General features: G+C 39.3%; 121 protein-coding genes, 3 tRNA genes and 6 pseudogenes (2 of these 130 only partly in view). 102 read left to right on the top strand and 28 right to left on the bottom strand.

Going from position 1 to position 115,343, the window contains the following annotated elements:
* The 14 genes from VYM24_RS21850 to VYM24_RS21785 all read left to right on the top strand — a co-directional run.
* On the top strand, positions 1-2,029 hold the 3' portion of the coding sequence (locus VYM24_RS21850) for a SusC/RagA family TonB-linked outer membrane protein (protein WP_291548978.1). It extends 1,109 nt beyond the left edge of the window; only the last 2,029 of its 3,138 coding nucleotides appear in the window; its start codon lies beyond the left edge, outside the window; its stop codon occupies positions 2,027-2,029.
* A gap of 12 nt (positions 2,030-2,041) precedes the next feature.
* Positions 2,042-3,904, top strand: a complete 1,863-nt coding sequence (locus tag VYM24_RS21845; RefSeq protein WP_291548980.1) for a RagB/SusD family nutrient uptake outer membrane protein — start codon at positions 2,042-2,044, stop codon at positions 3,902-3,904.
* Positions 3,905-3,934: 30 nt separating this feature from the next.
* A complete protein-coding gene (locus VYM24_RS21840) occupies positions 3,935-6,712 on the top strand; it encodes a SusC/RagA family TonB-linked outer membrane protein (protein WP_330940938.1) in 2,778 nt (925 codons plus the stop codon).
* Positions 6,713-6,724: 12 nt separating this feature from the next.
* The gene (locus VYM24_RS21835) at positions 6,725-8,398 is read left to right on the top strand and encodes a RagB/SusD family nutrient uptake outer membrane protein (RefSeq protein WP_330940937.1); all 1,674 of its coding nucleotides are present in this window, start codon (positions 6,725-6,727) and stop codon (positions 8,396-8,398) included.
* A 126-nt stretch (positions 8,399-8,524) separates the two neighbouring features.
* Positions 8,525-9,751 carry a glycoside hydrolase family 88 protein gene (locus VYM24_RS21830; RefSeq protein WP_291548985.1) on the top strand — a complete coding sequence of 409 codons (1,227 nt, stop codon included), beginning with the start codon at positions 8,525-8,527 and terminating at the stop codon, positions 9,749-9,751.
* A gap of 141 nt (positions 9,752-9,892) precedes the next feature.
* Positions 9,893-13,231 (top strand): glycoside hydrolase family 2 TIM barrel-domain containing protein, encoded by a 3,339-nt coding sequence (locus tag VYM24_RS21825; RefSeq protein ID WP_291549022.1) that lies wholly within the window; start codon positions 9,893-9,895, stop codon positions 13,229-13,231.
* 60 nt (positions 13,232-13,291) lie between these two features.
* Positions 13,292-14,851, top strand: coding sequence for a Gfo/Idh/MocA family protein (locus tag VYM24_RS21820; RefSeq protein WP_291548986.1), 1,560 nt, complete (start codon positions 13,292-13,294; stop codon positions 14,849-14,851).
* Positions 14,852-15,061: 210 nt separating this feature from the next.
* On the top strand, positions 15,062-15,880 hold the full coding sequence (gene cysQ, locus VYM24_RS21815) for a 3'(2'),5'-bisphosphate nucleotidase CysQ (RefSeq protein ID WP_330940936.1): 819 nt from the start codon (positions 15,062-15,064) through the stop codon (positions 15,878-15,880).
* 21 nt (positions 15,881-15,901) lie between these two features.
* Positions 15,902-17,455: an SLC13 family permease gene (locus VYM24_RS21810; RefSeq protein WP_291548988.1), complete on the top strand. Its 1,554-nt coding sequence runs from the start codon at positions 15,902-15,904 to the stop codon at positions 17,453-17,455.
* Positions 17,456-17,465: 10 nt separating this feature from the next.
* Positions 17,466-18,071 carry an adenylyl-sulfate kinase gene (gene cysC, locus VYM24_RS21805; RefSeq protein ID WP_007214384.1) on the top strand — a complete coding sequence of 202 codons (606 nt, stop codon included), beginning with the start codon at positions 17,466-17,468 and terminating at the stop codon, positions 18,069-18,071.
* Positions 18,072-18,082: 11 nt separating this feature from the next.
* A complete protein-coding gene (gene cysD / locus VYM24_RS21800) occupies positions 18,083-18,991 on the top strand; it encodes a sulfate adenylyltransferase subunit CysD (protein ID WP_007214383.1) in 909 nt (302 codons plus the stop codon).
* Positions 18,992-19,095: 104 nt separating this feature from the next.
* Positions 19,096-20,559 (top strand): sulfate adenylyltransferase subunit CysN, encoded by a 1,464-nt coding sequence (gene cysN / locus VYM24_RS21795; RefSeq protein ID WP_291548990.1) that lies wholly within the window; start codon positions 19,096-19,098, stop codon positions 20,557-20,559.
* A gap of 12 nt (positions 20,560-20,571) precedes the next feature.
* Positions 20,572-21,678, top strand: a complete 1,107-nt coding sequence (locus tag VYM24_RS21790; RefSeq protein WP_299096382.1) for a cholesterol-responsive sulfotransferase — start codon at positions 20,572-20,574, stop codon at positions 21,676-21,678.
* A gap of 18 nt (positions 21,679-21,696) precedes the next feature.
* Complete coding sequence (locus VYM24_RS21785) at positions 21,697-22,668, top strand: PCMD domain-containing protein (RefSeq protein ID WP_291548992.1); 972 nt, start codon at positions 21,697-21,699, stop codon at positions 22,666-22,668.
* A 78-nt stretch (positions 22,669-22,746) separates the two neighbouring features.
* Here VYM24_RS21785 and VYM24_RS21780 read toward each other — a convergent pair whose 3' ends face one another.
* The 8 genes from VYM24_RS21780 to VYM24_RS21745 all read right to left on the bottom strand — a co-directional run bounded on the left by VYM24_RS21780 (position 22,747) and on the right by VYM24_RS21745 (position 32,205).
* Positions 22,747-23,493 carry a YjbH domain-containing protein gene (locus VYM24_RS21780; RefSeq protein ID WP_291548994.1) on the bottom strand — a complete coding sequence of 249 codons (747 nt, stop codon included), beginning with the start codon at positions 23,491-23,493 and terminating at the stop codon, positions 22,747-22,749.
* 123 nt (positions 23,494-23,616) lie between these two features.
* Positions 23,617-24,780, bottom strand: coding sequence for an OmpA family protein (locus tag VYM24_RS21775; RefSeq protein ID WP_299096385.1), 1,164 nt, complete (start codon positions 24,778-24,780; stop codon positions 23,617-23,619).
* Between the two features lie 65 nt (positions 24,781-24,845).
* Positions 24,846-25,799 (bottom strand): DUF3869 domain-containing protein, encoded by a 954-nt coding sequence (locus tag VYM24_RS21770; RefSeq protein ID WP_330940935.1) that lies wholly within the window; start codon positions 25,797-25,799, stop codon positions 24,846-24,848.
* Positions 25,800-25,810: 11 nt separating this feature from the next.
* Positions 25,811-26,746, bottom strand: a complete 936-nt coding sequence (locus VYM24_RS21765; RefSeq protein WP_299096389.1) for a hypothetical protein — start codon at positions 26,744-26,746, stop codon at positions 25,811-25,813.
* 424 nt (positions 26,747-27,170) lie between these two features.
* The gene (locus VYM24_RS21760) at positions 27,171-28,292 is read right to left on the bottom strand and encodes an OmpA family protein (RefSeq protein WP_299096391.1); all 1,122 of its coding nucleotides are present in this window, start codon (positions 28,290-28,292) and stop codon (positions 27,171-27,173) included.
* Positions 28,293-28,343: 51 nt separating this feature from the next.
* Positions 28,344-29,093 carry a YjbH domain-containing protein gene (locus tag VYM24_RS21755; protein ID WP_299096393.1) on the bottom strand — a complete coding sequence of 250 codons (750 nt, stop codon included), beginning with the start codon at positions 29,091-29,093 and terminating at the stop codon, positions 28,344-28,346.
* A 48-nt stretch (positions 29,094-29,141) separates the two neighbouring features.
* Complete coding sequence (locus VYM24_RS21750; protein ID WP_330940934.1) at positions 29,142-31,187, bottom strand: hypothetical protein; 2,046 nt, start codon at positions 31,185-31,187, stop codon at positions 29,142-29,144.
* A 61-nt stretch (positions 31,188-31,248) separates the two neighbouring features.
* Complete coding sequence (locus VYM24_RS21745) at positions 31,249-32,205, bottom strand: hypothetical protein (RefSeq protein WP_394332319.1); 957 nt, start codon at positions 32,203-32,205, stop codon at positions 31,249-31,251.
* 362 nt (positions 32,206-32,567) lie between these two features.
* On the opposite strand from VYM24_RS21745, the gene VYM24_RS21740 reads away from it, so the two are divergent.
* The 12 genes from VYM24_RS21740 (at position 32,568) to rplT (ending at position 46,449) form a co-directional block, all read left to right on the top strand.
* A complete protein-coding gene (locus VYM24_RS21740) occupies positions 32,568-33,707 on the top strand; it encodes a site-specific integrase (RefSeq protein WP_044272403.1) in 1,140 nt (379 codons plus the stop codon).
* 1,131 nt (positions 33,708-34,838) lie between these two features.
* Positions 34,839-36,083 carry a hypothetical protein gene (locus tag VYM24_RS21735; RefSeq protein ID WP_299096401.1) on the top strand — a complete coding sequence of 415 codons (1,245 nt, stop codon included), beginning with the start codon at positions 34,839-34,841 and terminating at the stop codon, positions 36,081-36,083.
* Between the two features lie 10 nt (positions 36,084-36,093).
* The gene (locus tag VYM24_RS21730; protein ID WP_330940933.1) at positions 36,094-37,605 is read left to right on the top strand and encodes a carboxypeptidase-like regulatory domain-containing protein; all 1,512 of its coding nucleotides are present in this window, start codon (positions 36,094-36,096) and stop codon (positions 37,603-37,605) included.
* A gap of 54 nt (positions 37,606-37,659) precedes the next feature.
* Positions 37,660-38,409 (top strand): YjbH domain-containing protein, encoded by a 750-nt coding sequence (locus tag VYM24_RS21725; RefSeq protein WP_330940932.1) that lies wholly within the window; start codon positions 37,660-37,662, stop codon positions 38,407-38,409.
* A gap of 59 nt (positions 38,410-38,468) precedes the next feature.
* Positions 38,469-39,677: an OmpA family protein gene (locus VYM24_RS21720; RefSeq protein WP_299096407.1), complete on the top strand. Its 1,209-nt coding sequence runs from the start codon at positions 38,469-38,471 to the stop codon at positions 39,675-39,677.
* A gap of 128 nt (positions 39,678-39,805) precedes the next feature.
* Positions 39,806-40,228 carry a Holliday junction resolvase RuvX gene (ruvX, locus tag VYM24_RS21715; RefSeq protein WP_044272080.1) on the top strand — a complete coding sequence of 141 codons (423 nt, stop codon included), beginning with the start codon at positions 39,806-39,808 and terminating at the stop codon, positions 40,226-40,228.
* Positions 40,229-40,285: 57 nt separating this feature from the next.
* Entirely contained in the window at positions 40,286-40,840 is a 555-nt protein-coding gene (def, locus tag VYM24_RS21710; RefSeq protein WP_044272082.1) for a peptide deformylase, read from the top strand.
* A gap of 116 nt (positions 40,841-40,956) precedes the next feature.
* A complete protein-coding gene (locus VYM24_RS21705; protein ID WP_291552919.1) occupies positions 40,957-42,996 on the top strand; it encodes a tetratricopeptide repeat protein in 2,040 nt (679 codons plus the stop codon).
* A gap of 79 nt (positions 42,997-43,075) precedes the next feature.
* A complete protein-coding gene (gene thrS, locus VYM24_RS21700; protein ID WP_291552916.1) occupies positions 43,076-45,016 on the top strand; it encodes a threonine--tRNA ligase in 1,941 nt (646 codons plus the stop codon).
* Between the two features lie 122 nt (positions 45,017-45,138).
* The gene (gene infC / locus VYM24_RS21695; protein ID WP_044272088.1) at positions 45,139-45,735 is read left to right on the top strand and encodes a translation initiation factor IF-3; all 597 of its coding nucleotides are present in this window, start codon (positions 45,139-45,141) and stop codon (positions 45,733-45,735) included.
* A gap of 69 nt (positions 45,736-45,804) precedes the next feature.
* A complete protein-coding gene (gene rpmI, locus VYM24_RS21690; protein WP_007214084.1) occupies positions 45,805-46,002 on the top strand; it encodes a 50S ribosomal protein L35 in 198 nt (65 codons plus the stop codon).
* 96 nt (positions 46,003-46,098) lie between these two features.
* Positions 46,099-46,449: a 50S ribosomal protein L20 gene (rplT, locus tag VYM24_RS21685; RefSeq protein ID WP_007214085.1), complete on the top strand. Its 351-nt coding sequence runs from the start codon at positions 46,099-46,101 to the stop codon at positions 46,447-46,449.
* A gap of 500 nt (positions 46,450-46,949) precedes the next feature.
* Here the strand turns inward: rplT and VYM24_RS21680 are convergent, their stop codons facing one another.
* From VYM24_RS21680 to VYM24_RS21635, 10 genes and pseudogenes are all read right to left on the bottom strand, one after another.
* Complete coding sequence (locus VYM24_RS21680; protein ID WP_291552911.1) at positions 46,950-48,257, bottom strand: phenylacetate--CoA ligase family protein; 1,308 nt, start codon at positions 48,255-48,257, stop codon at positions 46,950-46,952.
* 22 nt (positions 48,258-48,279) lie between these two features.
* Positions 48,280-48,861, bottom strand: coding sequence for an indolepyruvate oxidoreductase subunit beta (locus VYM24_RS21675; RefSeq protein ID WP_330940931.1), 582 nt, complete (start codon positions 48,859-48,861; stop codon positions 48,280-48,282).
* A 4-nt stretch (positions 48,862-48,865) separates the two neighbouring features.
* A complete protein-coding gene (locus VYM24_RS21670) occupies positions 48,866-50,458 on the bottom strand; it encodes a thiamine pyrophosphate-dependent enzyme (protein ID WP_291552907.1) in 1,593 nt (530 codons plus the stop codon).
* Positions 50,459-50,556: 98 nt separating this feature from the next.
* The gene (gene mltG, locus VYM24_RS21665; protein WP_330940930.1) at positions 50,557-51,594 is read right to left on the bottom strand and encodes an endolytic transglycosylase MltG; all 1,038 of its coding nucleotides are present in this window, start codon (positions 51,592-51,594) and stop codon (positions 50,557-50,559) included.
* Between the two features lie 281 nt (positions 51,595-51,875).
* Complete coding sequence (locus tag VYM24_RS21660; protein ID WP_330940929.1) at positions 51,876-52,046, bottom strand: hypothetical protein; 171 nt, start codon at positions 52,044-52,046, stop codon at positions 51,876-51,878.
* 4 nt (positions 52,047-52,050) lie between these two features.
* Complete coding sequence (locus VYM24_RS21655) at positions 52,051-52,398, bottom strand: hypothetical protein (RefSeq protein ID WP_330940928.1); 348 nt, start codon at positions 52,396-52,398, stop codon at positions 52,051-52,053.
* Positions 52,399-52,905: 507 nt separating this feature from the next.
* Positions 52,906-53,142 (bottom strand): annotated as a pseudogene (locus VYM24_RS21650) (DNA translocase FtsK); the annotation flags it as partial.
* Positions 53,143-53,583: 441 nt separating this feature from the next.
* Positions 53,584-53,643 (bottom strand): annotated as a pseudogene (locus VYM24_RS25450) (DUF4236 domain-containing protein); the annotation flags it as partial.
* Positions 53,644-53,707: 64 nt separating this feature from the next.
* Entirely contained in the window at positions 53,708-54,451 is a 744-nt protein-coding gene (locus VYM24_RS21640) for a S24 family peptidase (RefSeq protein ID WP_330940927.1), read from the bottom strand.
* A 248-nt stretch (positions 54,452-54,699) separates the two neighbouring features.
* On the bottom strand, positions 54,700-55,266 hold the full coding sequence (locus tag VYM24_RS21635; protein ID WP_330940926.1) for a hypothetical protein: 567 nt from the start codon (positions 55,264-55,266) through the stop codon (positions 54,700-54,702).
* A 186-nt stretch (positions 55,267-55,452) separates the two neighbouring features.
* On the opposite strand from VYM24_RS21635, the gene VYM24_RS21630 reads away from it, so the two are divergent.
* The 16 genes and pseudogenes from VYM24_RS21630 to VYM24_RS21555 form a co-directional block, all read left to right on the top strand.
* Positions 55,453-55,785, top strand: a complete 333-nt coding sequence (locus VYM24_RS21630) for an SH3 beta-barrel fold-containing protein (protein WP_330940925.1) — start codon at positions 55,453-55,455, stop codon at positions 55,783-55,785.
* 1 nt (position 55,786) lies between these two features.
* Complete coding sequence (locus VYM24_RS21625) at positions 55,787-55,996, top strand: hypothetical protein (RefSeq protein ID WP_330940924.1); 210 nt, start codon at positions 55,787-55,789, stop codon at positions 55,994-55,996.
* 499 nt (positions 55,997-56,495) lie between these two features.
* On the top strand, positions 56,496-56,693 hold the full coding sequence (locus tag VYM24_RS21620; protein WP_330940923.1) for a hypothetical protein: 198 nt from the start codon (positions 56,496-56,498) through the stop codon (positions 56,691-56,693).
* A gap of 262 nt (positions 56,694-56,955) precedes the next feature.
* Positions 56,956-57,082: transfer RNA gene (locus VYM24_RS21615), tRNA-Val, on the top strand.
* Between the two features lie 27 nt (positions 57,083-57,109).
* The gene (locus VYM24_RS21610; RefSeq protein WP_291602034.1) at positions 57,110-57,334 is read left to right on the top strand and encodes a hypothetical protein; all 225 of its coding nucleotides are present in this window, start codon (positions 57,110-57,112) and stop codon (positions 57,332-57,334) included.
* An 18-nt stretch (positions 57,335-57,352) separates the two neighbouring features.
* A complete protein-coding gene (locus VYM24_RS21605) occupies positions 57,353-57,715 on the top strand; it encodes a helix-turn-helix domain-containing protein (protein WP_330940922.1) in 363 nt (120 codons plus the stop codon).
* Complete coding sequence (locus VYM24_RS21600) at positions 57,712-57,939, top strand: hypothetical protein (RefSeq protein ID WP_055167878.1); 228 nt, start codon at positions 57,712-57,714, stop codon at positions 57,937-57,939. Before VYM24_RS21605 ends, VYM24_RS21600 begins: the two co-directional genes overlap by 4 nt.
* 23 nt (positions 57,940-57,962) lie before the next feature.
* Positions 57,963-58,898 (top strand): ATP-binding protein, encoded by a 936-nt coding sequence (locus tag VYM24_RS21595; RefSeq protein ID WP_330940920.1) that lies wholly within the window; start codon positions 57,963-57,965, stop codon positions 58,896-58,898.
* Positions 58,885-59,712 (top strand): HNH endonuclease, encoded by an 828-nt coding sequence (locus VYM24_RS21590; protein WP_330940919.1) that lies wholly within the window; start codon positions 58,885-58,887, stop codon positions 59,710-59,712. Before VYM24_RS21595 ends, VYM24_RS21590 begins: the two co-directional genes overlap by 14 nt.
* A complete protein-coding gene (locus VYM24_RS21585) occupies positions 59,712-60,149 on the top strand; it encodes a DUF3127 domain-containing protein (RefSeq protein ID WP_330940918.1) in 438 nt (145 codons plus the stop codon). Before VYM24_RS21590 ends, VYM24_RS21585 begins: the two co-directional genes overlap by 1 nt.
* A gap of 143 nt (positions 60,150-60,292) precedes the next feature.
* Positions 60,293-60,730 (top strand): hypothetical protein, encoded by a 438-nt coding sequence (locus tag VYM24_RS21580; RefSeq protein ID WP_330940917.1) that lies wholly within the window; start codon positions 60,293-60,295, stop codon positions 60,728-60,730.
* An 11-nt stretch (positions 60,731-60,741) separates the two neighbouring features.
* Positions 60,742-60,927 (top strand): hypothetical protein, encoded by a 186-nt coding sequence (locus tag VYM24_RS21575; RefSeq protein ID WP_330940916.1) that lies wholly within the window; start codon positions 60,742-60,744, stop codon positions 60,925-60,927.
* Between the two features lie 65 nt (positions 60,928-60,992).
* Positions 60,993-61,118 (top strand): annotated as a pseudogene (locus tag VYM24_RS25445) (RNA polymerase subunit sigma); the annotation flags it as partial.
* A gap of 968 nt (positions 61,119-62,086) precedes the next feature.
* Entirely contained in the window at positions 62,087-62,332 is a 246-nt protein-coding gene (locus tag VYM24_RS21565; protein ID WP_330940914.1) for a hypothetical protein, read from the top strand.
* A 1-nt stretch (position 62,333) separates the two neighbouring features.
* On the top strand, positions 62,334-62,813 hold the full coding sequence (locus tag VYM24_RS21560) for a recombination protein NinG (protein ID WP_330940913.1): 480 nt from the start codon (positions 62,334-62,336) through the stop codon (positions 62,811-62,813).
* Positions 62,810-62,938: pseudogene (locus tag VYM24_RS21555) on the top strand (DEAD/DEAH box helicase family protein); the annotation flags it as partial. The gene VYM24_RS21560 and the pseudogene VYM24_RS21555, both read left to right, overlap by 4 nt.
* Here VYM24_RS21555 and VYM24_RS21550 read toward each other — a convergent pair.
* The gene (locus VYM24_RS21550) at positions 62,934-63,752 is read right to left on the bottom strand and encodes a hypothetical protein (protein WP_330940912.1); all 819 of its coding nucleotides are present in this window, start codon (positions 63,750-63,752) and stop codon (positions 62,934-62,936) included. The pseudogene VYM24_RS21555 and the gene VYM24_RS21550 overlap by 5 nt on opposite strands.
* Before the next feature lie 72 nt (positions 63,753-63,824).
* A complete protein-coding gene (locus tag VYM24_RS21545; RefSeq protein WP_330940911.1) occupies positions 63,825-64,082 on the bottom strand; it encodes a helix-turn-helix domain-containing protein in 258 nt (85 codons plus the stop codon).
* Between the two features lie 180 nt (positions 64,083-64,262).
* Between VYM24_RS21545 and VYM24_RS21540 the strand changes: the two genes are divergently transcribed.
* From VYM24_RS21540 to VYM24_RS21465, 16 genes are all read left to right on the top strand, one after another.
* Complete coding sequence (locus VYM24_RS21540; protein WP_330940910.1) at positions 64,263-64,592, top strand: SH3 beta-barrel fold-containing protein; 330 nt, start codon at positions 64,263-64,265, stop codon at positions 64,590-64,592.
* A 2-nt stretch (positions 64,593-64,594) separates the two neighbouring features.
* On the top strand, positions 64,595-65,050 hold the full coding sequence (locus tag VYM24_RS21535) for a hypothetical protein (RefSeq protein ID WP_005837045.1): 456 nt from the start codon (positions 64,595-64,597) through the stop codon (positions 65,048-65,050).
* A gap of 73 nt (positions 65,051-65,123) precedes the next feature.
* Entirely contained in the window at positions 65,124-65,729 is a 606-nt protein-coding gene (locus VYM24_RS21530; protein ID WP_122299522.1) for an NUMOD4 domain-containing protein, read from the top strand.
* A complete protein-coding gene (locus tag VYM24_RS21525) occupies positions 65,713-66,885 on the top strand; it encodes a DEAD/DEAH box helicase (protein ID WP_330940909.1) in 1,173 nt (390 codons plus the stop codon). The genes VYM24_RS21530 and VYM24_RS21525 overlap by 17 nt, the downstream gene beginning before the upstream one ends.
* A gap of 23 nt (positions 66,886-66,908) precedes the next feature.
* Positions 66,909-67,655 carry a hypothetical protein gene (locus VYM24_RS21520; RefSeq protein ID WP_330940908.1) on the top strand — a complete coding sequence of 249 codons (747 nt, stop codon included), beginning with the start codon at positions 66,909-66,911 and terminating at the stop codon, positions 67,653-67,655.
* Positions 67,645-69,003: a replicative DNA helicase gene (locus VYM24_RS21515; protein WP_330940907.1), complete on the top strand. Its 1,359-nt coding sequence runs from the start codon at positions 67,645-67,647 to the stop codon at positions 69,001-69,003. Before VYM24_RS21520 ends, VYM24_RS21515 begins: the two co-directional genes overlap by 11 nt.
* A 2-nt stretch (positions 69,004-69,005) precedes the next feature.
* The gene (locus VYM24_RS21510) at positions 69,006-69,233 is read left to right on the top strand and encodes a hypothetical protein (RefSeq protein WP_330940906.1); all 228 of its coding nucleotides are present in this window, start codon (positions 69,006-69,008) and stop codon (positions 69,231-69,233) included.
* Positions 69,226-69,624, top strand: coding sequence for a hypothetical protein (locus VYM24_RS21505; protein WP_330940905.1), 399 nt, complete (start codon positions 69,226-69,228; stop codon positions 69,622-69,624). The genes VYM24_RS21510 and VYM24_RS21505 overlap by 8 nt, the downstream gene beginning before the upstream one ends.
* Before the next feature lie 188 nt (positions 69,625-69,812).
* Positions 69,813-70,109: a hypothetical protein gene (locus VYM24_RS21500; protein ID WP_276806493.1), complete on the top strand. Its 297-nt coding sequence runs from the start codon at positions 69,813-69,815 to the stop codon at positions 70,107-70,109.
* Between the two features lie 19 nt (positions 70,110-70,128).
* Entirely contained in the window at positions 70,129-70,362 is a 234-nt protein-coding gene (locus VYM24_RS21495; protein ID WP_330940904.1) for a hypothetical protein, read from the top strand.
* Positions 70,359-70,712, top strand: coding sequence for a DUF551 domain-containing protein (locus VYM24_RS21490; RefSeq protein WP_330940903.1), 354 nt, complete (start codon positions 70,359-70,361; stop codon positions 70,710-70,712). The genes VYM24_RS21495 and VYM24_RS21490 overlap by 4 nt, the downstream gene beginning before the upstream one ends.
* A gap of 46 nt (positions 70,713-70,758) precedes the next feature.
* Positions 70,759-70,971 carry a hypothetical protein gene (locus VYM24_RS21485; RefSeq protein WP_330940902.1) on the top strand — a complete coding sequence of 71 codons (213 nt, stop codon included), beginning with the start codon at positions 70,759-70,761 and terminating at the stop codon, positions 70,969-70,971.
* 34 nt (positions 70,972-71,005) lie between these two features.
* On the top strand, positions 71,006-71,404 hold the full coding sequence (locus tag VYM24_RS21480; RefSeq protein ID WP_330940901.1) for a YopX family protein: 399 nt from the start codon (positions 71,006-71,008) through the stop codon (positions 71,402-71,404).
* Positions 71,405-71,414: 10 nt separating this feature from the next.
* Positions 71,415-71,819 carry a hypothetical protein gene (locus VYM24_RS21475; protein WP_330940900.1) on the top strand — a complete coding sequence of 135 codons (405 nt, stop codon included), beginning with the start codon at positions 71,415-71,417 and terminating at the stop codon, positions 71,817-71,819.
* Positions 71,820-71,836: 17 nt separating this feature from the next.
* Positions 71,837-72,202 (top strand): DUF551 domain-containing protein, encoded by a 366-nt coding sequence (locus VYM24_RS21470; RefSeq protein WP_330940899.1) that lies wholly within the window; start codon positions 71,837-71,839, stop codon positions 72,200-72,202.
* 708 nt (positions 72,203-72,910) lie between these two features.
* A complete protein-coding gene (locus VYM24_RS21465; RefSeq protein WP_330940898.1) occupies positions 72,911-73,348 on the top strand; it encodes a hypothetical protein in 438 nt (145 codons plus the stop codon).
* Between the two features lie 33 nt (positions 73,349-73,381).
* Here VYM24_RS21465 and VYM24_RS21460 read toward each other — a convergent pair whose 3' ends face one another.
* Both VYM24_RS21460 and VYM24_RS21455 read right to left on the bottom strand, forming a co-directional pair.
* On the bottom strand, positions 73,382-73,852 hold the full coding sequence (locus VYM24_RS21460) for a DUF2441 domain-containing protein (protein ID WP_330940897.1): 471 nt from the start codon (positions 73,850-73,852) through the stop codon (positions 73,382-73,384).
* A 2-nt stretch (positions 73,853-73,854) separates the two neighbouring features.
* Positions 73,855-74,109 carry a helix-turn-helix domain-containing protein gene (locus tag VYM24_RS21455; RefSeq protein WP_330940896.1) on the bottom strand — a complete coding sequence of 85 codons (255 nt, stop codon included), beginning with the start codon at positions 74,107-74,109 and terminating at the stop codon, positions 73,855-73,857.
* Positions 74,110-74,302: 193 nt separating this feature from the next.
* On the opposite strand from VYM24_RS21455, the gene VYM24_RS21450 reads away from it, so the two are divergent.
* The 13 genes from VYM24_RS21450 (at position 74,303) to VYM24_RS21390 (ending at position 82,289) form a co-directional block, all read left to right on the top strand.
* Positions 74,303-74,551: a hypothetical protein gene (locus VYM24_RS21450; protein WP_195651742.1), complete on the top strand. Its 249-nt coding sequence runs from the start codon at positions 74,303-74,305 to the stop codon at positions 74,549-74,551.
* A gap of 42 nt (positions 74,552-74,593) precedes the next feature.
* Positions 74,594-74,878, top strand: coding sequence for a hypothetical protein (locus VYM24_RS21445; RefSeq protein ID WP_330940895.1), 285 nt, complete (start codon positions 74,594-74,596; stop codon positions 74,876-74,878).
* Positions 74,879-74,918: 40 nt separating this feature from the next.
* Positions 74,919-75,116 (top strand): hypothetical protein, encoded by a 198-nt coding sequence (locus VYM24_RS21440; RefSeq protein ID WP_330940894.1) that lies wholly within the window; start codon positions 74,919-74,921, stop codon positions 75,114-75,116.
* 12 nt (positions 75,117-75,128) lie between these two features.
* Complete coding sequence (locus tag VYM24_RS21435; protein ID WP_178499143.1) at positions 75,129-75,479, top strand: hypothetical protein; 351 nt, start codon at positions 75,129-75,131, stop codon at positions 75,477-75,479.
* A gap of 289 nt (positions 75,480-75,768) precedes the next feature.
* Positions 75,769-75,975, top strand: coding sequence for a DUF3873 family protein (locus VYM24_RS21430; RefSeq protein WP_330940893.1), 207 nt, complete (start codon positions 75,769-75,771; stop codon positions 75,973-75,975).
* A gap of 71 nt (positions 75,976-76,046) precedes the next feature.
* Positions 76,047-76,119, top strand: a tRNA-Val gene (locus tag VYM24_RS21425).
* Positions 76,120-76,151: 32 nt separating this feature from the next.
* The gene (locus VYM24_RS21420; RefSeq protein ID WP_120028659.1) at positions 76,152-76,541 is read left to right on the top strand and encodes an ASCH domain-containing protein; all 390 of its coding nucleotides are present in this window, start codon (positions 76,152-76,154) and stop codon (positions 76,539-76,541) included.
* Positions 76,542-76,741: 200 nt separating this feature from the next.
* Positions 76,742-77,416, top strand: coding sequence for a phosphoadenosine phosphosulfate reductase domain-containing protein (locus VYM24_RS21415; RefSeq protein WP_330940892.1), 675 nt, complete (start codon positions 76,742-76,744; stop codon positions 77,414-77,416).
* Positions 77,417-77,676: 260 nt separating this feature from the next.
* A complete protein-coding gene (locus VYM24_RS21410) occupies positions 77,677-78,417 on the top strand; it encodes a ParB/RepB/Spo0J family partition protein (RefSeq protein ID WP_330940891.1) in 741 nt (246 codons plus the stop codon).
* Positions 78,418-78,460: 43 nt separating this feature from the next.
* Positions 78,461-78,793, top strand: coding sequence for a hypothetical protein (locus VYM24_RS21405; protein WP_330940890.1), 333 nt, complete (start codon positions 78,461-78,463; stop codon positions 78,791-78,793).
* Positions 78,794-78,997: 204 nt separating this feature from the next.
* Positions 78,998-79,513, top strand: coding sequence for a hypothetical protein (locus tag VYM24_RS21400; protein ID WP_330940889.1), 516 nt, complete (start codon positions 78,998-79,000; stop codon positions 79,511-79,513).
* Complete coding sequence (locus VYM24_RS21395; protein WP_330940888.1) at positions 79,510-80,778, top strand: PBSX family phage terminase large subunit; 1,269 nt, start codon at positions 79,510-79,512, stop codon at positions 80,776-80,778. The genes VYM24_RS21400 and VYM24_RS21395 overlap by 4 nt, the downstream gene beginning before the upstream one ends.
* 11 nt (positions 80,779-80,789) lie before the next feature.
* Positions 80,790-82,289 carry a phage portal protein gene (locus VYM24_RS21390; protein ID WP_330940887.1) on the top strand — a complete coding sequence of 500 codons (1,500 nt, stop codon included), beginning with the start codon at positions 80,790-80,792 and terminating at the stop codon, positions 82,287-82,289.
* 2 nt (positions 82,290-82,291) lie between these two features.
* Here VYM24_RS21390 and VYM24_RS21385 read toward each other — a convergent pair whose 3' ends face one another.
* From VYM24_RS21385 to VYM24_RS21375, 3 genes are all read right to left on the bottom strand, one after another.
* Complete coding sequence (locus tag VYM24_RS21385; RefSeq protein ID WP_330940886.1) at positions 82,292-82,834, bottom strand: NUMOD4 domain-containing protein; 543 nt, start codon at positions 82,832-82,834, stop codon at positions 82,292-82,294.
* A gap of 73 nt (positions 82,835-82,907) precedes the next feature.
* A complete protein-coding gene (locus tag VYM24_RS21380) occupies positions 82,908-83,402 on the bottom strand; it encodes a hypothetical protein (RefSeq protein WP_330940885.1) in 495 nt (164 codons plus the stop codon).
* The gene (locus VYM24_RS21375; RefSeq protein ID WP_330940884.1) at positions 83,366-83,695 is read right to left on the bottom strand and encodes an SH3 beta-barrel fold-containing protein; all 330 of its coding nucleotides are present in this window, start codon (positions 83,693-83,695) and stop codon (positions 83,366-83,368) included. The genes VYM24_RS21380 and VYM24_RS21375 overlap by 37 nt, the downstream gene beginning before the upstream one ends.
* 188 nt (positions 83,696-83,883) lie before the next feature.
* Between VYM24_RS21375 and VYM24_RS21370 the strand changes: the two genes are divergently transcribed.
* From VYM24_RS21370 to VYM24_RS21230, 29 genes and pseudogenes are all read left to right on the top strand, one after another.
* A complete protein-coding gene (locus VYM24_RS21370; RefSeq protein WP_330940883.1) occupies positions 83,884-84,162 on the top strand; it encodes a helix-turn-helix domain-containing protein in 279 nt (92 codons plus the stop codon).
* Between the two features lie 11 nt (positions 84,163-84,173).
* On the top strand, positions 84,174-84,848 hold the full coding sequence (locus tag VYM24_RS21365; protein ID WP_330940882.1) for a hypothetical protein: 675 nt from the start codon (positions 84,174-84,176) through the stop codon (positions 84,846-84,848).
* Positions 84,836-85,045 (top strand): annotated as a pseudogene (locus VYM24_RS21360) (phage portal protein); the annotation flags it as partial. The gene VYM24_RS21365 and the pseudogene VYM24_RS21360, both read left to right, overlap by 13 nt.
* Before the next feature lie 138 nt (positions 85,046-85,183).
* Positions 85,184-85,483, top strand: coding sequence for a type II toxin-antitoxin system HigB family toxin (locus VYM24_RS21355; RefSeq protein WP_330940881.1), 300 nt, complete (start codon positions 85,184-85,186; stop codon positions 85,481-85,483).
* 10 nt (positions 85,484-85,493) lie between these two features.
* The gene (locus VYM24_RS21350; RefSeq protein WP_330940880.1) at positions 85,494-85,856 is read left to right on the top strand and encodes a helix-turn-helix domain-containing protein; all 363 of its coding nucleotides are present in this window, start codon (positions 85,494-85,496) and stop codon (positions 85,854-85,856) included.
* Between the two features lie 78 nt (positions 85,857-85,934).
* Positions 85,935-86,660 carry a hypothetical protein gene (locus VYM24_RS21345; RefSeq protein WP_330940879.1) on the top strand — a complete coding sequence of 242 codons (726 nt, stop codon included), beginning with the start codon at positions 85,935-85,937 and terminating at the stop codon, positions 86,658-86,660.
* A gap of 271 nt (positions 86,661-86,931) precedes the next feature.
* The gene (locus VYM24_RS21340; RefSeq protein ID WP_330940878.1) at positions 86,932-87,579 is read left to right on the top strand and encodes a hypothetical protein; all 648 of its coding nucleotides are present in this window, start codon (positions 86,932-86,934) and stop codon (positions 87,577-87,579) included.
* Between the two features lie 2 nt (positions 87,580-87,581).
* Positions 87,582-88,178, top strand: coding sequence for a head fiber protein (locus VYM24_RS21335; protein ID WP_330940877.1), 597 nt, complete (start codon positions 87,582-87,584; stop codon positions 88,176-88,178).
* Between the two features lie 11 nt (positions 88,179-88,189).
* Positions 88,190-89,311, top strand: coding sequence for a TrbJ/VirB5 family protein (locus tag VYM24_RS21330; protein ID WP_118403552.1), 1,122 nt, complete (start codon positions 88,190-88,192; stop codon positions 89,309-89,311).
* Positions 89,312-89,321: 10 nt separating this feature from the next.
* Entirely contained in the window at positions 89,322-89,672 is a 351-nt protein-coding gene (locus VYM24_RS21325; protein ID WP_330940876.1) for a hypothetical protein, read from the top strand.
* 56 nt (positions 89,673-89,728) lie between these two features.
* Complete coding sequence (locus VYM24_RS21320; protein ID WP_149920081.1) at positions 89,729-90,088, top strand: hypothetical protein; 360 nt, start codon at positions 89,729-89,731, stop codon at positions 90,086-90,088.
* Position 90,089: 1 nt separating this feature from the next.
* Positions 90,090-90,404 (top strand): DUF6706 family protein, encoded by a 315-nt coding sequence (locus VYM24_RS21315; RefSeq protein WP_330940875.1) that lies wholly within the window; start codon positions 90,090-90,092, stop codon positions 90,402-90,404.
* Positions 90,401-90,724 carry a hypothetical protein gene (locus VYM24_RS21310; RefSeq protein ID WP_330940874.1) on the top strand — a complete coding sequence of 108 codons (324 nt, stop codon included), beginning with the start codon at positions 90,401-90,403 and terminating at the stop codon, positions 90,722-90,724. The genes VYM24_RS21315 and VYM24_RS21310 overlap by 4 nt, the downstream gene beginning before the upstream one ends.
* The gene (locus VYM24_RS21305; RefSeq protein WP_330940873.1) at positions 90,715-91,011 is read left to right on the top strand and encodes a hypothetical protein; all 297 of its coding nucleotides are present in this window, start codon (positions 90,715-90,717) and stop codon (positions 91,009-91,011) included. Before VYM24_RS21310 ends, VYM24_RS21305 begins: the two co-directional genes overlap by 10 nt.
* Positions 91,008-91,400 carry a hypothetical protein gene (locus tag VYM24_RS21300; protein ID WP_330940872.1) on the top strand — a complete coding sequence of 131 codons (393 nt, stop codon included), beginning with the start codon at positions 91,008-91,010 and terminating at the stop codon, positions 91,398-91,400. Before VYM24_RS21305 ends, VYM24_RS21300 begins: the two co-directional genes overlap by 4 nt.
* 5 nt (positions 91,401-91,405) lie before the next feature.
* Complete coding sequence (locus VYM24_RS21295; RefSeq protein WP_330940871.1) at positions 91,406-91,945, top strand: hypothetical protein; 540 nt, start codon at positions 91,406-91,408, stop codon at positions 91,943-91,945.
* Between the two features lie 62 nt (positions 91,946-92,007).
* Complete coding sequence (locus VYM24_RS21290) at positions 92,008-92,394, top strand: hypothetical protein (RefSeq protein WP_330940870.1); 387 nt, start codon at positions 92,008-92,010, stop codon at positions 92,392-92,394.
* A 206-nt stretch (positions 92,395-92,600) separates the two neighbouring features.
* Positions 92,601-97,229, top strand: coding sequence for a tape measure protein (locus VYM24_RS21285; RefSeq protein WP_330940869.1), 4,629 nt, complete (start codon positions 92,601-92,603; stop codon positions 97,227-97,229).
* A 3-nt stretch (positions 97,230-97,232) separates the two neighbouring features.
* Positions 97,233-97,649, top strand: a complete 417-nt coding sequence (locus VYM24_RS21280) for a hypothetical protein (protein WP_330940868.1) — start codon at positions 97,233-97,235, stop codon at positions 97,647-97,649.
* Between the two features lie 83 nt (positions 97,650-97,732).
* Positions 97,733-99,880, top strand: a complete 2,148-nt coding sequence (locus tag VYM24_RS21275; protein ID WP_330940867.1) for a hypothetical protein — start codon at positions 97,733-97,735, stop codon at positions 99,878-99,880.
* A gap of 18 nt (positions 99,881-99,898) precedes the next feature.
* Positions 99,899-102,823, top strand: a complete 2,925-nt coding sequence (locus VYM24_RS21270; protein WP_330940730.1) for an InlB B-repeat-containing protein — start codon at positions 99,899-99,901, stop codon at positions 102,821-102,823.
* A gap of 9 nt (positions 102,824-102,832) precedes the next feature.
* On the top strand, positions 102,833-104,803 hold the full coding sequence (locus VYM24_RS21265) for a hypothetical protein (protein WP_330940729.1): 1,971 nt from the start codon (positions 102,833-102,835) through the stop codon (positions 104,801-104,803).
* 115 nt (positions 104,804-104,918) lie between these two features.
* Complete coding sequence (locus VYM24_RS21260; RefSeq protein ID WP_330940866.1) at positions 104,919-105,392, top strand: hypothetical protein; 474 nt, start codon at positions 104,919-104,921, stop codon at positions 105,390-105,392.
* Complete coding sequence (locus tag VYM24_RS21255; RefSeq protein ID WP_330940865.1) at positions 105,389-105,970, top strand: N-acetylmuramoyl-L-alanine amidase; 582 nt, start codon at positions 105,389-105,391, stop codon at positions 105,968-105,970. Before VYM24_RS21260 ends, VYM24_RS21255 begins: the two co-directional genes overlap by 4 nt.
* Complete coding sequence (locus VYM24_RS21250) at positions 105,967-106,419, top strand: DUF6808 domain-containing protein (protein ID WP_330940864.1); 453 nt, start codon at positions 105,967-105,969, stop codon at positions 106,417-106,419. The genes VYM24_RS21255 and VYM24_RS21250 overlap by 4 nt, the downstream gene beginning before the upstream one ends.
* A 266-nt stretch (positions 106,420-106,685) precedes the next feature.
* On the top strand, positions 106,686-106,892 hold the full coding sequence (locus tag VYM24_RS21245; protein WP_330940863.1) for a hypothetical protein: 207 nt from the start codon (positions 106,686-106,688) through the stop codon (positions 106,890-106,892).
* A 7-nt stretch (positions 106,893-106,899) separates the two neighbouring features.
* A complete protein-coding gene (locus tag VYM24_RS21240; RefSeq protein WP_330940862.1) occupies positions 106,900-107,796 on the top strand; it encodes an SDH family Clp fold serine proteinase in 897 nt (298 codons plus the stop codon).
* A gap of 94 nt (positions 107,797-107,890) precedes the next feature.
* Positions 107,891-108,121, top strand: a complete 231-nt coding sequence (locus VYM24_RS21235) for a DUF6965 family protein (RefSeq protein WP_330940861.1) — start codon at positions 107,891-107,893, stop codon at positions 108,119-108,121.
* A gap of 92 nt (positions 108,122-108,213) precedes the next feature.
* Positions 108,214-109,077: a hypothetical protein gene (locus VYM24_RS21230; RefSeq protein WP_330940860.1), complete on the top strand. Its 864-nt coding sequence runs from the start codon at positions 108,214-108,216 to the stop codon at positions 109,075-109,077.
* Positions 109,078-109,152: 75 nt separating this feature from the next.
* Here VYM24_RS21230 and VYM24_RS21225 read toward each other — a convergent pair.
* The 3 genes and pseudogenes from VYM24_RS21225 to VYM24_RS21215 form a co-directional block, all read right to left on the bottom strand.
* Positions 109,153-109,284, bottom strand: a pseudogene (locus VYM24_RS21225) (peptidase S24); the annotation flags it as partial.
* A gap of 249 nt (positions 109,285-109,533) precedes the next feature.
* Positions 109,534-110,766 (bottom strand): tyrosine-type recombinase/integrase, encoded by a 1,233-nt coding sequence (locus VYM24_RS21220; RefSeq protein ID WP_330940859.1) that lies wholly within the window; start codon positions 110,764-110,766, stop codon positions 109,534-109,536.
* 139 nt (positions 110,767-110,905) lie between these two features.
* Positions 110,906-110,978, bottom strand: a tRNA-Thr gene (locus VYM24_RS21215).
* Positions 110,979-111,178: 200 nt separating this feature from the next.
* Here VYM24_RS21215 and VYM24_RS21210 point away from each other — a divergent pair.
* Both VYM24_RS21210 and VYM24_RS21205 read left to right on the top strand, forming a co-directional pair.
* A complete protein-coding gene (locus VYM24_RS21210) occupies positions 111,179-112,855 on the top strand; it encodes a polysaccharide biosynthesis protein (RefSeq protein ID WP_330940858.1) in 1,677 nt (558 codons plus the stop codon).
* A 133-nt stretch (positions 112,856-112,988) separates the two neighbouring features.
* Positions 112,989-115,343: the 5' portion of an SLBB domain-containing protein gene (locus VYM24_RS21205; RefSeq protein WP_291552901.1), read on the top strand. 96 nt of this gene lie beyond the right edge of the window; only the first 2,355 of its 2,451 coding nucleotides appear in the window; the start codon lies at positions 112,989-112,991; its stop codon lies beyond the right edge, outside the window.

Here is a 115,343-nt window from a genome sequence, read left to right as displayed (position 1 = left end):
CAACTACCGTATTAATATGGATATTGATGTGACGAAGACTACCTCTATGAAGATCAATCTGGGGGGACGTCTGACTGACAAAACAGAACCCAATTATAATAACGGTACTTATACAGATCTTTCTTATTTATATGATAATATTTATAGTGCTGTACCTTTTTCTGGTGCTGGTATTGTAGATGGCAGATGGATAGGTGTAAACCAGCGGGTTTTTGGTTCTTTCGGTGTTATGAATGATGGTTTGGGCACCTATTATGGAAAAGGTTACTCTACCACGGGAGGGAATGTGATTAACTTCGACTTTTCTCTGGAACAGAAACTTGATATTGTAACAAAAGGGTTGAAAGCTCATGTAAAAGGAGCTTATAATAGTGGCGTGACCGACAAACGTCGCCGTGAAGGAAGAGCTGACAGATATGAAGCTTTTGTTTCGGAAAGCGGTGAGACCTTGGTGCGGAAAACACAAGAAGCGCAGACTTTAGGTTGGACACAAACTACCGGACAAAGTCGTGACTGGTACCTGGAAGCTGCATTGAATTATCAAAGAAATTTGGGGTTGCATCATGTATCCGCATTAGCTATGTACAATCAGAATATGAAATATTACTATTCAAGTTCTGGTGTTTATGCAGGTATACCACGTAGTTATGTGGGGTTTGTAGGACGTGTTACTTATGACTACAATACACGTTATCTGATAGATTTGAGTATTGGCTATAACGGATCGGAAAATTTTGCGGAAGGAAAACGTTTTGGTATGTTCCCGGCAGGTTCGGTAGGTTGGATTATTTCGGAAGAGAAATTCATGCAGCCGTTGAAACCCTATGTTAGTTATCTGAAATTGCGTGCATCTTATGGTATTGTGGGTAATGATAAAGTTTCTGACGGCTCCCGTTTTCTGTATCTTCCGGACTCTTATACGATATCTACCGGTAACTACGGTTTCGGCGCAACCTCCAATAATACTCTTGTAGGTTCTAAGGAATCCAAAGTAGGTAATCCGGATGTGACTTGGGAAACTGCCGCAAAACAGAACTATGGTGTCGACCTCCATTTCTTCGATAGCCGCTTGAAAACTTCATTTGATTACTTTATTGAACATCGTAAGGACATTCTGATTTCCCGTCAAATCAATCCCGGATATCTGGCTATCTCTCTGCCTATTGTGAATTTGGGTAAGGTGGATAATAAAGGTTTTGAAGTGACAGCACGCTGGGAGGATAAGATAGAGGAATTTGGCTATTATATCGGAACCAGCTGGTCTTATGCCAAAAATAAGATAATCTATAAGGATGAAATTCCTCAACCGTATGAGTGGATGCGCGAAACCGGACGTCCGGTAGGACAGCAATTTGGGTATGTATATGATGGTTTCTTTTCAGAGGAAGAGGCTGCAAATTATGAATCACTGAAAGGGAAAGAAAATGGTATACCCGATCATGGTACAGGTTTTTCTCCCATAGCCGGAGATGTGAAATATAAAGATTTGAACGGTGATGGTAAGATTGATGCGAACGATATTTCGGCCATTGGTTATCCCACATATCCGCTTCTGAACGGCAATGTACAATTAGGATTTTCTTGGAAAGGCTTTGATGTTAGTATGACCTGGGCAGGGGCATTCAAGACTTCAAGACTTGTGAGTCGTATTTATCGTACTCCGTTTGGTGAGACTGGTACGAACTCTCTTTTACAATATATGATTGATGATGCCTGGACACCAGAAAAGGGTAATAGTGCGAAAGCACCTGCCATTTCATTGAGTGGTAGTAAAACTAATAATTATAAGGATTCGGATTTATGGTTGCGTGATGCTTCTTATGTCCGCCTGAAAAATATAGAAGTTGGTTATTCCTTCCCGAAGGCTTTGTTGCAGAAAATGCGAATCAGTTCGTTACGTCTTTCTGTTACCGGGTATAACCTATTGACATTTAGTGGACTGGATTTCTGTGATCCGGAATCTAATCCGGATGGACGTGCCTATCCGTTGATTAAAATCGTGAATTTCGGTTTAAGAGTAGGATTTTAATAAATAGTAATTATGAAAAATATAAGAAATCATTTTCACATTATATTATTGGCTTTGGGCTTGTTGATGACAGTGGCGTGCGAGGATTTGGCTTTCGGGGATAAGTTCCTGCAGAAACCACCCAGTACGGATGTCACGATTGATACCGTATTTTCTACTGCGGAATATGCTAAGCGTGTACTATGGTACAGCTATCAGTATTTACCTTATGGACTGGAAACCAGTGGTTATTGGACTACCATGTGGTTGGGCACTCTTGAAGGATTGACTGATTTGAATAATGATAATGTAGGATACTCGGGTGTTCAGCGGGTTTATTACAATGGTAATTATAACTCCAGTACAGAGAATGCCCCGCGTGCGACCTATATGGCTACAAAAATTCGTTTTAATGAGAGTGAAACTCACATGTGGTCAGCTATTCGTAACGCTTGGTTACTTGTTGCGAATATAGATAAGGTGCCTGACATGGATCAGGACGAGAAAGAACGTCTGAAGGCAGAAGCTAAAATGATTGTTGCGGTTTACTATGCGCATATGCTACGTCATTATGGTGGTCTTCCTATTGTAAATAAAGTGATTGCGGCAGATGATGAGATGCCGGCACGCGCTACTTTGGAGGAAACTGTGAATTATATTGTGGGACTTTTGGATGAGGCTATTGCCTGCCCCCAATTCCCTTGGAGGGTGACAGACGGAGATATTGCACAATGGGATGGTCGTATGACTAAAGCCGGTGCCTATGGATTGAAGGCAAGAGTCTTGTTGTTTGTTGCGAGTCCTTTGTTTAATAGTGATCAGCCTTATGCTGCCGGAGTGGCATCTGAGCAACATATGACCTGGTATGGTAATTACAGTCGCGATCGTTGGAAAAAAGCTGTAGATGCTTGTGAAGCCTTTTTTGCGGCATTGTCTCAGAATGGATATTATCGTTTGGTGCAGAAAGGAGATGTTTCTCCCAATGAATATCGTTATGCTTTCAGGAAAGCATATTTTGATCGTGGAACGACGGAAACATTGATTTCAGTACATCGGAATATATATAGTGCCAGTCTTAGTGCAGGAACATTAGTGTTATGGAATGCTATCAGATGGGGAGGTTATTGCCCTACTAAAGAATATTTCGATATGTTTCCGATGGCTGATGGTTCAGACTTTGATTGGAATAATCCTGAACATGCGGCAAACCCATTTATTAATCGTGATCCCCGTCTGAGCGAAACATTTATTTTGGATGGAGATATTTATCAGGGAAGAACGGCGGAACTTACTCAAGAAAAAACTGATGATAAAACGAATTATCCGGCAGGAAAAGATTGGGGACAGGGAGCAATGAATGCTTTAAGTCTGAAAAATGGATTGGCTTGCCGGAAATGGGGATTGGACCGTGGTACAGAACTCAGCGGACATGTCATTCAATGGCCTCATCTTCGTATTGCTGAACTTTATTTGAGCTATGCAGAAGCTTTGAATGAATATAATGGAGGTCCCAACAGTCTGGCATATCAATATGTGAATGATGTGCGGGCGCGTGTGGGGTTGGATGGGCTGAAAACCGGTATGACACAAGAACAATTTCGTGAAGCTATTCTTCGTGAGCGTGCTTGCGAATTTGGATACGAAGAAGTACGTTTCTTTGACCTGATCCGCTGGAAAATGGAAAATAAGTTTACTGCACCTTTACATGGATTGAGGGTATATAAAAATAAGAATGATGGATCTTACATTTGCGAACCTTATTCTTTGGCAGATACAGATAGAAATCGGGCTTGGTGGAATTCCGGTGGATTTTCTCCGATTTGGTACTTGAGTGCCTTCCCGCAGGATGAGGTAAATAAAGGATACGGATTGATACAGAATCCGGGTTGGGAGTAATGTTTCTGAAAATTAGAAATGAAAAAGATTATGAATAAAAGATTCAATATAGTTTTGGCTGGCATACTGTGTTCGCTTGGCATAATGGCTCAGGAAGACACATTGACAGTCCGTCAGAATAATGAGGTGATAGAACTGGGACGTACTATTACTTACGATGCGAAAGAGGTGACCGGTGCAGTGTCTGCTACTACGAATCTCTCACATAAGAACAGCATAAAACCATCTAATCAGTTATTTGGTACACTTCCCGGATTGATGGTCTTGCAGAATGCCGGTACGGTTTGGGAGAACGGGGCGACGATGTATGTACGTGGAATCGGTTCCTTGAATTCGAATAGCCCGCTTGTATTGGTAGATGGCTTTGAACGCTCGATTGATGAATTGAGTTCTGAAGAGATAGAATCGGTTAGTGTGCTGAAAGATGCAGTAGCTACCAGTTTATATGGTATTCGTGGTGCAAACGGGGTTGTTATAGTGAAGACTAAACGGGGGACGATAGGAGCGCCTAAAATTAATTTTTCTTACGAATTTAATATGGCTACGCCTAAACGTTTGCCTGATTTTGTAGATGGTTATATTTATGCGACAGCTTTAAATGAGGCTATGCGTAATGATGGTTTGAGCCCTCGCTATTCGGATTCAGAACTGAATGCATTTAAAGATCAGACCAATCCGAATTTCTATCCAAATATAGACTGGATAGATGAGTCATTGAGAGATGCGAGCTATGGGGATAATGTGAATTTTTCAGCTCAGGGAGGAAGTAAGTTTGTACGTTACTACACGATGCTGAACTTTTTGGATAATCGTGGAATATTAAAACCAACCTCAGATAACGATGGGTACTCTACACAACTGAAGTATACAAGGCTGAATATCCGTACAAATCTGGATGTCACAGTGTCTCCCACTACTACAGTACAGTTGAATTTGCTGGGTAACTTTACTGAACATAACCGTCCGGGTGAAAGTACGGATAACATCTTCTCTGCACTGTATCAAGTGCCTTCAGGTGCATTTCCTGTGAAGACAGACAGAGGAATATGGGGAGGTACTACTACTTATTCCAATAATCCCGTAGCACTTATTTCCGGAAGAGGATATGCTCGTTCCCAAACACGTGCCATGTACGCCGATATGAATTTGAAACAAGATTTGTCTGCTATACTTCCTGGTTGGTCGGCAGGTTTCAAGGCCGGTATAGATAATACAGCTTCTTATTGGGATAATAACACAAAAAATTTTGGTTATGAGTCGGCTGCCATTGATCTGGTAACCGGTGAAAAGAGTTATTCTACACTTCGTAATGAAGGAACATTGGCTTTTTCAAAAAGTGTAGGTTCAGTTTCCACTCATTTTAATCTGGAGCTCTATACTAATTACATTAAGCAATGGAATAAACATAGACTGAATGCAACTTTGCTTTACTCCATGGATAAGACTAAATTGAAAAGTCAGAATTCAGGGCGCGCATTTATGGATATAGTGGGTAGCGCACACTACTCTTATAATGATCGCTATTTGGTTGATTTTTCGTTATCCGGTTCTGCTTCCAGTATTCTTGATCCTGACGACCGTTGGGGAATTTTCCCAGCAATAGGTGCAGGTTGGATTCTGTCTAAAGAAGATTTTATGAAACGCGAATGGCTGAACTTGTTGAAAATCAGAGCTTCATATGGCGTGTCCGGTCGTGCAAATTACGGTGTAAATCTGTTCCAGGATATTTATGGTAGTGGAAATTCTTTTTATTTCCAGAATACTTCTAATGTGCCATCTTCTTCATCCGGTATGAAATTTACTCAGTTGGGAATAGACGGACTGACTTATGAGAAATCTCATAAATTGAATGTTGGTATTGACTTTAGAGCTTGGAACAGACTGACGTTGACATTGGATGCATTCTATGACCATCGTACGGATATTCTGGTGAGTAGCGGAGGTTCGGTATCTCAGATATTTGGTATGTCGGTACCTCAGATTAATAATGGTGTTGTGGATAACAGGGGCATTGAAGCATCTTTAGGTTGGGAAGACAAGATTGGTAATTTGAAATATCGTCTGGGCGGACAGTTTACTTTTGCCCGTAATAAAATTGTGAATCAAAATGAAGAGTATCGTCCGTATGACTATCTTAAACGTACGGGAGGCTCCATGAATCAGATTTTCGGTTATGAAGTAATAGGTATTTATAAATCTCAGGAGGAAATAGATAACCGTGGAGTTGAACAATTATTGGGTGATGTACGTCCGGGGGACTTGATGTTTAAAGACCAGAATGGCGATAATAAGATTGACTCTTATGATCAGGTAGCTCTAGGTTATAATTCAACTTGCCCTGAAATCTATTACTCGTTTGATCTTGGACTGGAATACAAGGGGATTGGAGTTTATGCATTGTTCCAGGGTGTGGGTAATTATAGCAAGCTGTTGAATACTGCAAGTATCTATCGCCCAATTGTGAACAATAATACGATTTCCACTTACTATTGGGAAAACCGCTGGAGTGAGTCGAATCCGAATGGAACTCTGCCACGCCTGACTTATTCAGGTTCAGACAATAACTACAATACCAACTCTTTGTGGGTAACTGATGCTTCTTATTTAAAATTAAGAACATTGGAGCTATATTATAATTTCTCGGCTAAGTTACTGAAGAGGACGGGCTTTCTGGCTGGCGTAAAGGTTTTTGCCCGTGCGCATGATTTGTTCTGTTTGGATGGAATTGATCTTCGTGATCCGGAATCCATCGGTACTGAGCATCCTACCATGACTCAATATGCCTTCGGATTTAATTTATCTTTCTAAAAAATGAATGGTATGAAACTAAAAAAAATATTTACAATACTTATTTCTGTCAGTTTGTTGACATCCTGTGATTTTATGGATTGCAATGAATCGGATTATTACTCTTTAGAGCAAATTCAGGGGAGCTATAGTCGTGTTAAGCAATTTGTGACGGATGTTTATGGCTATCTACCCTCAAACTTTTGCAATATTGATGGCGCTATGCTGGATGCCGCAACAGATGATGCGATTCATATTTATGAGTCATCAAATATAAAGCGTTTTGTGAATGGTACCTGGTCGCCTAATTATACAGTTGATGATCAATTTGCCAATTATTATAATGGTATCCATGATGCTAATTTTTATTTGGAGAATTTGACCGGATTGAAATTTGAAACATGGGAAAATACGAATGATTATGATAACTGGATGATCACTTATCCTAATTTTGAGTATGAGGTTCGTTTTTTGCGTGCTTACTTCTATTTTGAGCTGGTAAGACGTTACCAAAATATCCCTTTGATTACTACTGTGCTTACGCAAGAAGAAGCAAATGTAGCAGAACCGGCTTCGGCAGAAAAAATCTTTGATTTTATCATTTCGGAATGTACGGAACTGTCCACACTGCTTCCGGTGGATTATACTAAAATGCCCGGTAGTGAGTACGGGCGTGCCACAAAGGGAGCGGCTTTGGCTTTGAAAGCGCGTGCAGCATTGTATGTGGCCAGCCCTCTTTTTAACTCTAATAATGATAAAAATAAATGGGTGGCTGCGGCAGAAGCTGCTTATGAACTTATCGGGCAGAGTTCCACGTTGGGATATCAGTTGGATGGTAGCTTTTCGAATCTGTTTGGCGCAACCAATACGGCAAGTAGCGAAGTGATTTTGGTACGTCCTACAGGAACAAATACAAGCTTTGAATCAGCTAACTTTCCTATGGGAGTTACTGGTGGCAAGACTACTACTTGCCCAACAGAGAATCTGGCAAGTGCATTTGAAATGGCAACAGGCGAGGAGTTTGACTGGAATAATGAAGAAATGAGTAAAAATCCTTATGCAAACAGAGATCCTCGCTTTTATTTGACTCTCGTACATAACGGTATGTTGTGGCCAGCTTCCAATGCTGTGGAAATTAATGAAGGCGGTGCTAATGGATTACCTCTGACCAATGCTACTTCCACCGGTTATTATCTGCGTAAATATGTGGACAAGAGTATTAGTTTTGAAGCCGGCTCTTCTTCTGCCGCAACTCATCATAACTGGGTATTGTTCCGATATGCTGAGGTGTTGTTAAATTATGCCGAAGCTATGGTAAATGCTTATGGAGATATAAACAAAACTACCGATAAATGTGGTATGACTGCATTGGCCGCTGTGAATGCTGTTCGTGGCAGGACAGGCGTAAATATGCCTGCTATATCAGGCACTTTATTACCTGAGGAATTCTTGAAACGTGTGAAACATGAACGCAGAGTGGAATTAGCCTTTGAAGGGCATCGTTTTTGGGATCTTCGTCGTTGGAAAGAACTGGATGAATCCAAGGACATTTTTGGAGTGAAGATTACTAAGAGTAATGATGTTATAACCTATAAAAAGTTTACATTGGAGTCCCGGAAAATTAGTGATAAACTATATTTTTATCCTATAGCAAATACAGAGCTCTTTAAGAATAGCAATCTAAAACAGAATCCTGGCTGGGAATAAGTAGAATCTATACAAAGAAGGCCACACCGGTTGGATTGCGGGTGTGGCTTCTTTTGTAGGAGTCTTATTTGTTGAATATTAATAGATTAATTAATATGAAAAGTAAAAAGATATAAAATATTTAGAATGAAAGCATTTTACATTTTATGCATATCGGTATTAGTGTTGATTGCATGTAGCGGAGCAGAGAGTACAGAAATTGTAAAACATGGGTTTGAACGGGCGGAAGAACAACTGTCAAATCAGTTGCAGGCTGTGCCGCAGACTACCGATTATCCTCGTACGATAGGAAAAGACGGTAATCTTAGAGTGACTCATAAGAATGATTGGACAGAAGGATTTTATCCCGGATGTTTGTGGTATGTATATGAATATACAAATAAGGACAACTGGAAAGAGGCTGCAATAAGATGGACAGAGGCACTTGAACCTTTGAAGAAATTAACCAATCATCATGATATTGGTTTTCTGATGTATTGTAGCTTTGGAAATGCGTATCGTTTGACGGGAAATGAAGCCTATAAAGACGTGTTGGTTGAGGCTGCCCGTTCTTTGTGCACTCGTTTTAGTGAGAAAACCGGTAGTATCAAATCATGGAATTACCGGAAGTCCTGGAATGGCAGGGATGAATGGTTCTACCCGGTCATTATTGACAATATGATGAACTTGGAGTTATTGTATTTCGCAACTAAGGTTACGGGTGACTCCATTTATGCTCAAATAGCTAATCGTCATGCTGAAACTACAGCTAAAAACCAGTTCCGTGAGGATTATAGCAATTATCATGTTGTCAATTATGACGAAGAGACAGGTGAAGTACTGAATCAGGCTACTTGCCAAGGATTTTCGGATAATTCAGCATGGGCTCGCGGACAGGCTTGGGCCATTTATGGTTACACGATGGCTTATCGTGAGACTTACAGAAAAGACTTTTTGGAAATGGCGGTTCATACGGCGGATTTCTGGTTGAATCATCCTAACTTGCCGGAAGATGGAGTTCCTTATTGGGACTTTAATGCAGGGCAAGAAGGATATGTGCCTGACTGGAATTATGATTCCCAGAAATTTAAAGTGATGCCGCGTGACGCTTCGGCGGCGGCTATTGCCGCATCGGCTTTCCTGGAACTGGCAGACTATGTGGCAGATGGAGAGAAGTATAGTGCTGCAGCAGGTCATATATTGAAATCTCTTACCTCGCCTGCTTATCTGGCGGAACCGGGTACCAATTGCAACTTTATATTGATGCATAGCGTGGGAAGTATTCCGCATGGTGAAGAGATTGATGTTCCTCTGATATATGCAGATTACTATTATCTGGAAGCCTTGATGAGGTATAAAAACAGAATGAAATGAACGTTGTGATGGAGTTTTATAAATTGTTTTTGTAAAAAAGATGATAATCAGTCTTACATATTGGAAAAAAAAGTAATTTTGGAAAAGAAATGTATAACAAGATCTAATAGCATGTGGAAAAATATAGTAACTGTATTGGGAATGTGCATATTAAGTGCATATCCTGTGGTAAATGCCAATAATAAGGATACACATATACTTCCGTATTGGCAGGACATACAGACTGTTTCGGTGAACAGGGAAGAACCGCGCACAGCTTTTATGACGTATGATAGCCGTCAGTCTGCACTTAGCGGGGAATATGAGAATAGCAAATACTATAAATTGCTGAATGGAACATGGAAGTTCTACTACTCGGACTCGTATCGTAGTTTGCCGGGAGATGCTGTTCAGGCTGTAGCCGATATGAATGGTTGGAGTGATATCCAGGTTCCGGGAAATTGGGAAGCGCAAGGATACGGTACACCTATTTATACGAATCATGGATATGAATTCAAAGCGCTTAATCCGCAACCGCCACAATTGCCGGAAGATATACCTGTAGGTATTTATCGTCGGGAAATAACTGTGCCGGAAGACTGGATGTCACGAGATATCTATTTGCATATTGCGGGCGCTAAATCCGGGGTTTATGTGTATTTGAATGGAAATGAAGTTGGCTATAATGAAGATTCTAAAAATCCTGCGGAGTTTTTGATAAATAAATATCTCCGGAATGGTAAGAATACATTGGTCTTGAAGATTTTTCGCTGGAGTACGGGTTCCTATCTGGAGTGCCAGGATTTTTGGCGTCTGAGTGGAATTGAGCGTGATGTGTTTCTCTATTCTCAGCCCAAAGTAGCTGTAAAAGACTTTAGGGTGATCTCTACATTGGATGACAGCTATACTGATGGCATTTTCAAGTTGGCCGTTGATGTTCGTAATCATGCTCTTGCCGGTAAAAAGGTGCAGGTGCTTTATGAATTGATGGATAAAGTTTCCGGTAGGGTTGTAGTTAGTGGCGTAAGTGATTGTGAGGTAAAGAGCGCAGAAACTCAAACGGTTGCTTTTAATGCAAGTTTGCCCGGAGTAAAAACCTGGACTTCTGAAGCTCCTAATCTCTATAAATTGTTGATTACGTTGAAAGAAGGAAGTGAAGTGACGGAGATTATTCCTTTCAATGTCGGTTTCCGGCGTATTGAAATCAAGGCGATTGATCAAATAGCTAAAAATGGGAAACCGTATGTTGTATTACTTATTAATGGTCAGCCTTTGAAGTTGAAAGGTGTCAATATTCATGAGCATAATGAAGAAACGGGGCATTATGTAACGGAAGAACTGATGCGCAAGGATTTTGAATTGATGAAACGTAATAATTTGAACACGGTTCGTCTTTGTCATTATCCGCAAGACCGTCGGTTTTATGAATTGTGTGATGAGTACGGGTTCTATGTATACGATGAAGCCAATATTGAATCACATGGGATGTATTACGATTTGCGCAAAGGTGGATCATTGGGCAATAATCCGGAATGGTTGAAGCCACATATGTATCGTACTGCAAATATGTATGAACGGAACAAGAACTATCCTTCTGTTACATTCTGGTCTTTAGGCAATGAAGCTGGTAATGGCTACAATTTCTATCAGACATATTTATGGATAAAAGAGCGGGATAAGGAACTCATGGACAGACCTGTGAACTATGAACGTGCACAGTGGGAATGGAATACGGATATGTATGTACCCCAATATCCCAGCGCAGAATGGCTGAGGTATATTGGTGAAACCGGTTCCGACCGGCCGGTGGTTCCGTCGGAGTATTCTCATGCAATGGGAAATTCCAATGGTAATCTGTGGGATCAATGGAAAGAGATTTATAAATATCCTAATCTGCAAGGCGGATATATATGGGACTGGGTAGATCAGGGATTATTGAGAACAGATGAGGATGGACGTAAGTATTGGGCGTATGGGGGCGATTATGGTGTAAATATGCCGAGTGATGGTAATTTCTGTTGTAATGGACTTGTCGGTCCTGACCGTAAACCGCATCCTGCCATGGCGGAAGTGAAATATGTGCATCAAAATGTGATGTTTAGCGTTGTTGACGCAACTTCCGGTAAGTATCGGGTGTTCAACCGATTTTATTTTACTAATCTGAGAAAATATACCATTCAATATGAATTACGTGCTAATGGCATGGTTCTGAAAAAAGGGAAGTTATTATTGGATGTCGCTCCTCAGGCAGAAAAGGAATTTACTATTCCGGTGAAGAATGTGCAGGGAAAAGCTGGAGTAGAGTATTTTGTGCATTTCAGTGTAGTCACTACTCAGCCGGAACCTCTGATACCGGTTGGACACGAAATAGCATGTGAACAATTCAGACTGCCGGTGACAGTTGATAAAGCGGTATATAAAGCAGCGGGACCTACGTTGAGCTTTAAAGAAGAAGGAAATAAGCTGATTGTTTCTTCGTCTAAGGTTTATTTTGAGTTTAATCGTGCTTCCGGTCTGGTTACTTCATATAAGGTGGATGGAACAGAGTACTTTGATAAAGGATTTGGAATACAACCAAACTTCTGGCGGGCACCTAATGATAATGATTATGGGAATACAAATCCGAAACGTTTATTGATTTGGAAAACTTCAAGTCATAATTTTAACATCAGTAATGCTTCCATAAGCATGGAAGGAAAAAATGCGGTTTTGAGTGTAGTCTATAATTTACCGGCTGGCAACCAATATTTGATGGATTATAGCATATATCCGGATGGAATAGTAAATGTCAATATCAAATTTACTGCAACTGACAAGGAAGCTATACGAACTGAAGTTCAGGAAGATACTCATCTTGCCACTTATACTCCCGGTAAAAAGAAGGAGAATAAAGATCAGCTTGAAGTACCTCGTATTGGTGTGCGTTTCCGTATACCGCAAAGTATGAATGTAGTAGAATACTTTGGGCGTGGTCCTGAGGAAAATTACATTGATCGTAATGCAGGAAGTATGGTAGGACGTTACAAGACTACTGCTGATTTCATGTATGTAGATTATGTTCGTCCACAAGAAAACGGTCATCGTACGGATACACGCTGGGTGGCTTTGACTGATAAAAATGGTCGGGGCCTCTTGGTTCAGGCTAAGCAGACCATAGGCTTCAATGCTTTGAGAAATACCGTGGAGGATTTTGATTCGGAAGAATCATCGCATCCATATCAATGGAGGAATCGTTCTCCAGAGGAAATTAATCAGCATAATGTGGATGAAGCCAGAAATCTGATGCGGAAAATGACTCATATTAATGATATTGTTCCTCGGGGTTTTGTGGAGGTTTGTGTGGATATGAGGCAACAAGGAGTGGCTGGTTATGACAGTTGGGGAGCAAAAGTGCAGCCTGGCTATACGATACCGGCTAATCAAAATTATGAATGGGGATTTACATTTGTACCAGTGAGGGCAAAGGGTGATGTAGACAAGTCACTACGTTATAATTATTAATTTTGTAATGTTATGAATAACATATTCCTCTTATTAAGGGAATACAATAATAATTTATGTATGAAGAATTTTAAATTTTTATTGCTGAGCGCATGTATTGCGCTAGTTGCGTGCACAGCTAAAACATCGTCTGAACAACAAGTTTCAGACAAAGGGACAAAATGGAGTTGGGACAAGGGAACGATTGTTGTAGAAACTCCCGAGCGTCCGGCCGGACAAACAAGTGTAATAGGGCTGACGATACCTAAAATGGAAGTGGTTCGTGTGGGATTTGTAGGTTTAGGAATGCGTGGTCCCGGAGCTGTAGAACGTTTTACGTATATTCCGGGTATAGAAATCGTTGCTTTATGTGACTATGAAAAGGAACGGGCAGAGAAATGCCAGAAGTATTTACAGAGAGCTTCTATGCCTAAAGCTGCTGTATATTCTGGTGAAAAAGGATACGAAGAACTGTGTAAACGGGATGATATAGATCTGGTGTATATCGCCACAGATTGGCTGCATCATTTTCCTGTCGCTATGTGTGCGATGGAGAATAATAAAAATGTTGCCATCGAAGTTCCTTCTGCAATGGACTTGAAAGAGTGTTGGGCATTGGTAAATATGAGCGAGAAGACTCGCAAACATTGTATGATCCTTGAGAACTGCTGTTATGACTGGTTTGAGATGAATACTCTGAATATGGCGCAACAGGGTGTGTTTGGTGAGGTCGTTCGTGCCCAAGGAGCTTATATTCATAATCTGGAGCCTTTTTGGGATCATTACTGGAAGAATGGTGAAAATGACAAACTGGGTTGGCGTCTGGAGTATAATATGAAGCATAGGGGAGATGTATATGCCACTCATGGTCTTGGCCCTGTAGCACAAGCGTTGGATATACATCGTGGTGACCGTATGAAGACACTCGTTGCTATGGATACAAAATCGGTAGTAGGTAAGTCATTGGTAGAAGAAAGAACGGGGCAGCCTTGTGAGAACTTCCGTAATGGTGATCATACAACTACGCTGATTCGTACGGAAAATGGAAAGGTGATTGAGATTCAACATAATGTGATGACTCCGCAACCCTATAATCGTCTGTATCAGTTGACCGGTACCAAGGGATTTGCAAATAAATATCCGATAGCAGGTTATGCATTGGATGCAAAACAGCTGCATGCATCGGGAGTTGCACCTGAGGTAGATAACTTGAATTCCCATAGTTTTATGCCTAAAAAAGATATGGAAGCTTTAGTACAGAAATATCAGCATCCTATCTTGAAGAAATATGGTGAAATGGCAAAAGAAGTTGGCGGTCATGGCGGTATGGACTTCATCATGGATAGCCGTTTGGTGTATTGTCTGCAAAATGGACTTCCTCTAGATATGGATGTCTATGATTTGGCTGAATGGTGTTGTCTGGCCGAGTTAGGCGAATTGTCTATGGACAACAATTGTGCGGCCGTTGCTTTCCCGGACTTTACTCGTGGCGAATGGAATAAAGTGAAGGGGTATAAGCATGCTTATGCTTCTCCTGAAGATGAAAGTGTTGCCATGGAGAAAGCCAAAAACTTCACAGCAAAGCTTAAAGAGAAAGGTGCCTTAGAATGGGCGGGTGAAGCAGTTGAAGATAAAAAATAAACATAAGTAGCGATCAGGTAAAAGTAGCGCTAATTTTGAATCGAAAAAGGAACTTCAACGTTTGGAGTTCCTTTTTCGATTTATTGATTGTGAAAAGTGCTTATAAATGTATTAGGTAGTTTAAAAGAAGTTATAAAACGAAGCTCGGAAACTTTTGAGGATGAAAAAGTTTTTAATTTTGCGCACTATGTGTAAGTATAGATACCATATATGGAACAAAAATATATATTAAGCGCAATAGATGCTGCTCTGCAAGCCGGTGCAGACATTCTTTCCATCTATAATGACCCGGCATCGGACTTTGAAATAGAAAAAAAAGCGGATAACTCCCCTTTAACCATTGCGGATCGCAAGGCACATGAAACGATTACCGGTTTTCTGTGCGATACTCCTTTTCCCATTCTGAGTGAAGAAGGGAAACATTTACCCTATGCAGAACGCTGTGGATGGGATGCTTTGTGGATTGTAGATCCTCTGGACGGTACCAAGGAGTTTATTAAACGAAATGGGGAGTTTACTGTAAATATCGCATGGGTTAATCATTCAGTACCCGTAATGGGAGTTATTTATCTTCCTGTGAAACAGGAGCTTTATTTTGCAGAAGAAAGCATTGGGGCATACAAACTCTCCAATGTAACTTCTTGCGGAAATGCTTCACTGGATGAATTGATTGCATCCGCTACCCGTCTGCCTTCTGCTACCGAAAGAGGTGAATTTGTAATCGTGGCTTCCCGTTCGCATCTAACTCCGGAGACGGAGGCTTATATCGAAGAAATGAAGCGTCAACACTCGGAAGTAGAACTTATATCTAGTGGTAGTTCCATTAAAATCTGCCTTGTAGCCGAAGGAAAGGCGGATGTATATCCTCGTTTTGCACCTACCATGGAATGGGATACGGCAGCAGGACATGCTATTGCACGTGCTGCCGGATTGGAAGTTTATCAGGCTGGAAAAGAAGAGCCGCTTTGTTACAATAAAGAGAATTTACTGAATCCGTGGTTTGTGGTGGAACCTAAGCAAATGAAATAGTAACAAGATACAGTATAATGTATGACATTTGAGATAATATTTGTGCTATTGGCACTTTTGGGCATGGTGGTGGCATTGGCATTGGATAAAATGCGTCCCGGCATGGTGCTATTTTCCGTTGTAGTTTTGTTCTTATGTGCCGGCATCCTGACACCCAAAGAGATGCTGGAAGGTTTTAGTAATAAAGGAATGATTACCGTAGCTATGCTATTTTTGGTCAGTGAGGGTATTCGTCAGTCCGGGGCATTAGGACAGGTTATCAAAAAGTTGCTTCCTCAGGGCAAGACGACTGTGTTTAAAGCCCAATTTCGTATGCTTCCCACTATCTCCTTTATTTCTGCTTTTCTTAATAATACCCCTGTTGTTGTAATATTTGCTCCGATAATCAAGCGTTGGGCAGAGTCGGTAAAATTACCTGCTACCAAGTTTTTGATACCTCTTTCTTATGTGACTATTCTGGGGGGTATATGTACTCTTATCGGAACTTCTACTAACTTGGTAGTACACGGCATGATATTAGAAGCAGGTTATGAAGGATTTACTATGTTTGAATTAGGCAAAGTGGGTATTTTCATAGCTATAGCTGGAATTATTTATTTATTTCTATTTTCTTCTAAACTCTTGCCGGATGTTCGTACGGATGCTGTGAAGCAAGATGACGAACCGGAAGAAGATGTTGGTTTGCATCGGGTTGAGGCTGTACTTGGTCCTCGTTTTCCTGGTATTAACAAGAAGTTGGGAGAGTTTAATTTTCAGCGTCACTATGGAGCAGCTGTTAAGGAAATAAAGCGGAGCGGACAAAGTATTACTGAGAATCTGGATAATGAGGTTTTGCGTGAGGGTGATACATTAGTGGTGATGGCGGATGATTCTTTTGTTCAAACTTGGGGAGAGTCTTCCGTGTTCGTTTTGTTGGCCAATGGCAAAGATAACGAACCGGTTCCCGGAAAGGGGAAACGTTGGTTTGCCCTTTTATTACTGATATTGATGATTACCGGAGCTACGGTAGGCGAGCTGCCGGTTGTGAAGGAGGCATTCCCGAATATCAAGTTGGATATGTTTTTCTTTGTTTCTGTGACTACTATCATTATGGCATGGACTAAAATTTTTCCGGCCCGTAAGTACACTAAATACATTTCATGGGATATCCTGATAACAATTGCGTGTGCTTTTGCCATCAGTAAAGCAATGGTTAATTCCGGTGTGGCAGATGTAGTGGCAAGTTATATCATCGGTATGACTGAACATTACGGTCCTCAGGTGTTACTGGCAGCTGTATTTATCATTACGAACTTGTTTACCGAATTGATAACCAATAATGCCGCTGCTGCATTAGCTTTCCCATTGGCGCTCTCCATTTCTTCACAGATGGGTGTCAGCCCTATGCCTTTCTTTGTAGTGATCTGTATGGCTGCCTCTGCCAGTTTCTCTACACCTATCGGTTATCAGACAAATTTGATTGTGCAAGGTATTGGAAACTATAAGTTCACTGATTTTGTCCGTATCGGATTGCCGCTGAATATTATAGCTTTTTTGATATCCATATTCCTTATTCCATTAATTTGGCCCTTTTAATAATTAGATTATGACAGACAATAATATATATCCGATTTTTGATAGGATGTTGTCGAGAGAGGATAAAGAAGAACTTCTCGGTCAGCATAGTGTGATGATATGGTTTACCGGATTGAGCGGTTCCGGTAAAAGTACGATAGCTATTGCTTTGGAGCGCGAATTGCATAAGCGAGGTTTGCTCTGCCGCATTCTGGACGGAGATAATATCCGTAGCGGCATCAATAATAATTTGGGCTTTACTGAAGCTGATCGCGTAGAAAATATCCGCCGTATTGCAGAAGTCTCCAAACTTTTTATTGATTCAGGCATTATAACTATTGCCGCTTTTATCAGTCCTAACAATGATATCCGTGAAATGGCGGCTAATATTATCGGGCAGGAGGACTTCTATGAAGTGTATGTAAGTACCCCTTTGACTGAGTGTGAGCGTAGGGATGTAAAGGGGCTGTACGCAAAGGCACGCCGGGGAGAGATTAAAAATTTTACGGGGATTTCCGCTCCGTTTGAAGCACCCCTTCATCCGGCATTGACGTTAGATACCTCAAAGCTCAGTCTGGAAGAATCAGTCAACCAACTGCTCGACCTCATTTTACCAAAAATACAGATTAAAAAGTGATTATATAAAAAATGGAAGAATATAAATTAAGCCATCTGAAAGAACTCGAAGCAGAGTCTATTCATATCATCCGTGAAGTGGCAGCGGAATTTGAAAATCCGGTGATGCTTTATAGTATTGGAAAAGACTCTTCGGTAATGGTTCGCCTTGCCGAAAAAGCCTTTTATCCGGGTAAAGTACCCTTCCCGTTGATGCATATCGATTCGAAGTGGAAATTTAAGGAAATGATTCAATTCCGCGATGAGTATGCCAAAAAGCATGGCTGGAATCTGATCGTAGAAAGTAATATGGAAGCTTTTCATGCAGGTGTAGGACCGTTTACTCATGGAAGTAAAGTACACACAGACTTGATGAAAACTAAGGCTCTTCTGAGTGCTTTGGATAAATATAAATTTGACGCAGCTTTTGGGGGTGCCCGTCGTGACGAAGAGAAATCACGTGCGAAAGAACGTATTTTTTCTTTTCGTGATAAGTTCCACCAATGGGACCCGAAGAACCAACGTCCGGAATTGTGGGATATCTACAATGCCCGTGTGCATAAGGGAGAAAGCATTCGTGTGTTCCCGTTGAGTAACTGGACGGAGCTGGATATCTGGCAATACATTCGTTTGGAAAATATTCCTATTGTTCCGTTGTATTATGCCAAGGAGCGTCCGTGCGTAGAAATTGATGGTAATTTGATTATGGCAGATGATGACCGCCTGCCTGAAAAATATCGTGATCAGATAAAGATGAAAATGGTACGTTTCCGTACGTTGGGCTGTTGGCCGTTGACCGGTGCGGTAGAGAGCAATGCGGATACGATTGAGACAATTGTAGAGGAGATGATGACTACCACCAAGAGTGAGCGTACCACCCGTGTAATCGACTTTGATCAGGATGCCAGTATGGAGCAGAAAAAGCGTGAGGGATACTTTTAAGAATTAAGAATTAAAACCTGAGGATTGGAATTTTAAACCTGACCTTTAGAACTTTAATGCTTAGGTTTAAGAAGATAAAGGTGACAATTAAAAAGTAAAAAGTGATGGAGAATAACTCTAAACTAAATATCAAGGAGTTTCTGGATAAAGACGAGCAGAAAGACTTACTCCGCTTTCTGACTGCCGGTTCGGTGGATGATGGAAAATCTACGCTGATCGGGCGTTTGTTGTTTGATAGCAAGAAATTGTATGAAGACCAGTTAGATGCATTGGAACGTGATAGTAAGCGTATGGGAAATGCCGGTGATCACATTGATTACGCATTGCTGCTGGATGGTCTGAAAGCAGAACGTGAACAAGGTATCACGATTGATGTGGCATATCGATATTTCTCTACTAATAATCGTAAATTCATCATTGCTGATACTCCGGGACACGAGCAATATACGCGTAATATGATTACCGGCGGTTCAACGGCTAATCTGGCTATCATTCTTGTAGATGCCCGTACCGGTGTCATTACACAGACGCGTCGTCATTCTTTTCTGGTGTCTTTGTTGGGCATTAAGCATGTGGTGCTGGCTGTTAATAAAATGGACTTGGTAGGCTTCTCTGAGGAGCGCTTTAATGAAATCGTTAAAGAGTATAAACAGTTTATTGCACCATTGGGTATTCCTGATGTGACTTGTATTCCGCTCTCCGCTTTGGATGGCGATAATGTAGTGGAGAGGTCTGAACGCACTCCATGGTACTATGGCATTTCTTTGCTCGATTTCTTGGAGACTGTCCATATTGATAACGATCATAACCTGTCGGACTTCCGTTTTCCGGTACAGTACGTATTGCGCCCTAATCTTGATTTCCGTGGTTTTTGCGGTAAAGTTGCATCAGGGATCGTACGTAAAGGGGATGAAGTGATAGCGTTACCTTCAGGTAAAAAATCACGTGTTAAGAGCATTGTTACGTATGACGATGAACTGGATTACGCTTTTCCGCCTCAATCCGTGACTTTAACGCTGGAAGATGAGATTGACGTATCAAGAGGAGAAATGTTGGTACATCCTGATAATTTGCCGGTTGTAGATCGTAATTTTGAGGCCATGCTGGTGTGGATGGATGAAGAACCGATGGATCTCAATAAATCCTTCTTCATCAAGCAGACTACTAATTTGAGCCGTTCACGTATCAGTAATATTAAATATAAAGTTGATGTTAATACGATGGATCAGTTGTCCGTTGATAATGGACGATTGACGCCTGATGATCTGCCTATGCAGTTAAATCAGATAGCCCGTGTTGTTCTTACTACTGCCAAAGAATTATTCTTTGATCCTTATCAAGAAAATAAGGCAACAGGTGCATTCATTCTGATTGATCCGATTACCAATAATACCAGTGCTGTCGGTATGATTATCGATAGGGTAGAGGATAAGGATATACATTTTTCTGAAGATCTTCCGGTTTTGAACTTACCGAAGTTAGAAATAGCTCCCGAACACTATGAAGCTATAGAAAAAGCGGTGAAAGATCTGAAGCGCCAAGGTATTGAAGTGAAAATAATCAAATAATGTACCATAATTATGGGTTTACTGGAATTTAATAAACTCCCTATAAATACTTTGGTGGGAGCTGATTGGAAAACATTTAATGCTATTACGAAAGGACGGGAAATTGATGCGGCATACAAAGGCAAATACCGTTTGACTAAGGCGGTGTGTCGTCTGCTTTCTACACTGGCTCCTTTGCAGAACGCACGTTATGAGAAACGGTTGGCATCCCAGCCGTTAGAGCATGATCCGGTATTCATTCTTGGCCATTGGCGCAGCGGGACGACCTTTGTGCATAATGTCTTCTCATGTGACAAGCATTTTGGCTATAATACTACTTACCAAACTGTATTTCCGCATCTGATGATGTGGGGACAGCCTTTCTTCAAGAAGAACATGAGCTGGCTGATGCCTGATAAGCGTCCTACAGATAACATGGAACTTGCTGTAGATCTGCCACAGGAAGAAGAATTTGCACTTGCCAATATGATGCCTTATACCTATTATAACTTTTGGTTCCTCCCAAAGTATCAGCAGGAATATGCAGATAAATATTTGCTGTTCGATGATATAACGGAAAAGGAACTGAAGCTTTTTGAAGAAGTATTTATCAAGTTGATTAAGATATCATTGTGGAATACTAACGGAACACAGTTCTTGAGTAAGAATCCGCCCCATACGGGACGTGTGAAAGAGCTGGTCAAAATGTTCCCCAATGCTAAATTTATCTATCTGATGCGTAATCCTTATACGGTGTTCGAGAGTACCCGAAGTTTCTTCACGAATACAATCCAACCATTGAAGTTGCAGGACATCAGTAATGACGAAATTGAAAAGAATATTCTTTCTATTTATGCCAAACTGTATCATAAATACGAGGCTGATAAATCTTGTATTCCTGCCGGTAATCTGGTGGAAGTGAAGTTCGAAGATTTCGAAGCGGATGCTATGGGGATGACTGAGCAGATTTATCGTGACTTGTCTATTCCCGGATTTGCTGAAGCGCGCAATGATATAGAAAAGTATGTAGGTGGAAAGAAGGGATATAAGAAGAATAAATATAAATATGATGATCGCACCGTGCAATTGGTTCAGGATAATTGGAACTTTGCATTGGAGCAGTGGAAATATGAACTTTAATTAAAAAAAGCTAATGAGATGATGCAGAAGAAAATTTGTATGTACGGTTTGCTATCCGCTTTTTTATGTTGCGGAACGGCACTTGCACAGCAACAACATACTGTGGAGATGATTCCATTTGGCGATATGAACCAGTGGGTAGACCGACAGATTAAAGAGTCGAGCATTATCGGTGGCGCCATGAAGAATGTGTATGCTATCGGACCGACTGAAACTATTCGTGAGAATAAGGCCTATAAGAATATGGGCGGTTCGCCGTGGGCAACTTCCAATGTGATGGCACGTGTGGCCGGCATTACTAAAACCAACACTTCTGTGTTTCCGGAGAAGCGTGGAGATGGTTATTGTGCCCGTATGGATACCCGTATGGAGAGTGTGAAAGTTTTGGGAATTGTTGATATCACAGTGCTTGCTGCCGGATCAATGTTTTTGGGGGAAGTGCATGAGCCAATTAAAGGGACTAAGAATCCGCAGAAAATGCTGAATTCCGGTATTCCTTTTACCAAGAAACCCATTGCTGTACAGTTTGATTATAAGGTGAAGATGTCTGACAGAGAGAAGCGTATCCGCGCTACCGGCTTTAGCCGTATTACGGATGTGGACGGTAAAGACTTTCCGGAGGTAAATCTTTTCTTGCAGAAACGTTGGGAAGATAAGGATGGTAATATATTTGCCAAACGTGTGGGAACTATGGTGGTGCGCTATTACAATACTACTCCCGATTGGCGTGATAATGCCACTTATTCAATCATGTACGGTGACATAACTGGTGATCCAGCTTATAAGCCACACATGATGCGTCTTCAGGTAGAGGAACGTTATGCTATAAATAGTAAAGGTGAAAGTGTTCCTGTGAAGGAGGTAGCGTGGGGAACGGAAGAAGACGCACCTACTCATTTATTATTGCAATTTACTTCCAGTCATGGAGGAGCCTATATCGGTTCTCCGGGTAATTCGCTTTGGATTGATAATGTGAAATTGGTATATTGATTTATATTATTTAATTCAAAAAAATCCCCTTGTTACACAAACTTGTGTGACAGGGGGGAACTTTTTCCAACTAATGTTCTATTTCAGATAGACTTTGTAGGTTAATCCACCGCTGAAATATTTCATATTTTGCATTTCTATCTGCATGTGCACATGGTTGAATAGCAGGTAAGTGATGCCTAAGGCAAAATCTTTAGAATCATATTCCGCAATGGCTCTCAATTGTGGGTGGAAAGACGGGGAGTAAGTGATACCGGCCGCTATTCCGTTTAATTTATATTCCTTTCGCTTATTATATAAATAAGAAAGATGTATTCCGATTTCTTCTTTTCCTATTGGTAGATGCTTGGTTGCGGCAATATAGAATCGGCTATAGTATCCGTTTCCTTCTGTTGAACTTATTACACCACCACCGGAAGAAGTGAAAGGATCGGAGGTACCTAAAACCACAGCAGGCATGTATTTCCAAAATTGTCCTTCTTTCAAAGCCCGTAGCCGGACAGAAAAATATCTGTCTTGATTGGTAAATCCTGAATAACCATACGGCTTTAATCCCAGTGCTTCAGCTTTGAAAAGCGTACATGTATATGCTACTTCCAGCCAGGGAAAAAAGGTTATATTTAAATAATAATTATAGGTGTGATAGTACCAAGTGGGAGGTGTCAACTCTTTATTCATGAAGTTTCCGCCAATCATGAAAGTCTTGTCACGTTGCATTTCCGCAGAAGGGGCATGTAACAATCCGGTTGTGCCGTATGTCAATTGCGCAGAAAGCATGAAAGGAAAAAAAGCAAACCAAACGATAAGCAACAGTTTGAATTTCATAATTGAAAAACAGTTTCGGGTATTATGATTAACACATGTGTGTGGATTTGTATTTTAAAAAAGAAGGCGTCCGGAATTCTCAGACGCCTTCATCTTTAGAGATTTCTCAGTTTCCTGAGTGGATTATTCCAAAATTACTACACGGTTCAAATAGTTCTTACCGAACATGTTTGCAGTACCACCGAATCCAACGAGTTCAAGCTGATCTTTGCTTACACCTTCTTTGATCAATGCATCGTAAACAGCCTGAGCACGTTTTTCAGACAACTTCTGGTTCCAGGAAGCGCTACCCGTAGCCTTGTCAGCATAACCGGCGACTTTATACTTCTTATCCGGGTTAGCCTTCAGAATCTTAGCAGCCAACTGGATGTTAACCATACCGTAATCATCGATACGAGCGCTACCAATCTTGAAGAAGATGGCACGAGGACCGGCAACTTCAATTTCTTTCACTACTTCCTTAGTTACAGGCTTAGCGTTAGCCAAAGCGTTCTTAGCGTTAGCCAAGTCAGCCTGAGCCTGTGCCAGTTCGCTTCTGTATTTATTTACTTCTCGGTTGATAGCATCTTGATCAACAGCTGCATTAGAAACAAATTTCTTACCACCAAATGTGTAGATAGCACCGATATTTAAACGACCGGTGGATTCTGCTTTACGACAATCGCTTCCATTACCGAAGATGGAGGGAGTTACACCGAAACGACCTTCTAATGTGATTGCCAGCTTATTAGATACGTTATATCCCAATCCCAATCCGACAGTTGCGCCAAAGCGAGCTTTAACGCCATGTGAATTGAAATATGATTCGGGAGTTAACGTAATATCTGTTGTAGTTCCAGGAGTTAAATCAATATCTCCACCACCATTATAAACAACTACACCATCTACTGCCGTAGCGATGTTCATGGTAGGACCACCAAACAAGTATACATCCACTGCACGATTTACGTTCTTGTTACCAAAGAGGCTGTTCAGGTTCAGCATTGCATCCAGATTGATTTCTCCAAACTTTTTGCAATAGTTACTATAGCCGGTATTTTGTTTCTCCAGACTTTGCCATGCAGCACTTGCCACACCACGGATACCCCAAGTCGGAGTCAGATATTTACCAACCTGAACGTTGATGTTGAGAGTAGGTGAGTTAAGACCGTCATTGAAGACCGTCATTGCCCCCACACCGCCACCGATAAATATATTATCGCTTGCTTTCTGCTTCTCTTGTGCATCAACAGTGGCTGTATTTGCGCCCGCCAAGAGAAGAGATAATATTAAAAATCTATATTTCATTTTCTTTTTTTCAGGGTAAATAATACGTTTTTTTAAATAGGTTACTAAATGCCTATTCATTCTATTTATTTATTACCGATACCACCGCCAGCGTTTGCATCGTCACCATGACCGTGACCATGACCATGACCAATTTCTACACCTTCGGCAGTTGCTTTAATTTCGTTGTTAGCTACTACTAATTGTTCACCTTCCACTTCGTATGTTTCACCAGCAACTTTAGTGCTGAATTTCACACTATAAACATTAGATGTAGTTTGAATAGAGAAAGTAACGGATTTGGCAGCTTCCGTTAAAGTAAAAGTAACTGGTCTCAACTCTTTCTTTGCGCTAGTAGGAAGGGCATCAATTGTAGCACGAAGATTTTTCTTAGCTATCAACAGGTTTGCTTTTGCTTCTTCATCTTCACCTGCACGAGTTGTAGGACCTGTTAATGCTTCAACAGCTTTCAGAAGTTTTGTCTTTTGTTCAGCTGTATAAAATTCACCAAAAGGAACTTCTACATCAAGAGTATAAGGTGTATTAGCTTTAAACTCATCTGCGTAAGTTTTTGTTTCTTCGCCTTTGACAGGATCTTTTCCTTCCACGGGATTACCTTGTTCAGGTATTTGGACGGGATCTTCTACTGCTGACAAAACAAAACTAACGGGTATGATATTATAAGCACCCTTTACAGGAGCAGGTATATTTACAGTCTTTACTACTGTATTATATCCATCCTTTTTAGCCGTTACTGTAATATCTGCAGCAGTTTTATATTCGATAGTTTTGTTAAGGACATTTCCACTTGCATCTGTGAAAGTTACACCCTCCAAAGTATTTCCACTTGCTGATGTAGCACTCAAAGTTACAACAAATACTCCTTCTCCCAGATCTACTTCCGGTACAGTAATATTAATATCAGGAACATTTACGTTGAAATCTTCCTTTTCGCAACCAGCCAGTGTAAAACCAGCTACAATAGTTAAAGCCAATGCTCCTTTAGCATAAAGGCCATTCAAAAAACTTTTCTTTTTCATCTCAAATAAAATTAAAAATTTAGTAATTCCGATTTAATAAAATATGGGTTATATTGATTTCTTTTCAGTACATTGTCATCAGCCCTTGTATGAGGCATCAGATAATATTTTGATTCGTTTCCGGCATTATAACTTATCCCAGTCCCAAAACCTGTAGATACTCTTGGCATATATCCGTGTCGTTTATATCGATAAGGGGGAAGTGCAACGGATATTCTGAATCCTCCGTTTAATTTAGCCTTATCCGACTTTTCCGCATAAAAGCCCACCGCCGCATATCTGAAATATCTTATCATTTCTATTGTCACTCCTACATCTTTTAACAGATATTGCTCTGCTCGAAGTTTAAATTCCGTATTATACTTACTCCAATAAAAATTACTGCCTACAGACCAATACCATCTCGTTTCTCCGTTATATCGGAAAGAACTGAAATTATTGAAATATCCAATTCCTACCAATCCGAATTTCCCCTCCAAAGAGAAACGTTCATCTTTCAAAGGATGAAATATGCTTGCTTCCGCTCCATAACAATTGGTATCAAATACTCCAACTACTGTTTTAAACCATACATTGTGTGGCAATCGTACACTTTGGTCTAAAGTCAGATATCCCCACCGTATGTTTTTCATGGCACCGTTATATCCGTCGTTATATACCGGAAATATAACCTGTGCAGTCAATCTACTTCCTTTCCATAACGAAATCTCAATTGCCGGACTTACTTCCAGACACGCTTGATAGATTTGCGTTATGATAAGATTCTTAAAATAAAGCTGTGGATATACTAAAATGTCCACCTTAAACAAAGAACTATTCTTCCTCTCTATTTTCCTTGCTTTCTTCCACGCTCCACCTAAGTCATAACTAACATTCCAATCCTGACGGCTTGCTTCCGGAACACTATCACCGATTATCGGCTTATAATAGAGAGAAATCTGAGGCACATTATTGTCTAAAACAATTACTCGGCATGGCTTTTTATCCGGAACTGGGAGAGGTATCGTTTAATCTATTTCTATTTTATAATGCGCTGATAATCAAATGACAATTCATTATTTATAAAAAGTAAAATATTGAGATATTTGCCGCTTTTCATATTATACAAAGCTTTATTGTTACCTGTTTGTTTCTTAATTCGTTTGTTGTATTTAATAATTATTTAATTATATATTTATCAAAAAAAATCATTGAAGGACTTCTTAATGTAAATAATTGATATTTCCTAATTATATTCTAATATTGCCACATAAATAATTTCATTACCAACCAGTAATTACTTGATTTCTTTATAACAAAAAAGGTGTCTAGCAATAGCTAAACACCTTTTCTATTTTATAGAATTTCTATTATATTATAAGAAATCTTATCTTATTCCAGGATTACGACTCGATTTAAATAGTTCTTACCGAACATGTTAGCAGTACCACCGAATCCAACGAGTTCAAGTTGATCCTTATCAACGCCTTCCTTAATCAATGCGTCGTAAACAGCCTGAGCGCGTTTTTCAGACAGCTTCTGGTTCCATGAAGCGCTACCCGTAGCCTTGTCAGCATAACCGGCAACTTTGTACTTCTTATCCGGATTAGCCTTCAGAATCTTAGCGGCCAACTGGATATTGACCACACCGTAATCATCGATACGGGCGCTACCAATCTTGAAGAAGATGGCACGAGGACCGGCAATTTCGATTTCTTTCATGACCTCCTTAGTCACAGGTTTAGAATTAGCCATGGCATTTTTAGCACTTGCTAGGTCAGCCTGAGCCTGAGCCAGTTCGCTTCTATACTTATTGATTTCATTGTTGATAGCATTCTGATCAACTTTTGCACCACAAGATATAAAGTTCTTACCGCCAAAAGTATAAGTAACACCTGCGGTCAGAGATACTGCACCATCCGTGTAGGCGCTGCTCTTATTCCCAAACATAGAAGGAGATACTTCACCTCTTGCCTCAATATTGATATCCAAATACTTGCTCACATTGAACTGTCCCATCAAACCTACAGAACCGTTAATCAAAGCATTTAATTTATCTTGCTCACCATAAGCCTTTGCAAAAGTCAATCCGGGACCTGCGAACACAGATAAAGTAAATAAGCGCTCCGGATTATATCCGCAAACAGAGTTAGACAGGTTATACATAGCATCTGCACGCAGAGTGAAATACTTCTTGTTCTTAACCTCAGCATAAACGCCTTTTATTTGTCCGCGCTCTGTATACAGTGTCGACCATAATCCGGCAACTTGTCCGCGAACTCCCCAGATAGGATTGAACAGTTTACCCACTGACACATGAATCAGTGGTGTGATGGCATGTCCGAAGCCATAATCAAAGTTGTCAGGATTAGCACATGCCTGAGCTCCTACACCAGCGCTTATAAAGATATTATCTTTAAATTTTTCGCTGTAGTATTTCTCTTTGGTCTGTGCAGTAGCTGTAAGAGCTAATCCCGCCAACATGATAGATACTATACCAAATTTACATTTCATTGTTTTTTCTATTTTAAAATGATTAACTCTATGCTTTTTCTGCCAGATTCTTTATTTCAACCGGAACTGGAAACATAATCCACCCGTGAAATATTTCATCTTTTGCAGTTCCACCTGTATATGCAGATGTTTTAAAAGCAAGTAAGTGGCTCCCAATGCAAAATCTTTTGAATCATACTCCGCAATCATTCTTAATTCAGGCACAAAAGTTGGATTATAACTAATACCCACCGCTATTCCATTCAGTTTATACTCTTTCCTTTTATTATATAAATAAGAAAGGTGTACTCCTATTTCTTCTTCTCCTATTGAAATATGCTTGGTGGCCGCTGCATAGAAACGACTATAATATCCGTTTCCTTCTGTAGAACCAATCGAGCCTCCTCCGGATGAAGTAAATGGATCTGATGTTCCGAAAACAATAGCTGGCATATACCTCCAGAATTGTCCTTCTTTCAAAGCCCGTAACCGGATAGAAAAATATCTATCCTGATTCGTGAATCCTGAATAGCCATAAGGCTTTAATCCTAAAGCTTCTGCCTTAAACAGGGTGCAAGTATAAGCAACTTCCATCCACGGCAGGATGGTAACATTCAAAAAATAATTGTACGTATGGTAGTACCACGTAGGAGGAGTTATCTCCTTATTCATAAAGTTTCCTCCCAGCATCACTGTCTTGTCCTTTTGCATCTCTGCCGAAGGAGCATGCAGTAAACCGGTAGTTCCATAAGTCAATTGAGCCGAAAGCATGGATGATACACTGATAAGCAGTGCCGCAATGAACATCCGTTTTATTCTCATTATGTATAATCCCATGCTTTAGGTTCAATTGCATTATTAAAAACAGGCTTATTCGAAATCGATAATACCACCGCCTGCATTCAAATCCTCACCATTGCCATGTCCATGAGTATGACCAATAGCATAATTTGCAGTCAGAGTTGTAGAGATAATCTTCTTAACTACTACTGTTACGTCTGTAGTTTTTTTGTTCTTATCAATTACATGAACAGTATATGATCTTCTTACTTGTTTTCTGACCATACTGAAGTCGTTAATTTGCTTGTATGCAGGAACTGAGATATCTACAGATAAAGCTGTTTTTGAGTAACTATTTTTCGGTGCAATGTTAGCATTGTCTTTCAGAATCATGTTTTTCAGCAACATTGTTACGTAAGATTTCGTTTCTGTATTCATGCCGGTCAAGGCAGCTTCAACAGCCAAGGCAGGAGTATTTCCATCATAAGCAGTTCCACCCATGTAGTTGCCTTTTACAGTAACTACAGCTGCTGCAGAGCCTGTATAGCAAGGCTTATTGATGATTTCAGCATCCAGCTTAACACTGTCTACAGGAACGATAGCTGATTCAAAACCGAAACGGAATTTAGAGAAGTGATTGATTTTACCAACGAAAGTGCCTGAAGTCATATCGTATTCAGCATAATTATTAGCATCAGCTGACCATACACCGGTTTTTTCGTTTTGATAAAGAACACCTAATACATAGTCAGGTTCTACAGTAACAGTAACCGGAGCCTGGAACTTAACTTCCAACGGCTGAGAGAATACGGTACCGCTGGGTTGTCCTTCGTAAGTACGTACAGCAGCGGTTGCCTTTTCAGTTTGTATATCGCGAGTCAGCTTGATTGCTTGAGCCTGGCCACCTACATAATAAACTTGCGTGTTAGCAGGTAATGTGATCTGGTCAGCAACAGTTTTAGTCTCTTGAGTCGTTTCACCTGTTGTTTCATCAATAACAGCTTCTGTAGATACAAGTTCTACTACGAGAGCCTCTTCTACTTTTACCACTGGAATATCAATTTTAGTAATATCCTCAATTCCTAGTTCCTCAGCAACTTTCTCGATATCTGCTTTTACTTCCGGTTCTTTAACATCTTCAACTTTCGTCGGCTCAGCTTTATCTACAGGTACTTCGATAGTCTGTTCACCACCCTTACTCGGATCTTCATCAGGGATATCACCGCTTTCAGCTTTCAAAACAACTTCAATGGAAGTCACAGAAGTAGCACCAGTTTCAACCAATTTCACAACTGTGGCTTTTGCTTGTGCAACATAACCTGCTTTTGAAACTGTAACAATAGCCAATGTTGTAGGAGTGATATGTTCAGCTGCTACTTCTATATTGAAATAACCACGATTATCAGTAGTGAGATCAGCTTTGAATTCACCAACTTCAACTTTTACAGTAGCGTCGGGCACAGCAGCATCTTTTTCATTGGTAACGAAGCCGCATACATAGTATTTAGACACCTTTGCAGCTTCCTCCTTTTGCATCAATACGGCAACTGTAGAAGTTACAATCTGGTCGCCTTCGCCTTCTTCTGCAGTAACAGGAGCTACGGTGATAGTAGCGTAAGCGTTTTTGTAACCCTCAGCTGTAAGAACAGCATAATAAGTGCCCGGTTGTACCCCTTCTACTGTGAATGTGTTGTTAACAACTACAATTGTACATCCTGGTATAACTACTGACGACAATTTTACAGCAGTGCTACTTTCATCAGTTGCAGTACCTTTTATGGTATATTTTACAGTTTTGTATGTCGGAGTATCATACCCTGGATACATAGCTACGTTAACTGTGTAGACAGCGGTTTTGCCATTTTCAATCTTTTCCACATAAACTGAAGTCGTGACAGTCTTGTAATCATCTTTAGTAACAGTCAGAACATTCAGCCCTTCTGTTGCATCTAAAGTATAAGTACCAGCAGCAGCAGTAGTACCGTTCACTTTGGCGCCAGACAACGGTTCTCCGGTAGAAGCATTAGAAACGACACCTGTAATTTTATATACCGGTTTCACTGTACTCGGTGCCTCTGTCGTTAATTCTTCTTTTTCGTAGCAGCTGGCGAACATGCCGCAGATTGCTACTAACATTAACGCTAATTTCACGTTAATACCAAACAAACTTTTCTTTTTCATCTCAATAAAATTAAAATTAATAAACTAATAATTCTGATTTAATAAAATATGGATTAAAACTATTTGATTGCATTATATTGTCGCCGGGTGACGAACGATAGCTTTTATAATAATATTGTTCGTTCCCTGCATTATACGCCATTCCCATGTTCTTGGAAGAGATAAAACGAGGAATATATCCTTTCCTCTTATATTTATAAGGTGGCAAGGCAATCTGAAAACGAAAGCCGCCGTTGGACTTTGCGCCTTGCGCTTTCATTGCGTAAAAGCCTATTGAAGCATAGCGGAAATGCCGGATAATATCTACTCGCACTCCTTTTTCACCCAATAAATACTGTTCAAGTTTCATAGTCGTCTCTACATTATATTGTGGCCAATAGAAATAACCTCCAACTGACCATGTCATTTTTTTCTGTGTTCCAAAGTGGCAGATAAATCCGTCCCAGTATGCCGCTCCTGTATATCCGATACGTCCTTCAATTCCAAATCTGTTATCACAGATTAAACGATGACTGATCTTCACATCTACTCCATAACGTTCGCTACTGAAATGCCCTACTGTAAGTGTTCCCCAGATATTATGGGGCAATCTTACTGTTTGTGATATGCCAATAAAACCAGGATGTATCTTATTATACATATCCGGATATCCGTCATTATAAATAGGTGCTTCCAGTTGTGCTGTCAGTCTCATCCCTTTCCAGAAAGAAACTTCTATTGCCGGTGCCAGATTGAACAGAACCTGATATATTTGCGTAATTACTAGGTTCTTCAATGATAATTCCGGATATATTACCACGTCCACTTTAAACAAAGAACTATTCTTCTTTTTTACTTTACCTGCTTTTTTCCAATTAGTACCCAGATTATAGCTTACATCCCAATCCTGCCGAGCCACCTCTGGCACACTATCGCCTATGATTGGCTTATAAAGCAAAGAAATTTGAGGCACATTATTATCCAGAACTACAATCCGGCATGGCTTTTTATCCGGAAATCAGGATAAAGAAATATCAGATAAATAAAATAGACAATTAGCTAGTATTTAGTGAATTGCATAATACTAAACAATATCATTACTTTCCGTTATTGTTTCTTTTTTAGACATTAATATTATATATTTGTTGCTGGTTTGTTACTATTTCTACATCATTGGAATAAATAGGCTTTCTTTTTATTTTTCTAATATTCAATAAATTAAATACAAATAGAAGTAACAGAACTGAATAAAACTCAAAAGCAGAATCATTTGAAACCTGTTTTTGTTACCGTGATGTTACTATAAAAATAAAGATGTATGCTATTTTCAATAGATAGAAGATGCTAAACAGAGATATGAAGGAAGAACTAAAAATAAAAGAGCCAATAAAGCTGAGAGTCAAACATCTCGCCAATGGCAATAAATCGATATATCTTGATATGTATATGAATGGGAAACGAAAATACGAGTTCCTGAAATTATATATTATACCTGAATATAATAAATCAGACAGGGTACGTAATAGTGAAACACTAAAATTAGCAAATGCCATTAAAGCCCAGAGAATTATTGAATTGCAAAATCAGAGTCATGGTTTTAAAATTAATAAAATGTCTCATATTAAACTGATTGATTATATACAGGGCGTAGCTGAGAAGAAGTCTGAGAATGAGGTGCGCAAAACGGTATTACATGCTGTAGTCTATCATCTTAGGCGTTATGATCCTAATGATACCCAACTAAGCCGGATAGACAAAGATTATATTTTGGGATTCTTGGATTATCTAAAAGCAGCAAAGCAAACTCATACCAAGAAAGAGAAACTTTTGCATGTTAATACTCAAGTCTATTATTATAAAATGCTGAGGTATTGTCTGAATTATGCAGTATCGGAAGAACTGATATCGGCTAACCCCATGAATAAAATGAAGAATGAAGAAAAGCCGCATAAGCATCGTACAGAAAGAGAATATCTTACTATTGACGAATTGAGAAAGTTGGCGCAAACTCCTTTTTACAATACTTTATTAAAAAAAGCTTTTCTCTTCAGCTGTTTTTGTGGGCTGAGACATTCTGATATCATAGCACTCACATGGGGAGATATAGAGATGGACGGGGAGGGTAATTCCCGGCTGCATATCATACAAAAGAAAACCAAGGAGGCCATTTCTTTACCTTTAAGCCCAGAAGCTATAAAACAGTTACCCAAGCGGGAAGATGCCAAGGATAGTGATATAATATTCAAAAAGTTAATAACGTTGGGAAGAACAAATGAAATTTTACCCAAATGGGCTGAACAGGCTGGGATTAAAAAACATATCACATTCCATACAGCCAGACATACCCACGCAACTATGTTGCTAACTTTAGGCGTCGATCTGTATACTGTTTCCAAATTACTTGGGCATACCAACATACAGACTACACAGATTTATGCCAAACTTGTTGATGAAAGCAAGAAAAAGGCAATTGACCTCATACCTAATATAACATAATTTATTTCATAAAAACAAAAGGATTATGATACAAATTGAAATACGTTTGTAGCATAGAATTTTCTTCATTCTCACTTTAAACCCTGAAAATCATTTCAGAAAATGCAGTATGATAGACACAGGCAAGCAACAGCAAAATGAAAGCAATTTATCCATTCTACCATTCTAATTGATAGATTATACTTGTTTTATATAACATGTGACATTTGCAAAATTTACCTTCCAACATATTTTATGAATAAATAGAGATTATATATTCCGTAACTATGCATATTATTGCAGATTTGCGTGCTATTTATACCAAAAAGGGTTACTACTTATAGACAAAAGGGTTACTACATATAGGCTATATCATTACTACTTACTGGCAAAAGGGTTACTACTTACTAGTAATAAACCTATTCATCTCGATATTTCACGTTTATTAACAAGATCTTTGCTCTAAAAAGGATGTAACTATTTCGATATACATCTAATAATCTGTGTTTTGCTATTTTTCAATTCTTTCTTTTCATCACCACATCCATTAGATTGAAAACAATGGATTCTCAGCTAACTAAAAATACAAAATGTCAAAAGGATTATTTACCTGCTTTTTGAAACTTTATACATAACAAAGTTAAAACCTCCTGAACTTAAAAAATCATATCGCATGTTTATAAAAAAGACCCATTGGCGAAATTAATGTTTTCTTCCTCGCGTCTGCAAAGACTCAAGACCGGGTTCTGTTCACATCTGTCCCATATCCTGGTCCGTACCTGACTAAAGCCAGGCCAACGACTAATCCCGCCAACGGGTAAAAGAGGTTATAAATTATCATTGTAAGTACGTGGAATGAACTTCAGAACTTTTAAGCAAATAATAATTCGTTTTTTATGAAACACATATATAATCAGAATTACGTTTAAAGGTCTATTTTTCATATAAATGTCGCATTTATTAGTCATTTATTAACCTCTTAATCATGCATTATAAGCTTATAGGCAAAGAATGTTAGCGTAATGAGAACAATTATGCAGAAAAAGCTACATTATTTTATTTTTTCATGTAAAATTCTTTGGTATTATTAAAAATGTGTCTATTTTTGCACCATATTTTGTGTCGTAAAGATATGAAAATTGAATAAATAAAATGAGGTATAGAAACTCTAACATGGGAAAGTGTCTAGCTACTAAAACAATAGCACAATGTGCGGCGCTCTTTTTATTCTGTTTGCTTCCTTTAAAGGGAATTTGCCAAACAGGAGAAAGTACGGTGAATACTTTAGTAGAGATGGGATTTGAAAATGTGGGGTGGACGGAAGATGGCAAAGAGCGTGTATACGTCTTGCAAAATTCCGCGTATCGTCTGAATGGAGTCGGCATTGGTAAGGCGGTAGACATTATTCAAAAAATGGGTTTACCGGATAAAAAGCCATGCCGAGTAATTGTTTTAGACAATAATGTGCCTCAGATTTCTCTCTATTATAAGCCGATAATCGGTGATAGTGTTCCGGAAGCAAGCCGTCAGGATTGGAACGTTAGTTATGATTTGGGTGGAACGTGGAAGGAAGCACGGAAAATAGGGAGGAAGAATAGCTCTTTGTTTAAGGTAGATGTGGTGGTATATCCGGAAGTTTCATTGAAGAATCTGATTATAACGCAGATTTATCAAGTGCTGTTTAATTTGTCACCGGCGATTGAGGTTTCATTTTGGAAAGGGATGAAGTTGACGGCGCAGGTTGTTGTTCCTGTTTATAATGACGGGTATGGACGAAGAGCCGGTAGAGTACATCCGGGCTTTTTAACATTGCAACAAACCGTTCGCTTGCCTTATAATATATGGCTTACCGGAACTTTGGGGATGTTTAATGCTGAACGCTATGGAGGAGACCTTCGACTACTACATACATTTAAGGATGAAAGGTTTTCAGTAGAAGGCCGGATTGGACTGACGGCTACACAACGATGGGATGGATTTGAATGGACCTATGGCACAAAAACAAGAATGACCTGGGCTTTAGGGGCGAATTTTTATTATCCGCATTATAATGTGCAGGCAAGTCTGAAAGTAGAACAATATCTGTTAGGAGAAAAAGGGGTGAGGTTCGACTTGATTCGTCACTTTCGTTATGCTTCAATAGGTTTCTACGCAATGAAAGCGGAGGGGGCAAGTGCTAACGGAGGATTCAGGTTCCAAGTGGCATTGCCGCCTTATAAATATAAGAGAAAAGGATATATTCCACGAGTTACTCCATCTAAAAATATGGGAATTGCCTACAATGCCGGCAATGAACAGTATTATTATAGAGGATATAGAGCGAACCCGGGGGAGAATATAATGCAGAATAATAGTTTTAACCCATATTTTATTAAATCAGAATTACTAAATTTTTAATTTTATTGAGATGAAAAAGAAAAGTTTATTCAGTGGTTTTAATGCTAAATTGGCATTAACCGTAGTAGCCTTATCTGGGGCTCTTTTAACCGGATGTTATAAGGATGAAGGCTTGGATGTAAATGGTCCTGCCGGTGAAGTTACACTCCCGGCTCCAGTTTATACGATTGCCGGTACAGTAGTTGATGCTGAAACCTTGGCTCCCATTGCAAGCGCTAACGTAGCCGGAGGTGTTACCGCAACTGTTAGCAATGGCGGATTTACAGCAAAAGTTACGGATCCCAAAGCTTATGAACTCACTGTTAGCGCAGCTAACTATGAAGATACAAAAGTTACAGTGAATGTTGTAAAGATTGAAGCTGGTCAGACCGCTGTATATCCTGCTTTTGTTGCTATGCAACCTAAGTATAAAGGCACTTATAAGCTTGCTGTGAAAGATACTGAACTAGGTAATCTGACTTTCGGTACAGATTATACGATTCAGACTGTATCTGGAACTGAAGTTACAGATGTCAATGCTGTTCTTGGTGGTGAGACTTATATAATCAAAATCACAAAAGAAGGCTATGTAACCAAATATGTAACTGCTGAGTTGCTGAAGCTTAGATCTTCTGAAAGCGGAAAGGATAAAACTATTATCGTTACTTTGACGAAAGCTCCCGTTGGTGTAGTAAAAATCTCTGGTGTATTGACTGTTAATGGCGTTCTATATAATGCTAAAGCTATTACTTTATATAATGAGGAAAAGTCAAAGGTACTTGGAGTTGACGAAGGCTATACTTATAATTTTGAGGTTCCCGCTGACTTGTTCACTGTTCTAACAAGAGCTGACTCAGAAAAGAAATCTGCAACATTTGTCTTTGAGATTGTAGGGCCGAATAATGAAACAATTACATTCAAGAAGAGAATAGAGATTCAAGACGATGGCACAAGTGATAGTGAAGTTGATTCACCGATCAACTATGCGGTAAATCTGGTTGATCCTGCTCAGACTAAAAAACTTGAAAAATTCTTTAAAACAGTCACTGTAGATATCTGCAATGATGATGAACCGGCCGGTTTACCATTTAACATTACTTATACGGATTATATCGGTACTGTAAAAGTAGAGGGTAATTATGAGACTAAGTTGAAAGAGGTAGGACTGACAGTTGGTAATCCAATTTATGAGCAAATTACAAGCTTGATGACTGCTAATGTAATCGCGGAATTCGGTAAAGAAGAAAAAACATTAAACTCAAAAACTGATTTCGATTACGTAATTCCTTATGATAATTGGCTGAAAACACTGGATGTTACTCGTGTATATAATCAGATAACTCGTGAAGTGGCAAGTATCACAGTTAATGATGTTCCGGTTGAAGGTACATTAACGAAATTGAATGGTGCTAACAATGTAGTAAAAGAAGCTAATGGTATTGAACTTAGCAACTATATTGTAGATACTGTATCTCATGCTCACAGTCACGGTCATGGTCATGGAAGTGGTAATGCCGGTGGTGGTATTGTAGTTCCTGAATAATCGTGAGATAGCAATCTATACAATTAAGTCGGAAGTATAAACGAATTGAAAAGAATGCAGATAAAACGATTTATAACAACGTGCATATTTTTATGCTGTGCGTTTGTACTTTCGGCTCAATTAACTTATGGTACTACAGGTTTGATGCATGCCCCTTCTGCAGAAATGCAGAAAGATAAGACAATAATGCTGGGTGCCAACTTTATGAACAAGGAGATAACTCCTCCTACGTGGTACTATCATACGTATAACTATTACCTGAACGTGACCTTTTTCCCCTGGCTGGAAGTGGCGTACACATGTACACTTTTCAAAGCGGAAGCACTGGGCTTGAAGCCTTACGGTTACTCAGGTTTTACGAATCAGGACAGATATTTCTCTGTCCGGCTGCGAGCTTTGAAAGAAGGGCAATTCTGGAAGTATATGCCGGCTGTGGTTCTGGGTACATCAGACCCGTTTACTTCTTCCGGAGGTGGTTCGATTGGTTCTACGGAAGGAAACGGATATTTCAGCCGTTTCTATATAGCCGCAACCAAGCATCTGCCGATAGGAATAGAAGAAATCGGAGTACACCTCTCTTATTTATATAATCAGAGAAAGGAGTACAAACTGAACGGAGTAGCGGCGGGTATCACTTACAATCCCAGTTTCGCACCGGATTTGAGGGTGATAGCGGAATATGATTCGAAGGATTTTGCGTTGGGTGCCACCTATTTGTTGTTCAACCATTTGCATTTACAGGTGGAATTACAACGAATGCAATATTTCACTGGTGGATTGATGTTCAGGTTCAACCTGAAATAAGAGAATGGTGAAGAATGAATAAGTAATAAAGAGTTAAATCTATTAAAAACTAAAAAACAATGAAAAGTAAATTAGTAATATTATCTTTACTGTTGTCGGGAGCAGCTGTTGTTGCCACTGCACAAACTAAGGAGAAGTACTACAGTGAGAGCTGGAAGGACAATATCTTTATTAGTGTGGGGGTGGGTGCACAGGCCGGTACAAATCCTGACAGCAAATTTGGTAAGACAGTGACTCCTCTGATCAATCTATCAGTGGGTAAGTACATTTCTCCTATATGGGGAGTTCGTGGACAAATCTACGGTTGGCAATCAAAGCAGGAAACTGCTTATCCATTTCTGGATTTGGATAATCGCAAGGAACGCAAAGAAAATTATGTAGGGTTGAACGCTGATGCTATGTTGAACCTTACCAACTTGATTTGTGGTTATAATCCAGATCGTTTATTTGAGTTGAGTGTATTCGCAGGTCCTTCGGTTAACATAGTGAAAAACTATGCAGATTGGCAATTGGGATATAAAACTGATGCAGGAGTAACGACTCCGAATGGAGATACGAAATATACTACAACGATTGATCCTGCAACTACTACACCTGTTAATCATGATTTACGTTGGTTGGTTGGTGCCAGTGTAGGTGTAGGAGCTAAATTTAATGTGAATAGATCTTTGGCTATCGATGTAGAAGCTCGCGGTCAGGTTACTCCGTCAATCTTGGGTGCTTATAGTAGCGCTAATACCGATGGTTATATTCATCTGACTGCAGGTGTTACTTATACTTTCGGTGGCAAGAAGTTCGTAGCTTGTGGCTCGAAAGTTGATCAGAATGCTATCAACAACGAAATCAATAAGTACAGAAGTGAGCTGGCACAAGCTCAGGCTGACCTGGCTAACGCTAAGAACGCTTTGGCTAACGCTAAGCCTGTAACTAAGGAAGTAGTGAAAGAAATTGAAGTTGCCGGTCCTCGTGCCATCTTCTTCAAGATTGGTAGCGCTCGTATCGATGATTACGGTATGGTTAACATCCAGTTGGCCGCTAAGATTCTGAAGGCTAACCCGGATAAGAAGTACAAAGTTGCCGGTTATGCTGACAAGGCTACGGGTAGCGCTTCCTGGAACCAGAAGTTGTCTGAAAAACGTGCTCAGGCTGTTTACGACGCATTGATTAAGGAAGGCGTTAATAAGGATCAGCTCGAACTCGTTGGATTCGGTGGTACTGCTAACATGTTCGGTAAGAACTATTTGAACCGAGTAGTAATTCTGGAATAAGATATAGGGCAAAGAGTTGTAAACTCTAAACAAGAGAGGGGGCTTAACATGAGTTAGGCCTCCTTTTTTGTTATTATGACAGCAGATGAGGCAAATATCAAATTTTAATCGTAATTTTGTAGCCCATTATGAGTAGAATATTAGCGATTGATTACGGTAAAAAGCGTACGGGGATAGCCGTCAGCGATACGTTGCAAATGATTGCTAACGGGTTGACAACTGTGCCTACACATGAACTGTTGACGTTCATCCTTGATTATGTAGGAAAAGAACCGGTGGAACGCATTCTTGTAGGGCTTCCTAAACAAATGAACAATGAAGCTTCGGAAAATATGAAGCGAATAGAGCCTTTTGTTCGTTCGTTGAAGAAAAAATTGCCGGCAATGCCTATTGAGTATGTTGACGAGCGTTTTACTTCTGTTTTGGCACATCGTACTATGCTGGAGGCTGGGCTGAAGAAAAAAGATCGACAGAATAAAGCTTTGGTAGATGAAATCAGTGCGACTATTATCCTACAAAGTTATTTGGAGAATAAACGTTTTGCCTTATAATAAGGTATATATACTTAATATATAATAGTGATTTAATAATTTGTAATTAGATAAACAATGATTTTACCCATTTACGTGTACGGGCAGCCCGTATTGAGAAAAGTGGCGGAAGATATTACTCCCGACTATCCTGGTTTGAAAGAGTTAATAGCGAATATGTTCGAAACGATGGACCATGCAGAAGGTGTGGGACTTGCTGCTCCACAAATTGGACTTCCTATTCGTGTTGTAGTAGTAGATTTGGATGTACTGTCTGAAGATTATCCGGAGTATAAGAATTTTCGGAAAGCATATATCAATCCTCATATCCTTGAAGTATCTGGTGAAGAAATATCTATGGAAGAAGGATGTTTGAGTCTTCCTGGTATCCATGAGTCTGTGAAACGCGGTAATAAAATTCATGTTACATATATGGATGAAGATATGGTGGAGCATGATGAGGTTGTTGAAGGTTATCTGGCGCGTGTGATGCAACATGAGTTTGACCATCTGGAGGGAAAGATGTTTATTGATCACTTGTCTCCCCTGCGTAAACAAATGATTAAGGGAAAACTGAATGCGATGTTGAAGGGCAAGGCTCATTGCACGTATAAAGTGAAAACTGTGAAATAAGCCAATCTTATAATATGGTATAAAAGGCTCAAAAAATATAAAAAGTCTTCCGCTAATCCTGCCAGGTAAATGAAAAACATTAAATTTGTTTCGTTTACAAGCATTTATAAGACAAGATGATAAAAAAGATACTGACGGCTTTCCTGTTGCTTCCAACGTTGCTGTGTGCGCAGATCAATACGGAGCGGGTGATGACAATCGCGCGTAACGCATTGTATTTTGAAGACTATGTGCTTTCTATCCAGTATTTCAACCAGGTAATTAACGCTAAGCCTTATTTATATGAGCCTTACTTTTTTCGTGGTTTGGCAAAGATTAATTTGGATGATTTCCAAGGTGCGGAAGCGGACTGTAATGCTGCTATCCAGCGTAATCCTTTTGTGGTGGGCGCTTATCAGATACGTGGATTGGCTCGTATCCGGCAGAATAATTATGACGGAGCCATAGAGGATTATAAGACAGCCTTGAGATATGATCCGGAAAATCTTGTCTTGTGGCATAATCTTTCTCTTTGCCACATGCAGAAGGAGGACTATGGAGCAGCTAAAGAGGATCTGGGGAAATTGTTGAAAATAGCGCCCAGATATACTCGTGCTTATCTGATGCGTGGTGAAGTATCACTGAAGCAGAAAGATACGATACAGGCCTTGAATGATTTTGAAAAGGCGATTGAAATGGATCGCTATGATCCCGATGGGTGGGGAGCACGTGCTATTGTCCGTCTGCAACAAGGAAAGTATGCGGATGCTGAAGCTGACTTGGATCATTCTATTCATTTGAGTGCAAAGAATGCGGGTAATTATATTAATCGTGCATTGGCTCGTTTTCATCAGAATAATTTGAGAGGTGCCATGAGTGATTATGATCTGGCATTGGATATTGATCCGAATAACTTCCTCGGACACTATAACCGTGGTTTGCTTCGTGCTCAGGTGGGTGATGATAACCGTGCAATAGAAGACTTTGATTTCGTTCTGCAGATAGAGCCGGATAATATGATGGCAACCTTTAACCGTGGTTTGCTACGTGCGCAGACCGGAAATTATCGTGGTGCAATCAGCGATTATTCGAAAGTGATTGATGAATACCCCAACTTTATGGCAGGATATTATCATCGTGCTGAAGCTCGTAAGAAGATCGGTGATCGTAAGGGGGCTGAACAGGATGAATTCAAACTCATGAAGATGCAGATTGACAAACGTAACGGAGTTACGGCAGATAATAAGGATGTCGCAGATAATAATGCTCAGGATGGTGAGGATAAGAGCAAGACGCGTAAGAAGTCCGATAAGAATATGGACAATTACCGGAAGATTGTGATTGCTGACGACTCTGAGCAGGATGAGAAGTATAAGAGTGATTACCGCGGACGTGTACAGGACCGGAATGTATCTGTCAAGATGGAACCGATGTATGCGCTGACCTATTATGAGAAATTAAGCGAGGTAAAACGTATCGTTCATTTCCATAAGTATATCGAGGAGTTGAATCATTCTAAATTGTTCCCGAAGCCTTTGCGCATCACCAATATGGAAGCTCCGTTGACGGAAGAACAAGTGAGATTCCATTTTGCTTTGGTCGACTCGCATACCTCGGATATTGTAACAGATGATAAAGATGCCAAGAAACGTTTCTTACGTGGGCTTGACTTCTATTTGGTTCAAGACTTTGCCAGCTCCATTGATGACTTTACGCAGGCGATTTTGCTGGATGATAAGTTCTTCCCGGCTTATTTCATGCGAGCATTGGTGCGCTACAAACAGCTGGAATATAAAAAAGCGGAAGCTGAGTTAACTGAAGGTGTTCCCGGAGCTTCTCCCGATAGTAAGAAACAACCAGAAGTAACGTCAATAGATTATGATATTGTGAAAAATGATTTGGATCATGTCATCCAATTGGCTCCTGATTTTGTTTATGGCTATTATAACCGTGCCAATGTATTATCAATGTTGAAAGATTACCGTGGAGCATTAGAGGATTATAATAAGGCTATTGAATTGAACAAAGACTTTGCTGAAGCTTATTTCAACCGTGGTTTGACTCATATCTTCCTGGGTAACAACAAGCAGGGAATTACAGATCTGAGTAAGGCGGGTGAATTGGGTATCGTATCGGCTTATAATATTATAAAGAGGTTTACCGATACGCGTGAATAACATTTTTTTGCTAAAAAATAAAATATCAAAAAAGAATTAGCTATTTTTGCGTTCTGAAAATTGAAATATACACAACATTATGATAAAGATAACATTTCCAGACGGCTCCGTACGTGAGTATAACGAAGGAGTAACGGGACTGCAGATTGCAGAAAGTATCAGTTCACGCCTGGCACAGGAAGTGCTGGCATGTGGCGTGAACGGTGAGATTTATGATTTGGGACGTCCTATCAATGAGGATGCTGAGTTTGTTCTCTATAAATGGGAAGATGAGCAGGGCAAACACGCTTTTTGGCATACCAGTGCTCACTTGCTGGCCGAAGCTTTACAGGAATTGTATCCGGGTATTCAGTTCGGTATTGGTCCTGCTATCGAAAACGGTTTCTATTATGATGTGGATCCGGGGGAAGCTGTCATTAAAGAATCTGACCTTCCGGTTATTGAAGCCAAGATGGCAGAATTAGTGGCGAAGAAGGAAGCTGTTGTAAGAGAAAGTATTTCAAAAACGGATGCATTGAAGAAATTCGGTGACCGTGGTGAGAACTATAAGTGTGAGTTGATCTCCGAATTGGAAGATGGTCGCATAACAACTTATACACAAGGTGCTTTCACGGATTTATGCCGTGGTCCACACTTGATGACTACCGCGCCGATCAAGGCTATTAAGTTGATGTCGGTGGCCGGTGCATATTGGCGTGGACATGAGGATCGTAAGATGATGACGCGTATTTATGGTATCACATTCCCGAAAAAGAAAATGTTGGATGAATATCTGGCTATGCTGGAAGAAGCCAAGAAGCGTGATCATCGTAAGATCGGCAAGGAAATGGATTTATTTATGTTCTCCGACACAGTGGGTAAAGGACTGCCGATGTGGTTGCCGAAGGGGACTGCGCTGCGCTTGCGTCTGCAGGAATTCTTGCGTCGTATCCAGGCACGTTACGATTATCAGGAGGTTATCACTCCCCCGATCGGTAACAAGTTGTTGTATATCACTTCCGGTCACTATGCAAAATATGGTAAAGATTCGTTCCAACCTATTCATACGCCCGAAGAAGGAGAGGAGTACTTCTTGAAACCGATGAATTGTCCTCATCACTGTATGATTTATAAGAATTCTCCGCGATCATATAAAGATTTGCCTTTGCGCTTGGCTGAGTTTGGTACAGTTTGTCGTTATGAGCAAAGTGGTGAATTACATGGATTAACGCGTGTACGTAGTTTTACGCAGGATGATGCACATATCTTCTGCCGTCCCGATCAGGTGAAGGATGAATTCTTGCGTGTGATGGATATTATTTCAATCGTATTCCGTTCCATGGACTTTGCCAATGTAGAGGCTCAGATTTCCTTGCGTGACAAAGTGAATCGTGAAAAATATATTGGTAGCGATGAAAACTGGGAAAGAGCTGAACAATCTATCATTGAGGCTTGTGAAGAAAAGGGCTTGACTGCCAGAATTGAGTATGGTGAAGCTGCTTTCTATGGTCCGAAGTTGGATTTTATGGTGAAAGATGCTATCGGCCGCCGTTGGCAGTTGGGTACCATTCAGGTGGACTATAACTTGCCGGAGCGTTTTGAATTGGAATATACAGGCGCTGATAATCAGAAACATCGTCCGGTAATGATACACCGTGCGCCGTTTGGTTCTATGGAGCGTTTTGTTGCTGTGCTTATTGAGCATACGGCTGGTAAATTCCCATTGTGGCTGACTCCTGAACAGGTGGCTATTCTGCCCATTAGCGAAAAATTCAATGACTACGCACAAGAAGTGAAGAAATTCTTGAAACAATACGATATTCGTGCAATTGTGGATGAGCGTAACGAGAAGATAGGACGTAAGATTCGCGATAACGAATTGAAGCGTATTCCTTACATGTTGATTGTGGGTGAAAAAGAAGCTGAGAATAGAGAAGTTTCTGTCCGCAAGCAAGGGGAAGGCGATAAGGGTACCATGAAATTTGAAGAATTTGCTAAAATTTTGAACGAAGAAGTTCAGAATATGATAAATAAATGGTAACTTTGCGCCCACTTATAAAAGCATAGCATATAGTGATGTTTTAAAGATAGCTTTTATCTAATTTAAAAAATAATAATTTGGGAGTAATAAATAAGAAACAAACTGGAAATAGAGGTTATTTAATGAAAAATGACAGCTTAAAAGGGCAATACCGGATTAATGAGCAAATCCGTGCCAAAGAAGTCCGCATAGTGGGCGATGAAGTAGAACCAAACGTATATCCGATAGCTCAGGCATTAAAGCTTGCCGAAGAGCGTGAGGTGGATCTCGTGGAAATCTCTCCAAACGCGCAACCCCCTGTTTGTCGAATCGTTGATTACTCTAAATTTCTTTATCAGCTGAAGAAGCGTCAGAAGGAACAGAAGGCAAAGCAGGTTAAAGTAAATGTGAAGGAGATTCGTTTCGGTCCACAAACCGATGATCACGATTACAACTTCAAGTTGAAACATGCCAGAGGATTCTTGGAAGATGGTGATAAGGTGAAAGCCTATGTATTCTTTAAAGGTCGTTCAATCTTGTTTAAAGAACAGGGAGAGGTACTATTGCTGCGATTTGCCAATGATTTGGAAGACTATGCGAAAGTAGACCAAATGCCGGTATTGGAAGGGAAAAGAATGACCATTCAGCTTTCTCCAAAAAAGAAAGAGGCACCAAAGAAGCCTGCAGCACCGAAATCCGCAGAAGGATCGAAAGCGGCTCCGGCTGAAACAGAAGAATAAAAAAGAAATGAGTAACGCCACAGGTATAGTGCGTTGCCATATAATTTAAATAATTTAAAAATAAGTAAGATGCCAAAGATGAAGACTAACTCCGGTTCTAAAAAGAGATTTACTCTTACCGGAACAGGTAAAATCAAAAGAAAGCACGCTTTTCACAGTCATATCTTGACTAAGAAAACTAAGAAGCAAAAAAGAAACTTGTGCCATTCAACTACGGTTGACGTGACAAACGTAAGCCAAGTTAAGGAACTCTTAGCAATGAAGTAAAAAGCGTACAAAGTATTTTAAAGTATTAACCGAATGCATTAGCTTTAAGTCCGTTGCGTGAAGTAATGGCGCTAACATTCAAAAATTAGTAAAACTATGCCAAGATCAGTAAATCACGTTGCTTCAAGAGCAAGAAGAAAGAAAATTTTGAAATTAACCAGAGGCTACTTTGGTGCAAGAAAGAACGTATGGACCGTTGCCAAGAATACTTGGGAGAAAGGTTTGACTTATGCGTTCCGTGACCGTAAGAACAAGAAAAGAAACTTCCGCGCTTTGTGGATTCAGCGTATCAATGCTGCAGCTCGTTTGGAAGGTATGTCTTATTCTAAGCTGATGGGTGCTTTGCACAAAGCAGGAATCGAAATCAACCGTAAAGTTTTGGCTGATTTAGCGATGAACCATCCGGAAGCTTTCAAGGCTATCGTAGCTAAAGCAAAAGCAGCTTAAGTTTATTTAGCAAATAGTTGACAAAGTGCTGATTACGAATGAGTAATCGGCACTTTTTGCTTATAGTAGGGGAGATATTATATAAAATGTCTTGTCAGAAGGAAACAAAATCATGTTTTTCCTTGTTTCTTTGACGGAAACTTACTACATTTGTTGTAGAAAATATAGCCGCATTGATTGGATCGGGAAACTCATCAAACTATTATGAAATACCGAGACAAGCTTCGCTTCTCAATGGCGGGCCACGCCCTTCGGGGTAACCTTTGAGTCAGTGGATTACAAAGAGGACGAGCGCTCAAATCATGTCATTCGGAGTTTCATCACATCATCGGTGCGGCTTTTTTATAAAGGGGAACGGCAATCTTGGTTGATTACCGTTCCTTTTTTCTTTTAATGCCACTTCGTTATCTTGGGAGTTATTACATAAAAAAAACATCCCATGAATTTATTTCGCTTCATGGGATATTTTTTTATGTAGAGAGAGTGATCTCTTGAAAGAATTAGTGATTTTGACGTAGGTCTTTTACTCTGACTGCTTTTCCTTCGCTTTGTGGCAAGGAACCTTTTTTCACTAGTTTCAGTTTGGGAGTCACTAATATCTCGTCTTTCAATTGACGTGTGATCTCTTTGCGTATCTTTTCCAATTCAATGTAATTATCAGTAGAAAGATCGCTGAGTTCTACTTCCACAATCATTTCATCCTGATTGTTTACTGTTTCCAGTGTGATAAGATAATTGCTGCCTAATTGTGGGAATTGTACCAATATCTTTTCTACTTGCATTGGGAAGATGTTAACTCCCTTAATGATGAACATATCATCGCTACGTCCTTTAATACGGTCAATGCGTAGGTGGGTGCGTCCACATGGACATTCTCCGGGAAGAATACGGGTGAGATCTCGGGTGCGATACCGTAGAAGCGGCATCATCTCGCGGTCGAGAGTGGTCAGTACTAACTCACCAATTTCTCCATCTGGAACTGGTTCTCCTGTTTCAGGATCAATAATTTCAACCAGATAGCAATCCTCCCAAAAGTGCATGCCGTTTTGTTCCTGACATTCAAAAGCAACTCCAGGGCCGTTCATTTCTGTCATACCAAAGCTGTTATAAGCTTTAACACTTAACATACGTTCGATCTTTTTCCGTTGTTCATCTGTATGAGGCTCAGCACCAATGACAAGTGTTTTTAAGCTGGTGCTTGTCGGATCTATGCCTTCTTCTTGAATGACTTCTGCCAGGCGAATAGCATAGCTGGGAATAGCATGAAGCGCAGTTGTTTTGAAATCAGTGATGAATTTAATCTGTCGCTTACTGTTTCCGGCAGCAGCAGGAACTGTCAGTGCTCCCAAACGTTCTGCTCCATATTGGAAACCTAATCCTCCGGTGAACATACCATATCCGGAACTATTCTGGAAAACATCCGTTTTGCGTATGCCTACCATATAGAGACAGCGTGCTACCAGGTTTGCCCAAGAGTCCAGATCGTGCTGAGAATGAACAATCAGAGTCGGAGTACCGGTTGTTCCGCTTGAAGAATGAATACGTACGCCATCTTCCTGCATATTGCCTGAAACTAGACCAAAAGGGTAGGTGGCACGCATATCAGCTTTAGTGGTAAATGGGATTTTTCGAATATCTTCGAGGCTTTGAATGCTATCAGCTGTGATATTATGTTCCTGGAACACTTTTTTGTAATACGGTGAATTAGCTGCAATATTTATTGTCTTTTTAAGCCGCCGAAGTTGCAATTCCTGCAACTTCTCACGGCTCATGGTCTCTATGTCTTCTTCCCAGTATTTGTTATTCATGGTAGTTTGTTTTGGAGGGTCTTTACATTAATTTTTCAGCAATTTCTTTTCCGGCAGCCAGTGCTTTGAAGTTCATCTCTACAATAGCCTCGCCTTTGCGTTCGAAGATTTCGCGGATGCTGGTTTGTATTTTCTCATAATCAATTCCCAGAAAGGGAATGGTAGCCCCAAGCAAAACAATATTTGCTACGCGAATAGAACCAATTTCTTTAGCCACCTTATCCACATTCAGAACGATTTTATGGGGTAATTTATCCAACTCTGCCCGCACATCAGCTTCTGCTGGATAGTTGGGGATATTAACGAACGGAGTTTCGTTAGTTACCAGCCAGCCTTCAGGACTTAAATAGGGGAGATAGCGTAGTCCTTCCATGGGCTCAAGTGAGATGATCAAATCGCATTTGCCTGAAGGAATAAGATCAGAGGCAATAGGTTGATCACTGATACGTAAATTGGATTGTACGTCACCGCCACGTTGGCTCATGCCATGTACTTCCGCTTGTTTCATATATAATCCGTCTTTAAGGGCGGCTTTACCGATTACTGTGGCGATAGAGAGGATGCCTTGTCCACCAACGCCGGAAAGTATGATATCTTTTTTCATGGTTTTACTTGTTTCGTTTTTTACGGGCTAAAGTTTGAATGCATTCTCTGCGTGGAATAATAACAGATACACCACGATATTCGATTTCTTCACGGATAATCTGTTTCATTTCTTCATAATTCTTTTTAAGGGGAACTACTACGCGAATGTGTTCAGGAGCTACACCGATACCAGCGCAGATTGCTTCGATACGTCCTGTGCCGGCGGAATCCTGGCCGCCTGTCATAGCGGTAGTTTCATTGTCTGAGATGACAATGGTAACATTAGCATTTTCATTGACACAGTCTAGAAGTCCTGTCATGCCGGAATGGGTAAAAGTTGAGTCTCCGATAACTGCCACTGCAGGGTGAAGACCACCATCAGAGGCGCCTTTTGCCATTGTAATGGATGCCCCCATGTCTACACATGAATTGATGGCATTGAATGGCGCATTGGCTCCTAAAGTATAACAACCGATATCACTGAATACCTTATGAGTTGGATATTCTTCTTTCAGTACTTGCGTCAGTACAGTATACATATCACGATGTCCACAACCTTCGCAAAGTGCAGGTGGACGCATTTCTACAAGAGAAGGTACTCCAAACTCTGATTTGTTTTCTTTTCCTACGGTGCGCGCTACCTTGTCCGGATTTAATTCACCGTCCTGTGGCAATGTGCCATCCAGACGTCCTTTTACTTTAACGCCAATGCCGAGATAACCTTTCAACTGTTTCTCAACGAAAGGTTGTCCATCTTCCAATACCAGAATCTCATCGCAGGCTTCTACCAGCTGTAGAAGTTGTTTCTTGGGTAATGGGTATTGCCCAATCTTTAATACAGGATATTCACAACCGTCAGGATAGTTTTCCATCAGATAGTTGTAGCCGATACCGCAAGCTATGATACCCATTTTTTTGTTAGGACCATCTATATACTTATTATATGGAGAATTTTCAGAGGCTTCAATGAATTCAGCCTGACGTTCCAACAAAACTTTGTAACGTTTGCGTGCATTACCTGGTAATAGGATAAATTGGCGTGGGTCTTCACTGAAAGATATTTCATTCTGGACTTGTTGAGCCTTTTGCTCTACACCTGAACGAGAGTGGGCGAGGCGGGTGACCATACGCAATAATATCGGTTCACCGATTTTTTCGGAGAATGCAAAGCCGTTATAAACCATGTCGTACGCTTCTTGCTGATTACTTGGTTCATACATGGGAATAAGTGAGAAATCACCGTAAAAGCGGCTGTCTTGTTCATTTTGTGAAGAGTGCATGCTGGGATCATCCGCTGCTATTACAATTAATCCACCTTTTACACCGGTAACGGCTGAATTGATAAAACAGTCGGCAGCTACATTCATACCTACATGTTTCATGCAGACTAATGCTCGTTTACCAACAAATGACATCCCCAAAGCGGCTTCCATTGCGGTCTTTTCGTTAGAAGACCAACGACTGTGAATATTTTGTTCAGTCGTAATGGGTGCCATTTGGATGTATTCTGTTATTTCCGTGGAAGGAGTGCCGGGGTAGGCGTAAACACCTGAGAGTCCGGCATCTAATGCAGCTTGTGCAATGGCTTCATCGCCAAGTAAGAGTTGCTTGCTCATATCTGATTGTTTTAATGTTAGTCATGGATTATTAATAAGAAAATAATCTGCGTTTTTCACTCGCAAATATAGCCTTTTGCTTTTATTTTATTACGATTTTACTTGAAAATCTTTCTTTCGTTTAAAGCATCCCAATATTTTCTAGCATTTTTCATATGATCAGTGTAATTGGAAGCAAAGTTATGGGTACCTGAAAGGTCCTCTTTGGCACACATATAAATATAATTGTGCTTTGCATAATTCAGCACAGCATCAATGCCGATGGTTGAAGGAATACGTATCGGTCCTGGTGGTAATCCGGTATTTAGATAAGTATTGTAGGGTGACTTTACATTCAGGTGCTCATTCGTAATTCTTCTTAGAGCGAAATCTTGAAGTGCGAATTTAATGGTGGGATCGGCCTGTAAGGGCATACCCTTATTTAAACGATTTATGTAGAGACCTGCAACCATGGGCTTTTCTTCATTGTTATTTGTTTCTTCTTCTACAATAGAGGCGAGTGTCGATACTTCTTCCGGTGTCATGCCTATGGTTGTGGCCTTGGCTAGTCGGTCCTGATTCCAAAATTTCTCATGTTCTTTCTTCATACGGTCAAAGAAATCCTGTACGCTCATATTCCAGTATACTTGATAAGTTTCGGGAATGAACAGGCTGGCCATTGTTTCCTTTGTATATCCCATTTTCTTTTGAAATAGCGAGTCGTTCATTATTACTGCAATTTCAGTAGAATCAATCATAAGTTGTTTGCCTACGCTGCGAGCAAGTCTATCTAAAGTACGTACATTGCTAATGGTCAGATTCATAGGCTCTTGATATCCTCTATATAAACGACTAAAGACGTGGTAAACACTCTCTCCTGGGCGGATGGCATAGCGTCCTGTGTGGATGTTTGAATTGTAGTCACGCCATTTAGCCATCCAGAGAAAGCCTGAAAAACTTTTCGGATGTCCCTGTTTTTTTACTTTGTTATATATGGAATCCGGCGTATCGTCTTTATCGATATAAATATAAGCTGTTTTGGAGGGATGAAACTGTGGATAGAATAAATAATAATAGAATGTTCCGGCACAAGCTGCACCAATAAGGAACAGGGCTATCAATCCTCCTATGAGAATTCCTTTTGTCTTCTTTTTCATCGGTTTTTACAGTTTTCTTTAGTCAGGCAAAGGTAAGAAGAATCTATGAAATAAAAAAAGAGATGCATAAGCATCTCCTTTCCTTTGAGCCGCTAGCCAGACTTGAACTGGCGACCTACGCGTTACGAAGTCTCTAATAGATTCCTACGTATATTGCTGATATTCATGTAAGTTCCTATAATTGTCTGAATTCTTTAAAACACAATCTGCTATACAATTGCCAGTTTGGCAGCAGAATTGAACTGTTAATAATCGGTTTTAGGTCATCGGTTTTTATCCCCTTATTGATTTCGGGGATCGTATTCCGCTTCCTTTCTTCTTTTTGCATCCTCATCTTTGAGGTACTTGTTTCTCATCTCTTTGATGTCGTTTGTCATTCCCCATACTTTGAAGAAGAGGATGATTTGCAGTACTCCGAATATTAGGAGTACGATAGTTAAAAAGTCAATCATATAGCTACTTCTTAATGTATACGATTTCTCCCAAATACAATTTTCCATTAGTTATTTGGTAATCGAAAGTTTTTGTACCCTCACCTTCATACGTGCCCGTAAACGTGTGTTCTGTTACGCTCCATGTTAGTCTACGTTTTCCAAATTCATCTATCACACCATCATCTGTAGCCCAAAAATAGCCTGAATGGTCTGCCTTGAGTTCAAGATTAAATACTTCTACTGTTGATTCTGTGTCTTCTACCCAAGCCCCAACAAGTCGGCTTTCATAATCGTTGTTATCATCGTCTGACGAACACGCTGTTAACAGCATCATTGGCAGCATTGCCATTAAAAATAAAATCTTCTTCATTATCTTACATATTTAATTTGTTCTTTAATTCGTTGTTGATTTGGATTTTTCTAATAGCCGTTTAGCTTTTTCTAATCTTGTAACATACTCCATTACATCATATTGGACGAAAGCCCATTTCCCGTCTTCATATCTAATGTTTTCATTAGTTTCAAGAGCCTGCATCACTTGATTGTATAACGATGAATTATCTTCGATTATCCTTCCGGCTCTGCGCTCATTTTCTTTCATAAATACACTTATGGCAAGTTTGAGAACACGAATTTCGTTTTCATAATCTTTCTTTTTTCTGTAAAGAATCATAAGTCTATTATACGGATGTGTGGCTGGAAGTTTTGGTATGATAGCTTTTTCATATACAGATATAGCTTCATTGATCATGCCTTCTTTTTCTAAATTTATACCCAATTTGATTAATCTTGTACTTTCGTTGAGATCTTCTTCTCGGTATAATTCTTCTTCTGCATCTTTTTCTTTTTGAAAAAGGCTGTCAAACTGCGATTCGCTTAAATGATTTAATTTATATTCAAGCTCATTTTCATCTTGGCATAAAATTTCTCTTGCTTTACTACCGTATGATGCGCTCACAATTCCGGCACATTCAAGTTGGTCCATAATACGCCCTGCTCGATTATAACCTATAGCAAATTTACGTTGAATTAATGAAGTGGAACCTTGTTGATGGATCACAACCAGACGGGCAGCATCTTCAAATAGCGGATCAAGTCTGATCATATCAACATTATTTGCAGAGAGGCGTTCTGTTTTTTCTTCCTCTTCTTCCTTTATAAATTCCTCTTCTTTTTTTGTATCTACTTTTTCTTCTGTATGTATAATTATCCTATTTATAGGCGTTTCCGTAATTTTGGTTTCATTATCGTTATCAATCTCATTATTTCTTTGAACTGTTTTCTTTTTCTCAACCGACGATAAATGTAAAGCAAATCCTATTATTATAAGAAATATAGATAGAGAGAAATGTACGCCACAGATAGGCAATATGACTGCAAGCGCATAGCATATAAACGAGAAAAGACATCCAGTATAATTTTTAATTTCATATCCAGAATCTGCATTATTTGATTGCGTTCTATGATTAGACATATTGTTGCCACTAACTTTTGTTCTTGAGTAGATACCAGTGCCGGGTATTCCTGTAGTGACATATGTGCCTCGCTTTCCAAAATTTACTTTTGCTCCTCGTGGACCGACCGACCAACTTGTACCGGATTTACTAATATTCATGTGTACTCCGGGAAGAATCTTTATCCTTTTCCTAAAATATACTCCCATAGTATTTAGATTTTATTTACAATAATATATCACTTACAATATGCTGTTTAACTATCCACAAGCTACGCACTTGAGTTATTTCTATGTCGAAGTCGTCATATTCAGATTCATTTAGAGAATGAGCAATCCAAAACTTTCGTGATAACTCCTGGTCTTTATATCGGCGTAGTATTTTGATATGTCCGTGATAATCCCCAGTAAATTTATCTTGTACAACTATTCCGAATACATTGCCAAATGGGATTTGAGTGGCTGCATCCACACTGAAACCATATTTCTTAAGAGCTACCCAACATCCGGAAGGATATGCAGGAGACATGGAGTTTCCCGCTATCTGTGCAATTGCTTCGCAATCCTTGCAGTCTGGCAGATACCAGTACCGTTTTATACTTTCTATTCCATTGATAAGTTTTATTTGTCCAGCGGCAAATTTGAAATCAACTTCAGGGAGTAGTTTTATTCCCTTTTCCAAAGCCAACTTTAACTCACTTTCGTTGTCTATAATTTGGGCTGATGATGAGCTTTCGGTAGAAGTTAACATATCTCCATTTCCGCCAACTAACCATCCTTTGTCTACATTGGGGAAAGTGGATATAATCTTATCTATGACAGCATCTCCTATCCCGTCTTTACGGCCGAACCAGTTTGATACTGTATTAGGTTTTTCTCCAACTGCGTTTGCAAATTTTTTGTTGCTTCCTCTTTCGTTTCCGAAATAATAGGATTTAATTTTGAATATTCTATCTCCAATGCTATTCATATTCACAAATATTGTGTGTATTTGTGTCGAAATCAAGTTGCGGATGATTTCGACTAAATTGTTTAACTATTCCCATTAAGGGACTATATAGGCGACTTAACTTCAAACCGCAACTTTGGAGTTGGTCGCTTTACTATTTGCTATGGAAAAGAAAGTTCCTGAAGGTTTCTCTACAGAATTTTTGGACAGTGATGAGGGTGAGAATTTATATTCTCAAATTCAATCTTCATTTACGAATTGTCATTTTTCTACCTCACATTCACCAAAGCTATCCTATTTAATAATTCAAGGTATCCTTCTATTTTATCGGTATGTTTCACACCGGATAAAAGTTTGAGTATTTCGTTTTTCCCGCTTTTTGTAATAGTTATGGATTTGGGATTTACAATACATTCAAGTAATCCTTTTACTACGGCATTGCATGTGATTATATCCGAAAATTGCGAAGTGTGAAATAAACACGCAACTCCATGATATAAAAACCTATATTCTAATCCTAATGGGTCTTTCTCTAACAGTAAGTAATGGTATATCATCCAATTAGTGTTTTCAGAAACAGCCATGTTTTTTTGTACCATGAATGATGCTCCAGTTGATATTTCATCAATCTTATCTCTTGTGCTTTTTATGTCAATTATCGTATATATGTTCCATCCTATCAAGGTTGTTACAAGCAATGATAGAACCCCAACCAATACGCCTTGATAGTCAAAGCCCAACTCTGCCTTGTGAGGGTATGCAACACAGATTGATACGATGCTTATTACTACTGCAATGCCACTCAATCCTAAAGCCCAATTCTCTTTCTTCTTCATATCATATTATAATAAGGTATAAGTTATTCTAATGGTTAAATAATGTTTATATACACGTTATTTGTGAATGATATATTGTATGTTCACAAATATTGTGTATATTCGCGTCATCAAACATTCAATGATACAAAGAAACGAAGAAAGTTTGAGTAACGCAATAGTATAAACATATTAAATCACACGGTTATGAGCACGAATTTTAGAAATCAAATGAAAGAGGTGATGTCACTTGCATGGTCTTTCGTGAAGAGAAACGGTTTTTCAATGAGTGAAGCACTGAAAGTTGCTTGGGCAAACTTAAAGCTGAAAGCTCAAATGAAAAGTAAGATTGTGAAGTTCTACTTTCAAAAAGTAGATGGTTCTGTACGTGAAGCCTATGGTACACTGAATGAAAGGCTGATGCCAACTATTACAGGTACTGATAAAAGAGCGAAGAATGACACTGTTCAAACTTACTATGATACCGAACGCCAAGAGTTCAGATGCTACAAAAAAGCTAACCTTTTAAAGATTGCATGATATGAGACAGTATAGGGTATGTGACAGCATAGATGCTTATGAGTTTGAAAAGTCTTTAGATAAGGCTTGTACTGAGCTTGATAGAGTAGACGGTATGTCAGAGGCAGAAGCTTGCACATACTGTAATACTGATACCAAAGAAGAAGCCTTGCAGAGTATTCAAGAAGAGATTGATTACATAGAGTTTCAACTTGACAGAATAGCGGTATGATAGAAATGATGATAACATTGGCAAGCCTGTACGCTGGCTATAGACTGTTCAGAAAGTCAGGTGATAAATTTTTCTATGAGGATTGATTGCACGATTATGCAACGCACGACAGTCCGTGTAGACGTAGAGAATATTCTACATGGGCACTATTGATTAGTTCTTTGACATTGTGGAACACTGCTATATCTTCTTCTTCACCCACGATATAGCTGAAATAATGCAAGATATAAAGGGCTTGTATGTCAGCATGTGACATTGATACATGACAGTTAGCTTTTGACTGGAATAAAAGATGAGTTAACTTACGACTCAGCAAATGTAAGGGCGCTACTTTGGGCGCGAAAACAATGGATAAGTAAAACCACAGCAAAACCGTCCATTAAGCAGTAAGCATACGGGTTGGGCGTCCGTACTGGTATTGATATAAAAGCCCGTCAGTTCTCGATTACTGGTACAACTGTCTAAAAGGTTGGCGGGCACAAACTAATACTTATTGTTTATGAAAGAAATCGAGTACATGAAATTCTTGGAAGATACGGTGAAAGAACTTTCACGTGAATTGAAAGCTACTACTGATTGTTTGGCGGCTTTGTCTATAAGACGTACAAGAGAAATGGATAGTTTAATGCTGCGTATTGATGATGCAGTTCACCAAAGTAAATGCACACTTGCTAAAGTAAAGGAGAAGTTGCTGTGAAAGTGATTATGTTTTCTTTTTCAGTGATCTTATTATTATGTATGACAGTGATACTATGTAATGCTGTCATCAAGGATAGTCCCATGTATGTGTCCGGTGTCATACTGACATCTATAATGTTTGTCTTATCTATTATACTCACTGTTTTGACATTTTCGGAGTTGAAAGAGGATTATTGACATAACTGTTTTTGTCGTGTTTTATTTTGTGTTTGTGTTGTACTGGTGTGCGGTCTGTGAAGATAGTGCACCTTTATTATTGGGGATAAGTGGCGGAATTGGTAGACGCACTCAATACCAGAGCGAGTTCAGTGAAAATCTGTATGCAAGTAATGTTGGACGCATCATGAAAGCAGACATCTCATCCCGGTTCGAGCCCGGGCTTGTCCACGAATTATTAATTTAAAATTAAATCTTATGGCAAAAGAATCAGAAGAAAGAAAAAAAGTCAAAGAGAAGCTGATAAAGAAAAATGATAAGCTACCTTTCTCTTTATCTCTTTATGTGAAAGTGTCCCGTATGGTTCAAGATTTGAATCGTTTGGCGAGAGCCAATCGGCTTGTAGAACCGGACGATGTACTTTATTCTATCCAACAAGAAGGAGCTCCTAAAGGAAAGTTTTATGTAGTAAGGAATTACTAATCATTAACTCACACGATTATGGATAGAGTATTTACAGAGCTCACACCCGAATGCGAGATTACAGCACGAATGTACGCACAAGGGTATGAGAAGAAAGAAATTGCAAATCTTAAATGCAGGGCTGTTTCAACGGTAAACAACCAATTGCAGAAGGCATTTGATGTTTTGCAGGTGAGGAATGGTCGGGAATTGGCAACCATGCTTTATGAACGGATAGCTGGTGTGAAATTCACAATGGATTTTTCACCTATCATTCGTACATCCGTTGCTTGTGGCTTATTATGTGTCTTTTCTTTGTCGCTTTACCACGAACAGAGCGATATGAGAAGGGCACGAAGAACAAGAGTTGAAACTATTGAAAGAGTAAGGAGGTTAGAATGAATGCAGAAGCAAAATTAAACACTCTCTATCGAATAGGTAGCAGAGTGTCTCTCAATAAAGAGCAAGCAAAAGAGTTTGTAGGCGGTCGTTATAGACTTGAAAAGCTGATAGCAGAAAAGAAAATACGGGCAGAAAAGACCGGAACCACGAAAATGTCTCCTTATGCAATCAATGCTTGTGATGTACTTCTCTATGCTATTGATTCTAAAGAACAAAGAATATAATTAACCCTTAAAATTTTACGATTATGAGTCTTATTAAAAAAAGTAATGAATTGGTAATCCCTACCACTGTAAAAATGATGATTTACGGCCAAGCTGGTATGGGAAAGAGTACGGTAGCATTGAGTGCTCCGAAACCTTTGTTATTGGACTTTGATAACGGTGTCAAGCGTATGAATATGGCGCATCTTGAAAATATAGATACTGTGCAGGTCACTTCTTGGAGTGATGTTCAACAGGTTTTGCAAGAAGACTTGTTCGCTTATCAAACTATTGTGGTAGACACTATCGGTAAGATGATGGATTTTATCATTACTTATAAATGTGGTAGCCGGCAGCCATCTATCAGGGATTGGAGTGGTATCAATGCTGAATTTTCTTGGATGACAAGAACACTTTCGAGCTTAAATAAGCATATTATTTTTGTCGCGCACCGTGACACAAGAAAAGAAGGTGATGATACGGTGTTCATTCCTGCTTTACGTGAGAAATCTTATAATTCCATTGTTACTGAACTGGATTTGCTCGGCTATCTTGAAATGAAAAGCGAAAGAGGCGTGCAAAGACGTACTATAACTTTTGACCCGACTTCAAGGAATGACGGTAAGAATACCTGCAATCTTCCTTCAGTAATGGAGGTTCCTACCATCCTTGACAAAAACGGTAATCCAACCGCAAAGAACGACTTTATCACTGCCAAGATAATCAATTCATATTTGGGTATGCTTGCAGCCAAGAAAGAGGCACAGGAAAAGTATGATAAGGTGATAGAGGAAATCAAAGAAAGTATCGAGTTTATAACTGATGCCAAGTCCGCTAATGAGTTCGCCTCTCATATTAATGAGTTTGAACACGTTGGTAGTTCTTTGATGATGGCTCGCAGTCTATTCGCTGCCAAAGTAAAATCTTTAGGGCTTACATACGATAAGGACGCTAAAACTTACAGTGATGCAGCAGCCTAAATATCGCTTTTATGCAACTATTCTTGACGCTTTTTGGAATTACCTCAATAGCGATATTATTTACAATCGCTATTGGGGCTTTTCAGAAAATCCGCCTCACACAGAAGAAGAGTTTCACGAACAACAGTTTCACGAACTGATAGACCGTATCAACCGTAAACCTTTCGACAGTGAAGCGGCAGACAAAGGAACGGCACTGAATGAAATCATTGATTGCATGATAGAGAAAAGAAAATCTGAAATCATGCAAATTGAACGTGTCCATAAAGTAGAGCGATTTGGTGCATGTGATGAAATGGGAAAACCTCTTTATTATGATGAAGAAGAAACGAAGGAAGTTATTGCACTGAAAGCTACCTATCACGAAAGAGAGTTTACTTTCCCTATTTCTCTTTGTCGGGAATTAACAGACTATTACAAAGGAGGTTTGACACAACAGAGAGTAGAAGCTATCCTGCCAACTGCCTACGGTAATGTTCTTGTTTATGGATTGATAGACTACCTTATGCCTACAACGGTGAATGATTTGAAAACAACCGGCAGTTATACTGTAGGAAAGTTTAAAGACCACCACCAGCACCTTGTCTATCCGTTCGCTCTTATGCAGAACGGTTCGGATGTACGGACATTTGAGTATAACATCGTAGAGTTCAACAAGGGCGGTTATGTGGTAGATACCTATACTGAAACATACGTTTTCAACCCAGAACGTGATATACCTATTCTCACCAATCATTGTGAGGAGTTTATCTGGTTCTTGGAGGAAAACAGAGAATTAATCACCGATAAGAAAATTTTTGGAGGAGAAAATTAATGGCAAATCAACTTACAGGAAAGATTCTCTATATCTATCCCACGCAACAGATACCATCTAAAGACGGTAACAAGACTATCGTCAAGAGAGGTATTGTAATAGACTGTACACGCTTTGACCCATACACGGGCGAGCGTGGTTTTGAAAACACTCCCATGCTGGAGTTCATCGGTGACAGATGCGCAGAGCTTGACAAATACCAAGCCGGGCAGATAGTCACCATCTCATTTGACGTGCAAGGCACGCGATACCGTAACAAGGATGGTGTAGAGCAGATATTTACCCGTGTGCAGCCTTATCGGATTGAGCTAAGACAAGCATCGCAGCAATCCGCACCAGTTCAACAACCGGCACCGCAGCCGACTTATCAGCAACCGCAGAACTTTCCGCCTCCTGTTGATGCGAATGGTAATGCAAAGGACGATTTGCCTTTTTAGCGTATGATGATAAATATATGTGCTCTATTAGTAATGGTAATATCATTGCTAATAGACTTTAAAGCAAAAAGAGAAGATAAGTACATTATATCTTCCATATATATGATAGTCGCTTGGTTGATGCTAATATATAATAAGTTACCATGATATACGACTTGAAGAATGAATACCAAGTACCCAAGTTCAAGGAGTATGTAAATAAGTTGTTCAAAGAACGTGCGGTAGTAGAAGTAAAAAAGAAGTTACCTAACCGCACGCTCGCTCAGAACTCTTATTTACATCTCCTTTTAGGGTATTTTGGAAGTGAATACGGTTGCAGCCTCGATGAAGCAAAAATTGACTTCTATAAGAGGACTTGCAACCGTGATTTGTTTGAACGCAAGACGGTCAACAAGAAAGGCAATGAAGTAACCTATTTGCGCAGTTCTGCCGAACTGACAACAGGTGAAATGACTCTAAGTATTGACCGCTTCCGTAATTGGAGTGCATCAGTGGCAGGAATTTATTTGCCGGCTGCAAATGAACATCAAATGCTGATATACGCCCAGCAGGAGATACAAAGAAATCAAGAATTTATTTAAAATAGAATTTTATGAAAAAGAGAAAATTTCCCAATGATGTAGCGAGATTTTTCAATCCAGAAAAATCTTTTAATCCCAATAATAGTGGTATTCACCAGAAAGAGAAAGGCTCTGTACGGAGTTCAATTCCTCTGTATAATGCAGGTGGAACAGCGAGAAAATTTATAGATGGTTTAGGTAACGTAACTTATAAATAGCTATGGTGGAAACAAGAAAAACAGAAATCAGGTATGTGACATCTGACCCGAAGAAGATGCTCAACATGTACCTTGCAAAACGTGTCCTCAAAACATGGGAGGAATCTTTCATTGATGAAGATACTGGTGAAACAGTAACCATCGAACGGAATGAAATTCTTTTCGACCGTGGCACGCTGATAGACCAAGACACTTTGGCGAAAATTCGTTTTAGTATGGAAGCGGACGGTATCAAGGAAGTGGAAGTCAGCAACCAGAATCGTTTGGCGTTCGAGAATGAGAACAAGTTCTTATATCCCTATCTTGCACAAGCACAAATAAGTGACAAGAAGTATAAGTTCTTACTGTATGCCACTGGGCTAGAGAATGCTTGCCTTATCTTGAAAGACTACATCGAACTCAATTACCAGTTCGGATTCACCCTGACAATGATAAAGGAGTTCGATTCCTGCGTGATTCTTACTGACAACTTGAAAGAACGCAAGGTAGATGACGCTTCGCTTGCCTATCTCAAAAATGAAATCACTATGGCAGAATACGTTGATAAGATGGACGATGAGACGGAAGATAGCGACGAAGAATCTAAACCGAATGAAAAGAAATTCTACCAGATTGAGACGAAAATCACATTCACGGATGGGGAGAATGAAGACGAAAGGGTTCAGACTTTTGTCGTGAACACCTTCAACGTTGACAGAGCGATGATGCTTATTACCCACTATCTCAAAAACAAAGAGGAAGAATGTGAGAAACAAGCCAAAGAAAAGGGACATGAGTTCAAAAAGAGAGAAATTCACACGGCTATTGAATCAGCCAAACCTATTCCGGTCGGGCGGTTTATTCCGAAAGAGTTTTCAATGGCTTATATGGAATAACTTTGTTAACCTGCCTGCTCGGTCTGTAAAGATGGGGCAGGCAAACATGGGGATGCGCAGTGGAGTGCTTTTGACTTTCGAAAGGTGCACATGGTAGAAAGTACGGTACGTGAGATATAAGGAGTAATTAACCTTAGAAGTAGCGCAAAAGGATATAGTCCTTAATTGGGTGTTCGAATCGCCCCATCTCCACATAAATGTGAGCCACACATAAATGGCAAGGGTTAGTGAATAATGGTTGCGCCCCGAAGAATGCGCTTCGGGGCTTTTAATTGGGAAAGATTATGAGAATAGACAAAATTAAGACAGTAGGTCAGCTTAGAAAGGTTATTGAGAATCTTTCCGATGACTACGAAATCGAGATGCGTGTCAGACGCAAATTGACGGATGAAGACATAATTAAGTTGCATAAAAAGTACGGTAAGATATATCCTTATCCATACGAAACAAGTTATTCAGAACTTGAATTTGATGATGTAGGTGTGTCTGACAAAGTATTATGCTTGGGAGTTGAACTAAAAGACGAATGATATGCCGTACTACATAAAACAAACTAAGGCTAAGAAGAAAGACAAGCCTTTACCTCTGTTTGATAAAGCGGGGGTAACAGTGAAAAAGAAGCCGGATTTGAAAGCTAAACTCGACAAGGAGTTTTCCCTTTTCATCCGGCTTCGTGATTGTATGCCAAACGGTTTCTTCCGATGTATATCATGTGGACAGATAAAACCGTTCGGGCAAGCCGACTGTGGTCACTATTTCAGCCGCACACATCTGGCGACACGGTTTGATGAAAACAACTGCCATGCTGAATGCCGACACTGCAACAGATTTAAAGCCGACCATTTGGAAGGCTATCGGGTGAATCTAATTGCTAAAATCGGTCAACAGAAGTTTGATTTGCTGAAAGTGAAAGTTGCCAGTACTTCTAAAATATCTGATTTTGAGTATAAACAGCTAATCAAGTATTACAAGGCAGTTAATAAGAAATTACGAAAGGAGAAAGGGCTATGAGTTATGTATTACGAGATTACCAACAGAAAGCCTCTGATGCTGCCGTTTCTTTCTTCAATAACAAGGCGAAGAAAACAAATGCCATTATGGTGTTACCTACGGGATCGGGAAAGCAAAAAGCTATTCTTTTTTATTTTCATCTTTATTTTGATAATTAAACAAATCGGCAAATGAGTTCTTTATTTCATTCATTTCCTTTGAAGATTGTTTGGCTTGATATATTTGATAGATTGAAAAAATAAATGTTACGAATAAAGCAAATATAGATATATAGAAACTGATATCTGATTTGTTTAAATAAGCATTTACTAATTGATTTTTATTAGCTAGTTCATCTACAATTTTATTAATATCAGGCTGTATTTTTACATAACTAGAATCAAGTTTTGTTTTGATATTATTAAAACTATAGATTTGAGTACTTTCTAGTTTATCAAAAGGGTTTATAGTCTCATATTCAATAAGAATCATATTCAATTTGTCAATGAATGCAGAGTCCTTACTATTATTTTTGTATGTATCTACAAGTATATCATTTAAAATAAAAGAAAGACTTGTTTCGTTAGAGTAAAATTCTTTAGGTGATGTGAGTAGTTTACTTTCAAGAGTTCTGGAATTATATATGTGCTTTATGTTGTTTATATTTCCATTATTACGAATTACTTCTGTAATTGATGTTGCTATTTCTTTTTTATTAACAACTTTGTCTTTATTGATAACCGATATAATGGAAACAAAACTAGATAGAAGTGCTAAAGTTAAAGTTATATTGACAACCCAGGAAAAATTATTTCGTTTAGATGGACTTTTTTTATTGATTAAAAAGTTTTTTGCTTCTAAAATATCAGTGAATACCTTTCTTTCGTTTTCAGAAACTCTAACAACATATTCTTTTTCACCTTTTTCATTAATACGCTCTTTTATTTGGGGGCTATACATAAACATAGTAATAGATTTTAATGATATATTTTATGTGTTTTGGATTGGGGGCGTTGTGAAACGCTCTCTTTCTTATTCTTTGATTTTGAGTTCAAGCGGTGTACCACATTTAGGGCAAACTAAAGAACCTCCATTGCTTTGAACTTCTTCGGGTGATGCGAAAAGCTGCCAAATAGGTACATTTAAAGCTATAGAAATTTTTTCTAACGTTGGGTATGATGGCGATACTATCATACGAGAAAGACTTTCACGTGCTATACCTAACTTATCGGCAAGACTGGTTATCGTATAACCCTTTTCTTTGATGACTTCTTTTATTCTATGTTTCATAATCGTGTATTTAGTTTGTGCAAAAATACCCTTTTATAATAATGTGTGATATATATATGTCACTAATAAATGTTAATCGTGATAAAAATAATCACAAAATGTTTTGTGGCGTGATATAAATACCTTACGTTTGTGCCAGCATAGTAAACGAAGTAGTATAAACACATAAAATAAAGTAGTATGAGCACAACATTTAAAAGTCAGATGAAAGAGGTGATGCAAATGGCATGGTCTTTCGTAAAGAAGAACGGTTATTCAATGAGTGAAGCGTTAAAATGCGCATGGGCTAATTTTAAGCTGAAAGCAGCTTTGAAAGTGAAGATAGTAGAGTTTTACTTCAAAAAGACTGACGGCACGTTACGTCAAGCCTTTGGCACTCTCAAAGAGAATCTTATCGGTGAGATAAAGGGTACTGGCAGAAAGCCGAATGACAATCTGCAAGTGTACTGGGACACTGAAAAAGAAGAGTATAGATGTTTCAAAAAGTGTAACCTTATAAAGATAGCTTGATTATGAGAAAAGACCCCTATGGCAACTATATAACCTGCTTAACAGGTAAGCAGTTCTGCCAATTAAGAAGTATATCTGAAAAGGTGCAACCATATCTACCATTTACAGAAGTGGCATTTCTTGAGCTGATAAAAATAGCTTCTGCAATAATATTTAATAAAGGGTTTAACAACTCTCATTTATCGGTACGAAACGGATTGGTGCGTTTTAAAAACAAGTTCTACATGAATGGCTTAAAGATAAATACACATTGTTTGACAGATGAACAATACAAATATTTATGGCAATTTGATACGCCACGTATGGACGCTTTCATGACAAAGTATAAACCAATAGAACGTGATGTTTTTGTAATGACATTCAGAGCTTGTAAACGCTATATGATTACAGGCATGACTAAAGAATCAGAAGATACGCTAATTGAAAGGCTTATTTCAATATCAAATCTTATGAGATAACACGATTATCAAAAGGCAGCCTTCGCACGACTTTAAAGGCTGCCTTTATTATTCACTCTTAAATGAAATAATTATGGATGAAATTTGGAAAGACATTGAAGGGTATGAAGGATTGTACCAAGTATCGAATTTAGGTAGGGTAAAGTCTTTAGAAAGATACAGAAAAGGTAAACGTGGGGCATTAACATTTTGCAGAGAAAGAATACTGATAGATAGAGTTGGCAAAAATGGGTATTCTCAAATCTGCCTTTGTAAAAACAACATAAAGAAACTACTTCTTGTACACCGTTTGGTTGCAAAAGCTCACGTGCCAAATGACAGTAGTTTGCCTTGTGTTGACCATATAAATGGTATTCGCACCGATAACAAAGCAATTAACTTGCGATGGTGTACAACAAAAGAAAACTTGAATTTTGATTTAGCGCGTAAAAACATATCGCAATCAAATAGGGCAAGCGAAAAATGTAAAAAACATATAAAGTCATTACATAAGTCTTGTTGTAAAGAAATAGTAATAGTGTTTTCTGATGGCTCTATAAAAGAGTACAAATCGGCAAAGGCTGCCGAAAAAGATGGGTTTAATCATTCGCTTATAGCCGCTTGTTGTAGAGGCAAGCAAAAAACAACACGTGGTTGTAAGTGCTATTATAAAACTGATTATTATGGCAATAATACTTAGGGATTATCAAAAGGCTGCCTCTGATAAAGCGGTAGCCTTTTTCAAAGACAAGAATAAGAAAAGTAACGGTGTTATGGTACTGCCAACAGGGGCGGGTAAATCAATAGTAATTGCGGATATAGCACACAGACTAAATGACTATGTGCTTATTTTTTGTCCATCACGTGAAATACTCGAACAGAATTTCAAGAAACTCTGTTCATACGGTATTCTTGATTGCAGCATCTATTCTGCTTCTTTCAACTCAAAGGAGATAAACCGGATAACATTCGCAACAATCGGATCGGTAAAGAGCCATCCCGAACTGTTCATCCACTTCAAGAACATCATTGTTGATGAATGCCACCTTGTAAACCCCAAAGAGGGAATGTACAAAGATTTTTTTGATGCGGTGAAGTGTAAGGTTCTTGGATTAACAGCAACGCCATACCGTTTAAGCTCCAGCCGTGATTTCGGCTCCATGCTGAAATTCATTACAAGAACCAAGCCTCATGTCTTTTCAGAGGTCATTTACCATGTACAAGTATCAACTTTGCTTGATATGGGTTATTTGGCGAAGTTGAACTATTATCCTATGAATCCTTCAGGGTGGAACGAACTCAATTTGAAGGTAAATACCACCGGTGCTGACTACACGGATAAATCAGTCCAAAGGGAATATGAACGAATAGACTTTTACGGTTATCTCGTTCATATCGTCCAAAGGCTGATGAATCCCAAAGCAGGTGGTAAACGGAAAGGTATTTTAGTCTTTACTCGGTTCTTAAAAGAAGCTGAACGACTAACGATGTCAATACCTGGTTGTGCTATTGTATCCGGTGATACTCCAAAAGCCACTCGCGAAATGATTCTCCAACATTTCAAAACCGGTGAAATTCCGGTCGTTGCCAATGTCGGAGTATTAACTACTGGATTTGATTACCCGGAACTTGATACTGTTGTGATGGCACGTCCTACGATGTCACTCGCCATGTGGTATCAGATAGTCGGTCGAGCTATCCGTCCGCATCCTTCAAAGGAAGCAGGATGGATCGTTGACCTCTGCGGGAACATAAAGCGTTTCGGGGAAGTGTCGGACTTACGATTGTTTGATAGTGGCAATGGTAAATGGGCCGTTTTCTCCAAAGGTAAGCAATTAACTAACATAAGATTTTAATATGGTATTAAAGAGGAATAAGCATGGCACGAATAAGAACAATTAAACCGGAATTCTGGGAAGATGAGAAGATTGGTAAATTACCAATCCCGTGCCGCCTCTTCTTTATTGGTTGTTGGAACTTTGCCGATGATTTCGGAGTTATCAAAGGTAATGCTGCATTACTCAAATCTCAAATATTTCCTTACGATGAAAACTTACGAGTATCTGAAATAAAAAAGTGGATAGATTCCTTAGTGGATGCCCGGATGTTAGTACCTATTATTCATGCAGAAGAAAGCTACTACTTTATCCGCACATTCCGTAGTCATCAAGTCCTTGATAAGAGATACGATAAGTCTTATATCGGTAAGGGTATAGTAAAAGAGTTGATTAGTAAGGCTTTAAATGATAACGATGTGAACACTACGTCAACACCACGTGATAACGATGTGAACACTACGGAGGAAAAGGAAGAGGAAAAGGAAGATAAGAAAGAATCTCCTAACGGAGATAAGAAAGAAGCTGTGGCTTCTTCACCCGCTTTTTCAAATCCTGATTTTCTAAAATTCAATGATTGGTTGAAACGTAAAGCCCCTTTTTGTAGTAACCCTAAAAATTTCTCTTCTCAAATTACAGAAGCTGAGTTTCTAAAACTCAAAGAGAAATATACTGGTAAGCAGATAGCGGACATCATTGAACAGATAGAGAATCGAAAGGATTTACGTAAACGATATACTAACCTTTACAGGACGGTATTAAACTGGGCAAAAAAGGAATATGGAAGTTAACATTCAACTACGCGATGAAGATGCCGAGAGAATAGTTCTAGGCACTATTCTTCTTCAACGCAATGCGTTTGAAGAAGTGAGAGAGTTACTATCGGAAGAATCTTTCTACAATCCTTTCCATCAGGAGATATACAAGGCTATTCTTCAAGTGGTGTCATCTGGGAACAGGCCTGATATGATAACGGTCAAAGGAAAGCTTGTTGCCAATGGTGTGAAGTTTGAACTGGTGGAGTATATGAAAATTACTTCTAACAGTACTTTTGACTTGTATCAGTATGCAGCAAGACTTCATGACTTGACCATCAGGCGTAAGTTCTATGGAATAGGGCAATATCTTATCTCAAACTCTTATTCAGAATCAGAAGATATTCTTGATGTGACTAATTCTGTGAGTGATGAGCTTGCGTCTCTCTTCAAGTCAAGTAGCACCACAGTATCAACCATTAATGATGGGCTAGAGAATGTTTACAGCATGATAAATGAGAATCTTTCAGGAGCTAAAGATATCACTGGTACTCCAACTGGTTTTGAAAAAATAGATTCCAAATCAGGAGGATTACAAAAATCTGACTTGATAATCATTGCCGGTGAGACTTCGCAGGGCAAGACTTCTTTAGCTGTTTCTATCATGAGGAATGCAACAGATTTTGGTGCCAAGATTGCCATGTATTCTATGGAAATGAAGAAAGAGCAGATAACAGCTCGCATTCTTTCTATGGAGAGTGGTGTTCCTGCCAATCAGATCATGTACTCACGCTTGACAGATTCGCAGCTACAGGCGGTTGACAAAGGTATTGGCAAGGTGTCAGGCAAGGGTATCTACTTTGATGACCGAAGTACTTCCAATATTGACACTATCATTTCGTCCATTCGCTATATGAAGTTGAAATATGGCATTGATGGTGCTATAGTTGACTACTTGCAGATTCTCAATGTGAATATGAAGGGAGCAAATAAGGAACAGCAAATGGGTGATGTGGCAAGGCGGTTGAAGAACCTCGCCAAGGAACTTGATATTTGGATTATAGCCCTCTCACAATTGAATAGAGACACCATGAATCCGGTTCCTACATTGGCCCGGCTCCGTGACAGTGGACAAATAGCAGAAGCTGCCGATGTAGTTATTCTTATCTATCGTCCTGAAGTAACTAAGAAATCTTATCCAAGCGATTTCTCAAATGTGGAAACGAAAGGAACAGCAATGATTGATATTGCCAAAGGTCGAAATATTGGATTGCTACGGTTCATCTGTGGGTTCAATGCCGCTACGACTTGTTTTTATAATCTTGACTCCGTTCCATTATCAGGAAGCAGTGTTGCTGATGTGGAGGACGATAATCCATTTTAAACATGAGAGTTACCATTTATTGGGAAATAAGACATCTTGATCCCAAAGACATCCCCAGAATCAAAAAGAGAATTAGGGATAAGTTTAATATCCCAGACTATACTACCGTGAATGGCGAGACTCCCTGTGACATCAAAGATGAAGATATGGAACTTCTCAGAGAAACTGAACGCAGGGGATATATACAAATAAGAAATAAATATAAAGGAAGGAGGCAAAATAATGAGTAAACAGGTATTATCAATAGAGCAGATGAATCATTTGCAAAAACTTGGATTAGATACAAGTAATGCATCATTTGTGAAAATTGAATATGATGAACATGACGGAGAAAATAGGCATCTTATTTCAATATTAGTTGAGGAAAATCATTATCTGAACGATGATAGTATAAAGGATTCTGTCAACGTCTATACATTACAGGACATTTTAGACAAGCTGCCCCCTTCCATAAATTGGAACCCGTTAATCATCGTGGGCAATTCTGTTATGTATAGCGCAGGTTACGGCGAAGGTTACGATCATCCAATGAAGATTTTTAAGGAAAAATCGTTATTAGAATCAGCCTATAATATGCTTTGTTGGCTATACGAAAACGATTATCTGCCATTTAAAAACTAATTCAAATAATAAAAAATGAAGAAAAGAATAAGAAATAAAATGATGAAAAATCCTGAAAGGTATAAATTGCATCAGTATTTGAAATATGCTCACCAATGGGCAAGCACAGTTAGTTATAAGTGCCGTTTATATCTGATATTAGAGGATGGTAAAATAGTAAGAACTGATTAACTAATGATAAATAAGTTATGAACGGAGAACAAATAATACCGCCAATTACTGACCCATTGGGAAAGAGTTGGCAACAACCTCACAGAAGGTTTATTGAATTGGACGATACTCATGCTCTTATGAGCGAGCAGACTTTTAAAGGCCTTCCTGAATATAGCATGTCTAATCCATCAGGGGTATATGAGGGTAAAATGTGGAGGTCATATAGCCTACTTACCGAAAAATGGTACTTAAAATGGTATCAACTTGTGGAACAACCTTCTTATCACAAAGGATGCTGCATACATTCAAGACAAATACTTGTAGTTGAATAACCCTCAAATCAATAAAGTTATGAGTAAGATATTGAAGCAAGGTGAGATATATAACTATCCCAAAGGTACCAAGGTTAGAATCAAAGATAATGTACAATGCCATCAACAATACCATGATGGCGGTACTCTTATCTTTCAAGATAGGAAAGATGTAGACAAGGGTGAATATCGCATAGGCATTCAAGTAGAATTAGGAGTTTGTTTTGATATTCACCCAGATGATTATGAATTGATTAAAACTAAAAAGTTATGAAACAGACAGTAGAAGAAGCTGCAAGGGAATATGCAAATGAAAATTGCTGGATACCAGAAGAACTTCATGATTCAGAGATTCCCGATTATATAGAACATTTTGCCAAGCACTTTATGGCTGGTGCAGAATGGCAGGCTAAGCAATCTTCTTGGATAAGTGTAAAGGAACGGTTGCCAGAGGAGAGCGAATTTGTGCTTTGTCGAATGGTATCAAATGAAGCTATTGTTAGTGGATATATATTTGTTTCACCTGACGGGTTGCCATGTGTAGCAACTCTACCTAACTTTGAATTTGACGACTATGGTGGGTATGTGTGTGATATGTGGATGCCAATACCGAAGTTTAACTAATAACCGAATAGAAATGAGTGATTTTAATTTGAAAGAACGTGCACGAATGATAACAAGTTCCCTTTATTGGGGAGGTGCAAAAACATCTGAAGAATTAAGAAAATTGGATTGGTTAAAAACCACATCCGATTATGGAATATCAATGTATCTAAGGGAAGCTGAACGGTACGGATGGATTAAACATAAATGTGATGGTGATAAACCTGTCATTTACTCTGTAACCGCCAAAGGTCGGAAAGTAGCGAATGAAGGATATTGATAATTAGCATAAAACAATAATAGAAAGGAATATTATGAGAGCAATAAAATTTAGAGGTAAACGTGTGAACGGGGGTGAATGGGTTAAAAGCATGACCATTTCTCATGGTTCTATTAAACGAAAGATGTATGAACTATTTTTTGAAATCAGTCCTGATAAGTGGGTTGGTGTTATACCTGAAACTGTAGGTCAATTCATCGGTTTACTTGACAAGAATGGTAAAGAGATTTACGAAGGTGACATCATTCAGGATGGAAGTAACTCCGTTGGAGTAATTATGTGGTTTTCCACAGGTTGGGGAATTGCATCTTATTCCCACGGGTTTGATGGGCTAAAAAGCTATACAGCAATTGATAACTTTTATTCGGATGAAGTAAAAGAGTGGAGTGTTATAGGCAACGCGTTTGAAAACTCTGCATTAATAAACGGATAACAAATAAAATATGAGTAAAATTGATAGATTAATTCAGCTCGTCTCTGATGCAGACGAAGCATATAAACAATCAGTCATTAATATCCTGAATGAAATAACTCCAGGGTTGGACATGGAATCTAGGCAGGAAATTGCTAAGAAGATCTGCTGGGACAAACACGGAAGTGGGAGCCCCGATGAGATCATATTAATGTATGATGGTAGAGCTTTCGACAATCCAGCTTTAGTAGATATTCTCACTGAACGAATCCAGAAAACAAGAAAAGAAAATAAGGACCTGGAGCCGGATATTGATAAACGATATTGGTGTGAAACATGTGGTTCTCATTCACATGAAACAAACCCCGATACTGGGTATTGCTTCAATTGCAATACTGATAATTGGGAACCGGAAAATTATAGAGATGTAATGTGATTAAAAACAAGAAAGATATGAGTGAATTAATAAAAGAAGCTATTAAAGAAATCAATCATAGCTATGCAACTATAGTTGATGGCGAGTTGGTTTATCAAAGGAGTGCAATGCTTAATATGTTTCGTAAAGGTGCAGAATGGCAATCCGGACAATCTCCGTGGATTAGCGTAAAAGAACGATTGCCGGATGATAACGAGAATATTATTATCATGTGCGAGCATGGAGCGATATTTAATGGTATATACTGCAATAATGTGTGGTTCTGCATGGATGGTTATATAAATGATTCGTTTAATGGTAATCCTATTTATTCATCTATGGTAAGTATTCCGCCATTATGGAAGCCTGTTGCATGGATGCCGATACCTGAGTTTAACGAATAATTAATAAAGAAAAGAGGTAAATTAATATCAATACCCAATATTTAAAAGTTACCTTTTTCGATTAGAGAACATACTATCTATCCAGCGCACTACGTATACAATAATAACACCGGCTACAACCATGGCAAAAATACGAGCTAACATAATCAATTGTATTAAAGGTAACTTCTTAAATAGTGCACAAAGATATGGAAAAAGACGAATATCTATAGTTGAGATTAATTTTTAAAGTGATACTAAACAAAAAAGGCTATCTATCCCAGACAGCCAATCTTTTGTTAACCTTAATCTAATACTATGAAAAACACATTGCAAAGGTACTGATTTACAGGAATTATGCAAATTATCAGCCTTTGTTCAGCCATCTTATAACATGGTTTAGCAAGTAAACGTATATGTTAACTGTTAACATTGTGAATGTATAAAATTAACTGATAAACAATGAAGATAGATAAAAATGTTTGGACTGATGCAAAATGCGCAGCCTTTAGGGTAGAGTTCCTTACCAATTGTGAGGAACTCTTTTTATATGCGAAAGCCATTTATTCCGCTATTATGTGGAGTAGGGAAGTGAATGAAAAGAATAGGGTTATTCTGAAAAAGAATAAATCTGTAAAATAAGAAAGGAGAACCAAGCGCACGACCACTCAATCCTCCCTCACACGATTATGATGCAAATATACTATTTACTTTTAAAATAATCGTGTTATGGAACTGGATTTTAACAAAATAATTCGTCTTAAAAAAATCAGAATTGAGAAATCAGAACTTTCAGAAGAAGAAAATACCTTAGCTTCACCGATTTTGAGGGATAAAAGCCTTATTAGGGATATCTATAAAATCTTCGTTGAGTTATTGAATAGCAGGAGTCTTCCCCCTTGTATTGATAGTGTAACACAACGGAAGAAGTTCATTTTCATTATCCTGTACCTGTTTTCTCCAAGTTCGCTTGCCGGTGGAAAAATGGCAGCAGGGTTACGTGAGGAGATGTCAAAGGTGCTTGGGGTTCAGTCCAAGAGTACAATTTCCGACAATTGCGCGGATGTCGTGTTTCTGTATCAGAATTATGGGGATTTTAGTGGGGATATAGAGTATCTTTACACCGAAATTCTAAATCGGTTAAGAATCAAAGGGCTAATCAATTAATGAGCCGGAGTTTAGTGCTCCGGCTTTTCTCTATCACATAGGGCTTCTAAAGTTATGTGTACAATCTTCAATTACATCATAGTCTCCAATGAATAATCCTTCTACAAGACAGTTATAATCGGAAGGAGAACAACCATTCCAATATTTTTGTGGATTTCTAATATCTTCATCGCTGAAAAGATATGAATCTGCCCAAAATATAAAACCTGAACATGAAAGTTTAAATATTTGATAGCCATACCTATGGTGTCTAATTAATTCTTTCAGCCATATTTCAACATCCTTCTCCAAACATACATAAAAACAATTCTTTCTACTTGGCAAATTGGAGTAGTTTTGTAATCTGCACTCTTCAAACTTTGATTCTATTTCCTGTTTTTCCTTTTTGCATTTAGAGTATGTTCTATTAATGCCTTTTGTATTGTATGATTGATTAACTTGCAGTCTGTAATCCTCATATATACATATGTGATAAAATATTGCATTGTTTACTGTTTGTATCATAATTATTCTCCTTTCTCTATTTTAATTTTCTTTCCGCAGTGAGGACAAGTGATAGTGTTATCGTTCTTTTCTTCTCCTATCAATTCTGCTATAGATACATTCAAAGCATCCGCAATCTTTATGATATTATCAAGAGATGGTGACGATTTCCCGGTCACAATATTGCTAACTGCAACCTTTGAAATACCAACTTTTTCTGCAAGCCAAGCAGAAGTGACGTTTCGCTCGCTCATTATTTCTTTTATTCTCAAATCCATAAACTAAACTTTATTTCAATTATTCCGCAAAGTAATACAAACTTTATCATATAACCTAATATTGATAAAGTTTGATTTATTAAATATTATTAATTGATAAAGAGAACTATATCGAAAGTGTTGTTTTTAATAAAGTTTTCTTTATCTTTGCATTATCAGAAACGAAGTTATAACAATTAAAAGATATATAATTATGACACAAGAAACATTTAAACTGATAGACGCAGTTCAGAGTGAAAGTATAGAAGGCCAATGGGGCGTAGTACAAAACGTCAATACACGTGATTATTTTGGCACTAATGAAAGTATAAAACTTGATGGGCAATACTTGTATGTGTATCAAAAGAGAGATGGGTACTTCTGTTTTATAAGCAAGTTTAAGCCTACCTATACGTTGACTGTAGCAGATGACGAAGACATCAATATCTACAAGATTGATTAAGTTTAACCGGCAGGGCGAAAGCCCTGCGTAATATAGAAGATTATGAACGAGAAAGAAACACAAGTAGTTTTTTGTCAAAGAGTAAACGGCATCTATATGAAGCTAACAGGCGACTATAATAAAGACGATCATTATTTTGATAGTTGTTCTTTTTATCCGGCTGGTACATTGGCGGACAGACAAGGACAAGAGATAATAACAGATAAGTATATTATAAGAGGTAGATATAATGATTTCGTCAAAGAGTTTGATCACAATCCTACCGACCGAGAGATAAACAACGCTTTAGTTTTTAGGTTTGGTCTCAATTCAAGTTTTTTAATGTAATTAATCCAGTAGCCTTCTGGATATCACAATATACACGATTATGAAAGCGGATTTAGTTTTAGTTATCAGCCCTGAAGCCCCATTGATGAAGCAACTGGGTAAAGTGTTGGGTAAGATGGTAACCCCTTATGACTTCTCTACTATAGAGAGATGCGAAAAATACATCACAATACAGCATGATGAAACTGGGCTTGTAGTGGCTTATACGAGTGAAGAAAGATTGAATGTGAAACATTAAATATCGATTATTATGGGTGAAATAGCAGATAGTTTAATTAGTGGTGAATTTGATTGCATCACAGGTGAATATTTAGGTGAAGAAGTTGGCTATCCAAGAACGCACGCTTATGACAGACATGAATACATGCCACCAGTTGAAAAGAAGCCTACCAGCAAGGCGAATGTCTGTATAACTAACATGTGTAAGGACAGAGGTTTCAGTAACCGTGAAAAGATTGAATTAGTAGCCAAATTCTTGTATAGCAAAGGTTACAAACAATTGCCTAACCTATCCCATCAGTATAAAATCATTCACAGCCAGTACAAGAATGATTTTAAAAGGTTTTTGGTAGAACAAGTAAAGCAAAGAAAGGATGAATAATATATTCACAATATGCTATTCAGAAGAAGAAGCAAATGAAATAGGCCACTTCATTTTGAGTAGAGGATACGAGGGTGTTCAAAATGATAGCTATAGATATTGTCGTGAAGCGATTTGGTGGGCTTTCAAAGAAGCTAAAAGGCATCATTCAAATTGCATCTACGTTGGCGTTGCAGGTTGCCAAATGACTGTATCAAAATCAAAGCGAGGTCTTAGACGAAATGGTCTTAAATACATAGAGAAAAGGCGAATGTTTTATAAATTACTAAGTAAGTATTGATAAATGATTATGAACTCAATAAACAAAAACGGTTGCAGTGTATGCCAGTCCGGTAAAGAGAATTACACTACCTACAACACCAAGTTGAGAGGTAAGAGAGTGAGAATGCACCAGTACGACTATCGTACTGAAAGTGGTGAGCTATTCTCTTGTTGTGCGCCTACCTTAGAGGCATGCAGAGAAAGACGTGATATTTGGCTTAGTTCACGACAATAAACCGATTGTCGTGTATAACGATTGAAGATATTTCGTTATCTTTGGTTGTGGTAGTACCTTTGAGGTACTATCGCGGGGTAGAGCAGTGGTCAGCTCGCTACTTTGACTTGGTAGAGGTCCGGGGTTCGAATCCCTGTCCCGCAACAATGATTATTAACTTTTAAATTTACACGATTATGAACATTTTGACGCTTAGTATTAAGCAAAAGTATTTTGATGAAATCTTGGCCGGTAAGAAAACTCACGAATACCGTGAAATCAGGCCTACCAACGCAAAGAAGTATATCACCTACCTTTGTGGTGGTAAAGAATATCCGGCTGATGCAGAATTACCTGAAGAAGGTGAAGTTGAGTTGAAGCCAATTCAGTATGATGCCATCAAACTTCTTACAGGTGCTTATACAGGCAAACGCCCTTATATCGTTGTTGAGGTAAAGGCGGCAGAAGCGGTTATCCTTACTGATGAAAACGGTAACGATATTATTTACGAGCATCAAGGTGAAGAGTATTTAGCTGCTCAAATTGATTACACGTTGGGCAAGATATTAGAGAAACATATAGATTAATTGTTTTATTAAAAATTGATTTGCTGAGTCAGAAGAAGGATTAACAAAGTAGCCGGCCCCCGTCGGAACATGAATGGTGCAGGTGCAGGCGGTAGATTAGTAGCCAATCGTAGAGGTACGGCAAGTGCCACGCAGTTAGGATCACGTAGACAGCGTTATAGTGATCTTCGTGTTTCATTTGGATTGTCGGGTGGTTAGCTATGAGCAAAGTAGAGCAAGCGAACCGGTATATAGACCTCATTCGAGTAAAATCGAGTGAGGCTTTACTGTTTTTGTCCCTGGGTAAAGATTCGCTTGTTCTGCTTGATTTAATTTATCCAAAGTTTGATCGAATAGTTTGTGTATTCATGTATTTCGTTAAGGGTTTAGAGCACATAAACCGCTGGATAAACTGGACTAAAGCCAAATATCCAAAGATTGAGTTTGTACAAGTGCCTCATTGGAATCTTACCTACATTCTTAGAGGTGGCATGTACTGCGTACCTAATCCGAAAGTAAAGTTGCTGAAACTTGCTGATGTGGTAAAAGCTATGCAGCTTGCTCATGGTGTTTATTACACATTCTTGGGTATGAAAAAGGCTGATGGAATGAATAGGCGTTTGATGCTGAAAGGCTATGAAGCAAACAGTTACGAGAATAACGGTATGGTTTATCCTTTGGCTGACTGGACACAGAAAGATATTCTCGCTTATATGCGGCAACATAATTTGCCTGAACCGATTAGATATTCGTTGAAAGCAAGTTCAGGAGTTGGCTTCAACCTCGATTGTATGCTTTGGATGGAGAAGAATTACCCACAGGACTTACAGAGAATTTATAGAGTGTTTCCAATGGCTGAAAGAGTGCTTTGGGAGTATCATAATCAACAAAAGTAATAAGGAGGATTGCTGAGTTAGAAGAACTAAGAGTTTAAGGGATTTGGATAATCAACGTAGAAGAATCTTTTCTACATATCTGATGAATTCGCAACAACGTTCAAGAATGGAACGTGCTTATGGGAATGTTTCAAATAGAATGGTTAATTATACACGCTCAAAAGGTTTAATGAATAGTGGTAGTATGAAATATTATGATCGTAAAGTGTCTGCGAGAATCCGTCAAGGAAGAGGTGCGCAAGGTTTAAGCAATGGATAATATGGAACTATCAAAATACATAAAAAGTGAATCGGTGGAACTTAACCGTTCTACCATCCATTTTGCGGATTATAATCCCCGGAAACTTTCGGATGAATCTCGCAAAACATTAAAGCGTGGTATCAAGAAGTTTGGGTTAGTCGGGGGAATAGTCGTAAACAAGCGTACGGGGCTGACCGTGGTTAGCGGACACCAACGTTTATCTGTCATGGATGAATTACAGAAGTTCCCCGATAACGACTACCGTATTCGTGTCGATGTCATTGATGTGAATGAAAAGCAGGAAAAGGAGTTGAACATTCTAATGAACAACCCGAATGCACAAGGTATATGGGATTTTGACGCACTTGCCCGCATAGTTCCTGATATTGACTGGAAAGATGCAGGTCTGACCGATGCAGACTTAAACATGATTGGTGTTGACTACCTTCTACAAACAGAAGAAGAAAACTCCATCGCAGACGCTCTGTCTAACATGATGGAACCAGTAATCGAACAGAAAGAAGCCGATAAGGCCGCTAAGCAGTTGGAACGTGCTGAGAAGGTTGCCCACATGAAGGAAGTTAAGCAGCAGGTAAAGGAGAATGCACAGAAGCAAGCCGAGAATATGGATGCCTATGTGATGTTATCCTTTGATGCCTATGCAGCTAAAGCCGCCTTCTGTGAACGATTCGGCTATGAAGCGGATGTGAAATTCATTAAGGGAGAAGTTTTTGATGAACAAGTAGAAAGAATAGATTAATTATTGGGAGGAAAGCTGAGTTAGAAAGAAGAAAGTATTATCAATGACCGAAGAAGAATATTTAGCTTCTAAAGGGTATGGTAGTTCCGGATTTGGTGATGTTGCTTTGGCTAAAGGAAATTATCGTAACCAAGCAGGTAGGGCTATTCTTCAAAGGCAAAATAGTAAAGATGCAGAATACTCTAATAAAAGAGCTTCTCTCCGTTCTGAATATAAAAGCAAGTTGGCTTCCGGTGAAATTAAGAAGCCCAGTAGAGTTGAACAACTTCTCAAAATAGCAAGAGGGAACTCCGACAATGAAGCTGTAAGAGCCGCAAGGAGAGCTTTAGAAAAACGTGGAGTTAATTGGAAATCAAACGGGTTAATTGTAGGATAAAAAAGAAAGTGAGGTATTGAGTCAGAAGAAGAACAAAGACAGTTCAGCAATTGGAATCGCAATATAATAGATTGCGAGACAGTGATTATATGTTGGGAAGAAACGCTTTGCGAAATGAATTAAGAGTGCGCAACGCTTTCATTAATACAAGAAGCAGATTGGAAAAGGCATCTGCAAGTAGAGGCTTAAGCAACGGATAAGACTATGAGCAAAAGTGAATCTCAAAACAGAAAAGGTAAAGGAGGAAGAAAGCCCAAGTTTGATTACACAAGCGAGGACTTTCTTTCTCTCGTAGAGTCGTATGCCAAGAAGGGATTCACAGATAAGGAAATTGCTCATGCCGTTGGGTTATGTCCTCAAACTTTTTGTGAGAAGAAAGGTGAGTACCCTGAATTGAACGAAGTATTATCGCGTGCGCGTTGCGCTATAAACGCTCTTGTACGTGCTAAGTTCCTTGCTATGGCTCTTGGTGGTATTAAGACTAAGAATACCACTATCAGAAAGATTAAAGACAGGGATGGTAATCTGACAGGTGAGGAAGAAATTCAAACCGTGGAAGGTGAGTTGGCTCCAAGCCTGCAAGCGCAGTCTGTTTGGCTATACCATTATGATGAAGATTGGAGAAAGGTTGAACGCAAGCAAGATGAAGATGCCGATATTCCAACAGACATAGAACACGGTATCAACATTGATTCTTGGATTAAAGACAAGCTGAAATGATAGTACCTCAAGAAATTTATCACCCTCTGTACACCGATAAGGAAAAATTCATAATTCTTATCACCGGTGGGCGTGGTTCGGGAAAATCTTTCAACGCTTCCACTTTCATTGAGCGGTTGACCTTTGAAATGACGGAAGCCCAGAAGATTGTTCATCAGATACTATACACCCGTTACACTATGGTTTCCGCTGGCATGTCTATTATTCCCGAAATGATGGAGAAGATAGACCTCGATGGAACTACTAAGTATTTCAAGACCACCAAGACGGATATAGTCAACAAGATGACCAAAAGCCGTATCATGTTCCGGGGTATTAAAACTTCTTCAGGTAATCAGACAGCGAAATTGAAATCTATTCAAGGTATTACCACTTTCGTCTGTGATGAAGCAGAGGAATGGACGAATGAAGAAGAGTTCGACAAGATAATGCTCTCCATTCGTAAGAAAGGTATTCAGAACCGGATTATCATTATCATGAACCCCTGCGATTCTAATCATTTCATATACAAGAAATACATTGAGAACACTCACAAGCTTGTAGAGATTGACGGCGTGCAGGTACAAATCTCCACGCACCCGAATGTACTTCATATCCATACTACCTATCTTGATAACTTGGAGAATCTTTCTCCAGAGTTTCTGAAGGAGGTTGAAGATATGAAGGTGAGCAATCCCGAAAAGTATGCTCATGTGGTTATCGGTCGCTGGGCTGACGTGGCGGAAGGTGCGGTGTTCAAGAAGTGGGGTATTGTGAAAGAGTTCCCACGGGAATGCAAAAAGGTAGGAATAGGGCAGGATTTCGGATTTACTAATGATCCTTCCGCTGCTGTAAGATGTGGCATCATTGATAACCGTTTGTATGTTGATGAACTTTTCTATGAAACGGATATGCTTTCGTCGGCTATTGCCAACAGGTTAAAGCCTTTCTCTATGAAAGTGTTTGCTGATTCACAAGATCCTCGATTAATTCAAGAGATAAAGAACAGAGGCGTGAATATCTATCCGGTAGATAAGTTTCCCGGCTCAATCAAAGCGGGTATTGATAAGATTAAAGACATGGAGTTCTTTGTAACAGAACGCTCTTACAATCTTATTACTGAACTTCGGAAATATGTTTGGGACAAAGATAAGGATGGAAACTACATCAATGAGCCAGTAGATGAATATAATCATTTGATGGATGCCATTAGATATTATGTATTGGGTTGTTTGCTTGGACGCATTTTGAAACCGAAAGATTTAACAGGAATATTCACACACTAAAAATGTAAGCTATGCCATTAAGTTTAGAAGAAATATTAGCGTTGCCCGATATCGGGCAGAAGATAAGCTATTTGAAGAAGGGTAGAAAGACCGAACTTCCTGACCGTTGTAAACTTTGGGACGATTGGAATCCAGAACGCCATGAAATCATGGTGGATAAAGAGAAGTACCCGGACAGAAAAGTTCTTGAAAAGGAAGCCGAGAAAGTTTTCAATGAGAAGACTGGCAAGACCTACGAAATCGAAGCACAATACAAGACCGAACCGGTAAACCGTATCTCTATTCCTTTGGAGCAGGACATCGTGAACATTCAAACGGCTTTTACTGTCGGCACCGAGCCGTCAATGGATTGCACTCCAACAGATGATGACGAAAAGAAACTGTTGGATGCTGTCAAAGCTGTATTTAAGTCCAACAAAATCAAATATCAGAACAAGAAGATTGTCCGTGCCTGGCTTTCCGAACAGGAAGTAGCCGAGTATTGGTATGTTACCGATGATGATTCGTTCTGGGCGAAGTTCTGGAAGAAAGTAAAGACTTCCTTCGGTGGAACGGTAAAGCCCACCAAGAAGCTGAAATCGGTTATCTGGTCGCCCTTCCGTGGGGATAAGCTCTATCCGTTCTTCAATGATGAAGGCAAAATGATTGCATTCTCCCGTGAGTACAAGAAGAAGCTCATGGATGATTCAGAGGTCACTTGCTTTATGACAATCACGGATAAGGCGGTTTATCAGTGGGATTTGGCTAAGGGATATGAAGAAAGAACGTCTTTCGCTCATGGATTCCCAAAATTGCCGGTTATCTATGCCTACCGGCCAGAGGAATACTGCAAGAAGATTAAGACCTTTCGTGTACGGCTTGAGAAGCTATTATCCAACTATGCCGATTGCATCGATTATCACTTTTTCCCTTTGCTGAAACTGATTGGCGATGTAGAAGGCTTCATGGGTAAGATTAAGGATAGGATGGTTAAACTCACAGGGGAAGGTGCAGATGCCCAATATCTGACGTGGAACCAAGCAAATGATACCGTAAAATTTGAGGTAGGAACCCTCTTTGAGAAAGCATATTCTATGACAAATACACCGCAAATCAGTTTTGAAAAGTTGAGCGGCGCTGGAAATGCCTTGTCGGGAGTGGCTTTCGATTACGTGTTTCTTTCAACACATTTGCAAGTTCAAAATCATGCCGAGGTGATAGGTGAATTTTTACAACGAAGAGTCAATTTCCTTGTTTCTGCTTTAGGCTCTATCAATCCATCTGAATTTAACAAAGCATCTGAAACGATAGATATTAGTACAGAGGTTGTTCCGTATCGCCTTGATAATTTAGAAGATAAAGTCAATGTAGCTGTAAAGGCTGTGTCAGGTGGTGTATGGTCGCAACGACATGGGGTAATGTTTGCTGGAAATATTGACCGCATCGAAGAAGAAATTGCAGAGATAAAAGAAGAACAAGAAGAAAGGATAAACGCTGAGATGCAGAAGCAAAGCATAAAGAAAGGGGAGTGAAATCACTCCTCTTTGTATCTCCATTGATAGCCCTTGTGCTTTTTAATTTTTCCACTACAGCACATTGAAATGCCCGAATGGTGCGCACCAGTTGCGCGTGTCGCTTCATTCAAACTATCAAATGAATTTATAATTTTGCCGTCTTTTAATTGTAAAACAGCTCGTGAATTATGGTGGTTTTTGCCAGTCTTTTGCTTTCTACCAAGAACCCTATATGCGTGTAGTAAGTTTTCACCATCAGTAACCCATTCAAGATTGGCAACGCAATTATTGGTTTTATCACCGTCTATGTGGTTTACTTGTGGTAGGTTTTGCGGATTAGGTATAAAAGCATTTGCGACCAAGCGATGAACTTTAAATATGCGCTTTCTGCACCATATATTCAAATACCCCTTTTTGCTTTTTATGGGTATTAAAATGCATCCATCTCTAAACCAAGATCCTTTACCGTTCCAGCATTTCTTTGGCAAGGATTTTACCCTACCTAAATTTGATACTTGATAATCGCCTTCGTACCCTTCAATGTCTTTCCAAATTTCGTCCATACTTATTTTATTTAAGAGTGAATAATAAAGGCAGCCTTTAAAGTCGTGCAAAGACTGCCTTTGGATAATCGTGTTATCTCATAAGATTTGATATTGAAATAAGCCTTTCAATTAGCGTATCTTCTGATTCTTTAGTCATGCCTGTAATCATATAGCGTTTACAAGCTCTGAATGTCATTACAAAAACATCACGTTCTATTGGTTTATACTTTGTCATGAAAGCGTCCATACGTGGCGTATTAAATTGCCATAGATATTTGTATTGTTCATCTGTCAAACAATGTGTATTTATCTTTAAGCCATTCATGTAGAACTTGTTTTTAAAACGCACCAATCCGTTTCGTACCGATAAATCAGAGTTGTTAAACCCTTTATTAAATATTATTGCAGAAGCTATTTTTACCAGCTCAAGAAATGCCACTTCTGTAAATGGCAGATACGGTTGCATCTTTTCAGATATACTTTTTAATTGGCGGTATTGCTTACCTGTTAAGCAGGTTATATAGTTGCCATAGGGGTCTTTTCTCATAATCAAGCTATCTTTATAAGGTTGCACTTCTTGAAACATCTATACTCTTCTTTTTCAGTGTCCCAGTACACTTGCAAATTATCATTCAGTTTTCTGCCTGTACCTTTTACCTCACCGATAAGATTCTCTTTGAGAGTGCCAAAGGCTTGACGTAGCGTGCCATCGGTCTTTTTGAAATAAAACTCTACTACCTTTACTTTCAAAGCCGCTTTCAGCTTCAAATTAGCCCAAGCGCATTTCAACGCTTCACTCATTGAATAACCGTTCTTGCGAACAAAAGACCATGCCATTTGCATAACCTCTTTCATCTGACTTCTAAATTTTGTGCTCATACTCTTATATTTTATGCATTATATAATATATTCTATTTTTATATGTGCAAATATAGACTATATTATATAATCGGCAATAACATTACTGTTAATAAAATATAATATGATATATTTTTATAGATTGAAATTAGATTATAATATATAATGTGTATATTTGTGTTTGAAATCAAACTTATAATATATTATATATGGATTTACGAGTGAAGGAAGTATGCAAAGAGAAAGGAGTAACTCTTGCAGAGGTAGCATCTAAAATAGGTGTGGCTCAAGCAAGCCTTTCTAAAATGTTGGGAGGTAACCCTACTATTGGTACATTGGAAAAGATTGCCGATGCTTTGGGTGTTCCAGTAACTGAACTATTTGAAAAGTCAAACACTGGAGATATAGTAGGCTTCGTAAAAGTAGGCGATACTGTGCATGAAGTAAAGTCTGTGGAGGATGTGAAGAATTTAGCAGGAAAATTGTAATTTATGGAAATATGGAAACACAAAAAATACATCCGGATAAGATAACGAAACCTATTCAATTATTGGCAGCTTGGTTGGTTGGACTTATTTTAGTAAATGGTTCTTTTTTAACTGCAGCAAGTCAATTAACTGCTCCATGCTGGCTTCCTCCTTTGTTAGTGATTGCTTCTATATTGAATGTACCATTATTCCTTGCGAGTTTATTTTTACTACAGACAAAATTTCGTCCTGAGATGCAAGAAGATACATTCTATTCAAAATATTTAGAAAAACGGTATCAATCAATTGACATTGATGATAGTCAATTAGTTCATAAAGAGGATTTAGAAAAGACTGCAAGGTTGATAGTAGAAGAAGTAAATAAAAATAAAGGAGCTGATGAGACAAAGATTGTAGAAACAATTTTGCAAGAAAAGAATATAGAGTATATTAAAGTTAATATACAAAACTCAAGAGCACTTTCACAATTATTTTTATATCCAGAGAAATGGAATGAACTAGTTGATAAATGGAAAAATGACAAAGCATTTAATAATGATATTTTAAGATTGCGTCTAAATGGTGCTATTGATGGAAAAGAAGATGATTTATATTCAATTACATTAACTGATATTGGACGAGACATAGCGACATCTCTAAAAAATGAAGGAATTTTATGGAATCAGAAACATAAGAGGGATATTTAGTAATTAACATGATTGATTCAGTAGATGACAAGGTTACTACGGCCGTCTCTGCCGTTGGTGGTGGCATCTGGTCAAGACGTGAAGGTATTATGTTTGCCGGGAACGCGGACCGCATAGATGAAGAGCTGAAGGAGATTGAAGAGGAGGAAATGAACCAAAAGGCGGGAAAAGAAAAGAATGTTCCTTCTGCCGCCTAAATGTTATGTTACCATCATAGAGAGCGGGGCTTTGGGTTCCGCTTTTTTGTTGCTTAAATTCTGTAATATAGAATATTTTATCTAGAGTAATTTTATAATTCAAAATAATATCGTATATTTGCATCAAATGAAAGAGATATGAGAATAGTATCGCATAAGAAGCTAAAAGATTTCTACGAGACGAAAGGTTATGAAGATTCACGCATTGCCTTAGAACGTTGGTATGATATAGCGGAAAAAGCTGAATGGAAGAATCTATCAGACATTAAAGTGGATTTTCTTTCAGTTGATTATGTAGGTAACCAACACTATGTATTCAATATCAGAGGCAACAACTATCGGTTGGTTGTCGTTGTTAAGTTTACAATTGGGTACGTCTTCATTCGCTGGGTTGGTACTCATAAAGATTATGATAAAATAGATTGTTCAACCATTTAAGATATAGGATATGAATAAAGTAACGAAAGAACAATATGAATTTGCTTTGGCGAGAGTGGAAGAACTTCTGCCATTGGTTGATGACAATACGCCTTCAAATGATAAGAATGCGGTGGAACTCACAGTTATGTCCGACATTGTGATAGCATACGAAAAAGAACATTATCCGATAGAAAAACCGACCGTTGCGGAATTAATAGAGCTATCCCTTGAAGAGAAAGGAATGAGCCAGAGGCAACTTGCCGGTGAAATAGGAATAAGTCCTTCACGAGTTAATGATTATCTTTCTGGACGTTCGGAACCTACTTTGAAGATTGCAAGGCTACTTTGCCGGGTGTTGAATATTCCTCCGGCTGCGATGTTGGGTTTCTGAATGTAAAAAAATGCAATCATTTTGAAATGTTATTCATAAAAGTCTAATAGTTAAAATATAATAAATACAAAAGACCGCATGAATGAAATATATCGTTTAAGACCTGTCATTGATAAAACAATTGAAGAATTGACTGAGCCTTATTTATGGTTTTCAAGACCTACAGAGTATAATGATATAGAAGATGCTAATGTAATTGCTTTTTCGAATCAGAATGCTACTGTAAAAGACCTTTTTGAACTAATTTTTGAAAATTCAGAGGATTTAGGGAAGGAGTTAAGTCGATTAGGGATGTGCTGTTTTACAAAATACTTGCCAAAAGCGACAGAGTGGGGTCGCTTCCCTAAAGGTCACAATTCTATTTTTATTGAATATGATAAAAAAATACTTGAAGAATATTTTTGTACAAAATATTATTTGGGTAATTGTTTCAAAGAAGTACAATATAAAGAGCATCCTATTATTTTGGAATCAAGTGATGAAAATGGATATGATGTTCTTTGGGAAGAGACTGAAAATGGTAAATTTTATAAATCACTAAGAGGTGATATTGCCCGTGACCCCAAATTAATGGATGAATTTATAATACGGTTTATAACAACCATACACATCCGCTATAGAAGACAACATGAAAAAAGAATTATACTTCCATATAGAGTTATACAGAATGCACCTCAAGATGTACTTGGATATAAAATAAAGATACCTAAAGAATCAATCAGGAAGATTTATTATAATCGGAATACTGATGAGAGTTTTGTTAGCACATTAAAAGAAATGGGCTTTTTAACGGTGAAGAAATAGTTTTGATTGAAACTCTTTTTACATTAACTTTATCAGGCGTGATTTCATTCGGTTTCACGCCTTTTTTTATACTTATTTCCCACAATCGCCTGATTGTGGTTTTCTACCACTCCAATTATTTCCCTTTCATCCATTTACTGACTACTTTATATACCGTATTTACGACAATGGATTGATTGTCGTGAATGGGAAGCCTAAATATTTATCAATCATCTGTATTGGTGGTATTTTTACTTCCGCAAATTGAATTTCAAATTTTAATTCATACGGTATGACAATTTTAGAACAAATTTTGGCAGGACTACACCAGAAATTCACTGGGGTGGACACTGCTATCTTAACCCGAATTGCCACTAAGAAGGCAGAGGGTGTAACGGACGAGACAAAGGTAAACTCCATCGTGGAGGGTATCAGTTTTTCGGACGTGCTTAATTCCTATGGTGATTTCCGTGCCGGGGATGCTTCAAAAACGGCAGTGACTAACTACGAGAAGAAGCATAACCTTAAAGATGGTAAGCCAGTCGAGACTACCACTACTACCACAACCACCAAAGCGGAAGACAAGCCGGATGATATGGCTACCATCATTGCCAATGCAGTGAGTGCAGCCGTTAAACCGCTTTCTGACAAGCTCGCTCAGTTTGAAACGGAAAAGTCGCAAGCAACCCGGCAGGAGCAGATTATGGCAAAGGCAAAGGAGTATGGTATTCCCGAAAACTACGCCAAGAGGTGCGCCATCAAAGACGATGAGGACTTGGATACTTATTTCAAGGACTTGAAACAGGAGTTCGCAAATGACGGCTTCAAAGGCGTAACCCCTCCCGAATCAGCGGAAGCGAAGATTGAGAAAGAAGCTGAATCTATCGCCAAGATGATTGACGAGGGAACGAATGCTATTGTTGAACAAAACAAGAATTAATTATGTCAGCAGGATTTAAGTATGACTTGGTTCCGCCTGTTGAGCAAGAGGAACGTTACGATGTCCAGACAGGCATCCGTAGACGTGGCCCGTTCAAGCTCGACACGCAGAACCTTGTAGTGGGAAGTTTTCTTCCTGGATTTACACCGATTTGTGCGGACTTGAAAAACAAGTTCGCTTATGCGGTAATCAATGTGGAAGTAGTGGAAGCATACGCAACCGGTGATACTGCATTGTCCATTAAGGTAGCCAAGAACTCTTTGGCATACACGGGTATGTTCATCGGAAGCGGTACGAAAGGTGCGGAAGTAACGGCTATTGACAAGACCAACAAAGTGTATGATGTATTGACTATCAAGGCTGCTTTTGGTGAGGACATAGCCAGAGGTGTGGTACTCTTTGAGGCGGTTGCGGTTGATGGTTTGAAGCAGAAGCACGTGGCAAATTCGGCTCTGTACAACCGGACAAAGGTTGAGGATGGAATCACACTGGTTTCATTGCTTCGTACAGCCGCAGAAATTGAGCCTTCAAAATTGGTTATGCCGTTCTCCGAGAACGATAAAGCCAACACGAAGGGATGGTTTGAATTTAACGAGTAAGGAGGCAGGATATGTTTTTAACGATTCAAACATTATTCGATGATGCGAACATTGTTTCCGCTATCATTAGACGTGTGAACCAGACACGTAAAGACACAATCTATTGGCAGCAGTATCTTACTTTCCGTAGAGTAACTACTCGTGTGTTCAAAGATTATATCGGCTCTGTAACTGGGGTAATGGCCGGTTCTATCAATTCACGTTTTGGAGAGAAACCTATTCGTGAACGTAGAAATATTGGCTCCGGCTATGGTGAGATTGCCTATTTGGGTGATGCTTATCAGATGTCTATTGACCGTCTTTCTGAATTGCAGGATTTAATTGACAAGTTCAATGTAGCTAAAACGGCAGATCAAAAGGCCGCAATGGAAGAGATTGTAAACTTCCTGGCAGATGATTACCGTCAGATTACCCTTGCTGCTCACAAACGCATGGATATTATTGTTGGTGCCTTGTTGATGCTTGGTGAAGCCACCGTTTATAACAAGGATGCTGCAATTACTTCCGGTCAGACCAATAATAAACTGTTGGAAATTACCCTTCCGTTCAACTTTATCAAGCCGATAAGTGGCGATGTGATTGTAGACGGAAAGAATATGTTTATCTCTTATTTGAGAGAGAAACTTCATTCTTTGGCTCCTGACTTTGGTGTTTATGCCAAGATGATTATGACACGTGCATCTTTCAATAAGCATGTTCTTGGTTCATCCGAGTTTGGAGAGCAATATAAGATGATTCTCGGTACTAACGAAATGAAATTGAGTACAGGCTTGGTTTCCTCTTCTTTGGCTTCCGAAGTGTTCACCGGTATCGGCCTGCCGCGTATTGAAATCAAGGAAGATTACGTGAAAGACCAAACGGGAAAGAATGTGCAGATTTACGCGGACAATCGTATTACCCTGCTACCCTCTGACCAAATCGGTTATATGCGCCACCATACCCCGTATGAAGCGGCTGACCCGGTACAGGGACGTACTTATATCCCGTCAGAAGGTCAGATGCTTATCTCCAACTATCGCGACAAAAACGGTCGCTATATGGAATATACGGCAGAGTGGATTCCGCAGATTTCCAATCCGGATTTGATTACCAATATCGACTTGAGCGAGATTGCATCAATCCAATCAGCATAAGGAGGTGACTATGAAAATAAGGGTTATATCTGTTTTTCGCGACAAGTTCACCGGTAAGTATTATACTCCTGGTAAAGTGATTGAAGTCAGCGAGGAATCGCGTGTAATGGACATGGAGAGCCGCAGGCTTGCCGAACGGGTTGAGGTGAAAACTCCCGAAGTGAAGGCTCCCGAAGAAAAGAAAGAGGTTAAAATCTCCCTTTTTGAAAAAGAGTTTGATAAAAAGGTTTTGGTTGATGCTTTAAAGTCTATCGGCGTGCAGGCTTCCGGTAACATGAAAGAAGAAACTCTTTTGGGTAAGGTTGCAGAATTTGATGAAGAATCAACTGCCAAGCTGAAAGAAGCATTAGGAATTGAGTAAGGATAGGGTAGTTTACTCTACCCTTCCGTTGTCTAATTTTATAAATCAGAAAAGAAATGAAGAATTTTATTTTTGCCATGTGTGGTTTTTTGATGATGTCTTTGGTTTCGTTGAGCGTGCAGGCATCAAGTGTGAAATCTCCTAAGTGTGAGTACGTGAATCCATCTGTTGATGTTGGTTTGCCAGACATTCAGTGTATCACTTTTGAAGCATCTCCTGTTGATTGTGTTGTGCTGACCGTTCCGCAGCCAATATTTATGGTTGTGGATAGTCCAGTGAAGCAACCAGTGATTATTACGGCAATGCAAAGGAAACAGATTTCGGTTCCTAAATGCCCGTTCCGGTACGTCTATAAGTCGAAGTATTGCACACATTATAGTCATACAGCATATAGTAAACTGATTACACCATATTAAGATGACGGTAAACGAATACATATCACAGAAGTTTCAGACTTTCGGCATTCAGTTGTCGGAAGCTGAACTTTTGGATATGTGTCTGAACTCGAAGATAAGCGGAGAGGATGAGATGAATGAGGATTGTTACGGCCGTGTCTCTGTAGCGATTGTGATGTTCATCCCTTCTTTATTACTTCGTGCCACTTCAATCAGTGAAAGCGGTTTTTCTATGTCTTGGAACATTCAAGGTATTAAGGATTACTATTCATGGCTGTGCAAGCAGTACGGATTGAAAGACGAGTTGAGCAACAAACCTAAATGCACTTTCTTATGATATTCGTCCCACACATATTACAAGTAAAGGTAATCACTCCAATGGATAAGGATGAGTTCGGAAGACCTATTCCCGGCACCGGTGGTGAATGCTGGCAGGATGTATGTAAGTGCCGTTGTGATGATAACACTACCAAAGAGTTTACGTCTGATAACGGTTCTGTGTATCGTCCTAACTACCGTGTGGTGTGCGAGAAGAGAATCACTGTCAAGGCAGGGGATGAGGTCCGTTGCATGGATGGCGATAATTTGAGAGGGCAAGGCGAGGTTTATACGGTGAAGAATACGAACTACTTTGGATATTCGGAACTATGGATGTAGGATTTGATTTTTCAGATGTCGATTCCTTTTTCGATGAAGGAGAATGGGAGGTTGAGAAGAAAATGATTGATGAGGGCGATGAAGCCGTTAAGTACGCGGAAGAGCATGGCAATTATCAAGACCACACGCTCACTTTGAGAACGTCCAATGATTACGATGTTGATGAAAGCGGTTTAACTCTGAAAAACGAAGCGGAATACGCTTCATTCGTGGAATCTAAGGGGTTTGATGTTTTGAGTGGTGCCGCTTTATATGCAGAGAAACGATTAAAAGAAGAATTTGAATGATAGTAACTACCGACATAGGAAACATTCTCTATCGGGATTGCAAGGCTTTCAGGATAGATATAGTACCAGTAGGGGAAACCCTGACGGGCGAATTGAAGTCTGAAAGAATTGTCATTCACACGAAGAAACAACAACCGGAAACATATTGGAAGAAGTCCTTTGCCGAGGTAAATATCTGTGTGCCTAATTTGAGTGAGAATGAAGCGAACTCTATTCGTCTGAATGAGCTTGAAAGGCAAGCCAACAAGCTATTCGACGATGTGGTAAGCTCCTATGACGACACAGCCTATCGTTACTCAATCGAATCAATCGGTACGGAAGCAGACACAGCTTTGAAGTGTCACTATGTGAATGTGAGAATTTTATTTGAAGTATTAAATGTAATTTGAAAAATATGAAACCATTTATTGGAATTAAAAAAATTTGGTACGGTCCGGTTATTACTGCTACCGTTACTCCTACAACTCTGAAAACATGGTTAGCAGCCGCCACAGAAGTAAAGAACTCTCATCAGGACACTTGGGGATATACAGAAGATGATCCCACAACGACTGATTATGTCAATGAGTTGACTGGAAAAGTCTACTATAAGGATGTTACAGCCAAGGGAGCAAAGACTATAGCGTTCACTATGGGCGAATATGCTTTTGAAGACAAGAAGGAATTACAGGGAGGTGAACTTGTAAAGGATGGACAAACTGTAGTAGGTTGGAAAGAGCCGGAAGTCGCTGAAGTAATCAACAAGGCTGTTGTCGGTATGACTAAGACAGGTAATTATATCGTGTTTACCAATGCAGCTGTAATCGGCAAGGGAAATTTTGTTGAGAAGAATATCGGGTTAGGGGTTTCAGCTATTGCGATGGAAAATTCTACAGTCGGAGTTGCTGGTGAGTACTGGTTTGATGGAGAAAAGGTAGATGTACCTGAGGCTTAACCTAGGTAAAGAGCAATATTTTTAGGATGGCGGTGGGTGATTGCTCACCGCCTTTTTAGTTTATGGAAAAGAACGCATCAAAAATAATAAATGCAGCCGTTTTAGGGAAAGACTTTGAAACGGTGTTTGTAAATGGTAATGTTTATGTGATTTATCCCCCTACGATTCATAAGATAGCAGGGGCGGGATATTATCTCTGTGACTTGAAAGAGGCTGTAACGGTCATGGATATGCTTCGTTCATTGAAAGATGTAGAAATGGCTTCTCGTGCGCTATCGTGGCTTATTCAGGGTGATGAGAACCTATGTGAGGAACTGTCGGCTGGAACATTTGATGAGGTCGTGGAAGCATTGGCGACCGGGCTTTCGATGGTTTCCGCTGAAAATTTTTACAAGCTGTCAGTTTTAGCCAAGAACGTAGCAACGCTGACAGCAAAGGAACGGTCGTAGGAAATAACTGCTTGCTTGGGCAGATTGCATCGTTCATGGAATCTCTGCATCTGTCTTATGATGAAGTGGTATATAAGATACCGTACAGGAATATGGTAATCATGCAAAAAGACAAACTTCATACTGTATATGGAGAGGTTATGGAAGAAGTGTCAGAAGAAGAGTTTTTTAAAACAAAAGGTAAGAACCCATTAAAATAATTATATATGGCAAAGCTCGTGTTTCGTGTGCAGGCCGATTATGAAGAGGTCGTTAAACTCCGCAATGAGATTGCAAAATTGAAGCAAGAACTAAAGAGTATGGATAGCACGCAGTCACCTGCTGCTTTCAAGGCTCTGAATACCCAGTTATCTGCATCCACACAGCGGATGGATGAATTGGTAAATGAAGCCGCCAAAGCCGGGGCGATGATGGAGGGCAGCTTCAAAAAGAAAATCTTCGATGCATCTCAATCAGTAAATGAGTTTACAGAAAAAATCATTGCTCAAAAGGCAGTGGTTAAGGATATTGAAGCGGATATAAAACGTTTGGGAGATGCTTATCGCATCGCCTTGAAACGTAACCCTACATCGGCAAACAGTAAGTTGGAAGAATATAATGCTGCCCGAAAGGTTTTAGATGAAGAAAAAGCTGCTCTTTTCGGATTGACTCAGCAGCAGGCGGAAGCCCGACTTTCTGTAAAAAGACTCCGTGATGAATATGCTCTATACAAGGATGATGCGAAAGAGGTAGTAGAAACTAACGAAGGCATCGCTATCTCTTGGAAGAAAGCATTGGCAGTTATTGGTGGTGCTGGCGTACTGAAAGCGTTAGGTTCTGAAATCATCCGTGTGCGTGGTGAGTTTCAAGCGGCCGATACTGCCATTCAAACGTTGTTAGGTAGCAAGGAGAAAGCCGATGCGCTCATGGCGCAAGTACGTGAATATGCGAAGATTTCACCGCTGGAATTTTCCGATGTTACTTCCGCTACACAGATGATGTTAGGGTTTAATATCGAAGCCGAAAGAGTGCCACGTTATTTACAAGCTATTGGTGATGTTTCTATGGGGAATACACAGAAATTCGACTCTCTTACTTTGGCTTTTTCCCAGATGTCAGCAGCAGGCAAGTTGATGGGGCAGGACTTGAACCAAATGATAAATGCCGGATTCAATCCACTTCAAATAATGTCTGAAAAGACAGGGAAGTCTATTGCCACACTCAAAGATGAGATGTCTAAGGGGGCTATTTCCGCAGAAATGGTACAACAGGCGTTTATTGACGCCACTTCCGCAGGCGGTCGGTTCTATAATATGTCCGAGAATGCTTCAAAGGAGATAAACGGTCAGCTATCTATGATGCAGGATGCTTTGGATTCTGTGTTTAACGAACTAGGGCAGAAGTCAGAAGGGGTAATTATGGATGGTATTCAAATGACTACTTCGCTGATTGAAAACTATGAGGCAGTCGGAAAGGTATTGGCCGGACTGGTGGTCACTTATGGAACATATCGCACTGCTGTGATGCTTACCACCATCGCCACAAGCAAACATACGATAGCCGAGGTAGCCCTTACTAATGCTCGTATATTGGCTCGAAAGGCGCAGTTAGCTTTAAACGCTGCTATGCTTACCAATCCTTATGTTTTATTAGCTACTGCGGTTGTAGGTCTTGGTGCGGCTATGTGGGCTTTCTACGATTCGGCAACAGAAGCAGAAAAGGCACAGAGAAGATTTAACGAACAGCAAGAAGAAGCTAAAAAACGAGAGGAAGAGCACAAGCAGAAGATTGATTCCCTCATACAAAGTTCTCGTGATATAGCATTGTCGGATTTACAAAGAGGTCAAAGTTTAGCGGAGTTAAGAAAAGAATACCCTAAGATATTTGCTCAATACGACATCGAAACCATTAAGTTAGCTGATATACTCAAACTAAAACAACAGATAGCGGAAGAGGATACGAAACGTGCCGGAGAAGAACAAACAAAGAGATTCACAGAGTTAAATAAGCAAATAGCGGCAGAAGAATTTAATATAACAATGAAGCAAGGAACACAAGCTGCACGTGAATCTAAGAAAAAACTTGAAAAATTATATGCAGACAGGGATGTCATGCTGCAAGAAAAAGGTAAAGGTATCTCAGAACAGTTCATATCCACTCTTAAAGATGTTGATATTAGTAAGTTTGACCGCTACATCTCTGATTTAGAAAAGCGTATCAAAGGTAAAGGGGAGAATGGGAAGATAAAGATTAAGTTGCCTATTGACACAAAAGGCTCTCTATCAGATGAAGCAATATATGACGTTAAGGATATAAAGACACTTATAGAAACTACGAAAGCTGCTAAAAAGACAAAAGAAGAAGCTGCAAAAGCTGAAAAGAAATCTTCCGCAGAATGGTTGGCAAGTTACAAAAAAGCGTATGAAGATGCTGATAAAGCATATAAGGACTTTTTGAGTTCCAAGACAGTAATGTCTGATGCTGATAGGGATAAAGAACTTAAAAAATTGAAAGGTTTGCGTGATTCGGCAGAAGCTACTTACAAAGCAAAGGGAGGTTCTGTGTCATCCGATAAAAAACAGGAGAATCAAGCCGAGAAACTTCGTAAGCAGACCGATAAATATAATGTCCTCCTTGATAAACAAGCATTGGAACAAAAACGTTTTGCCGAGGATTTACAAATAAAAGTTGATGAAGCCCGAATCAAGGCAATGGATGAAGGTGCTGCCAAGACCATTGCCGAAATGGAGCTCAACTTTGAAAAAGAGATGCAGGCTATCGACCGGCAGAAAGAGGATACTCTGCGGAAAAAGATTGAGGATGCCCGTGCTACATGGGAGACTAGCCCAGATAAAAAAAAGGGAGAGACTTTTAATGCAAGTGGGATTACATTATCTATTTCGGAAAACGATGTCTTCGATAATTTATATAAAAGTGGAATAGCTTCTTTCGAGAAGAATTTGAAAGAGTATCAAAATAAACAGGATAATGCTTGGAATGAGTATTATATCAAGTATGGAGAGTATCAGGAAAAACGCAAAGCTATCATGGATAAATATGATAAGCAGATTGCGGATGCAGAAGAGGGGAGTGTTGAAAAATCCACTTTTATTGCCCAGAGAAAAGAAGATCTTGATAGCCTGGATGATGAATTGATGAAAAACTCAGAATTATGGGGAAGATTTTTCACGGATTTCTCTAATCGTTCTTCATCGTCAATAAGGAATATAATAGAGGATATTCAAGAGCTTATTGATTATATGAATGGGATAGAGGGAACTAAAATTCCCGATTTGTTTAAGGATAATGAAAAGACTGTGAAAGCTATAAATGATGCTATGGCTAATCCTTCTTCCTTAAATAAATTTACATCAAGTCTTTCTTCTCAAATAGCCAAATTCAAAAAGATGCTTGATAAGTATAATCCATTCAAGATGATTCAGGATGGCTTTAAGAATAATGATTATGAAAGCACATCTAAAGGATTTGGTAGTATAGCATCTGCTGTAAAAGAGCTGGATGGTGTTCTTGGAGATTTGGGGGTTAAATCAGAAAGTACAGCTGGAAAGGTTACCTCTGTTTTAAGTAGTACAGCTTCTTATGCGGCAACTGGCGCATCTATTGGTGGACCTTGGGGAGCTGTTATTGGTGGAGCAATAGGCATGGCATCAGGATTAATCGGTGTCCTTGGTGCTGATTATTCTGCCTATAATAAAATGAAAGAAGAATATGGGGCACTTATTGATGTTTGGGACACGCTTATTAGTAAAAAGCAGAAATATATAGATATATCTTATGGCGATGAAGCGCGTAAGGCTGGGCAAGAAGTTCTGGACTTATTGAATAAGAAGGCTCAAAGCAGCGTTGCACTTGGGATAGAGAGACTTAATGCAGGGGCGAGTGCAGGTTCTCATTCCATTGGCGTTCGTCAGAGAAAAGGGATGTCAAGCCAGGGCTGGGATGAACTTCGTAAAGCGGCACAGTCTATTGGATTCAATTATAACTCGGTTGCTGACGGTCGTATGACTGGACTATTTTCTCTTACAGCGGAACAATTGGAACGTCTACAGGAAGAAGCACCTACGTTCTGGGCGAAGTTGGACGATGACGTACAAGGATATTTGCAAAACATTATTGACTGTTCTGATGAGATAGAGGATATGAAGACAAAACTTCAGGAAACAATGACCGGAGTTTCTTTCGATTCTTTCTATGACAGTTTTGTTTCAACCCTTTCCGATATGGGTAAGAGTAGTAAAGATATGGCCGATGATTTTGGAGAATACCTAAAGAACGCTATTTTAGAAAATCTTGTGGCAAATAAGTACCGTGCCAAAATCGAAGCTTTATATAATGATTGGGCTGCAAAATCAGATAGTGATGGAGACGGTGTTTTTGATTTAACTGCTAAAGAATCGGCAGAATTGAAAGATGCCCAAAAGGCGTTAGCTGAGCAAATTATAGCTGAACGTGATGCAATGGCTGATGCTTTTGGATGGAGTTCCCAAGAGTCTACTTCTCAATCTTCGACTTCCAGAGGATTTGGTACCGAAATGACACACGAGGACGCTGGAGAGCTAAGTGGTCGGTTTACAGCTTTACAGATTGCAGGTGAAGAGATAAAAACTCAGAATATCGCTCAAACTCAATCTCTTAATCTGTTAACTGCAAGAGCAGATGCTATCCTTTCCATGAATACAGAAACGAGGAACATCGCTGATGATACGAGGAATTTGATAGCACAATCCTATCTTGAATTGGTACAGATTTCGGAGAATACAGGTAATTCGGCTAAATACTTAAAAGATATCAAAGCAGATATAGCAGAAGTGAAGAAGAATACATCAAAATTATAAGCTATGACAGATTTACTGATTAATGAAAAAGATGCGTTTGCCACATGGGGTGTGAGAATGGGAGAGGGGTTTCTTGATGTTATTGGGGCATCCGCTCCCATGAAGGATTTTATTGAGAACAAAAGCCGACTTGAACATGGGAAACGGGTAATAATCAATGATCCTAAAGTCGATGAGAGGGAAATAACTCTTTCGTTTACTATCGAGGGTAGTTCTCAGTCCGATTATCAATCAAAGAAAAAGGCTTTCTTCGATGAACTTTATAAAGGCAAGGTTGATATTCAAGTCCCAGCTAATGGTAGCGAGATTTACCGTCTTATTTATACTGGCAAGAGTGTTACTTATGCGCAGAGTTTAGATAGGACTTTTGGCAAGATTTCAAGTAAGTTTTCGGAGCCGAATCCGGTAAACCGAACTTAATTCACGACATTGGTTTTATTGTCGTGCATGTGAATGCCTGATTTTAGGCATTCTTTTTTTTATGTCCGAACTTTGGAGATGTTATGATAGTAGACATCAAAGACATATCCGGTAACGTTCTTCTTGTAACCACTCCCAATGAAGGTTGCAAGCGGAAGTTTACGCTCAAAAAAGAGGATTACATACTTCTGAAATTCTCTTTGGAGAATCCCATATATTTCAAGTTAGGCTCATATGTTGAATGCGATTTTGGGTTATTCGAGGTATGCGACCTTCAGAGTCCTACCTTCAACACCGATAACGCAGGCTATGATTATGAACTAAGACTTGATGCTCACTACTGGAAATGGAAAAATAAAATCTTCAAATATACCCCGGAGACATCTGGGCAGGAAGCGTCCTGGAGTCTGACAGCTCCACTCAACGTACAAGCAAGTATAGTCCTGAGAAACTTGAAAGCTCTTGGTTATACTTACAAAGGACAGGATTTTGATTTTTCCATTGACAGTACGGTCGAGAACAAGTCTCTGTTAATGACTTATGATAACACCAATATCTTAGATGCCTGTTTTGAAATGGCGAAGAAATGGGATTGCGAGTGCTGGGTGACAGACAATATTATCCACTTCGGTAAATGCGAGTTTGGCGACTACGTGAATATGGAAATCGCTAAGAACGTGGGGGAAATGTCACGCTCCGAATCCCAGTCAACCTATGCCACCCGTATCTATGCTTTCGGCTCGACAAGGAACATTCCTGCCAACTACCGTCCCGTTGACGAAGCGGTGGTGATAAATGGTGTGGTGCAAAAAAGATTGATGCTACCCGAAGGAACTTTGTACATAGACGCTTATTCAGATATGAGTACTGAAGAAGCCATTGAACAGGTGGTTGTCTTTGATGATATTTATCCTCGAAGGGTGGGCACCATGTTGGATGTCACCACTCACGAATATATCGATAAGATAGAAAATGGGGACGGTACAACAACCGAAAAGAAGTGGAACGCCTATCGTTTCAAGGACACGGGGATAATTTTTTCAGAAGAATATAGATTACCGGGAGAGGATTTGAAGATAATATTTCAGTCCGGTAAGCTAAACGGAATGATGTTTGTCGTGACATTCAATCCATGCGACAAGGAAGGTGGAGAAAGACCTATCCCGGAGAAGAATGAGGATGGTTCTTGGAATCCGTTAGCACAAGTGTGGGAGATAGTAAGGAATGAAGACTATGGCAGACCGTTGCCCGATGAGGTGCTCATCCCCGAAGACGGCGATACCTACGTTTTGTCAGGTTGGGATTCAACCAAAATAACAGAATTAGGACTTGTATCCGCTGCCGAACGGGAACTGAAGGAAGAGGCTGAAAAGTACATTGCCAAATCTAAGATAGACCCGAACACCTACAACTGCACGATGATGTCCGATAACGCATACAGCGAGGATGGAATGCATAATCTCTACGGTATCGGTCAAAGGGTGAACCTCATAAACAAAGCCTATTTCGAAAACGGAAGGCTGTCGAGGGTTATCGGGTTCGAATTCAACCTTGATAAGCCTTATGATTCCCCCGTATATACTGTCGGGGAAACTGCCGCCTATTCCCGCATCGGGGAACTAGAGGACAAGGTGGAAAATCTCACTCTTGAAGGGCAGGTTTATACAGGTGGAAGCGGTAGTGGTGTATATGTGATAAGAAGGAATGACTCCACTCCTGCAACTGACAGCAATGTGTTCTCGGCATTGCGTTCGTTATCAATGTTCCTCCGTAAAGACAAAGTAGATAGTACAGATTATCTATTACGTCTTTTTGGAGGTGCTGTCGTCGAGAATGGCTTAATCGTCCGTCTTCCGAAGCAAAACACCCCGGCCTCTTTAATGTCTTGTTTGCTTGAAGAGGATGAAGATACGCTTATCGAAGAGGATGAGGACGCTTTGATGGAGATTGCTCCGGTGGAAGCAACGGATTTATCATTTGGTGGTCTTAGTAATGTCAACTCCTCTGTAGACAGTGCTCCGGTTGGCTCACTTTCCGTTAAGGGAAAAAATGAGTGGAGTTATGCCGCTCCGACATTATATGCTGGAGTTATTGATGCGGATAATATGTTAGTTCCCGTCTATGATAGAAGAATCCAGCAGATGGTGTTTATCCCTATCTCAGCTATTCGTGGCGGTGTTACTCCACCTACAACGGGATTTCCTTATACATTCTCTTTCGCATTAGGTTAATATAAAAAATAAGATGATATGGCAAATTTGAATATACCTATAAAAAATACCGGTGATACATTGTCAGCGGATGAGTTTAATCAGGTGGTTTCCGCTGTTAACAGCAAAGTGGACGCTGTATCAGGCAAAGGGCTGTCAACGAATGACTATACAACTCAAGACAAGCAAAATCTGTCTCAGCTCTTGACGCGTGTTGATAATCTTGAAAACTCCGCAGGCGGGTCAGGTGGGATACTTATATCTGACGTGGAAAGCAAAGTTGGTTCTTACAGATTTGGAGTTACTGAACATGATATATATGCTTGTTCAGTGTCACTGATAGTTCCTCCTACCTCTGTTGGAGAAGAAAAGGAATATATTGTAAGTGACTCACCGCTGGGAAATAATATGTATTTGACAGCGAAAAACATAACCGTGAAAGATTCTGCCGGTAAGTTCTATCCGGGAGCGATTGAAGTCAAACAGATGTATGTGACGGAAGACTTTGAGACAAAGTTATCCGTGATATGCAAATCTGCAATACCGGCCGGTTCAACCTTGATGCTGACCCTCGAATATCTTAAACTTGCAGGAGAGATTATCGAATTTAGTATTGTTCTTCCTTCTGGTGTTAGTGCGGATTCTGTGAACTTGAGTTTTGCACCTCTTAAATATGACAAGCATTTTGCATTTACCTATACGGCCGATGACTCTGTAGAGGGAGCTTATGCACGAATTTGGCGTCGTATCAATCAAAAATGGATTGATGACAGCGAGTTTTTCCATCTTGGCAACACACCGACAACCGGTTATACACCAGAATATCCGTTGGTGTATACTGATGGCTGCGGCAATGATCGCCGTTTCGGTTTTAGCGTTGCATTATGGCCAACTTTGGGAAACGAATATAATCCTAACGGTCTTATAGGAGATGGGACAAATAAAAATAGCATATATATAACTTGGCCTGAACTTGACTTAATGAAAGACTGGGGTGTTTCTATGCTTTACCACAATGTTGATGAGCGTATATATGACAAGACTAATCCGGCAGATATTGTAAAAGGGTTTAAAGCCGATTATGATAAGGTTTTGGATAAACTGAATCGTCGAATGAAAGTAATGGGACTCCCTGACGGTAATACCGCTTATGTTACTGCGGCGGATGAGTCTCCATTGGTTGACTTCTACCGTAGCTCATTACATCATCTGGAAAAGATATATCTGAAATCAACTGGTTCATTATACAAAAAAAGGACTTACGGCGGAACCAATTCTTCCGTTAATGATGTAAAGCTGGAAGAACTGGCTGAACAACATACAAGCGATAACCCCTACTGGGTGGGTATAACGACACACCGCGTAGACCTTTCCCGAATAGAGTTATTAGAAACTATCTATTCACTATACGGGAAAGGTGGTGACGATAGCCTTTGGGTTGCTTCCTGGGATGAGATATACGAGTATATACAGATGCGGTTAAACTCAGTCATTAAGAAGATAGTAAGCAATAATACTGTCACATGGAAGATATTGGTTCCATTTTCTAAGAACTATTATTTTAAGGACTTGTCATTCCTTGTATCCGGAATAACCTCTGTGGATGCATTAACGGTTTCCGACAAGATATTCGGATATAGCTATGCGGCTCATGGTTCAGGAATGCTTGTAAATGTGAATTTCAACGAGTTGCTCCTGGAATGTGCCGAGAAGTATACGGTTAAATTTGAAAGTACATTGTCAGAGGAAGATAAAACGGATGCCTACTATTTCGTGAATCAGTTGAAGGATACTTTGAAGGCTCCATTTGCTGCAAGATTATCAGTTAATGAGGCCGCTCCGGTGCTCAATTCGATATCAATCAATGATGGCGTAACGGTGACTTACAACCAATTGGTTTCTATAACTCTCAATATGCCTGGCGGACTTACTCATTATAAAGTTGGTGAGACTGCCGACTTATCCGGTGCAAGCTGGATTGTCGGCACATCGAAAATTTTTTCTTATCAACTTTCATCCGGTTATGCATCCAAGACTGTATACGTGCAGGTTAAAAACAGTTTTGGCGAGTCTGAAATCAAGTCTTCATCTATCTTATATTCCGAACGTCCGGCCGTATCTTATACAGTAACGGGAAAGGCGAATAACACTACATACGGTACTGTGACGCCTGCCGTTCAAGATGTTGCCGAGGGAGGACAGGCAAGCGTTAACGCGCAGGCTAATGATGGCTATGTTATCGGTAGTTGGAGTGGCGCGGATACGAGTACCGGTGTAGGGACTAATACCGGGACAGCGACCGTTAATAATGTGCAGAGTAATAAAACAATAACTTGCAACTTCCAGAAAGAAGGCGGCAGCGGTACTGCTGGAAAGACTATCGTTTCATTCGCTCAACTTGGCAATAATATATCTTATGATACGGTCAATGGCGAGATCATAAATAATATGTCGATTGTTCAAGGAGCAAGTTATACGACTAATCTGTTGAAGGATACTTCCGGAAATGAGGTGGGTAATTATTTAAAGGCCAAGAATGATTATCCCGGTGAATACGGTGTGGATATATCTACGATAAATACCGGTGTTCGCCAGCCGACAGTAGACGATAGCGGGCCGTATCCGGCAAAATATATCGGTCGATATAATTGTGGCGACAGGGTGGCTTCCGGTATTAAGGCGATGTTGAGATTCCAAGCATTTACCGCGGGAACATATAAAGTCAGAATATTACCCTCTTGTAGCACGGCTATTCAAGAAGACCAGTTCTCATCAATATTTTATTCTGCAAATAATGTTGAGACCAATATATCATTTAGTCCACTGAATAACATGACTCAATTTGTCGAGATTGACAATGTAACAGTTGGTAGCGATGGGCTATTGGATGTATATCTCTGGAATACCTTGGGCGTGAATTATGTGCCAGGAGTAAATCTGATTGAAATAATAAAATTATCGTAATAGATTAAAATGGCAATATTAAGCACTGCGAAAGTTGTTGGTATGCTTGCTTCCGCCAAGAAGACGGGCAGGCAGGTGATGAATGCGGCCGGTGAATGGGTGGCAGAAGCGGTAGAAGACTTCATGTCCGGGTTTGTAGGTTACGGGTGGAAAATCTGGGAGTATGTAAAGGGCAAATGGATGCTTGAAATTGATTCCATCCGGGTGCGTGAACAGTTTATCGTGTTCGAGATGCTGGTAAGCAAGATGCGGGCGATAATCGGTTCTCTGGGTATATCTCAGGCATGTGGTAAGATCGCTACTGTTACTCTCTCCGAAGACGGCACTGAATACCTCGTCACCTTGGAGGATGAGACCATGAGCTTTGTCGCTCATGACTTCATGCGATGTCAGACTTACTCCGGAACTAAACAAACATTCTACCATGTTGAGATTGCGTCCGTTGTGGATGATGTAATTCATGTTTTGGTGTCAGAATTCGATAAGGATGAAGAGGGCAATGTGAACAATCCTCCAGAGGTTGGGAACGATATCGTACAGTTTGGTAATTCGGTAGACAAAAACCGACAGTCGGCTATCTATATCCACGCTGATGAGAGTGGCCAGCCTGCTATTGATATCATGTTCGACATTGATAGTAAGGACTGGACTGGTAAAGTTAAAACCCGTCTTGGCGGTGATATTCCCGGTGGAGATGGTGCTCGTGGATTTTACTGCGAAAACGGCATGATTAAGGGTACGGATTCCAGCGGACATACGGTTTATTGTATTCATCCTGACGGATCAGCTGAATTTGGTGACGGTTCCGCTCAATTCAACCGTGACAAGTCGGGTTATCTTGCAGGGGGTGCCATATCGTGGCGATGGGATGCAGACAAGAAAAAGTATGTGTGCACGATGGGAGATGTGATCCTTGGCTGGGATAATCTTTCCCCTGAAGTCAAGGAAAACCTGAAAGGTGCAGACGGAAAGGATGCGGTTCTATTGCAGATTGAATTCTATATGAACAATATCCGGATTAATGATATCCCGTGTGACATACATAGTGTTCCTGTTTCTGGAAATGCTATTACAGCTAGGTTGTATCGTATTAGTGGAAGTACTAAGGAAGATTATGCTCCTGACAGATGGCGTGTGTCTTATTTAAAGGAAGGTGTTGAAGTACTTTCCAGTCAACCTTTAGAATCGCTTAACTTTATAAATATATCCCTCGACATATCATCGGCATATGACAGTATTGCGGTGAAGACCTATGAAAAGTCAATTCCTGATTATGTGTTGCTCACTGAGGGTTCAATCTCCAAAGTTATGTCAAATGTACCTGATTGGCTTGTAGGATGGGATACCAATAAAGTGCAGATAGGCAGCGAGTATATGATATCTCCGAAGCTGTTTACGGGGAAGAATGCCGGAACAGCCGAGGAACCGATTTTGACCGGCATAGTCCAGGGGGATAAGTGCATTACAATTGATGGAGTTGAACGATCCGGTATCTTCGCTTTGGTGGATAATGAAGTCATTTTTGAGCTTGATCCTGAAAACAGGAAGTATAAATTCAATGGTGAGGTAAATGCGACAAGTGGAGTCTTCAAGAATATAAAGTCCCCCAATGATTCTTTTAGAATTAAAGAAAATGGAGAAATAGAGATAGTAGGTAAGATTTCCACTTCCTCGAATGGTACTCGTATAGAAATAGACCCGATTACTAATAGTCTCAAAATGTACACTCAAGACGGTATAGAAGTTGGGAGCTTGAGCTTTTTTGAAAGCGAATGGAATGGTATTGTTAATTATCTTCCACGACTTAGGCTGCGTAGATATGTAGATAATGTGTTATATAATGAAACTTCAATAGACAGTGGAACAATCTTTTGTTCTCAAAAAGTAGGTTCTGATGATTATTCCTGTTATTTGATTCCTTCTAACGGTTTGACATTTTACAAGAATAACGAGCAGACCAAGCATTATTCAAAATCGTAATAAATTAAAATCCCGTCCTACCATCACTGGCCGGGCGGGATAACGACAAAATACTAAGACCTTAACGGTCAATGCAATAGCAAAGGTAGTATTAATATTTAAAATAGAGTGTAGAATGAAAGGAATAGATGAATTATTTATTGTAGCCTGGATGCTTTTCGGTATCCTGTTGACGCCACTTTTCTTTATAGCTTTCGATTTGTGGGCTGGAATCAGAAAAGCCAAACAACGTAGTGAGAAGATTTCGAGCGACGGATGGAAACGTACAGTGAATAAGGTTGCGAGATATTACAATGCTTTGCTTGCGTTGGTCGTAGTTGATTGTATGCAGATGGCTGGTGTCTGGTATCTGGATAATTACTATGATTACCATATACCTATTTTCCCGTTTATTACTTTGCTGGGAGCTTTCGGAGTGGCAGCCATAGAGGTTAAATCCATCTATGAGAAAGCAGATGAGAAGGAACGCAAAGAGATGAAACAAGTAGCTGCATTGGCTACCGAGATAGCGAAGCACAAGGCTGATCCAACAGAGATAGCACAGGCGGTAGTGGAATATATGAATAAAAGTAAGGGGGAAGAGAAATGAGAGTGTTGGTTGACAATGGGCACGGTGAGAATACTCCGGGCAAACGTTCACCGGACGGAAGATTGAGAGAGTGGGCCTATACAAGAGAAATTGCCGATATGGTTATTTTCGGCTTACGTAAAAAAGATATTGATGCTGAACGTATCGTAAAAGAAGATACGGATGTTCCTTTGTCTGAGCGATGCAGGCGGGCGAATGACATCTATAAAGAGACAGGAAAAAAAGCTATACTTGTTTCTATCCATTGCAATGCGGCTGGTTCCGGTGCTAGTTGGATGAAAGCAAAAGGATGGAGCGTATTTGTATCAAATAACGCTTCAAGTAATAGTAAAAGGTTAGCTGAATGCCTGGGACAAATAGCCGAATGTATTCCAGTTCCCGTCCGTAAACCAATGCCCAACCAATTGTACTGGCAGCAGAACCTTGCCATTTGCCGGGACACGAATTGTCCGGCTGTACTCACTGAGAATTTCTTTCAGGATAACAAGGAAGATGTAGAATACCTTTTGTCCCAGGAAGGTAAACAGACGGTTGCGCAGATACATATTGATGGTATCGTTAAATATCTGAGCTTATGAAAAAGTTGCCTTGGATATTAGTTATATTGCTGGCAGTGGTTTGTGTGGTTGCCTGGTTCCGTCCGCACGAACCTTTGCCGGCAGAAATACGTACCGAGACAAAGGTAAAGACTGTTGTAGAGGTTGATACATTGCTTATATCGCCACCTATGGCGCCTCTGTTGGTTTTCCGGTTAACAGATACTATGCGTATCGGCGATACGGTAGTTTATCGTGAGCAGGCTTATTACGAGGATAGTCTTTACCGAGTATGGGTGAGCGGATATCGGCCGAGGTTAGATAGTTTGATGGTATTTCCAAAGACTGTGTATCAGACAGTGACAAATGATATTTACCACACCATTAAGCCTAAGAAGAAACGTTGGGGATTAGGGTTGCAGGCTGGTTACGGTTATCCGTGCGGAATGTATGCGGGGATTGGCGTTATCTACAACCTTTTTCAGTGGTAGTACGTTATTGAAGGAGTATGCAGAAGTGCCTGTAGAGGTTGAAAAGAAGCTAACCAAGTGGCAGGCGATGAAGATAGAGATGGGGGGCTTTCGGGATAATCATTGCATTTGTATTGTTGGTTGCTGGATTATTGATATATAGAAAATAAAGGAATCTTGATTGTCATTCTATTGTATGGCAATCAGAATTTCGAAAAAATGATGAGTTAATGTTTTTCCTTTCAATGAATTGTTTTATATTTGTGGCATTATTAATCTATAAATATATGAATCAAGATAATACAAAGTTTAGCCATCCATCCAAAATAGAAAGTGATTATGAGAATCTTATGAGTGGATTTAATAATTCTTTTCTTTTCAATACAGGCCCTGTTTTATCTCATGGGAAGTATGTGCAGTTATCAGCTTATGAAGAAAAAAAAATTGGAGAAGCTGTAACGACAGGAAGAAATTCTGTTGTTTTAACTAAATAATATTATTATGGCCAGTTGGAGTGAAATCTTAAATGAAGCAAATGCTTCTGCAGATCCAATATCTTTCCTGAATCAAAAGAGAACTACTCTTTTAAATTCTATCCATACATATACAGGTAGGAATGTTATTACCTATTACTCATCTTGGTTGACAAAGCCACAAGCTCCTGATATTGACATTAATGATTCTGATAAAAATGCATTTATGCAGGCTATTTATAAGATGGACAAATCTAAGGGGTTAGATTTGATTTTACACACCCCTGGAGGTGGTATTGCGGCAACAGAAAGCATTGTTGATTATTTGCATTCAATATTTGATGGTGATATAAGAGCTATTGTACCCCAGATAGCGATGTCTGCTGGTACAATGATGGCTTTGTCGTGTTCTTCCATTATGATGGGTAAGCATTCCAATTTAGGTCCAGTTGATCCTCAAAACCGCGGTATTTCTTGTCAAGAAGCATTGGAGGAATTTGAGACAGCCAAACAGGAAGTTTTAGATAATCCTTCATCTTTGGGGCTATGGCAAGTACTCATATCTAAATACACACCAACCTTTCTTATTTCATGTAAGAACGCAATAGATTGGTCTAAGGCATTAGCAAATACATGGATTACGAATAACCCTAATATCGAATTAAAAAATGTACAACAGATAATAAAACTATTTGTAGAACATAATGAAAGTAAATCACATGATAGGCATATTTCAAAAGAAAAATGCAGGGAAGTGGGATTGAATATCATTGACATGGAAAGAGATCAAAAATTACAAGATTTGATATTAAGCCTACATCATTGTTATATGATTTTTTTCGATAAGACGATAGTTGTTAAAATTGTTGAAAACCAATTGGGGGCTGCATATCTGCGAACTTATACTGAAAATCCTAAGCAATAGCGATGTTACATATTTTTTATTATTGCCCTGGCTTCTGTCGGGGCTTTTTCTTTGCCTTCTCTCTGATATCATCTATCTTTGCAGCAAAAACATTATGGCATACAATTATGACGAAGATAGTGTGAAGGCTATTATACAATGGGCTGAGACTGCTCAACTTCCTAAAGAAGTAGTATTAAGTGAAGCTGAACATATTACTGATACCAGTATTTATGTTAGAGCCAATATCAACGACATTAAACAGCATTACCCGGATGGGTTTTACAATCCGGCCATTACGCGACTGTACAGGCTGAAGGAATTTGTAGAAGGGACGGCTGAATAGTTGTCCCTTCCTATGTTATCTAACATATCTTTTAAGTGATAACATGTTTAGTTATTTTCTATTTTTACACAGTAATATAAAAATAATATATCATGGCAGAATATAGTAGAGAACAGAGGAATCAATTGAGTAGAGCAATTGCTAATAGTGAGGCAGGAAGTAGGCAGTTGAAAAAAATTGTAGATAATAGGGGAGTAACTAATCTAAATTCAATGATATTGGGAAGTAATATAATTCAGGGTGTATTTACTTTGCCTATTGAAAATTGCCTAGATAAGGCCATTGTTAATAATGGTGCTGCACTTGCACATGCGCGAAAGATGAAGACTAAAAAACATAATACTGAAGGTGGCCACTTAAATGTAACCATGACTCCAGAATATTTTATGAGTGTAGGTAATAGGCCTCACCTTCATCGAAAAGTTGGACAAAACGAGTTGTTTATGATTGTATCTCATGGTATTACACTTCAAGGACGTCTGCCAATGTTTGCTAACCAAACTCCTCTAACTTTAGCTACAAATATTTTTAGGGGTAAATGGCTTCCTGCAGGTTATATGGGAGAAATATATTTGAATGGCTGTTCTACTGGTTCTGATATAGAGGGAGAATCTTTTGTTAATATGTTTGCATCTGAGTTACGGAGATTATCTGATAATGCTGTAGATGCAGAAAAATTGGGAACTTTTACAGTCAAAGGCAATAAGGGACCTAATATAATAATAGATAGTGGTATGGGGATGGATGAATTTGTCGGTTCATCTGCAGTGATTGTTAAAGATACGGATGGGAAAATAAGACCTAATTTGAATTATGATCCACACGATTCGAAGCATTATTTTACTCATCAAGGTACGGCTTATTTACGTGGATCAGATGCAAAAACAGTTGTGACATCTAATATGCCCAAAGGGCAAAAATTTATTGGAGGATTATTTGATGGCTTGTCGTATTAAGGAAATAGTCATTAAATTGTGAGTTGGAACTCATACAGAATCTTGTAACATGCTCATATAAACTGTTTGGAATGTCTTGACAATCTTTTTGTTCAAGTCAATGTGCTCCATGTAGTCTTGGGCAGGACTTGGAAATCCAGCTCGAATCCCTTCATCTGCATAGTGTAGTGGCAGACTTGAGGAAATGTCAATCTTATGTGTTTCTATGTTCTTTCATCGTGGCAAATAAGCAAATAAATATTGTATATAGTTGCCTGTATTTGTATTTTTTAGGTTAAATGAAGAAGGCAGCCATAAGACTGCCTTCTGATACCAAGCTCATCAGCACGCATCTACATCTCTTGCTTGGTCTTCATGTGCTATTACTAATGAGCTTTTAAAAAGTTTAGTCCTGACACAAAAAAAATGAGAAATCCCCATAGTAACCCAACTACGGGGATAGTATCTGAACCACAATTACCCTTTCATCATCATAATATCTGCTCTCATTTCGATGTAGTCTTTATATTTTTCGGGGTTGTTCACGTAATCGATCACCCGATTGATTGCTATTTCAGCTTGCTTTTGTTTGACTTTTGTATAGAACCTAATAATTCCTTTGCTTTTGTCCGAATGCCCTAGACAGTAGTCTATCACACCGTCTGGTATGCCAAGTTCTGATGCAAATTGAGCAAAAGTTTTGCGAGCGGAATAGAAGCATAGTGTTTGCTTGATTCCTAAACGGTCTTTCAGCTCTCTCATGCAAAGGTTTATATACTTCTGTAGATTAGAATACGTGTAAGAATACCCTAAATCCAGCATGCCTTTTTTATTAATATACTTATTTATTATAGCTCTTGCTTCTGGATGTATCGGTATTGTAATATTTGCTTTTCCTGTCTTTGCATGTAGTGTCTTAGTTCTTTCGAAAGAAAGAATGTCTGATGATAGATTTACTGATAATAGGTCTTTCAGATTTATTCCGCATAAATAGAAAGATAGTAGAAGCATGTCTTTTCCTAAACTAATCCTCTTCCCTTCTAATTCGGTATTTCGTATTCTTTGAAACTCCTCTATTGTTAGATCGCACTCCTTGGGTTCGGCAGTTGGGATTTTGGTATAAGCAAAGGGATGTACATCTTGTTTAAGAATGCCGGCTTTGATTAATTCGTTGATTCTTGCTTTCAAATGGGTAAGCCTTAATCCGATATTTCCATTTGCATAGCCTTTTCTCATCATCCACTTTTTGAAGTGTTCAATCATTATGGTATTAATGGCAGGAATAGGTACGTCTCCTTCAGCAATAGTAAAGATGCGTATTGTTTCCTCATTCATTCTTGCATAACTTTCTCTTCCTTCTTCTTTGAATTCACCAACTCGTTTTTTCCAATATTCTAAGAATGAAATATGGGATGGACGTTCTTTAGAAATAATTATTTGTTTGATCTGCATAGCAGAGAGATACTCAATGTTTTCTATGGAGTCAAATTTCTCTTTATATTGTGAGAATACAAACTCTAATCGTTTGTTCATTACACTTGCATCTTTGCGATATGCGACCTTTCCGTTTTCGAATTCTGCAATATCATTCAATAGGAAAGTCGTTTTGATGTAAGCCCGCTTTTTCTTTTGTGAGATACAGACTAATATTGGTAGTCTGCCATCCTGTTCCTTAATGGAACTTAAAACTGTTAATCTGATTGTTGCCATAAGCTGAATAATCAAACACAATCCTACTATACAACTTTAGCCATATATATTTGCAGAAATGTGCTTTTTTTTATTCAGGTGAGACTTTTTTAAAAGAAAAACGCTGATTAATGTATTTATAATCAGCGTCTTAAAGGAGAGCCGCTAGCCAGACTTGAACTGGCGACCTACGCGTTACGAATGCGTTGCTCTACCAACTGAGCTATAGCGGCAGTGACTTTTCATTTACGGGGTGCAAAATTACACCTTTCTTTGAAATTACGAAAAGAAAAAGGTTTTTTTTTGAAAAAATCTTTCTTAAAATGATTTTCTATATTTGCTCTGTCATTTTTCTTTCTAAAAAAATTGTTTTATCAATATAAAAAATACATCTTTGCAAATCTTACTGTCAACCTAAAATCTGACAATAAATATGAATTTGAAGATATATTATAAGAATCTTTCATCCCGTATTGCCTCCAAGTGGACTATATTGGCTATTGATATTTGTTTGATAATGATTTCCATGCTTTTAGCATGTATCCTTCAGTTCGGGGTGTCTTCTATAGTATATAAGATGTCATTGTATGTATGGATGATTTTTTTCTCTTTGTTTTGTAATCTGTGTTTCTTTTCGGTCTTTCATACATATGTTGGAGTTATTCGTTTTTCTTCGTTTGTGGATATCTATAGAGTGTTTATATCTCTTACATTGAGCTATGGAGTACTGGGGGTAGGAAATTTTTGCTGGTCAACTTTTGGTTTGGGAGAAACATTACCCGGTGGAATAATTTTTATAGCATATATTCTTAACTTCATATTCATGGCATGTCTGCGCATTTTGGTGAAAATGTTACATGAAGTTTTGTCTTTTGATATTCGGCATTGTGTGAATGTGTTTATTTATGGCTTTCGTGGAACTGGAGTGAATATAGCAAAATCTATGCGTGTAAGTAGGAATAATCATTATCGTGTATGTGGCTTTATTTCTGATGAGCCGTGGATGATAGGCAAACACACTATGGGATGTAGGGTATATGCTAATGATAAGATGTTATTTGAACACTTAAAAAGGAAGAATGTACGTACGATTATTGCTTCACCTGATAAATTGGTGGATTTGGAACAGTCTGGTATAGTAGCGCAAATGTTAGCTCAGGATATCCATGTGATGACAGTGCCTCCCTTGAGCGATTGTTTGGATGATGGAATTATAAAAGATATCCATATAGAAGATTGGCTTCGTCGTGAACCAATTCAGGTTGATATCCGTAAGATAGCGGCTTATGTTGAGGGACATCGAATATTGATAACCGGTGCTGCTGGTACTGTAGGGCAGGGAATCGTTCGTCAGTTGGCGGCGCTAAATCCATATCAGTTGATATTGGTTGATCAGGCTGAATCTCCTTTGTACGATATTCAATTGGAACTGTCTGACCATTGGAAAAATCTCGAAGTACGGGTTTTAGTAGCAGATGTTACAAATTATACTCGTATGGAGGCTATTTTCAGAGAGTGTATGCCGCAGTTAGTCTTTCATGCTGCAGCATATAAACACGTTGCCATGCTTGAAGATTATGCTTCTGAAGCTATACAGGTGAATATTTTAGGAACAAAAACTGTAGCGGATTTGTCTGTAAAATACAAAATTAAAAAATGTATGATAATTTCTACTGATCATGCTTTCTGTCCGGTGCATGCTATGGGGTATAGTAAATGTTTGGCTGAAATGTATGTACAGGGATTATCTCGCAAAGTAGTGCAGGAAAATAGTCTTACTAAATTGTTTGTAGTTCGCTTCAGTGATGTATATCCTGATGCCCCTCGCAGTTTAATGACTGTATCGGAAGCTTGTCAGTTGATATTGGAAACGGGGAATTTGGGTGAGAATGGTGAAATCTATGTGTTTGAAGATGATGCAGTAGAAGATACACTGCCTACCAGCTATGAAAAAATAAAGAAAAGCAAAGGATATTTCATTGATTATACTATGATTTGCGAGCAGATTAATACTTTAACGGAAAATAATTGCATGCAGGATTCAGCGGTAATAATTAACAAAATGAAAAAAATAATCTCATATTTTTCTGAGTCTTGTGTGGATGCCTGAACGGCTGAATGGAGTTTTTAATTCTTTTTCCGAAATTTCAATGTAAAATAAATGGGCGTTCTGAAATAATGTGCTACCTTTGTGCCCGATTTATATTTAACTGTAGGAATTTTAAAGATTAATCAAATATCTTATGCGTAGATTAATAGCACTATTCTTTTCAATCTTCATCCTCGTAGGGGGTGTTATGGCCCAGCAAATGTCGGATGATCAGGTGGTTCAATATGTGAAAGAAGCACAGAGAACTGGCAAATCGCAAAAGCAAATGACTACTGAGCTATTGCGTAGAGGAGTAACCAAAGAACAGGTTGCTCGTATACAAAAAAAATATGCCGAGCATAGTACTGCTGCAGATGGAGTGGAAAACAAACCCTCTCAACTTCGTGAACGTACTTCTTTAATGACAGACGGGAAAGCTATTAGAGGTACTTCTTATGAAGAAGCAGAATTAGAAGAACAGAAAGAAATAATTGATTTAAAACGTGATGCGAAAGCTACTCCTGAAGCACCGGGAAGCAATATTTTTGGTCATAGTTTATTTTCTAGTAGAAACCTTTCTTTTGAGCCGAGTGCAAATTTGGCTACTCCGGTTAATTACCGTTTAGGCCCAGGTGATGAGGTAATTATAGATATCTGGGGGGCTTCGGAAAATACAATTCGTCAGACGATTTCTCCGGAAGGGACTATTTTAGTCCGTGGTTTAGGTCCCGTTCATCTTAGTGGTATGACTGTAAAAGAGGCGAATTCTTTTTTGCAACGTGAGTTTTCTAAAATCTATTCTGGAATTTCAGGAACTGAGCCCAACTCTGAGATAAAATTGACATTGGGTGACATTCGTACGATACAAATTAATATTATGGGGGAGGTTTCTGTACCGGGAACTTATACCTTATCTGCATTTTCCACTGTATTTCATGCTTTATATCGTGCTGGTGGTGTGAACCGTATCGGTAGTTTACGTAGTATTAAAGTAGTACGTGATGGTAAAACCTTTGCTGATCTGGATGTTTACGACTTTATAATGAAAGGTAAAATGAAGGATGATATACGCCTTCAGGAAGGTGACGTTATCATTGTAGATCCTTATCAGTCTTTGGTTGAGATTGTGGGTAAAGTTAAAAGGCCGATGTTTTATGAGATGAAACCTACAGAGACTGTTGCTACCATATTAAATTATGCAGGTGGTTTTACTGGTGATGCTTATAAAAAAGCCATTCGCCTTGTGCGTAAGAGCGGACGTGAACATCAGGTCTTTAATGTAGATGAAATGGATTATTCTGTTTTCCGTTTGGATGATGGAGATATGATTACAATAGATGCTGTACTGGATCGTTTCGAAAATCGCGTAGAAGTTCGTGGTGCTGTTTATCGTGCCGGTTTATATCAACTAGACGGTACAGTGAATACGGTGAAGCAGTTAATAAAGAAAGCTGAAGGATTGCGTGGAGATGCTTTCCTGAATAGAGTAATTATAGACAGAGAGCATGAAGACTTGTCTCATGAAATCATTGCTATTGATTTAGGAGGATTATTAAACGGGACGATTGCTGATATTCCTTTGCAGAAAAATGATATCCTGTATATTCCAAGTATTACTGATTTGAAAGAAGAAGAAACGGTTGCAATTTATGGTGAAGTTGCTAATCCGGGTACTTTCCTTTTTTCTAAGAATATGACTATTGAAGATTTACTTGTTCAGGCGGGTGGTTTGTTAGAAGAAGCTGCAACAACAAGAGTTGAAGTAACTCGTCGTATTAAAGATCCTAAGAGCACTTCATTCAGTAGTGTTTTGGGCAAAACATTTACTTTTGATATAAAAGATGGTTTTATTGTTGGAGGAAATGCTGAAAACTTCTATTTAGAACCTTTTGATGCTGTTTATATTCGTAAAAGCCCTGCTTATCGCAAACAACAGAATGTGGTTGTTGCGGGTGAAGTACTTTTCTCTGGTAGTTATTCTCTATTGAAAAAGAATGAGCGTTTGTCTGACTTGGTTAGCAAGGCTGGTGGTGTAACTCCGGATGCTTATGTAAAAGGAGCTCGGTTAATCCGTAAATTGTCCGATGAGGAAAGGCGTCGTCAGAATGACGCTATCCGTATGGCTCAGAATGGTGAGGGTAAGGATTCCATATCTATACAGAAATTAAATCTGTCAGAGACCTATACTGTAGGTATTGATCTGGAGAAAGCTTTAGCTAATCCAAAGTCTGATTTTGATTTGGTTTTGCGTGAGGGAGATGTACTGTATATTCCGGAATATGTGAATACTGTAAAAATCAGTGGTTCGGTCATGTATCCTAATACCGTAGTGTATCAGAAGGGAAAGAATCTGAAATTCTACATTAATCAAGCGGGGGGGTATGGCAATATGGCAAAGAAGAAGAAAGTTTATGTAGTTTACATGAATGGTACGGTATCTCGTCTGAAGGCAAGAAATGCCAGTGCTATAGAACCGGGATGTGAAATTATTGTTCCCAGCAAGGCTGAA

Source organism: Bacteroides sp. MSB163 (assembly GCF_036416795.1).
GTDB lineage: Bacteria > Bacteroidota > Bacteroidia > Bacteroidales > Bacteroidaceae > Bacteroides > Bacteroides maternus.
The sequence above is the reverse complement of the archived record's forward strand: the minus strand, read 5'-3'. Positions and strand labels throughout refer to the sequence as shown.

Bases quoted from the DNA above. Each gene is read 5' to 3' on its own strand.
- cysN (WP_291548990.1), top strand. From the start codon at position 19,096: ATGGAGAATAACTCTAAACTAAATATCAAGGAGTTTCTGGATAAAGAC.
- VYM24_RS21220 (WP_330940859.1), bottom strand. From the start codon at position 110,766: ATGGCAACAATCAGATTAACAGTTTTAAGTTCCATTAAGGAACAGGAT.
- VYM24_RS21455 (WP_330940896.1), bottom strand. From the start codon at position 74,109: ATGGATTTGAGAATAAAAGAAATAATGAGCGAGCGAAACGTCACTTCT.
- VYM24_RS21655 (WP_330940928.1), bottom strand. From the start codon at position 52,398: ATGAAGAAGATTTTATTTTTAATGGCAATGCTGCCAATGATGCTGTTA.
- VYM24_RS21730 (WP_330940933.1), top strand. From the start codon at position 36,094: ATGAAAAAGAAAAGTTTATTCAGTGGTTTTAATGCTAAATTGGCATTA.
- mltG (WP_330940930.1), bottom strand. From the start codon at position 51,594: ATGAAAAAGAAGACAAAAGGAATTCTCATAGGAGGATTGATAGCCCTG.
- VYM24_RS21300 (WP_330940872.1), top strand. From the start codon at position 91,008: ATGATAGTAACTACCGACATAGGAAACATTCTCTATCGGGATTGCAAG.
- VYM24_RS21605 (WP_330940922.1), top strand. From the start codon at position 57,353: ATGGATAGAGTATTTACAGAGCTCACACCCGAATGCGAGATTACAGCA.
- VYM24_RS21545 (WP_330940911.1), bottom strand. From the start codon at position 64,082: ATGAAACATAGAATAAAAGAAGTCATCAAAGAAAAGGGTTATACGATA.
- VYM24_RS21290 (WP_330940870.1), top strand. From the start codon at position 92,008: ATGGAAAAGAACGCATCAAAAATAATAAATGCAGCCGTTTTAGGGAAA.
- def (WP_044272082.1), top strand. From the start codon at position 40,286: ATGATTTTACCCATTTACGTGTACGGGCAGCCCGTATTGAGAAAAGTG.
- infC (WP_044272088.1), top strand. From the start codon at position 45,139: ATGAAAAATGACAGCTTAAAAGGGCAATACCGGATTAATGAGCAAATC.
- VYM24_RS21480 (WP_330940901.1), top strand. From the start codon at position 71,006: ATGAGAGCAATAAAATTTAGAGGTAAACGTGTGAACGGGGGTGAATGG.
- VYM24_RS21440 (WP_330940894.1), top strand. From the start codon at position 74,919: ATGAAAGCGGATTTAGTTTTAGTTATCAGCCCTGAAGCCCCATTGATG.
- VYM24_RS21600 (WP_055167878.1), top strand. From the start codon at position 57,712: ATGAATGCAGAAGCAAAATTAAACACTCTCTATCGAATAGGTAGCAGA.
- VYM24_RS21405 (WP_330940890.1), top strand. From the start codon at position 78,461: ATGACCGAAGAAGAATATTTAGCTTCTAAAGGGTATGGTAGTTCCGGA.
- VYM24_RS21385 (WP_330940886.1), bottom strand. From the start codon at position 82,834: ATGGACGAAATTTGGAAAGACATTGAAGGGTACGAAGGCGATTATCAA.
- VYM24_RS21590 (WP_330940919.1), top strand. From the start codon at position 58,885: ATGCAGCAGCCTAAATATCGCTTTTATGCAACTATTCTTGACGCTTTT.
- VYM24_RS21475 (WP_330940900.1), top strand. From the start codon at position 71,415: ATGAGTAAAATTGATAGATTAATTCAGCTCGTCTCTGATGCAGACGAA.
- VYM24_RS21520 (WP_330940908.1), top strand. From the start codon at position 66,909: ATGGCACGAATAAGAACAATTAAACCGGAATTCTGGGAAGATGAGAAG.
- VYM24_RS21530 (WP_122299522.1), top strand. From the start codon at position 65,124: ATGGATGAAATTTGGAAAGACATTGAAGGGTATGAAGGATTGTACCAA.
- rpmI (WP_007214084.1), top strand. From the start codon at position 45,805: ATGCCAAAGATGAAGACTAACTCCGGTTCTAAAAAGAGATTTACTCTT.
- VYM24_RS21315 (WP_330940875.1), top strand. From the start codon at position 90,090: ATGACGGTAAACGAATACATATCACAGAAGTTTCAGACTTTCGGCATT.
- VYM24_RS21640 (WP_330940927.1), bottom strand. From the start codon at position 54,451: ATGAATAGCATTGGAGATAGAATATTCAAAATTAAATCCTATTATTTC.
- VYM24_RS21305 (WP_330940873.1), top strand. From the start codon at position 90,715: ATGGATGTAGGATTTGATTTTTCAGATGTCGATTCCTTTTTCGATGAA.
- VYM24_RS21515 (WP_330940907.1), top strand. From the start codon at position 67,645: ATGGAAGTTAACATTCAACTACGCGATGAAGATGCCGAGAGAATAGTT.
- VYM24_RS21380 (WP_330940885.1), bottom strand. From the start codon at position 83,402: ATGTTTCAAGAAGTGCAACCTTATAAAGATAGCTTGATTATGAGAAAA.
- VYM24_RS21670 (WP_291552907.1), bottom strand. From the start codon at position 50,458: ATGAGCAAGCAACTCTTACTTGGCGATGAAGCCATTGCACAAGCTGCA.
- VYM24_RS21285 (WP_330940869.1), top strand. From the start codon at position 92,601: ATGGCAAAGCTCGTGTTTCGTGTGCAGGCCGATTATGAAGAGGTCGTT.
- VYM24_RS21255 (WP_330940865.1), top strand. From the start codon at position 105,389: ATGAGAGTGTTGGTTGACAATGGGCACGGTGAGAATACTCCGGGCAAA.
- VYM24_RS21235 (WP_330940861.1), top strand. From the start codon at position 107,891: ATGGCATACAATTATGACGAAGATAGTGTGAAGGCTATTATACAATGG.
- VYM24_RS21595 (WP_330940920.1), top strand. From the start codon at position 57,963: ATGAGTCTTATTAAAAAAAGTAATGAATTGGTAATCCCTACCACTGTA.
- VYM24_RS21320 (WP_149920081.1), top strand. From the start codon at position 89,729: ATGAAGAATTTTATTTTTGCCATGTGTGGTTTTTTGATGATGTCTTTG.
- VYM24_RS21345 (WP_330940879.1), top strand. From the start codon at position 85,935: ATGAATGAAATATATCGTTTAAGACCTGTCATTGATAAAACAATTGAA.
- VYM24_RS21550 (WP_330940912.1), bottom strand. From the start codon at position 63,752: ATGTATAGCCCCCAAATAAAAGAGCGTATTAATGAAAAAGGTGAAAAA.
- VYM24_RS21400 (WP_330940889.1), top strand. From the start codon at position 78,998: ATGAGCAAAAGTGAATCTCAAAACAGAAAAGGTAAAGGAGGAAGAAAG.
- VYM24_RS21780 (WP_291548994.1), bottom strand. From the start codon at position 23,493: ATGAAATTCAAACTGTTGCTTATCGTTTGGTTTGCTTTTTTTCCTTTC.
- VYM24_RS21575 (WP_330940916.1), top strand. From the start codon at position 60,742: ATGAAAAAGAGAAAATTTCCCAATGATGTAGCGAGATTTTTCAATCCA.
- VYM24_RS21365 (WP_330940882.1), top strand. From the start codon at position 84,174: ATGGAAACACAAAAAATACATCCGGATAAGATAACGAAACCTATTCAA.
- VYM24_RS21335 (WP_330940877.1), top strand. From the start codon at position 87,582: ATGTCAGCAGGATTTAAGTATGACTTGGTTCCGCCTGTTGAGCAAGAG.
- VYM24_RS21535 (WP_005837045.1), top strand. From the start codon at position 64,595: ATGAGAAAAGACCCCTATGGCAACTATATAACCTGCTTAACAGGTAAG.
- VYM24_RS21620 (WP_330940923.1), top strand. From the start codon at position 56,496: ATGAAAGAAATCGAGTACATGAAATTCTTGGAAGATACGGTGAAAGAA.
- VYM24_RS21560 (WP_330940913.1), top strand. From the start codon at position 62,334: ATGCCGTACTACATAAAACAAACTAAGGCTAAGAAGAAAGACAAGCCT.
- VYM24_RS21445 (WP_330940895.1), top strand. From the start codon at position 74,594: ATGAACGAGAAAGAAACACAAGTAGTTTTTTGTCAAAGAGTAAACGGC.
- VYM24_RS21280 (WP_330940868.1), top strand. From the start codon at position 97,233: ATGACAGATTTACTGATTAATGAAAAAGATGCGTTTGCCACATGGGGT.
- VYM24_RS21355 (WP_330940881.1), top strand. From the start codon at position 85,184: ATGAGAATAGTATCGCATAAGAAGCTAAAAGATTTCTACGAGACGAAA.
- VYM24_RS21370 (WP_330940883.1), top strand. From the start codon at position 83,884: ATGGATTTACGAGTGAAGGAAGTATGCAAAGAGAAAGGAGTAACTCTT.
- VYM24_RS21705 (WP_291552919.1), top strand. From the start codon at position 40,957: ATGATAAAAAAGATACTGACGGCTTTCCTGTTGCTTCCAACGTTGCTG.
- VYM24_RS21450 (WP_195651742.1), top strand. From the start codon at position 74,303: ATGACACAAGAAACATTTAAACTGATAGACGCAGTTCAGAGTGAAAGT.
- VYM24_RS21820 (WP_291548986.1), top strand. From the start codon at position 13,292: ATGAAGAATTTTAAATTTTTATTGCTGAGCGCATGTATTGCGCTAGTT.
- VYM24_RS21750 (WP_330940934.1), bottom strand. From the start codon at position 31,187: ATGTTAGTAGCAATCTGCGGCATGTTCGCCAGCTGCTACGAAAAAGAA.
- VYM24_RS21845 (WP_291548980.1), top strand. From the start codon at position 2,042: ATGAAAAATATAAGAAATCATTTTCACATTATATTATTGGCTTTGGGC.
- VYM24_RS21580 (WP_330940917.1), top strand. From the start codon at position 60,293: ATGATATACGACTTGAAGAATGAATACCAAGTACCCAAGTTCAAGGAG.
- VYM24_RS21635 (WP_330940926.1), bottom strand. From the start codon at position 55,266: ATGAAGAAGAAAGAGAATTGGGCTTTAGGATTGAGTGGCATTGCAGTA.
- VYM24_RS21375 (WP_330940884.1), bottom strand. From the start codon at position 83,695: ATGAGCACAAAATTTAGAAGTCAGATGAAAGAGGTTATGCAAATGGCA.
- VYM24_RS21775 (WP_299096385.1), bottom strand. From the start codon at position 24,780: ATGAAATATAGATTTTTAATATTATCTCTTCTCTTGGCGGGCGCAAAT.
- VYM24_RS21325 (WP_330940876.1), top strand. From the start codon at position 89,322: ATGAAAATAAGGGTTATATCTGTTTTTCGCGACAAGTTCACCGGTAAG.
- VYM24_RS21810 (WP_291548988.1), top strand. From the start codon at position 15,902: ATGACATTTGAGATAATATTTGTGCTATTGGCACTTTTGGGCATGGTG.
- VYM24_RS21755 (WP_299096393.1), bottom strand. From the start codon at position 29,093: ATGAGAATAAAACGGATGTTCATTGCGGCACTGCTTATCAGTGTATCA.
- VYM24_RS21525 (WP_330940909.1), top strand. From the start codon at position 65,713: ATGGCAATAATACTTAGGGATTATCAAAAGGCTGCCTCTGATAAAGCG.
- VYM24_RS21835 (WP_330940937.1), top strand. From the start codon at position 6,725: ATGAAACTAAAAAAAATATTTACAATACTTATTTCTGTCAGTTTGTTG.
- VYM24_RS21840 (WP_330940938.1), top strand. From the start codon at position 3,935: ATGAATAAAAGATTCAATATAGTTTTGGCTGGCATACTGTGTTCGCTT.
- VYM24_RS21485 (WP_330940902.1), top strand. From the start codon at position 70,759: ATGATAACAAGTTCCCTTTATTGGGGAGGTGCAAAAACATCTGAAGAA.
- VYM24_RS21340 (WP_330940878.1), top strand. From the start codon at position 86,932: ATGACAATTTTAGAACAAATTTTGGCAGGACTACACCAGAAATTCACT.
- rplT (WP_007214085.1), top strand. From the start codon at position 46,099: ATGCCAAGATCAGTAAATCACGTTGCTTCAAGAGCAAGAAGAAAGAAA.
- VYM24_RS21330 (WP_118403552.1), top strand. From the start codon at position 88,190: ATGTTTTTAACGATTCAAACATTATTCGATGATGCGAACATTGTTTCC.
- VYM24_RS21725 (WP_330940932.1), top strand. From the start codon at position 37,660: ATGCAGATAAAACGATTTATAACAACGTGCATATTTTTATGCTGTGCG.
- VYM24_RS21660 (WP_330940929.1), bottom strand. From the start codon at position 52,046: ATGATTGACTTTTTAACTATCGTACTCCTAATATTCGGAGTACTGCAA.
- cysC (WP_007214384.1), top strand. From the start codon at position 17,466: ATGACAGACAATAATATATATCCGATTTTTGATAGGATGTTGTCGAGA.
- VYM24_RS21585 (WP_330940918.1), top strand. From the start codon at position 59,712: ATGGCAAATCAACTTACAGGAAAGATTCTCTATATCTATCCCACGCAA.
- VYM24_RS21505 (WP_330940905.1), top strand. From the start codon at position 69,226: ATGAGTAAACAGGTATTATCAATAGAGCAGATGAATCATTTGCAAAAA.
- VYM24_RS21350 (WP_330940880.1), top strand. From the start codon at position 85,494: ATGAATAAAGTAACGAAAGAACAATATGAATTTGCTTTGGCGAGAGTG.
- VYM24_RS21540 (WP_330940910.1), top strand. From the start codon at position 64,263: ATGAGCACAACATTTAAAAGTCAGATGAAAGAGGTGATGCAAATGGCA.
- VYM24_RS21675 (WP_330940931.1), bottom strand. From the start codon at position 48,861: ATGAAAAAAGATATCATACTTTCCGGCGTTGGTGGACAAGGCATCCTC.
- VYM24_RS21240 (WP_330940862.1), top strand. From the start codon at position 106,900: ATGGCCAGTTGGAGTGAAATCTTAAATGAAGCAAATGCTTCTGCAGAT.
- VYM24_RS21210 (WP_330940858.1), top strand. From the start codon at position 111,179: ATGAATTTGAAGATATATTATAAGAATCTTTCATCCCGTATTGCCTCC.
- VYM24_RS21250 (WP_330940864.1), top strand. From the start codon at position 105,967: ATGAAAAAGTTGCCTTGGATATTAGTTATATTGCTGGCAGTGGTTTGT.
- VYM24_RS21295 (WP_330940871.1), top strand. From the start codon at position 91,406: ATGAAACCATTTATTGGAATTAAAAAAATTTGGTACGGTCCGGTTATT.
- VYM24_RS21310 (WP_330940874.1), top strand. From the start codon at position 90,401: ATGATATTCGTCCCACACATATTACAAGTAAAGGTAATCACTCCAATG.
- VYM24_RS21500 (WP_276806493.1), top strand. From the start codon at position 69,813: ATGAACGGAGAACAAATAATACCGCCAATTACTGACCCATTGGGAAAG.
- VYM24_RS21740 (WP_044272403.1), top strand. From the start codon at position 32,568: ATGAAGGAAGAACTAAAAATAAAAGAGCCAATAAAGCTGAGAGTCAAA.
- VYM24_RS21465 (WP_330940898.1), top strand. From the start codon at position 72,911: ATGGAACTGGATTTTAACAAAATAATTCGTCTTAAAAAAATCAGAATT.
- cysD (WP_007214383.1), top strand. From the start codon at position 18,083: ATGGAAGAATATAAATTAAGCCATCTGAAAGAACTCGAAGCAGAGTCT.
- VYM24_RS21245 (WP_330940863.1), top strand. From the start codon at position 106,686: ATGAATCAAGATAATACAAAGTTTAGCCATCCATCCAAAATAGAAAGT.
- VYM24_RS21435 (WP_178499143.1), top strand. From the start codon at position 75,129: ATGGGTGAAATAGCAGATAGTTTAATTAGTGGTGAATTTGATTGCATC.
- VYM24_RS21460 (WP_330940897.1), bottom strand. From the start codon at position 73,852: ATGATACAAACAGTAAACAATGCAATATTTTATCACATATGTATATAT.
- VYM24_RS21760 (WP_299096391.1), bottom strand. From the start codon at position 28,292: ATGAAATGTAAATTTGGTATAGTATCTATCATGTTGGCGGGATTAGCT.
- VYM24_RS21625 (WP_330940924.1), top strand. From the start codon at position 55,787: ATGAGACAGTATAGGGTATGTGACAGCATAGATGCTTATGAGTTTGAA.
- VYM24_RS21390 (WP_330940887.1), top strand. From the start codon at position 80,790: ATGCCATTAAGTTTAGAAGAAATATTAGCGTTGCCCGATATCGGGCAG.
- VYM24_RS21770 (WP_330940935.1), bottom strand. From the start codon at position 25,799: ATGAAAAAGAAAAGTTTTTTGAATGGCCTTTATGCTAAAGGAGCATTG.
- VYM24_RS21720 (WP_299096407.1), top strand. From the start codon at position 38,469: ATGAAAAGTAAATTAGTAATATTATCTTTACTGTTGTCGGGAGCAGCT.
- VYM24_RS21410 (WP_330940891.1), top strand. From the start codon at position 77,677: ATGGAACTATCAAAATACATAAAAAGTGAATCGGTGGAACTTAACCGT.
- ruvX (WP_044272080.1), top strand. From the start codon at position 39,806: ATGAGTAGAATATTAGCGATTGATTACGGTAAAAAGCGTACGGGGATA.
- VYM24_RS21270 (WP_330940730.1), top strand. From the start codon at position 99,899: ATGGCAAATTTGAATATACCTATAAAAAATACCGGTGATACATTGTCA.
- thrS (WP_291552916.1), top strand. From the start codon at position 43,076: ATGATAAAGATAACATTTCCAGACGGCTCCGTACGTGAGTATAACGAA.
- cysQ (WP_330940936.1), top strand. From the start codon at position 15,062: ATGGAACAAAAATATATATTAAGCGCAATAGATGCTGCTCTGCAAGCC.
- VYM24_RS21735 (WP_299096401.1), top strand. From the start codon at position 34,839: ATGAGGTATAGAAACTCTAACATGGGAAAGTGTCTAGCTACTAAAACA.
- VYM24_RS21680 (WP_291552911.1), bottom strand. From the start codon at position 48,257: ATGAATAACAAATACTGGGAAGAAGACATAGAGACCATGAGCCGTGAG.
- VYM24_RS21785 (WP_291548992.1), top strand. From the start codon at position 21,697: ATGATGCAGAAGAAAATTTGTATGTACGGTTTGCTATCCGCTTTTTTA.
- VYM24_RS21230 (WP_330940860.1), top strand. From the start codon at position 108,214: ATGGCAGAATATAGTAGAGAACAGAGGAATCAATTGAGTAGAGCAATT.
- VYM24_RS21630 (WP_330940925.1), top strand. From the start codon at position 55,453: ATGAGCACGAATTTTAGAAATCAAATGAAAGAGGTGATGTCACTTGCA.
- VYM24_RS21395 (WP_330940888.1), top strand. From the start codon at position 79,510: ATGATAGTACCTCAAGAAATTTATCACCCTCTGTACACCGATAAGGAA.
- VYM24_RS21610 (WP_291602034.1), top strand. From the start codon at position 57,110: ATGGCAAAAGAATCAGAAGAAAGAAAAAAAGTCAAAGAGAAGCTGATA.
- VYM24_RS21790 (WP_299096382.1), top strand. From the start codon at position 20,572: ATGGGTTTACTGGAATTTAATAAACTCCCTATAAATACTTTGGTGGGA.
- VYM24_RS21495 (WP_330940904.1), top strand. From the start codon at position 70,129: ATGAGTAAGATATTGAAGCAAGGTGAGATATATAACTATCCCAAAGGT.
- VYM24_RS21830 (WP_291548985.1), top strand. From the start codon at position 8,525: ATGAAAGCATTTTACATTTTATGCATATCGGTATTAGTGTTGATTGCA.
- VYM24_RS21275 (WP_330940867.1), top strand. From the start codon at position 97,733: ATGATAGTAGACATCAAAGACATATCCGGTAACGTTCTTCTTGTAACC.
- VYM24_RS21415 (WP_330940892.1), top strand. From the start codon at position 76,742: ATGAGCAAAGTAGAGCAAGCGAACCGGTATATAGACCTCATTCGAGTA.
- VYM24_RS21565 (WP_330940914.1), top strand. From the start codon at position 62,087: ATGAGAATAGACAAAATTAAGACAGTAGGTCAGCTTAGAAAGGTTATT.
- VYM24_RS21260 (WP_330940866.1), top strand. From the start codon at position 104,919: ATGAAAGGAATAGATGAATTATTTATTGTAGCCTGGATGCTTTTCGGT.
- VYM24_RS21490 (WP_330940903.1), top strand. From the start codon at position 70,359: ATGAAACAGACAGTAGAAGAAGCTGCAAGGGAATATGCAAATGAAAAT.
- VYM24_RS21825 (WP_291549022.1), top strand. From the start codon at position 9,893: ATGTGCATATTAAGTGCATATCCTGTGGTAAATGCCAATAATAAGGAT.
- VYM24_RS21470 (WP_330940899.1), top strand. From the start codon at position 71,837: ATGAGTGAATTAATAAAAGAAGCTATTAAAGAAATCAATCATAGCTAT.
- VYM24_RS21510 (WP_330940906.1), top strand. From the start codon at position 69,006: ATGAGAGTTACCATTTATTGGGAAATAAGACATCTTGATCCCAAAGAC.
- VYM24_RS21265 (WP_330940729.1), top strand. From the start codon at position 102,833: ATGGCAATATTAAGCACTGCGAAAGTTGTTGGTATGCTTGCTTCCGCC.
- VYM24_RS21430 (WP_330940893.1), top strand. From the start codon at position 75,769: ATGAACTCAATAAACAAAAACGGTTGCAGTGTATGCCAGTCCGGTAAA.
- VYM24_RS21420 (WP_120028659.1), top strand. From the start codon at position 76,152: ATGAACATTTTGACGCTTAGTATTAAGCAAAAGTATTTTGATGAAATC.